We start from the raw sequence: 109,497 nt of genomic DNA on the forward strand, positions 1-109,497 counted from the left end.
ACGACGAACGCCGCCGCCGCGTGGACGATGGTCGTACTGGGCGTGGTGCTTGCCGCCACGTCGCTCTGGTCGCTCGCCGTGCCGGGCTCGGTGGCGAGCGAATGGGTGCACGGCGTGCTCGGCGTGCTGCTGTTCCTCGCCCCCTGGGTGATGGGCTACAGCGCGCTGACCGGGGCGTCGTGGACGTCCTGGGTGGCCGGCGTCCTCGCGGTCGTCGTGGCGGCCTCGGCGCTGCCCGCGGCGAACGCGGAGCACCGCACGCTCGCCACGCACTGACCGTCCGGCGGCACGAGGACCACGTGCGGGGAGGATCGGGTCGTGGACCACCAGTTCGACCCGGAGGCGCCGGCCCGGGACCGCATCCTCGACGCGGCCGAGGGGCTGTTCGCCCAGCACGGGTTCGACGCGACGCCGACGTCGCGGATCGCCGAGCGCGCCGGGGTGCCCAAGGGCCTCGTGCACTACTACTTCCGCCGCAAGCCCGACCTGCTCGAGGCCCTGGTGGACCGGCTGCCGCACCCGGTCCGCGGAGCCGACGTCGCGGTCGACGGGGACGTGCTCGCCGGGCTGCGGGCGCTGGTCGCCGCCCTGGACCGGGCGCTCGACGCGTCCTCGGTCCTGTCCCACCTGCTGTGGCGCGAGGCCGACACCCATCCCGTGGTCCGCGACGCGCTGCTGCTGCGCCGCTCCGGGGAGGTGGAGGACGCGGTGCACGAGGTCCTGACGGCCGGCGGAGGGGCGCCGGAGCGCGTCCACGGTGCGGCGCGGCTGCTCGCCGCCGCGATCGGGCACCGCTACGCGCTGGACCGCCACGGCGCGGACGACCGCACCGACATGGAGGCGGAGCTGGCCTTCGTCGCCGCGGGCCTGTAGGTCCCGCCCCGGCGGATCAGGGCCAGGGGCGCCAGGGGGCTCCGGACCCCTCGTGGCGGGGGACGGTGTGCCTGCGGTCGGCGAGCCGGTGCAGGGCGTGCGCGGTCCAGGTCCGCCACCCCAGCAGGGCCAGCACCACCACGATCAGCCCGGCGGTCAGGGGGCCGGCCCAGCCGAGCGGGCCCGAGGCGTTGACCGCGGCCATGACCAGCGGGCCGAGCAGTGCGAACACCGCGCCCGTGAGCTGCGGGAGCCGCGCGTCGGCCAGCACGTCCACGGCGACCAGCCTGCGCTGCTCGCCGTCCGGTGTCCCGCCGGACCGCAGGACCCTGCGCGCGGCGGCGCGGTCGCGCACCAGCCCCATCTCCGGACCGCGGGCCGGGGCGACCCGGACCGGTGTCCGCGACGCCGACACCCACAGCAGCACCACCCCGAGCAGGCTCAGCAGCCCGCCCACGACGATCGCGGCGAGCAGGTGCTCGGCGCGGGCGTGCACGTCGGTGGTGATCGCGTAGACGACGCCGAACCACACCACCGCGATCCCGGCGGCGACCCGGCCGACGATCACCGCCCGCAGCGACGGCGGCCGTACCGTCGGCCACGGCCCGGCCTGCGGGACGGCTCCGGCCCCCTGTGGGGTGGATCCCTGCTCGCCGGTCGCGTCCTCGGCCCGGCTCCCGGGGACCGGCGGCGCGGGCGGGGCCAGCACCGGTCCGGGCGCACCGGGGGGGTCGCGCGGGCGGCGGGGCCGCGGGCTCGTACGGCGGCCGGTGACCGCCGGGAGCGGGCGGCGGGATCGGGAGACCGGGCGCGGGGGAGCGGGGGGCGACCCCGCGGTCGGACCGGTCGCCGGTGTCCGGAGCACGCATGGCCGGGACGCTACCCGCGGGTCCGGGTGCCCGGGCCGGGGCGTCGGCGTCACGCGACGGGTGTGGTCCGCGGGGCGCCGAACGAGCGGTACGGATCACGCGAGACCGCCCGTCCGGTCAGGTTAGGCTCACCTTCCTGATTCTGAGGAGGTTCCCCGTGCCGCTCGCCGCAGCACCCCCGTTCGCCCGTTCCGTGAGCCGTCGCGGGATTCTCGCCGGCGCCGCCGGCCTGGCGTTCCTCGCCGGGTGCGGCGGCGGGCCGACGCACCCGGACCCGGGCGACGCGGCCACGGAGGGGTACCCGGTGACGGTGCGGCACGCGCTGGGGGAGACGGTCGTCCCGGACCGCCCGCAGCGGGTGGTCGCGCTGAGCGCGGCGAACGCCGACGTCGCGCTGGCGATGGGGGTGCTGCCGGTCGCGATCCCGCGCACCGTCTACGGCGGCGACGCCGAGGGCGTGCTCCCCTGGGTGCGCGACGCGATCACCGCGCACGGTGGCGGGTTCCCGCAGGTGATCGGGTCCGACGACCTGTCGGCCACCCCGATCGAGCAGGTCGCCGCGGCCCGCCCGGACCTGGTGCTGGCCACCTACTCGGGGCTGACGAGGGCCGAGTACGACCAGCTGTCGGCGATCGCCCCGACCGTCGCCTATCCCGACGCCCCCTACCCCACCGGCTGGCAGGACCAGACCCGTATCGCCGGTCAGGTGTTCGGGGACCCGGCACGGGCCCGGCAGCTGATCGACTCCACCGGACAGCGGCTGCGCACCGCGGCGCAGCGGTACCCGCAGCTGGCGGGGGCCACGTTCGTCTACACCGGCGGGATGGACTCCGGAGCGCTCGGCGTCTTCCGGGCGGGCGACGTCCGCGTCCGGCTCGTCACCGACCTCGGGCTCACCCTGGCCCCCTACGTCGAGCAGAACGCCCCCGGCGGGGACGAGGTCTACTACACCGTCAGCGGCGAGCTGCTCTCCCGTGTCGAGTCCGACCTGGTGATCGGCTTCTTCGCGACGCCGGCGGAGGAGCAGGCCTTCCGCAGCGCCCCCGGGGTCGAGCTGCTCCCGGCGATGGCGCGCGGCGGGTTCGCGCCGGTCGTGGGGGGCCGACCGGGTGGTGGCCAGCTCGGCGCCGTCGGTCCTGTCGATCCCGTGGGTGCTCGACGCCTACCTGCCGATCCTGGCCGAGGCGGCCGCCCGCTCCCGCGGCTGAGCCGGATCACCCGGCTGCCGTAGTCGACACATGACTATCAGTTAGAGCGTCCGGCAGTAGAGGTGGCCGTGTGTCGGTGTTGGTAGAGACACGGACCTGCAAGTGATCATGGGATTGCTGATGTCCTGATGGTCGCCTGGAGAGTCCGTGCCTCTACCTGCAACGACACCCCCACGACCTCATTTGCCGGGCGCTCTTATTCGCCCTGGTGACGCTAACGGGTGAATGCGCGTTCCGGCCCCCGCCGGCCCTCGTTGAGTGGGCAAGACCGTGTGCGACGGTCAACGACCAACCATGGAGGTTGTGAGATGCGGAAGTCCGTTCGCGGCGCGATCGTCGGCGCAGCGCTGCTCCCCCTGGCCGTCGCGGCGCCCGCCGCCGCCTTCGCCGGCTCGACCGGCTACGACGAGGGCCACTCCGACAAGGACAAGGGTCACTCGAAGCACGAGGGTGACAAGCACAAGGACAAGGGCCACAAGAAGGACGGCCACCACAAGAAGTGGGACCACAAGAAGCACGACGACAAGAAGCACGACCTGGCGCTCCCCGCGCCGCTGGACAGCGTCGTCGACCTGATCACCGGCTCCACCGGTGGCGAGCTGCCCTCGACGCCGGTCGGCTGAGCAGCAGCGGTCCCGTGACGGGCCGGTCCGGACCCCCGAGGGGCGTCCTGGCCGGCCCGTCCGCCGTCGTGGGGCCGGTCAGAGCACCGGCGCCGGGTCCCGTGTGGGCGGGTCCCGCAGGATCGTGTCGCCCTTGACGAACCAGGCGACGCCGAACGCCAGGATCGCGACGGCCTCCAGCCAGAACAGCGTGTGGAACCGTGCGGCGACGGCGTCGGGCACCAGCGCCGCGTCCAGCGCGGCCAGCACGAGGCAGGCCACGATCGTCGTGCCGCAGACCCGGTAGACGAGGTTGCGTGCGGCCTTGCTCGGAGTCCCGGACTCCCCGCGGGTGAACAGGACCAGGCAGAACCAGGCCAGGCCCGCGAAGAACACCGTCGCCGCGGCCAGGTGGAGGTACCCGACGACGGTCGCCGCCGTCGTCGCCGCGCCGTCGGGCCGGGTCGGCAGCAGCGCGACCGCGATCGCCGCGGCGCCGGTGGCGTTGGCGAGCCGGTTGTCGGGCCGCTCGTAGCGGTAGCAGAAGAGGAAGACGCCCACCGCACACAGCGAGCCGACGAACACGTCGCGCATCGGCGAGTAGTAGTAGCGGCTGATGGAGTCCCGCAGCCCGTCGCCGCCGAGCAGCAGGTCGCCTGCCACCAGTACGAACGGGAGCAGGATCCCGATCACGCCGACGGCGCGCCGCAGGCCCAGGTAGGACAGCACGGCACCGTCGGCACGCGAGGACATGACGAAGATCGTCGCAGAGGCACCGCTCGAACTTTCGTTCGATCCGGCGTAGCGTCCCCGGGGTGGACGTCGGCGCACAGGCTTCGCTCTTTGCGACCGGGGGAGCGACCCCGGTGCACCGCCGCGAGCTCGCCGGTGGGGCCTGGGTCGACGTCGCGGTCGGCTGGGTCCCCGATCCCGACGAGCTGTTCGCCCTGCTGCGCGCGACCGTGCCGTTCCGCGGCCACCGCCGCCGCATGTACGACCGGGTGGTCGACGAACCGCGGCTCACCCACCGCTGGGTCCTGCCCGACGACACGGTGCCCCGCCGGTTGCGCGAGATGGGCCGCACACTGGGGGAGCGCTACGGCCACGAGTTCACCCAGATCGGCGCCAACCTCTACCGCGACGGCGCGGACGGCGTGGCCTGGCACGGCGACCGGGTCGCCCGCGAGCGGCCCGAGGCCGTCGTCGCGCTGGTCGCCCTCGGGGCGACGCGGCCGCTGCGATTGCGCCCGTCCGGTGGCGGGGCGTCGGTGTCGTTCCCGCTCGCCTCGGGGGACCTGCTGGTCATGGGCGGGACCTGCCAGCGCACGTGGCAGCACAGCGTCCCGAAGGTGGCGTGCAGCGGCCCGCGGATCAGCGTGCAGTTCCGGCACCTGTATCCGGGGATGCCGCCCCGCGGGTGAGCGTCATAGTCTGCGGCGATGCAGCGCAAGATCGGCGTGATGGGCGGGACGTTCGATCCCGTCCACCACGGCCACCTCGTCGCCGCCAGTGAGGTGGCCGACCGCTTCGCCCTGGACGAAGTGATCTTCGTGCCGACCGGGCGGCCCTGGCAGAAGACCGGCCGCGACGTCTCGCCCGCCGAGGACCGCTACCTGATGACGGTCATCGCGACCGCGTCGAACCCGCGGTTCTCGGTCAGCCGCGTCGACGTCGACCGCGACGGCCCCACCTACACCGCGGACACCCTGGCCGACCTGCACGACGCCATGCCCGAGGCGCAGCTGTTCTTCATCACCGGTGCCGACGCGCTCCAGCAGATCCTGTCCTGGCGCAAGGTCGACGAGCTGTTCCGCTACGCGCACTTCGTCGGTGTGACCCGGCCCGGGTACGAGCTGGCCGACGGGCACCTGCCCGAGGGGTCGGTGACGACCGTGGAGGTGCCGGCGATGGCGATCTCGTCGAGCGAGTGCCGGGACCGGGTGGCCTCGGGGAGGCCGGTCTGGTACCTGGTCCCGGACGGGGTGGTGCAGTACATCTCCAAGCGCAGTCTCTACCTGAATCCGGACGTCTGACCTGCGGGTCTGTCCGGCCGGACCGCCACGGGTGCAGGTCCGGTACACGGCCGTCGGACCGTCGGAGGACGTCCGCGTCGGGCCCGGAACAGCGGTACACGCTCGCACGACGCCCAGGCTCGCGATGTCAGCAGCGCGTGCGGCCCGTCCTTCCCCGGAGGCCACGCCGGGCGACCGCGACGCACGTGTCGATCAGTACGTGAGCGCTGTGCGAGCTCCAGGCGACCGCGCTCAGGTACTGATCGACACACGACGGCCGGTGTCGCGGATATCCCGGAGGACCCCCGGGACCGCCGTACGGGCTCAGCTCCGCTGCAGCTCGAGCACGGGGATCGTCCGGTCCGTCGCCTTCTCGTAGTCGCCGAACTGCGGCTGCGCGGCGACCTGGCGGGCGTAGACCTCGTCGCGCTCGGTCCCGGTGACCTCCCGGACCCGTACGGGCAGGGTCTCGGTGCCCAGCTCGATCCGGGTGTCGGGGTGGGCCAGGAGGTTGTGGTACCAGTCCGGGTTGGTGTCGGCGCCGCCCTTGCTGGCGAAGATGTAGACGCGCTCGCCCTCGACCAGTGGGACCAGCGGGGCGATCCGCTCGGTGCCCGACCGGGCCCCCGTGTGGTGGACGAGCACCAGCGGCTTGCCCTCGAACATGCCGCCGGCCCGTCCGCCGTTGGCGCGGAACTCCTCGATCACGGCGCGGTTCATCGCGGCGAAGTCCATCGGGGCCTCTGCGTCACTCATCTGCCACTCCTCGACCGGGGCGCCCCCGTGGCGCCGTCCTGCTCGGGTCAACCGGCCGCCACCGGTGGTCATTCCGGTAGGCAGGGAACCGTGGAGGCCGTCGAGTTCGTGCGTCTGTCCGACGGTCCGACCCATCGTTTCGAGCGCGAGGGGGAGGAGGCGGACGGCCGTCCGGTCTACCGTCGCGCGGACGGCGTCGTCCGGTGCCGGTGGCTCGAGGGCGTCGGCTGGTGCGTCGTCGACGGCGAAGGCCTGCCCAACGGGTGGCCGCTCGCGGGGTCCCCGCCCGGCGCCGCGACCCCGCCGGCGGGACGGTGGCGCAGCGCGAAGGCGGGCCGGAGCCCCCTCTCCCACATGGTGCCCGCCGAGGGCCGGGCCCGGTGACGGCCGCACCACCCGGTCCTGCGGCTACCCGGCCGCCTCCATCGCCACCTCGGTCCCGCGCCAGCTCTCGGCCAGCTCCTGCACCGGCACGCCGAGCGCCTCGGCCAGGCACACGATCGTCCCGAACCCCGGGCTCGGCAGCCGTCCGGTCTCGATCTTGCGCAGCGTCTCGGGAGACACCCCGGCGGCCTGTGCGACCTCGACCGGGTCACGCTCGGCCCGGGCCCGGCGCAGTACTCCACCGAGGCGGCGGCCGGCGGCGATCTGCTCGGGTGTCAGAGGCTGGCGGACCATGCCACCAGATTAGGGTCGGTATTACTGTACCGGCAACCGTCGACGGTCGGTATAGTAATACCGTGATCGAACTGAAGGCGGCCGCCGAGCTGGACCGCATGCACACCACCGGTCGCTTCGTCGCCGAGGTGCTGACCGAGGTGGGGCGCATCGCCGAGGTCGGGGTCAACCTGCTCGACATCGAGCAGCACGTGCGCGGGATGATCGCCCGCCGCGGCGCGGAGTCCTGCTACTGGGACTATGCCCCGTCGTTCGGCCGCGGCCCCTTCCGCAACGTCATCTGCCTGTCGGTCAACGACGCGGTCCTGCACGGCCTGCCGCACGACCACGTCCTGCGCGACGGCGACGTGCTCAGTGCCGACATCGCCGTCAGCATCGACGGCTGGGTCGCCGACTCGGCGCGGACGGTCATCGTGGGCGAGGGCGTCGACGACGGGGACCGGCGCGTCGTCCGGGCCACCGAGGACGCGTTGGAGGCCGCGATCGACGCCGCCCGGCCGGGCAACCGGCTCGGTGACATCTCCGCCGCCATCGGTGCGGTCGCCCGTGACTACGGGTACCCGGTCAACACCGAGTTCGGCGGGCACGACCTCGGCCGCACCATGCACGGTGACATCCACATCCCCAACACCGGGCGCGCCGGGCGCGGGCTGCGCCTGCAGCCGGGCATGACGCTCGCGCTCGAGCCCTGGTTCGCCCGCACCACCGACCGGATCGTGTTCGACCCCGACGGCTGGACCATCCGCTCCGCCGACGGCTCGCGCACCGCGCACTCCGAGCACACCGTGGCGATCACCGAGGAGGGGCCGTGGGTGCTGACCCGACGCGAGCAGGGGTGACCGTCGCGGTCGACCCGGCCGACGCCGGGCGGACCGCCGCGTTCTACCGCGCCCGGCCCGCGGGACGCGGTCCGGCCGACCTCCCCGAGCTGCGCGCGGCCCGCGCCGCGATGCCGCCGCCCGTGCCCGCGTCCCCGCCGGCGGTCCCCGTGGTCGCCGAGGCGGACGGGCACGCCGTCCCGGTGCGGGTCACCGAACCCGCCGGACCGCCCCGCGGGGTGCTGCTCGAGATCCACGGCGGCGGCTTCTACCTCGGCTCGGCCGCGGCGGGGGACCTGCGCAACCGTGCGCTGGCCGATGCGCTCGGCGTGGCGGTCGTGGCGGTGGACTACCGGCTCGCCCCGGAGCGCCCGTGGCCCGCCGCCCCCGACGACTGCGCCACCGCGGCGCTGTGGCTGCTCGACCGTGCGCCGGGGCTGTTCGGCACCGACCGGGTCGCGTTCACCGGTGCCTCCGCCGGTGCCACCCTCGTCGCGACGACGCTGCTGCGGCTGCGGGACCGCGGCCTCGTCGGCCGGGTCGCCGGGGCGGAGCTGCGCTTCGGTACCTACGACCTCAGTGCCACCACACCCGCCGGGCGGCGGATCGCCGACGAGTACTTCCTGCGCGCCTACGCCGGGCACGTCGCCGACCGGACGGACCCGGATCTCTCGCCGGTGTTCGCCGACCTCACCGGCCTGCCGCCGGTGCTGCTGACCGTCGGCACCGACGACGTCCTGCTCGACGACGACCTGGCGATGGCCGACCGGCTCGTCGCGGCCGGGGTCGATGTCGACCTGCGCCTCTATCCGGGCGTGCCGCACGGCTTCACCGGTCACGACACCCCGGTCGCGGAGCTCGCCCGACGGCACGCGCAGGAGTGGCTGTCCGGCCGCCTCGCCGCCCCGCCCCGCTGACGCCGTCCCGAGGACCTCGCACGGGTTCCTGCGCCGTCGCACACCCGGCGCGCCGTGCCGGGCTCAGTGACCCGTCCGCGCTGCGGCCGGGGCCGGTGAACGGGACCCGGTCGGTCACTGTGCGTCGCAGGTTGCGGACGCAATATCCACGCAACGTGACGCCGGTGGGTGGCGGTGCTGCACCCTCCGCCATCTCGATCTTCTTGTGCGACACGGGAGGTGGGAACGCAGTGCCCCCCGCACCGCCGTGCGCGTTACCTCTGTGTGAACTCGCGCCGGAACCCCGATGACCTCACCGTGCCCATCCTGGACCGGGCCCAGCTCGATGCGCTGCGGCGCAGCACGGAGAAGGTCCGCGGCCCCGACCCGGTCGCGGCACCGCCGCCCGCCACGGCCTGGCTGTTGATGATGCTGCTGGGGTTGGGGATCGTCGTGGCGATGCTGGTGCTGGTCGTCGCCTGGAGCTGAGCGGTGCCAGTCGTGCACGACCGGGTCTTCAGTCGTCGCCCCGGGGTGTCGACGACCGACGTGACCGCGGGCGGTGGACCCGGGAGCCCCCGCCGCCCGCGGTCACCGTCACGCACCCCCCGGGTGGGATCTTGTGCGCCGCGTCACAACGGGGGAGAGTCGCCGGGAGTCCGCGTCTTCGACGGAGCAGGAGCGTGACATCAGTGACGACCGGGACGACGGCCGTGCAGCCGACGGCGATCGAGAACCCCTACTACACCCACGAGTTCCACGGCGACTACGACCTGATCGGGCTCGGGGAGTTCGCGCTGGAGGAGGGTGGGGTGATCCCCGACCTCCAGCTCGCCGTCGCCACCTTCGGCACCCTCAACGAGGCCCGCGACAACGCGATCCTGGTGACCACCTGGTACTCCGGTACCCATCAGATCTTCCGCGACGTCTACATCGGGCCCGACCACGCGCTGAACCCGGAGCGCTACTTCATCGTGGTGGTCAACCAGATCGGCAACGGCCTGTCGACCAGCCCGCACAACGCGTCCGGCGCCAACGCCGGCATCGCGATGGCGAACTTCCCGCACGTGCGCATCGGTGACGACGTCCGTGCCCAGGAGCAGCTCCTGCGTGAGCACTACGGCATCGACCGGCTCGCGCTCGTCGTCGGCGGCTCGATGGGGGCCCAGCAGACCTACGAGTGGATGGTCCGGTTCCCGGACAGGGTGCGCCGCGCCGCGCCCATCGCCGGGACCGCGCAGAACACCCCGCACGACTTCCTCTACACGAAGGCCCTGGTCGAGGCGATCACCTCCGACCCGGGCTGGAACGGCGGCAACTACGCGAGCAACGCCGATGTCGAGGCCGGGCTGCGGCGGCACGCGGGCATCTGGGCGGTGATGGGCTTCTCCACCGAGTTCTGGAAGCAGGAGGTCTGGCGCGCCCTGGACTTCGATTCCAAGGAGGCGTTCATGGCGGGCTTCCTGGAGCCCTACTTCACCGCGATGGACCCCAACGACCTGCTGTGCATGGCGTGGAAGTGGCAGCGCGGCGACGTCGCCCGCCACACCGGCGGCGACCTCGCCGAGGCGCTCGGGCGCAACGAGGCGGTCGCCCGGATCATCCCGATCGACGAGGACATGTTCTTCCCGGTCCGCGACCACGAGTCCGAGCTGGAGCTGACCCCGCACGCGACCATCCGCGTCGTCGAGGACCTGCTCGGGCACCTCGGGCTGTTCGGCGTCGCGCCGACCTACATGCCGCAGATCGACCAGTACCTGCAGGAGCTGCTCGACACCCCGGCGTGACCGGGTGGCCGGACCGTCCTCGACTCGCCCGTTCGGGGACGGTCCGGCGCACACCGGACACATTCATGGCAGATACTGCCAGTAAATCGTAGGCTGGGGATCACCACCACGACCCCAGGAGTGTCGATGACCCTCGCCGCCGAGCGCCCCCGGCTGCCCTTCACCCGCCCCAACCTGCTCGACCTCGCGCCGTTCTACGAGGTCCTCCGGCGCGAGGCGCCGATCGCCCCGGTGACCACCCCCGCCGGCGACCCGGCCTGGCTGGTGACCCGCTTCGCCGAGGTGCGGGACCTGCTGGGTGACAAGTGGTTCGGCCGCTCGCACCCGGAGCCGGAGAAGGCCTCGAGGATCAGCACCGCGGCCGTCCAGGACGGGCCGACCGGCAGCTACGAGACCGAGGAGCAGGAGCACGGCCGGATGCGCCGGCTGCTCACCCCGGCGTTCTCCGCCAAGCGGATGCGCCGGCTCTCGGGGCACGTGCAGGAGCTCGTCGACGGCTACGTCGACGCGATGGTCGCCGACCACGACGCGACCGCGGACGGCGTGGTCGACCTGCACGCCCACCTCGCGTTCCCGCTGCCGGTCGCGGTGATCTGCTCGCTGCTCGGCGTCCCGGAGGCCGACGGCGAGTACTTCCGGGCACTGTCGGACCGGATGGCGACCTTCTCCGGCGACGACGCGCACGCCGCCCGGGAGGAGTTCGGCCGCTACATGGCCGGGCTCGCCGAGGGCAAGCGCGCCGAGCCGGGCGAGGACGTCATCAGCGACCTCGTGGCGGCCCAGGCCACCGACCCGACCTTCGGCTACCCGGAGATGATCCGGCTCTGCGTCGGGCTGCTGTTCGCCGGCCACGAGACCACGGTGAACCGGATCGGGCTCGGCGTGCTGTTCCTCATGGACAACCGGGACGAGTGGGACAAGCTCGCCGCCGACCCGGACGGGCGCATCGACGCCGTCATCGAGGAGATCATGCGGCTCGGTGCCCCCGGGGACCTCGGTCTGCTGCGCTACGCCCACTCCGACGTGGAGATCGGGGGCGTCACCATCGCCCGCGGCGACGCGCTGATCCTCTCGGTCAACGCCGCCAACCGCGACGTCGACGTCTTCGACCACGCCGAGACCTTCGACCCGGACCGCGCCGAGCGCGGCCACGTCGGGTTCGGGCACGGCCCGCACTTCTGCATCGGCGCGAGCCTGGCCCGCACCGAGCTCCGCGCGGTCTTCGCGACGCTCGCCCGGCGCCTGCCCGAGCTGCGGCTCGCCGTCGCCCCGGACGAGCTCGACGTGCGCACCGACCACATCACCGGCGGCGTCCGCAGCCTGCCGGTCCGCTGGTGAGGGAGGGGGCCGGGATGAGGGTCGAGATCGACCAGCACGCCTGCGTCGGGTCGGGGCAGTGCCTGCTCACCGCCCCGGACGTGTTCGACCAGCGTGACTCCGACGCCATCGTCGAGCTGCTCACCGACACCCCGCCCGACGGTCAGGAGCAGCTCGTGCGCAACGCCGCACGCGGCTGCCCCGCCGCGGCGATCGGCGTCGTCGAGGACTGAACGGGACCGATGAGTTCGGGAGGCCTCCGCGGTCGGCCCCGGTGTACGCCGCACGCACCGACCGTGGAGGACCTCCCGTGCGCACCCTCGCCATCACGCAGAACATCACCCTCGACGGCGCCGTCGAGTTCCTCGGCGACTGGTTCGACCCGACCGCCGACGGCCAGGACGAGGTCCTCGCCGAGCTGCACCGCCAGGACGCCGCCTCGGACGCGACCCTGCTCGGCCGCCGCACGTTCTGCGACTTCCGCGGCTTCTGGCCCGCGCAGACCGACGACACCACCGGCATCACCGACTACCTGAACCAGGTCGACAAGTACGTCGTGTCCTCGACGCTGACCGACCCGGGCTGGGAGAACTCCACGGTCCTGTCCGGTGACCCGCTCACCGAGGTCGCGGCACTGAAGGAGCGGCCGGGCGCCGACATCGTCTGCACCGGCAGCATCACGCTCTGCCACGCGCTGATCGCGGCCGGGCTGGTCGACGAGATCCGGCTGTTCCACCACCCCGTCGTGCAGGGCGCGGGCCGGCGGCTCTTCCCGGACGGCTGGACCGACGAGCGGCTGCGGCTGATCGACGCGCGCACGTTCGGTGCCGTCACCTACACCGCACACGCACTCCGCTGAGCGGTCCGGCCCGCCGACCGACCCCGCCCAGGCTCACGACGCGGTCTCCTCCCGCGCCGCGGCGCGCTCCACCCGGTGCCGCACGTACCGCGACACCAGGAGCCCGCCGACCACGGCGACGACCAGACCGACCCAGGAGAAGCGCTTGAGCCAGGTCTCGGCGACGATCCCGAGCAGGTAGATCAGGGCGACCGTGCCGCCCGCCCACAGCACCGCCCCGGTGGCGTTCGCGGCGAGGAACTTCGGGTAGTGCATCTTCATGGTCCCGGCCAGCGGGCCGGCGAGGATGCGCAGGATCGCCACGAACCGGCCGAACAGCACCGCCCACACCCCGTGCCGGTCGAAGATCCGCCGGGCCACGGTCATGTGCGCCGGCCCCAGGTGCTTGGGGAACCGGCGGCCGAGCCGGTCGAGCAGGCCGGTGCCGTAGCGGCGGCCCACCGAGTAGCCGATCGAGTCGCCGACGATCGCGCCCGCGGTCGCCGCCGCCGCGACCGCCACCGGGTCGATGTGCGACCCGGGACGGGCCGCCAGCAGGGCCGCGCCGACCAGCACGATCTCACCGGGCAGCGGGACGCCGATGCTCTCGACCCCGACCACCGCCGCGCACAGGAAGTAGATCGCGAGCGGCGGGATCGCCATCAGCAGCATGTCGACGTGCACCGCTCCATCATGCACACGTCCCGCTGGTGCGGTGGCGGCCCGGTGCGGGCATCATCCGCGGACGTGAGCTCACCGCTGGAGCAGGTGTTCCTGGCCGCCCACGACGACCTGCCCCGTGAGGCGCCGGGATCGGAGGAGACGACGGCGCTGCTGCTGCGCCTGGCCGGCGACCTGCCCGAGCGCCCGCGGATCGTCGACATCGGCTGCGGCACGGGGCCCTCGACGCTGCCGCTGGCCGCGGCGACCGGCGGCGAGGTCGTCGCCGTCGACCTGCACGAGCCGTTCCTGCAGCGGCTGCGCACCCGCGCCGCGGTCTCCGGGCTGGGGGAGCGGGTGCGGCCGCTCGTCGCGGCGATGGACGACCTGCCGCTGCCCGACGGGGAGGCCGACCTGGTCTGGTCCGAGGGCGCGGCCTACGTCATGGGCTTCGACGCGGCGCTCGCCGGCTGGCGGCGGCTGCTCGCCCCGGGCGGCACGCTCGTGCTGACCGAGGCCGAGTGGACCACCGCGACCCCCTCGCCGGGCGCCCGTGCGTTCTGGGACGCGAACTACCCGGCGATGCGCACCACCGCCGACAACGTCGCCGCCGCCCAGCGCGCCGGGTACACGGTGCAGGCGGTCTACCTGCTGCCCGTGGGACGCCTACTACCGCCCGCTGGCCTCCCGGCTCGCCACCCTGCGGGAGGACGGCCTCGACCCGGCGGCGCTGGACGAGGTGGGCCGGGAGATCGGGGTGCGTGAGCAGCACGGTGCCGAGTACGGCTACACCGGTTACGTCCTGCGCTCGCGCTGAGCCGGTGCCTCCGGTACCCGGCCGATCCGGTCGGCCGCCGTGCGCAGCAGCGCGGTCAGGTCCGGGTCGGTGACCGGCAGCCGCCCGGTCGGGCCGAGCGCGGCGAGACAGCCGACGGCGCGGCCGTGGGCGTCGCGCACCGCGACCGCGACCGACGAGCGGCCAGGGCGCAGCTCGTCGACCTCGGTCGCCAGGCCCGTGCGGGCCACCGTCCGCAGCTCCGCGGCCAGCGTGGCCACGGTGGTCAGGGTGTGCCGGGTGAGGGCCCGCGGCCGGTCGGGGACGAGCTCCGGGTGCGCGGCAAGCATGATCTTCCCCATGGCGGAGGCGTGCGGGTGGGCGAGCAGCGTCCGTTCCCCGGGCAGCTCGTGGTCCGGGTCGCGGTCGACCAGCCGCAGCGAGCCGGTGGGCCAGTCGGCGACGAACAGCCCGAACCGGACCCGGCCGCGGATCCCGGCGAGGATCTCGGCCCGCCGCGGCGGGCCCTCCGCCGCGCCGGCGAGCTCCCGGGTGCGGCGTCCCAGCGCGAACCCGGACAGGTCGCTGATCCGGACCAGGTAGCCGTCGGCGACGAGCACGTTGAGCAGCCGGTACGCCGTCGCGGACGGGATGCCGGTGGTGCGCGAGAGCTCCCGTGCCGTCGCGCCCGGCCCGATCCGTGCCACCGCCTCCAGCAGCTCCAGGGCCCGGCTCGCGGCGCCCGGCTCGCTCACGGCGGGTCCCCGGCCCGTGGGCTCCGGCGGACCAGCCTCGGCGTCCCCGAGGCGTCCGGGACGAAGTCGCCCGCGCCGGGCAGGACGTCGTCGCTGCCGGGCTGGTCGAACGCCCCGATCCTGGCGAGCCGGTCGGGGTGCCTGCGCAGGAACCTCCACCACACCGGCCCCGCCGCGCAGCAGACCGCGAGGGCGGCCGCGGCGCCGATCCCGTCGGGGGTGTCGAGCAGGCCGGGCAGCCGCAGCGCCAGCAGCGCGGTCCCGAGCACCCCGACCGTGCACCCCAGCACGGGCACCGGGCGGGTGTGCTCCCGGATGCGCAGCAGGAACGCCACGGCGGCGACCGCGACCAGCACGGAGGTGAGGGTGACCAGCGCGCGCACCAGGTGGCGCACCGCGTCGGTCCCGGACGGGGCGAGGTCGGCGAGCAGCCCGCCGAGCAGGACCACGGCCACGATCCCGACGACGGCCCGGTGCGGGGTGCGCCACCGCCGGTGCACCGTCGCGAGCGCGCGCGGCAGCAGCCGCTCCACCCCGAGGGAGAACGCGACCCGGGACGCCGCGTGCGCCGAGGCCGCGGCCGAGGCCAGGTAGGAGCAGGCCAGTCCGGCGTGCAGCGCCACGACCAGCGCGACCGGAGCCCCCGAGGACCCGGGGTCGGTCAGGATCGCGACCAGGGTCGCGGCCCGGCCGCTCCAGCTCGCCCACGCCGCGAACGACAGCAGCGCCCCGCACAGCAGCGGGGTCCACAGCACCACCCGGGTCACCGTGACCAGCGGGCGCCGGGTCTCCGGGCCGAAGAAGGTCGCCGACTCGAAGCCGGCGAGCATGAACATCGCCGTCAGCGCGACGGCGAGCAGGTCCGGCACCGGCCCGGCCGGGACCGGGGCCGCGGGGTCCGGGGCGGGGACCAGCAGCACCGCCACGACGAGCAGCAGCGAGCCGACCTCCACCCCGAGCAGCGTGAGGGCGGCGACCCGCGGCCCCCGCACGAGCACCGTCGCGATCCCCACCGCGACCGCGAGGTGCAGCAGCACCTGCGCACCGGCGCCGCTCACGTCGACCTCGGCCGCCCCGGCGAGCGCGGTCAGGGCCCGGCCGCCTGCGTAGAGGGTGATCGCGGCGCTGCCCAGGTACTTCGCCCCGACCACGACGGCGGCCAGCAGCGATGCCCGGGCGCCGAGCCCCTGGTAGACGAAGCTGTAGACACCGCCCGCGGCGGCCTGGCGGCGGGTGAACTGGCCGAGGCAGACCGCCACCATGGTCACCGCGACCGTGGCGCCGACGACGACGAGCAGCCCGGACAGCGGGTCGGCGAGCCGGCCCACCACCAGGGGCAGCATCGCCATCGAGGCCGCGGGCGCGGTCGTCGCCACGGACTGCGCGACCAGCTCGGTCGCCCCCATGCGGCGCCGTCCGAGGGGTGCCATCGGGGACTCCGCCCGCAGCGGCGCGTGGCCGGGGGAGAAGGACCGCGCGATGGCCCTGTCGAGGTCGGACACGGAGCGCGACGCTAGGACGGCGCTGTTGCCCGGGTGTTGCGCTCGCGCGTCGGACGTCGAACCCGCGGTGGGAAGCCGCGACCCGCGTTCCCGGTGGGGTTGCCGCGAACGCAGCGCGGGCGACCCGCGGCCGTCGTCACCGGTTCCGAGTATCACCGCCGTGACCGTGACCCGCAGAACGTTCATCAGGGCGCTGGGGCTGGCCGGTGGGGCCGGCGCCGCGTACGAGGCCATGGCGACCATCGGGCTCGCCCCGCGCGCCGGCGACGACCCGGCCTGGACCCCGCCGTCGCGCGACGCCCGTGCCGCCGGCCGCCGGGTCCTCGTCCTCGGCGCGGGGCCCGCCGGGCTCGCCGCGGCCCACGAGCTCGGCAAGGTCGGCTACGACGTGTCCGTCGTCGAGGCCCGCACCCGGCCCGGCGGGCGGGTCTGGTCGGTGCGCGAGGGCACCGAGGAGACCGACCTGAACGGGGAGACGCAGCGCTGCACCTTCGCGCCGGGACACTTCCTCAACCTCGGTGCCACCCGGATCCCGCAGAGCCACGTCACGCTGGACTACTGCCGCGAGCTCGGCGTGGAGATCCAGCCGTTCGGCAACCAGAACGCCGGCACCGTCGTCAACTACACCGACGCCGGGGCGCTCGCCGGTACCTCGGTCACCTACCGCGCCGCGAAGGCCGACACGTTCGGCTACGTCTCCGAGCTGCTCCACAAGGCCACCGCGCGCGGCGCGCTCGACGACGTCCTGAGCGCCGCGGACAAGGAGGCGCTCGCGGAGTTCCTCGTCTCACTCGGTGACCTGTCCTCCGACTGTCGCTACCTCGGATCCCCGCGCCGCGGCTACGCCCGCGAGCCCGGCGGCGGCACCGACGCCGGCACCCCCACGGTGCCGTACCCGATGTCCTCGGTGATCCGCGGCGGACTCGGCCGGAACTTCGCCTTCGACTTCGAGTACGACCAGGCCACGATGATGTTCACCCCGGTCGGCGGGATGGACCGGATCCACCACGCACTCGCCGACCGGGTCGGCACCGACCGGATCCGCTACGGCACGGCCGTCACCGGGCTGCACAACACCCCGGACGGCGTGACCGTCGACGTCGTGCCGGTCGCCGGCGGGCCGGTCGAACGGCTGGTGGCCGACGAGGTCGTCTGCACCCTGCCGCCGCACCTGGTGACCCGGCTCGACACCAACCTGCCCGCCGCCGTGCTGGCCGCGCAGCGCGCGGCGAAGCCCAGCTCCTCGGGCAAGCTCGGCATCGAGTACACCCGCCGCTGGTGGGAGACCGACGAGCGGATCTACGGCGGGGCCAGCAACACCGACCGCGACATCGCCCAGATCATGTTCCCCTACGACCACTTCCACGCCGACCGGGGCGTGGTCGTCGGCTACTACAGCTCCGGGGCGCGGCAGCGCGCCTTCGAGTCCCTGACCCACCGGCAGCGGCTCGCGAAGGCCCTCGACGAGGGCGCCGCGATCCACGGCGAGAAGTACCGCTCCGACATCGCCTCGTCGTTCTCCGGGTCCTGGGCGGTGACCCGCTGGTCGGAGTCGGCCTGGGCCAGCTGGGAGGCCACGAGCCCGGAGTACCGGCTGCTCACCCAGCCCGCCGGCCGCATCTGGTTCGCCGGTGACCACCTCTCGCACGCCATCGCCTGGCAGCACGGCGCGTTCACTTCCGCCCGGTCGACGGTCTCGGCGTTGCACGCCCGGGTCGCCGGCGGCGCCTGACCCACCCCGTTCCCCCGAGGAGACACGATGCGACGACCCGTTCCCGCCCTGATCACCCTGTCCGTCGCCGCCGCGCTGGTCACCGGCTGCGCCGGCGGCGCGCCCGACCCCGCCGAGCCCGGCCCGCCCGCGCTGCCGGTACTGGAGGCCGGCGAGGCCAACCCGATGATCGCCGAGGGGGTGAGCGTGGTCGCCGGGGCGTCGCTGTACAAGTCCAGCGGCCTCGGCCCGTCCGCGGCGAACCCCGCGGCCGCGGACGGGACCCCGCAGGCCTATGTCGACGCGGGCCAGTTCCCCGGCGGCACGCTCCCGGCGGGGGTCTCGGTCACCGAGGCCCAGGGCATGAACGCGCTCGCCCGGATCAAGGAGAACCTGGAGGCCCGGGGCCTGCGGCTGGACGACGTGACCTCGATGCGGGTGTTCCTCGACAACGCCCCCGGCACCGCCCGCGCCGACTACGCCGGCTGGAACCGGGCCTACCGCCAGTACTTCGCCAACACCGACCTCACCACGGGGGAGACGGTGCTGGTCCCGACCGGGACCGCCGCGCCCGCCGCACCGCTGGTGCGCAACCCCGCCCGGCCCAGCCGCTTCGCGCTGGAGGTCGCGAGCCTGCCGGTCCCCGGCTGGCTGGTCGAGGTGGAGGTCGACGCCGTCTACCCGCCCGGGGTGACCCCGCGCTGACCCGGCCGGGCCCGTCCGCGGCGGTACGGTCGCCGCTCGTGAGCTCCGCCGTACCGCCGGGCCCGCGCCCCCGCACCGACGACGACCTGCCCGCCTGCGTCGCGGTGCTGCGCGCCGTGCACGCCACCGACCGCTACCCGTCCACCTGGCCCGCCGCCCCCGTGGTGTTTCTGTCCCCGCCCGGGCTGGTCACCGCACTGGTCGTCCCGGCGGGGGAGCGGGTGGTGGGGCACGCCGCACTGCTCGCCGACGACGGCGACTCCGGCGCGCTGCGGCTGACCAGGGTGTTCGTCGACCCGGCGCTGCGCAGGGCCGGGCACGCCCGCGCCCTGCTGGACGGGATCGCGGTCGAGCTCGCGGCCAGGGGCCGCGACGGTGTCCTCGACGTCGTGGAGTCCGTCGCCGCCGAACGCCTCTACCGCACGGCGGGCTGGGTCCGCACCGGCACCGCACCCGCCGGGTGGCGGTTCCCGGACGGTCGTGAACCGGTCGCCGCGCTCTACCGGCTACCGGTCACGCAGCGCCGAAAGGGTGACGACACAGCGCGATAGTCGACCATCGGTCACGCTGAGCTGCGCCGATCGGGCTACGGTGATCGTCGTGATCGACGTCCCCACCCCGACGGTGGCCGGTCTGCTGCTCCGCGCGGTGCCGCAGCCCGTCCGCCGGGACGCGCACGCCGCGATGAACGTCCTCACCCCGTGGGGTGCGGCGTCGGCCCAGCTCGTCCAGGACTCCGGCGGCGGGGTCGCCGACCACGACGTGCACGTCGACGGCGACCCGGTCCACATCCCGTTCCGGGTGCGGTTCCCCTGGCCGCCGTCCGCCGTCCTGTCCCGGCTGGGTCCGCGTCGCCGCGCCGTCGTCGCCGCGTGGATGTCGCGCAGCGAGAACGCCGGGCACCGCCAGCGCGCCGTCCGCGAGCTGTTCTGCGTGCACGAGGCGTGGGTGTCGCCGTTCGTGGTGAGCCTCTGCGGCGAGTACGTCCACGAGATCGGCACCGACGTGGACCGGTTCGTCCGCACCGAGCTCGGTCGCGACCCCGACCTCCGGCACGCCTACGCACGGTTCGTACGCGACAACCCCCGTTTCCTGGCCACCACCCGGCACCGCGCGGTGACCTTCCGCCGGCTGGACCACCGGTGGCCGCACCGGGACGACCCGGATCGCACCTACCCGCAGCTCGCGGCGCTGGACGCGCTGTCCGCCCTGGCCTACCGGGGCGGGCGGGACTACCCCGGCGACCCGGCGCCGCCGCGGGTCACCGCGGCGGCGTCCTGAGCACTCAGGCGGTCGGGTCCGGCGCGGTGACCTCCGCGGTACCGCGGTCCAGCACCACCTCGCCGTCGACGGCGGTCCGGAACGCGACCGTGCCGTCGCCGGTGTCCCACACCGAGACGGTGAGGGACTGCCCGGGCACGACCGGCCGGGTGAACCGGGCGTCCATCGCGACGAGGCGGCGGGCATCGCCGCCGCAGGCGGTACGGACCAGCGCGCGCGTGGTGAACCCGTAGGTGCACATGCCGTGCAGGATCGGCCGGTCGAACCCGCCCTTGGCGGCGAACTCCGGGTCGCTGTGCAGCGGGTTGCGGTCCCCGGTGAGCCGGTAGAGCAGGGCCTGGCCGGGCGTGGTCCGGTAGGTCACCTCGTGGTCGGGCGCCCGGTCGGGCGCCGGGCTGGGCGTACTGTCCCCGCGGGCGCCGCCGAAGCCGCCCTCGCCCCCGAGGAACAGCGTCTTCGTGCTGGTCAGCACCGGTGCGCCCGTGCTCGCGTCGACGGCCTCGGCCTCGGTGCGCACGAGCGCGCCGGACCCCTTGTCCAGGACCTCGGTGACCGTCGCGGTCACCCGGACCCTGCCCTCCACCGGCAGCGGCCCGACCACCCGGAACGCCTGCTCGGCGTGCACGATGCGCGAGGCGTCCACGTCGCCGAGGTCGACCCTCGCGCCCGCGGTGACGATCTCCGCGAACGAGGGCAGCACCGACGTCCGCACGCCCGCGGTGTTCTCCGTGGTCAGCGACAGCTCGGCGGTCGGGTCCTCACCCCCCGCACCGACGGCGACCGCGTAGAGGAGCACGTCGTCCCGTGCCCACGCGAAGCTGACCGGTTCGCACTGTGTGCCCTCGAGATCGGGCGCCAGGGGCATGGGGAGTCTCCTTCGACGATCCACCGTGAGGCGGAAACGTATCCCGCCCGGTGCCCGCCGCCCAAGCCCCCGGTACCCGGCTGACACACTGTCCAGGTCAATCGTGGTCGTGAAGGGAAGAGTGTGGTGACGGCATCACCGGAGGCGGTCGAGCTGGCGAAGGTGGCCGCGGCCGCCGCAGCGGACAAGAAGGCCGTCGACATCGTCGCGCTCGACGTGTCCGACCAGCTCGCCCTGACCGACTGCTTCGTGCTGGCCTCGGCGGCCAACGAGCGTCAGGTCCAGGCCATCGTCGACGCGGTCGAGGAGAAGCTGCGCGAGCGTGGCAGCAAGCCGACCCGGCGTGAGGGCGACAACGACAACGGCTGGGTGCTGCTGGACTTCAGCGACATCGTCGTGCACGTCATGCACACCGAGCAGCGCGGCTTCTACGGCCTGGACCGGCTCTGGAAGGACTGCCCGGCGATCGAGGTCCCCGACCCCCAGGGCGACCCGGACGGCACTGCATGACGCTGCGCCGGGTCACCCTGCTGCGGCACGGGCAGACCGAGTACAACTCCGTCGGCCGGATGCAGGGCCACCTCGACACCCGGCTGACCGAGACCGGCCGCGCACAGGCCGCGGCCGTCGCGCCGCGGCTGGCGCAGGAGCGGTTCGACCGGATCATCACCTCGGACCTGTCCCGCGCCCACGACACCGCGACCGCGGTGGCCGAGGCCGTCGGCCTGCCGCTGTCGGTGGACAAGCGCCTGCGCGAGACCCATCTCGGTGACTGGCAGGGGCGCACCATCACCGAGATCGGCGTCGACGACCCGGGCGCGATCGCCGAGTGGCGCTCCGACCCGCGGTTCGCCCCGCCCGGTGGGGAGTCCCGGGTCGACGTCGTCGTCCGGTCGCTGCCGGTGGTCGAGGAGCTGGACCTCGAGTACGCCTCCGACCCGGAGGAGCGCTCGGTGCTGCTCGTCGCGCACGGGGGCATGATCGCCGGGCTGGTGTGCGGGCTGCTCGACCTGCCGCAGTCGTCCTGGCCGGTGATCGGCGGGCTGGGCAACACCCGCTGGGCCGTCGTCGCCCGTCGTGACGACCACCCCCGCTGGCGCCTGTCGGGATACAACATCGGTGCCTGACCTGCTGGTCGTCGGCGACTCGCTGGCCTTCCACGGACCCGAGCGGCCCTGCCCGGCCGACGAGCCGCGGCTGTGGCCCAACATCGCCGCCGCCCGGCTCGGGGGCCGCGCCGAGATCGTCGCCCGGGCCGGGTGGACCGCCCGGCACGCCTGGTCCGCGGTCGCCGGCGACCCGCGGGTGTGGGCGGCCCTGCCGCGGGTCGGTGCGGTCGTGCTCGGGGTGTCCGGGATGGACTCGCTGCCGTCCCCGCTGCCGACCGCGCTGCGCGAGCTGATCCCGGTGCTGCGTCCCGCCCCGCTGCGCCACGTCGCCCGCACCGCGTACCGGCGTGCCCAGCCCCGGCTGGCCCCGGCGCTGGCGCGGCTGCCCGGCGGCGGACCGGCGACGCTGCCGCCCCGTCTGACGGTCGCCTACCTGGAGCGCTGCCGGGCCGGTGTGCACGCGCTGCGGCCCGGACTGCCGGTGGTGGCGCTGGCCCCGTCGGTGCACCGCGCCGCCGACTACGGTCTCGCCCACCCGCACCGCGCGGCCACCGCCGCCGCCGTCCGCCGCTGGGCGGCCGCGGCCCCGGCGGTGACGGTGCTCGACGTCGCCGCCCTGGTCGGCGAGCACGTGCTCGGCGGCCACGGCAACCCCGACGGCCTGCACTGGGGCTGGGCCGGGCACGCGGCCGTCGGGGAGGCGCTGGCCGGGCTGCTCGCGCCCGCCGGGGGCCGGCCGTGACCCTGCTCGGCATCGACCTCGGCACCACCTCGGTCAAGGCGGCGGTGTTCACCGACGCCGGTACCCGGGTCGCCGGGGCCCGCGCCGCGCACGCCACCGCGCGTCCGGCGCCCGGGCACGCCGAGCAGTACCCGGACGACTGGTGGTCCGGGCTGACCGAGGTGGTCACCGCGCTCGGTCCGGCACTGGCCGGGGTGACCGCCGTCGGGGTGTGCGCCCAGGTGAACACCCACCTGTTCGTCGACCGCGACGGCGCGCCGGTGTACCCGGCGATCACCTGGCAGGACGGCAGGTGCGGCCCGGTCGCGGCGGCCCTCACCGAGCGGCTCCCACCCGCCGACCGGGCCGGGGTGCGCGGCGGTCTCGGTGTCGTCGCCGCCTCGCACGCGGCCGCCCGCGCCGCCTGGCTCGCCGAGCACCGGCCCGACGCGTGGGCGCGCGCCCGCAGGCTGCTCGCGCCCAAGGACTGGCTGGTCGAGCGGCTCACCGGTACCGCCGTGGCCGATCCGCTGTCCTCGACCGGGCTGCTGGACCCCGACGGCCGGTACCCGGAGTGGCTCGACCTGCTCGTCCCCGGGCTGCGCGCGATGCCCGCGCCCCTGGCCGACCCGGCGACGGTCGCGGGGGAGACCACCGGCGCCGGCGCTCTCCCGGCCGGGCTGCCCGTCGCGGTCGGGACGATGGACGCCTGGGCGGCGCTGCTCGGCGGCGGGATCTGCGCACCCGGCGACGCGATCGACATCGCGGGGACCTCCGAGGTCCTGGCGCTCGCCGCGACGCCCGGCGGCGGCGCCGACGGGATCGTGACGTTCCCGCCCTGGCGCGGCCTGCACGTGCACGCCGGACCCACCCAGGCCGGAGGTGACGCCCTGACCTGGGCGTCCGGGGCGCTGGGCCGCACCACGGCGGAGCTGCTGGACCGGGCCGCCGACGCCCGCACCGGGCAGCTCCTGTCCCTGCCCCAGCTGGCGGGGGAACGCGCCCCGCTGTGGGACCCGGACCTGCGCGGGCACTGGCTCGGGATGGGCTTCGCCACCGGGTCCGCCGAGCTGGGGCGCGCCGTGCTGGAGGGGGTCGCGCACGCCGCCCGGCACGTCCTGGGCCCGCTGGAGGCCGCCGCGAGCCGCCGCGCCGACACGATCGCCGCCTGCGGCGGCGGCGCGGCGAGCGACCTCTGGTGCCAGATCAAGGCCGACGTGCTGGACCGGCCGCTGCGGCGCACGGCCGAACGCGACGCCGGGGTGCTCGGCGCCGCGATGCTGGCCGCGCTGGCGACCGGCGACGGCGCCTCGGTCGGGGAGCTCGCCGGGCGCATGGTGCGGGTGGACCGGGAGTTCACCCCCGACCCGGCCGCCCGCGGCCGCCTCGACGACGCGCACGGCCGCTACCTCGCCGCGCAGCGGGCACTGGCACCGCTGTTCCGCCCATCGGCTGGATAGGGTCCGGCCGTGTCCCCCTCGCCGGTCGCCGTGGTCACCGACTCCACCGCCCACCTGCCGCCCGGCGCAGCGGAAGGTCGGAACGTGCACGTCGTCCCGCTGGAGGTGCGGCTCGGCGAGCGCACCGCCCGCGACGGCGTCGACGTCTCGGCCGCCGAGCTGATCGCGGCCCTCGCCGACCGCGACCTGACCGTGCAGACCTCGCGACCGACCCCGGCGGCGTTCGCCGAGCGCTTCACCGCCCTGCTCGACGACGGTGCCCCCGCCGTCGTGGCCGTGCACCTGTCCCGCCGGCTGTCCGGCACCTGGGACGCGGCCCGGCTCGCCGCGCAGGACGTCGCCCCGGACCGGATCCGGGTCGTCGACTCCGGCGCCATCGCGATGGGCCTGGGCTTCGCCGTACTGGCCGCCGCGGAGGCCGCCGGGTCCGGGTCCGGTCCCGACGAGGTCGAGGCGGTGGCCGCTGCCGTCGCCGCGCGGGCGCGTGTGCTGTTCGCGGTGCAGGACCTGGAACGGCTGCGCCGCGGTGGGCGGATCGGTGCCGCGTCCGCACTGCTGGGCACGGCACTGTCGGTCAAGCCCATCCTGCACCTGCGCGACGGCCGGATCACGCCGCTGGAGAAGGTGCGGACGACCGCGCGCGCCACCGAACGGCTCGTCGCGCTGGCCGTCGCCGAGGCAGGGCCGTCGGCGCGGCTCGCCGTGCACCATCTCGGGGCCGCGGCCCGGGCCGAGGACGTCGCGGACCGGCTGCGCGAACAGCTCCCCGATGCCGCCGGGCTGCACGTCTGCGAGGTCGGCGCCGTGATCGGGGCGCACGCGGGACCGGGGCTGGTGGGCGTCGTGGTGGTGCCGGCGGGCTGACCCGGCCGGGGCCGCCCGGTGTCCCCGGGGCCGGTGTCCCCGGGGCCGGCGTGCCCGGGGCCGGCGTGCCCGGGGGGGTGCGGGACCTCCCGAAACCCCGCCCGCGGGCCGGAGGGCCCCGCCGGTGGGTAGCACGCGGCGCCGACGGTCCGGGCCCGTCCCAGCCCACCGGGGACCGTCGGTCCCCAACCGGGCAATCGGTCCACAGGGCCGTCACCGGTCGCCCGGCGGGGCTGCGCCGGACCTAGCGTCGAGTGCGTGACCAGGACCGACGCCTCCCTCGACCCGGCCCGGCGGCTGGCCGGGATCGGGACGCGCGGGCAGCCGGACGCAGCGGCGGCCCGGCTCGACCCGCCGACGGTCCCGCTGCCCGTGCCGTCCCCCGTCCCCGGCCCGCCCCCCGTCCCAGGACCGCCCCCTGTCCCAGGACCGGTCGGGCAGGGCCCGCCCGCACCCGGGCCCGGCGCCGTCCGAGCTCCCGGGCCGCTCGCTCCCCGTGCCGCCCGGCCGCCCGGTACGGCCGCCCCCACACCCGGGCCCGGCGCCGCGCACGATGCGCCGGGCGCGCCCCGGCCGGGGGGCCTCGACCCCCGGTATCCCGGGGCGCCGGCGGCCCGGACCGCCCCGGACGCCCCGTCCGGGGCGTGGGCCCGGAGCGCGGCACCGGACGCCCCGCAGGCCGTGGCACCGGTCTGGACCGCCGATCCCGACCCCGACCACCCCTGGCCCTGCTCGCCCGGGACGATCCCGCTCCGCCCGCGGAGGCCGCCGACGCGGACGGTCCGCACGGCGGGCGGCCCTCGTGGCTGCGCCGCCGTGCCCAGCGGTGGCTGCCGCCCTCACTGGCCGGGGCGCGGGTCGACCCGGGGCGGCCCGGTGCGCTGGCCCTGCTGGCGGTGGTGCTCGTCGGCGCGCTCGTCGCCGGGGTCGGGGTCTGGCTCGACCGGCCCACCGTGCAGCCGGTCGGCGGCCTCCCCGAGGTGACGGTGGTGCCCGGGGAGGCGGTGGCGACCTCGGGGACGGACCCGTCCGCGGGACCCGACGGCGGTGCCGCGTCCGCGGCCCCGGTCGCGGCCGCACCGGCCACGGCGGGCCCGCTCGTCGTCAGCGTCGTCGGGCGGGTCGCCCGGCCCGGCCTGGTCCGTGTCCCCGACGGGGCTCGAGTCGCCGACGCCCTCGACGCCGCGGGCGGGGCGTTGCCCGAGGTCGACCTCAGCGTCCTGAACCTGGCCCGCAGGCTCGGCGACGGCGAGCAGATCGCGGTCGGTGTCCCACCCGCCGCCGACGCCGCGCCGGTGCTGCCCGCCCCGGGCTCGGAGCCCGCGTCGGGCGCCGAACCGGGCGCGGCCGCCGCGCCCGCCCCGCCCGGCGCCCCCGGTGGGAAGATCGACCTGAACACCGCGACCGCGTCGGACCTCGACGCCCTGCCCGGGGTCGGCCCGGTCACCGCGAAGAAGATCATCGACTGGCGCACCGCCAACGGTCGGTTCAGCCGGGTCGAGCAGCTACGGGAGATCGGCGGCATCGGCGAACGTCGTTTCGCCCAGCTGCAGGACATGGTGCGGGTGTGACCCGCACCGGAGCCCGCCGGGCGGACCCGGTGCACGGCGGCCCCGATGACGAGCCCGACGAGCAGCCGGAGCGGCCCGCCCCACCGGACCTGCGCCTCGTCCCGGCCGCGTCGGCCGCCTGGGCCGCGGTCCTCGCGGGGCTGCTCGGTGGCACCGCGGGCGGCATCACCGCCGCCGTCCTCGCGGCGCTCGCCCTGCCCGTCACGCTGCTCCGCGCCCGGACCAGCGCTCGGGCCGCCGCGCCGTCGTCGATCGTGCTCGCCGCGGCCGGCTGCGCACTCGTCGCGGCCGTCCTGGTCACGTTCCACGCGGCGGCGCTGGCGACACACCCGCTCCGGGCGCCCGCCGACCGCGGCGCAGCCGCCGAGGTCCGTGTCCGGCTCACCGACGACCCGCGGGTGCTGCGCAGCACCACCGGTGGCGGCGACGAGTCCGGCACCGCCCGGGCGACGGCGCTGGTGCCCACCGAGCTCGTCACCGCCACCGTCGGCGCGGACCGGGCGACCACCGGCGGGAAGCTCCTGCTCCTGGCCCCGGCGGCGAGCTAGACCGGGCTGCTCCCCGGCCAGGAGGTCTCCGCCGCCGGGCTGCTCATGCCCGCCCAGCGTCCCGACCTCACGGTCGCGGTGCTGAAGGTCCGTGGCGCGCCGCAGGACGTGACCGCGCCGCCCTGGTGGCAGACCGGGGCCGGGGCGCTGCGTGACGGGCTGCGCGACGCCGCGGTCTCGGCGTTGCCCGAGGCACCCGCGGGGCTGCTGCCCGGGCTCGCGATCGGGGACACCCGCGCCCAGCTCGCCGAGACCGAGCAGGACTTCCGCACCGCCGGGCTGGCGCACCTCACCGCCGTCTCGGGGGCCAACGTCGCGATCGTGACGGGAGCGGTGCTGCTCCTGCTGCGCCTGTTCCGGACCGACCCGCGGATCGCGGCCGCGGCGGCGATGCTCGCACTGGTCGGGTTCGTGGTGCTGGCCCGGCCGTCACCGTCGGTGCTGCGGGCGGCGGTCATGGGTGGGGTGGTGCTGATCGCGTTCGCGGCGGGCCGGGCCCGGTCGGCGGTGCCCGCGCTGGCGGTGGCCGTGCTCGGCCTGCTGCTGGCCGCCCCCGCCCTGGCCGTCGACGCGGGATTCGTGCTGTCGGTCGTCGCCACCGGCGCGCTGGTGCTGCTCGGTCCGGGATGGACGGCGGCGCTGCGGCGGCGTGGGCTGCCGTCCGGGCCGGCCGAGGCGCTCGTCGTCCCGGTCGCCGCGGCGCTGGCCACCGCACCGGTGATCGCCGGACTCAACGGCGGGGTCGGGCTGGTCACCGTGGTGGCGAACCTGCTCGCGGCGTCCGCCGTCGCGCCCGCGACGGTGCTGGGTGTGCTCGGGGCGGTGCTGTCGGCGGTGAGCCCGGCCGCCGCGTGGTGCTGCGCCTGGCTGGCGGGCCCGTTCGTGTGGTGGCTGGTGGTGGTCGGGGACCGGGCCGTGGCCGTTCCCGGCGCCACCGTGCCGTGGCCCGCGGGCGCAGGCGGCGCTCTGCTGCTCACCGGCCTGCTGCTCGTGCTGCTCGCGATGGGCCGGGTGCCCCGGCTACGGGCACTGCTGCTGGCCCTGCTGGTCGGGCTGCTCGTCGTCCTGGTCCCGACCCGGTTCGCCCCGCCCGGCTGGCCGCCCGCCGGGTGGCGGATGGTGGCCTGCGACGTGGGTCAGGGCGATGCGCTGGTCCTCGCCACCGGCACGCCGGGGCACGCCGTACTGGTCGACACCGGACCGACGGACGACGCCGTCGACACCTGCCTGGACCGGCTCGGGGTCCGGGTCCTCGAACTCGTGGTGATCACCCATTTCCACGCCGACCACGACGGAGGGCTCGCAGGTGCGCTGCGGGGCCGCGCCGCGGGCGGTATCGCCGTCGGGCCGGTGCGCGAGCCGGCGTCCGGGCTGCGCGACATCACGCGGCGGGCCGAGGCGGCCGGGGCGCCGGTGGTGGGGCTGGCCCGCGGGATGGAGATGGGCTGGCCGGAGCTGCGCCTGCAGGTGCTCGGCCCGGTCCATCCCCCCGTGACGGTCGACGGCAGCGACGGGACAGCGGTCAACGACATCTCGCTGCTGCTGCGCGCGACCACCCCGGCCGCGACGATCCTGCTGACCGGCGACGCCGAGCTCGCCGCCCAGGACGACCTGCTCGGCTCCGGCGCCGACCTGCGCGCGGACGTGCTCAAGATGCCCCACCACGGCTCGCGCAAGGTGGTCCCGAGGCTGGTCACGGCCGTCGCGCCGCGGGCCGCGGTGATCAGCGTCGGCAACGGCAACAGCTACCGGCACCCGAACGCCGAGCTGGTGGACGGGCTGCTCCGGGCCGGGATCGTGGTCGCCCGCACCGACCGGTCCGGTGACCTCGCGCTGACCGGGGACGACCCGGCCGGGCTGACGGTGGTCGCGCGGGGCGACCCCCGTCCGGCGCCCGGCCGGCGGGGCCGGTCAGCCCAGGTTCGCCAGTGCCTCGCGGACCGCGGTCGAGGTCGAGGGCACGGTCGCCGTCGGGCCGACCTCTCCGGAGACGGCGTCGAGGGTCTTGAGGCCGTCGCCGGTGATCATGAGAACGGTCTCGGCGTCGGGGTCGAGCACCCCGGCCTCGAGGAGCTTCCTGGTGGTCGCGACGGTGACCCCGCCCGCGGTCTCGGCGAACACGCCCTCGGTACGGGCCAGGAGCCGGATGCCGGCGACGACCTCGGAGTCGGACACGTGCCCGACCGAGCCGCCGGTGCGGCGCACCGAGTCGAGGACGTACGGGCCGTCGGCCGGGTTGCCGATCGCGAGCGACCGGGCGATGGTGTCCGGCTTCTGCGGCTGGATCACGTCGTGGCCGGCCTCGAACGCCCGCGCGACCGGCGAGCAGCCGGTGGCCTGGGCGCCGAACACGGTGTACGGGGTGGGCTCGACCAGACCGAGGGTGCCGAGCTCGGTGAATCCCTTGTCGATCTTGGTGAGCTGCGAGCCCGAGGCGACCGGGACGACGACCTGCTGCGGGAGACGCCAGCCGAGCTGCTCGGCGACCTCGTAACCCAGGGTCTTGGAGCCCTCGGCGTAGTAGGGCCGGACGTTGACGTTCACGAACGCCCAGTCCTCGTGCTCGGCGGCCAGCTCGGTGGCGAGCCGGTTCACGTCGTCGTAGTTGCCGTCGACGGCGAGCAGGGTGCCGCCGTAGACGGCGGTGGTGACGATCTTCGCCTGCTCCAGCGAGGACGGGATCAGCACGACCGAGTCCCACCCGGCACGCGCGGCCGCGGCGGCGACGGCATTGGCCAGGTTGCCCGTCGAGGGGCAGCACAGCACCGAGAACCCGAGCTCCCGATCGGCGGCCAGCGCGACGGCGACGACCCGGTCCTTGAACGAGTGGGTCGGGTTGCCCGTGTCGTCCTTGATCCAGATCTTGCGGACGCCGAGTGCGCGGGCCAGGTTGTCGGCCTCGATCAGCCGGGTCAGGCCGGGCTCGGTGTTGGCGTGCTGCTCGACCGTCGAGGGGACGGGCAGCAGGTCCTTGTAGCGCCAGATCGACTTCGGCCCGGCCTCGATGGAGGCGCGGGTGACCTCCGGGAAGTCGTAGGCGACCTCGAGCGGGCCGAAACAGCGCGGACACGCGAACTCCGCGGCGAGCGGGATCTCGTGGCGGCACTCGCGGCAGGCGAGCGCGCGGGCGGAACCCAGGTCGTAGGCGGAGGTCGTTTCGGGCGCAGCAGTGAGAGTCACGAGATCTCCTCATCTGTCCCGCCGTTCGGGGCGGGCCGGAATTGGCACCGTGTTCGTCGCCGGCCTCGCTGCACAGGATGCGCAGGGTCGGGCGGATCGTCGTGCGACGCCGGTTGCCGGGGCTTCAACGGGCCGTTCCCTCTGCCCCTCTGGATGAGCCATATGCGGTTGTGGTGCTCCGGACGCAGGGCGCCGGAATCGTCCACGACCGTACGCGAGCGGGGTGCCCCACCGCCAGACGGCGTCCTCCGGTCGGGACGCGGCTCACCCGGTGTCGGGGGTGTGGGCCACGATGGGGGTGTGAGCAGCACGAGCGAACCGGGCCCGCTGCAGCTGGTCGTGGGGGACGAGGAGTTCCTGGCCGAGCGGGCGGTGTCCGACCTGGTCCGGCGCGCCCGGCAGCGCGACCCGGACACCGAGCTGCGTCGCTTCCGTACCTCCGAGGTGGCCCCCGGCGAGCTCGCAGGCCACCTCAGTCCCTCCCTGTTCGCCGAGGGCAGGGTGATCGTGCTCACCCACGGTCAGGACGCGAACAAGGACATGACCGCCGCCATCGCCGACTACGTGAAGGCCCCGGCCGACGGGATCGTCCTCGTCGTGCAGCACGCCGGGGGAGCGAAGGGCAAGGCGGTGCTGGACCTGATGCGCAAGGCCGGGGCGCACACCGTCACCTGCAACCGGATCACCCGCGCCGACGAGCGGTCGGACTTCGTGCGCGACGAGGTCCGTCGCCACGGCGGCACCATCACCCCCGGAGCGCTCGCCGTCCTGGTCGAGGCGGTCGGATCGGACCTGCGGGAGCTGGCGGCCGCGGCCGGGCAGCTCGTCGCGGACACCGGCGGCACGGTCGACGAGACGGGGGTGCGGCGCTACCACCGCGGTCGCGCCGAGTCCTCCGGCTTCGCGGTGGCCGACGCGGCGGTCGCGGGGGACCGGCGGGCGGCGATGGAGGCGCTGCGCTGGGCGCTGGTGCTCGGCGTCCCGCACGTCCTGATCGCCGACGCGCTCGCCGACTCGGTGCGCACCCTGGCCAAGGTCGGCTCGGCCGGGCGGGGTGACCCGAACCGGCTGGCCGGCGAGCTCGGCATGCCGCCGTGGAAGATCCGCAAGGCGCAGCAGACGGTCCGGCAGTGGCGCCCGGAGCAGCTCGCCGTCGCGATCGCGGCGACCGCGCAGGTGAACGCCGACGTCAAGGGCGTCGCGGCGGATGCAGGCTACGCGCTGGAGCGGGCGGTGCTGGCGGTCGTCTCCGCCCGCTCCCCGCGCTGAGCGCGAGGCCGGGGAGGGGAGCCGGTCCGCCCGATCGGGGCCGTGGACACGACGACGGCGCCGCCCCGGGTGGGGCGGCGCCGTCGTCGGAGGAACCGGTGGCTCAGGCCTGCACGTCGTTGAGACGCTTGGCCAGGGCCGACTTGCGGTTCGCCGCCTGGTTCCGGTGGATGACGCCCTTGCCGGCCGCCTTGTCGAGGGCCTTGGCCGCCTTGCGCTGCAGCTCCACGACGTTGTCGGCGCCGGAGTCGGCGGCCTCGCGGAAGTGGCGGATCGCGGTCTTGACCGACGACTTCACCGACTTGTTGCGCTGCCGGCGCTTCTCGTTGGTCTTGACTCGCTTGATCTGCGACTTGATGTTGGCCACGTCTGCCTCTGGTCTTCCTGCCTGCTGGTCGGCTGGTGAGTGTTCTCGTCCGGGTCCGCTCCGGCGGCACCGAACAGCATCACTGGAGAGAGGGTCCAGGCCGTTTCGGGCGAGCACGCCGAGCGCTCGACGCACAAGGTTACCAGCGGCGTCGTCGCACCCTGTGCCGGGTCACCAGACGCGGTAGGGCAGGAACTTCCCGTTCAGGGTGATCACGGTCCGGTCGCCCTTGGGATCGGGGACCCGCTGCAGGTCCAGCTCGAAGTCGATGGCCGAGACGATGCCGTCGCCGAACTCCTCGCGGACCAGCTCCGAGATGGTCGTGCCGTAGACCTGGACCATCTCCGAGAGCCGGTAGACCAGCGGATCGGTGAGGTCCACCGCGGACGCGCCGCGGACCGGCGGGAGGGTGAGCGCGTCGACGACGTCGGGATCCAGGTCGAGCAGCGAACCCGCGGTCTCGGCCTGCTCGCGGGTCAGCGTCTGCTGCCCGAGCAGGGCCGAGGTCGACCACTCGACGGGGTGGCCCAGCGCCTCGGCGATCTTGTCCCAGGTCAGGCCCAGCTTCTTCTTCCGCGCGAGCACGACGCGCGCGGCGCCCAGTCGGTCGAGCGGGGGGACGGGGGTGACCGACACGGTGACTCCTCCGGGTGGGGGGTGGCGTACCCGTTCGATCGTGCGCGATCGACGACCCGGCGGCAACGCCGGGCCGCGCCGCGTGAACGGCGTGTGACGACCTGCGGTGCCACCGCGGCGGCCGCCCGGCCCGACATGGGACGATGGGTCCCAGTGCCCCGAGCCCCGAGTGCCCTGAGCACCCGAAGTGCCCGAAGCCCCACGCATGAGCGAAAGCCGAGTACAGCCGAGTGACGACGTACGCCGACCGCACGTTCACCCCGCCGGAGCGCATCCGGAACTTCTGCATCATCGCCCACATCGACCACGGCAAGTCGACCCTGGCCGACCGGATGCTGCAGGTCACCGGGGTGCTCAGTGCGCGCGACGCCCGGGCCCAGTACCTGGACCGGATGGACATCGAGCGTGAACGCGGGATCACGATCAAGGCGCAGAACGTGCGGCTGCCGTGGACCGCGAAGAACGCCGACGGCGTCGAGACCGAGCACGTCCTGCACCTGATCGACACCCCGGGCCACGTCGACTTCACCTACGAGGTGTCCCGGGCGCTCGAGGCGTGCGAGGGCGCGATCCTGCTGGTCGACGCCGCGCAGGGGATCGAGGCGCAGACCCTGGCCAACCTGTACCTGGCCATGGAGAAGGACCTGCACATCATCCCGGTCCTGAACAAGATCGACCTGCCGGCGGCGGACCCGGAGCGCTACGCCGCCGAGATCGCCCACATCACCGGCTGCGAGCCCGAGGACGTGCTGCGCTGCAGCGCCAAGACCGGTGAGGGCGTGGAGGCCGTGCTCGACGCCGTCATCGCGCAGGTCCCCGCCCCGGTCGGCGACGCCGACGCCCCCGCCCGGGCGATGATCTTCGACTCGGTCTACGACACCTACCGTGGCGTCGTCACCTACGTCCGGGTCGTCGACGGCAAGCTCTCGCCGCGCGAGAAGATCAAGATGATGTCCACCGGTGCCGAGCACGAGCTGCTCGAGATCGGCATCGTGTCCCCGGAGCCCAAGCCGTCCGACGGACTGGGCGTCGGCGAGGTCGGCTACCTCATCACCGGCGTGAAGGACGTCCGCCAGTCCAAGGTCGGCGACACCGTCACGTCCAAGCGCAACGGGGCCACCGAGCCACTGACCGGCTACCGCGAGCCGCAGCCGATGGTCTACTCCGGGCTCTACCCGATCGACGGCTCGCAGTACCCGGACCTGCGCGAGGCGCTGGACAAGCTGCAGCTCAACGACGCCGCGCTGACCTACGAGCCGGAGACCTCGGCCGCGCTGGGCTTCGGCTTCCGCTGCGGCTTCCTCGGCCTGCTGCACCTGGAGATCACCCGTGAGCGCCTCGAGCGCGAGTTCGACCTGGACCTGATCTCCACCGCACCCAACGTCGTCTACCAGGTCACCACCGACGACGGCGAGGAGATCGAGGTGACCAACCCCAGCGACTGGCCGGTGGGCAAGGTCGCCGAGGTCCGCGAGCCGATCACCAGGATCACGATCCTGGCGCCGTCGGAGTTCGTCGGCACCATCATGGAGCTGTGCCAGAGCCGGCGTGGCCAGCTCGGCGGGATGGACTACCTGTCCGAGACCCGTGTCGAGCTGCGCTACACGATGCCGCTCGGTGAGATCATCTTCGACTTCTTCGACAACCTGAAGTCGCGCACCCGCGGCTACGCCAGCCTGGACTACGAGGAGGCCGGCGAGCAGGTCGCCGACCTGGTGAAGGTCGACATCCTGCTGCAGGGCGAGGCCGTCGACGCGTTCTCCGCGATCGTGCACAAGGAGTCGGCCTACTCCTACGGCACCTCGATGGCGACCAAGCTGCGCGAGCTCATCCCGCGCCAGCAGTTCGAGGTGCCGATCCAGGCCGCGGTCGGCGCCCGGATCATCGCCCGCGAGACGATCCGCGCGATCCGCAAGGACGTGCTCGCGAAGTGCTACGGCGGCGACATCTCCCGCAAGCGCAAGCTGCTGGAGAAGCAGAAGGAGGGCAAGAAGCGGATGAAGACGATCGGCCGCGTCGACGTCCCGCAGGAGGCGTTCGTCGCCGCGCTGTCCACCGGTGGCGGAACGGCCACGGAGAAGCCCAAGAAGTAGGTCCTCGCCGGACGCGAAGCGGGCCCGACCCCCGGCTGGGGGTCGGGCCCGACGTGTACGTGGTGGGGGCGGGGAGCGGGGGAGCCGGCTACATGACCGAGCCCGCCCGGGGGCCGGGGATCGGCCCGTCGCACGGCGCGGGCCGGGCGGCGGGGGCACGGCGCGGCGACAGGATGCGCTGCACCCGCGAGCAGACGGACTCGACGACCGTCCGTCCCTCGGCCGACAGGTGCACCAGCACACGGCGCCGGTCGAGCGGGTCGGCCGACCGGTAGGCCAGCTTCTTCTCGACGAGGCGGTCCACGATCCGGGTGGCCGTGGGGGCGGGCAACGACGTGTGTCCCGCGACCTCGCCCATGCTGCGGCCGGTGCCGCGGGCGAGCATCAACAGGACGCGCCAGCCGTCACGGCTGACGTCCGTCGAGGACGGGTTGGTGGACAGGGCTGTGGCCACGGCGTGGTCGACCCGATCCAGGAACTCGACGACACCCGCAGCTCCAGGCGTCGGGGCAGCCATGGTGGCAGTCCCCGACGCCCGTCGACTCAAAGGCTCGGTCACGATGACGCACTGTACTTGCCGAACGGGCGAAATCCGACCCTGTCCTGGGCAAACGTCCCCCGAGCGCTGGGCGGTCGTCACGCAGCGATGACGAGCAAGCCGACGACCAGCGATTTCGTAGACCGCTTGACGTGACCCAACGACATCACGACTGCATCACACCCGGATCACGTAACGCCCTAGCGGGTCAGGACGATCTTCCCCGCCGTGCGGCCCGCGGCCATCGCCTCGAACGCCTCCTTCGCGGACTCCATCGGCAGTTCGGTCCCGATCTCCGGCGCGATCCCGGCCGTCGCCACGAAGTTCGTGAGGTCGGCCAGCTCCTGACGGGTGCCCATCGTCGCCCCGACCACCTCGAGCTGCAGGAAGAACAGCCGCTGCAGGTCCGCGGGCGGGTTCGGGCCGGAGGTCGAGCCGCAGATGACGATGCGCCCACCGGGACGCAGCGCCCGCATGGAGTGCTTCCAGGTGGCCTCGCCGACCGACTCCATCACGGCGTCGACCTTGCCCGGCAGCTTCGCCCCGGACTCGAAGGTGGCGTGCGCCCCGAGCCGCTCGGCCAGCGCGCGCTTCTCCTCGTCGCGGCCGGTGACCCACACCTCGAAGCCCGCGGCGCGGCCCAGCTGGATCAGCGCCGTCGACACACCGCCGGAGGCACCCTGGACGAGCACCGTCTGGCCGGGCTGCAGCCCCGACTTGGTGAACAGCATCCGGTACGCGGTCAGCCAGGCGGTGCCGAGCACGGCGCCCTGGCCGGAGGTGAGGCCCTTCGGGGCGGGGACCGCGTTGCGCGCCGGGACGATCACCTTGTCTGCCATCGTGCCCTGGTGGCGCTCGGTCAGCAGGGTGCGCTTCGGGTCGAGGGTCTCGTCGCCGCGCCAGTCCGGGTCCCCGATGATCGGGTAGAGGACGACCTCGGTGCCGTCGTCGAGGGTCCCGGCACCGTCGCAGCCGAGGATCATCGGGAACTGGTCGGGCTTGATGCCGACCCCGCGCAGCGTCCACAGGTCGTGCATGTTGAGGCTGGCGGCGGAGACGTTCACGGACACCCAGCCGTCGGGGACCTCCGGGTCGGGCCGCTCGCCCACGACGAGGGAGTCGAGGGGAGCGTCGGCGTTGGGCTCCTGCGCGTAGACAGCGAACATGGCCCCGAACCTAATGCCTGGGCCCGGGGGCTACCGTGTGGAGTGTGCGCACGATCATCAACGGCTGGGACGCGTTCGAGCTGTGGCTCACCGGCCTGCCGTTCGTCGCGCAGGTCCTGTTCGTGACGGTGGTGGTCCTGCCGGCCTGCGCGCTGGTCGCGATCGGTGCCGACCGTGCCACCCGGCGGTTCGACACGCCGCGCGGGCGTCGCGACGACGGGGCCTGAGCCGCTCAGACCGGCTGCGCCGCGAGCGCGGCCAGCGCCTGCGAGCAGCCCGCGTCGACACACACGTCGGCGAACTCGTCGCCCCGGGTGACCCCGCGGTTGATGATCACGACCGGTACCGCGGTCCGGTGCGCGGCCCGGACGAACCGCAGCCCCGACATGACGGTCAGCGAGGAGCCGGCGACGAGCAACGCACCGTCCTCGGGGGCCAGCGAGGCCACCATCGCGTAGCAGCGGGCCACCCGGTCCTTGGGGACGTTCTCCCCGAAGAACACCACGTGCGGCTTGAGGACCCCGCCGCAGGTCGCGCACGGCGCGATCCGGAACCCGTCGGTGATCTCCACCGCGGCGTCGCCGTCGGGGGCGGTCTCGACCTGGGCACTGCGCGCCTCGGTGAAGCCGGGGTTGAGCGCGGTGAGCCGGGCCGCCAGCGCGTCGCGTGGGGTGACGCGACGACAGTCCAGGCAGACGACCTCGTCGATGCGTCCGTGCAGGTCGACGACGCCGCGGCTGCCTGCCACCGAGTGCAGGCCGTCGACGTTCTGGGTGATCAGCCCGTCGACGACTCCGGCGGACCCCAGTGCGGCCAGCGCACGGTGGCCCGGGTTGGGATCGGCGCGCCGCATCCGTGCCCAGCCGACGTGGCTGCGCGCCCAGTACCGTCGCTGCGCGGGCTCCCCGGAGACGAACTCGGAGTAGGTCATCGGGTTGCGCGGGCGCGAGCCCGGGCCGCGGTAGTCCGGGATGCCGGAGTCGGTGGACAGCCCGGCCCCGGTCAGGACGACGAGCCGCCGGCCGGCCAGCAGGTCCAGTGCGGCGCCCGGGTCGGTGCTGACGACGGGGACGCTCATGGGCCCCAGGGTAGGCCTGCTCGGCGGCTCCCCGCCCCTCGACGGCGCCCCCACCGCACCGCCCCGCACGCCCTCCGCCCCCATCCGGTCGCGGTGCCCCCCGTGCCGGACCGTGACCGGCCCTCGCCCCGGGACAGGGCCACGGCACCCCGCATCGCGCCGAGCCGCGGCACACCCTCCGGGCGGGCGGGATCCCCGGCGTCCCGGGACTCGCCGACCGACGCGCCATGTCCCCGCCCGGGACCCGGCTGCGGCTGCTCCTGGTCCGGGCCGGGTCACCGGGACCCGAGGCCCGGCACCCGGTACCCGACGACGTCCGGCGTCGTGCGGTGTGGCTCGACCCCGCCTGCCCCGAGGCCCGCGTCGTCATCGGGTACGAGGGCGGGACCGCTCCGGGCGGGGCGGGGTGTGGGGCTCAGCCCTGCGGCACCCAGGACGGCGTCCGCTTCTCCCCGAACGCCCGGATCCCCTCCTGGCCCTCCTCGGAGGCGAAGTACGAGGCGGACAGCGTGTTCATCGCGGCGAAGTCGTCGGCCATCGTCGCCGGGCGCTCCCGCCGCAGCATCGCCTTCGCCCCCGCCAGCGCCCCGGGTGCACCGAGCCGCAGCATGCCGGTGTAGCGGGCCACCTCGTCGTCGAGCTCCTCGGCCGGGACGGCGCTGTTGATCAGCCCGACGGCCGCCGCGCGCCGCGCGTCGAACGTCTCCCCGGTCAGGAAGAGCTCGTGCGCGGCGCGGGCGGACAGCCGGGGCAGCACGGTCACCGAGATGACCGCGGGCACCACACCGATGCGGACCTCGGAGAAGGCGAAGGTGACGGTCTCGGCGGCGACGGCGATGTCGCACGCGGCCACGATCCCGACCCCACCCGCCCGGGCCGGGCCGGACAGCCGGGCGACGACCGGCTTGGGGGAGTCCCACAGCGTGGTGAGGATCCGTGGCACCTCGGTGACGCCCTGCTGCTCGGCGCCCGCACCGCGGGACTCCTTCAGGTCCATGCCCGCGCAGAACACCGTGCCGGTGTGGGTCAGCACGACCACCCGCACCGCGTCGTCGGCGATCGCCGCGTCGAGGTGGGCGATCAGCTCCCGGCGCAGCTGCGCCGAGAGCGCGTTGCGGTTGCGCGGCGAGTCCAGGGTGATCGTCGCGATCCCGGCCTCGACGGCCAGGTGGACGAGCTCGGGCGAGTCAGCGGTGTCTGCCACCCCTGCAGACTAGGAGGTCACGCCTTCTTCCAGTTGTTGGTGATCGACACACCGGCGAGTGCGAAGAGCTGGGAGACCGGGCAGCGGCGCTCGGTCTCGCGGGCCAGCTCGGCGACCTGCTCCTCGGTGCCGTCGGTGGCGATCACCGCGTCGATCCGCAGGTTCTGGAACGTGGTCTCGCCCTCGCGGTGGGTGCCGGCCGTCATCGTCGTCGGGTTGAAGTCGGCGGCCACGTCGAAGCGCACGTGCTCGATCGTGATGCCGAGCTCCTTGGCGATGATCGCGCTGGTCACCTGGTTGCACGAGGACAGCGAGGCGAGGGTGTAGGCGAGCGGGCTGGGGTGCTCGTCCTTGCCGCCGAAGGCGGGGTAGGCGTCGGTCTCGATGACGTAGTCGGCGCCGTCGACCGCGACGGTCTGCGCGACGCCGGTGCCCTGGCCGCTGACGGCGAAGGTGACGAGAGGCATGGTGGGTCTCCAGGTGTGAAGGGGGTGGCGGGGGTCGGGGTGGGTCAGTGACCGGGACAGAGCGCCCCGGCCGTCCGGCCCAGGTCGATGTGCAGCCTCCGCACGAGCGCAATCACGCTGGACAGTGAACCGCACCGGTCGGTTGTGCGCGACATGACGAAGTCGACCGAACCGCCGACCGGGGCGGACCGATGCACCCGGTGGCGCCGGTCGACGGGCGGGTCTACTGTCGTAAGCGGAGATGGCTCCGTTTACGAGAGGACGACCGTGAAGATCGGACTGCACATCGCGGACTTCACCTACCCGGCGGGACCCGCCGGGCTGGCCGACGACCTGTCCCGGATCGCCGCCGCGGCCGAGGAGCAGGGTTTCGCCCGGGTGAGCGTGATGGACCACCTCTGGCAGATGCGGCCGGTCGGCCCGATCGAGACCGACATGCTCGAGGCCTACACCGTGCTCGGCTACCTGGCGGCCCGCACCGAGAAGGTCGACCTGCTGGCCTGGGTCACGGCGGTGACCTACCGCGACCCCGGCCTGCTGGTGAAGGCGGTGACCACCCTGGACGTGCTGTCTAAGAGGTCGCGCGGATTGGTCACAGCTTGGCCGCGGTCGAGTGTCTGGGGGCGAGGGCGGGTACGGGCCTGCCGATCATGAAGTTATCTACGCTTCGTGATCGTCTGGAGGCCGCGTGCCCACCCTGCCATCATGGCTGACCGAGCCGTTGTGGGACCAGTTCACCGCGCTGCTGCCTCATCGAGACGAGTTCGATCCCACCCATCCGCTGGGCTGCCATCGCCGCCGGATCGCGGATCGGATCGTGTTCGACAAGCTCCTGCAGGTACTGCGGTTCGGCTGCTCGTATGAGGGCATCGCTGACAGCACCTGCTCGGCGACCACCATCCGCGATCGTCGTGACGAGTGGATCAGGCTCGGGGTCTTCGCCCAGCTGCGTCGGATCGTCCTGGACGCCTACGACCGCATCGTCGGTCTGCTGCTGCACGACATCGCCGTCGATGGCGCCATCACCAAGGCCCCCGGCGGCGGCGAGGTCGCCGGTCCGTCGCCGGTGGACCGGCGCAAACAGGGTATGAAACGTTCGGTGCTCGTCGAGGGATACGGCATCCCGCTGGGCCGAGTCCTGGCCGGAGCCAACCGGCACGACTCCCCGCTACTGGGCCCCACCCTCGACCGCCTCGATGCTCTCGGCCCGCTGCCCGACGACATCACCGTGCACCTCGACGCCGGCTATGACTCCGGCAAGACCCGCGACACGCTGGCCGAACGAGGCCTGCACGGCGAGATCGCGCACAAGGGTGAGAAAGCGCCGATCCAGGCCACCCGCCGCTGGCACGTCGAGCGGACCAACGCTTGGCACAACAGCTTCAACCGGCTGCAGCGCTGCTACGAACGACGAGAAATCGTCGTCGACGCGTTCTTCGACCTCGCCGACACGATCGTCACACTCCGTAGCTTGATTCGGCAGGCCTGGACCACACACCGCTGGAACGCCCGACCTGCACGACGTCCATGATCACCAACCAATCCGCGCGACCTCTAAGGGTCGCGCGATGCTCGGCATCGGGGCCGCCTGGTACGAGGAGGAGGCGACCGGACTCGGGCTGTTCTTCCCGCCGACGGCGGAGCGGTTCGAGCGGCTGGAGGAGACGCTGCGGATCGCCCGTCAGATGTGGAGCGAGGACGACGGCCCCTTCGAGGGCACCCATTACCGGCTCGGCGCCACGCTGAACACTCCGCAGCCGCTGCGCAGGCCCTACCCGCCGATCCTGATCGGGGGCAGTGGGGAGAAGAAGACGCTGCGCCTGGTCGCGCAGTACGCCGACGCGTGCAACCTGTTCGGCGGCCCGGAGCTGGAGCACAAGCTGGACGTGCTCCGCACCCGCTGCGACGAGGTGGGACGCGACTACGACGAGATCGAGAAGACGGTGATGGCACCGCTCGACCCGGCCGACCCGAAGGCGGTGGTCGAGCAGTTGCGCGGCTATGCGGCGCTCGGGGTGCAGCACGTGCACACCCTGGTCCCGGACGTGGCGGCCATCGAGCCGTTGCGGGTGTTCGGGTCGGAGATCATCCCGGCGGTCGCCGAGCTCTGACCTCCGCGGTCAGTTGCCGGGCTGGCGGGGCATCGTCCGTAGGACGGCGACCTGCTGGTCCAGCTCGGCCGCGATCAGTTCGGCGTGCAGGGCGGCGGAGGCGCCGTCGTGCACGGCGAGCGCGCGGTGCCGGCGCACCAGGTCGTCGATCGAGTCCAGCAGCCGGTCCACGGTCGAGCGGCCGGCGTCGGGTTCCGGGATCTCCACGGGTGCGGGAGTCTCGGGCAGGGGGTGGATCAGCTCTGCGGTCATGCGACGTTCTCCGTTGAACGTGTCGGGGTCGGGGTCGGTCATGCGCAGTCGTTCCTGGTGTCTCGAACTCCGTTGTACCCGCTCGCACGCAGTTTTACTGCGCGTAGAACAGCGGTGCGACGCAGGACACGGTGACCGGGTGCACCGGGGCGGTGACCGGTCGTGATCATGGCCTGTCACCGGCCCCCGATGCGGTCGGCGGGCGAACGGAGGGTGGTCGTCGCGGCGGCCGCGGAAACGGCGGGTGACCGTCCGATGACGTGTCGTCGCGGCATCTGCACCCGAAAGGGTGACCCCGCCTAGCGTCCGAACCATGATCATCCGACCGGACGCGCGCTCCGGGACGCGTGCGCTGATCGCCGGCGCCCTCGTCACCGCTCTGGCCGTCCTCGGCCTCGCCCTGCCCGCAGCGGCCGCCGCCGCCCCCGCTGCCACCATGCCCGCAGCCGCCGCCCCCGCAGCGGCGACCCACGTAGCGGCAGCCCCCGCTCTCGCCGCATCCGCCCCGGCCGCATCCGCGTCCGTGGCCGCTGTCGCAGCCGCGCCGGTCGCCGGCGCCGCTGCTGCGCCCGCCGGCGTCGCCGCGCCCGCCGGCGTCGCCGCGCCCGCCGGCGTCGCCGCGCCCGCCGGCGTCGCCACGCCCGCCGGCCTCGCCGCGCCCGCCGGCGTCGCTGCGCCCGTCGCTCCGGCCGCGGTGCCGGGGGCGGAGGAGTCCGGGCTTCCGGTGCGGGCGCTGTCGTCGCTGCCGGTCCAGGCCACCGACACCTACCGGCTGATCCGCTCCGGTGGTCCCTACCCGTACTCCCAGGACGGGACGACGTTCCGGAACCGGGAGGGGATCCTGCCGGCCAGGTCGACGGGGTACTACCGGGAGTTCACCGTGCCGACCCCCGGCGCGGACACCCGCGGTGCCCGCCGGATCGTCACCGGGTCGGGCGGCGAGTACTACTACACGGCCGACCACTACGCCTCGTTCGTCGTGGTAGACGTCTCGGGATGAGCACCCTTCCCCGCGAGAGCGCCGGAACCGGCCCCGCCGTCGACGCGGCCCGGGGCCGGGTCGGGGATCCGGGCGTCGTCGCCGTCGTCGCGGGGGTCGCGGACCGCGCCGCGGTCCTGTCCGCCTTCGGCCGGGCGCTCGGCTTCCCCGGGTACTACGGCCACAACCTCGACGCGCTCGCGGACTGCCTGGGCGACCTGTCCTGGCTGCCCGCCGGCCCGGTCGAGATCGTCCTCGCCGACGGCCCGCTCGCCGCGGCCGACCCCGGCACCCACGCGGCGGTCCTCGACGTGCTGGCCGAGGCCGTCGCGACGACGGCCGGGACCGAGCGACCGCTGCGGGTGACCCTGGCGGGTCCGGCGACCTGACCGTCCCGCGGCGGAATCCCCTGGTGCGGCGCGGCGTTGACCCGCACGGGCGGGCTGCGACGGGTGGCCGGCGGGAGGGGGGCGACCTACCGTGGCTTCCATGGGTCTCCGGTTGGTGCGGCGCCGGCACGTGGACCTGTGCCGCCTGCGGTGGGCGCCGTGAGGGGCCGTCCCCTCCGCACCCGCCGACCCAGGAGCGCCCCATGTCCCGTCACCCGCACGCCCCCTCCGTCGTGATCGTCGGCGCCGGTCCCCGTGGAGCCGGTGTCCTCGAGCGGATGGTCGCGAGCGCGCCCGAGCTGCTGCCCGACGCACTCGCCGGGCCCGGGGTCGACGTGCACCTGGTCGACCCGTTCCCGGCCGGGGCGGGGCGCATCTGGCGGCACGCGCAGTCCCCGCTGCTCGCGATGAACTCGATGGCCGCCGACGTCACGATGTGGACCGACTCCTCGGTCGTCTGCGACGGCCCGGTGGCGCCGGGCCCCTCGTTCTGGGACTGGGCGCGCGAGCTGCGCGAGCACGGTGACCCGGAGTCCGAGCTCGGTCCGGAGCTCGCCGGGGAGCTCGCACAGGTCACGGCGTCGACGTTCCCCTCCCGGCGGCTGCAGAGCCACTACCTCGCCGCCGTGCTGCGGGAGGTCGTGGAGCGGGCACCGGCCGGGATCCGGGTGCACGTGCACCGCAGTACCGCCGAGGCCCTCGACGAGACCGACGGGCGGCAGGTCGTGACCCTCGCCGACGGCACCGTCCTGCGCGGCGACGCCGTCGTGCTGGCCTCCGGGCATCTCGACGCCGCCCCCACCGAGGACGAGATCGCGCTCGCGGCCCGCGCCGAGGCACTCGGCCTGCGCTATCTGCCGCCGGAGCAGACCTCCGACTCCGACCTCTCGGTCATCGCCCCGGGGGAGACGGTGCTGGCCCGCGGGCTGGGGCTGGCCTTCGTCGACCTGGTGGTGCTGCTGTTCGAGGGCCGCGGCGGACGCTTCGTCCCCGACCCGGACGACGCCGACCCCGGCCGGCTGCGCTACGAGCCGTGCGGGCGGGAGCCGGTGCTGGTCGGCGGGTCCCCCCGCGGCGCGACCTACCACTCCAAGACCCACTACCAGCTGCGGGCGGGGCGGCCGCCGCTGCCGCGGTTCCTCACGCCCGAGGTCGTCGACGACCTGATCGCCTCGGGCGGCCCGGTCGACGTCGCCACCCGGGTGTGGCCGCTGATGGCCAAGGAGATCGGCTGGGGCTGGTACCACGAGCTGTTCGTCGGCCACCCCGAGCGCGTCCGCGCCGGCTGGGAGGAGTTCGCCGAGCGTTTCGCCGCCGTCGCGCACGGCTCGTCGGAGGAGGCGGCGCTGATCGCCGAGCTGGTGCCCGACCCGCTCGACCGCCTCGACCTCACCGCGCTGGACCGGCCGCTCGACGGCGTCCACGCCCCGGATCTGGAGACGCTGCAACCGCTGGTGCGCGAGCGCATCGCCGAGGACCTGCGCCAGCACGTCGACGAGCGGCACACCCCGCACCTGGGCGCGTTCGTCGCGGTGCTCTCGGTCTACACCGAGACCACCCGGCTCGCCGGGTCCGGTGTGCTCTCCCCGCGCTCGCGGGCGCGGGACCTGCCGTGGTGGCAGTCGTTCTTCAACTCCGTCGCCTCCGGCCCGCCCGGCTTCCGGGTCCGCCAGATGCTCGCGCTCTCCCGCGCCGGGTACCTGCGGTTCCTCGGGGCGGGGATGGCGGTCGACGTCGACGCCGACGGGTTCCACGCCACCAGCACCACCCTCGCCGGGGCCGAGCCGGTCACCACCCGGGTGCTGGTCGACGCCCGGCTGCCCGACCCGAGCGTCTCGCGCACCGTGGACGGCCTGCTGGGCGGGTTGCTCGCCCGTGGCGAGGCCGTCGAGGAGGTCCTGTACGACGACGACGGCGCGCCGCTGCGCAACACCGGTCTGCTGTCGGTCCGCCCGGCCGACGGCGCGCTGCACACCGCCGACGGCGGGGTGCACGAGCGACGGTTCGCCGTCGGGCCGCACACGACGGTCAAGGTCGCCGGTGCCTTCACCCGGCCCGGGATGAACGCGCAGAGCCTGCGCTACAACGACGCCGTCGCCCGGGCCGTGCTGGGTGTCCTGCCGGGCGCCACCACCCGCGCCGTGCCGGCGGCCTGAGCGGTCCCGCCCGGTGCGCGCCGGGCGGGACCTGCGCTCAGACCGTCAGACCGGAGAACAGCAGGACCGCCAGTCCGAGGCCGACGGCCAGGTTGACGCCGGTCGCCGCGGCGAACACCCCGATCGGGCGCCAGCCGGCCTCCCGCAGCGGCGCCACCCGGAACTCCAGGCCGATCGAGACGAAGGCCAGGATCAGGAACATCGTCCGGAACGCGTTGGCGTCGCTGATCAGCGGCTTGGCGACGTCGGAGCCGGCGGTGGCGACGAACACGGTCGCGATCACCGAGGCGGCGAGGAACCCGAGCACGAACTTGGGGAAGCGCTCCCAGAACTCGCGCAGACCCGGCCGGCCCGCCGAGCCGCCTCGCTCGACCTTCACCGTGAAGTAGGCCGTCAGTGCCACCGCGACGACGCCGAGCAGCGCGTTCTGGGTGGTCTTGACGATGGTCGCGATCTGCAGCGCCTCCTCGCCGACGATCGCACCGGCCGCGCTCACCGCGGCGGTGGTGTCGATGTTGCCGCCGATCCAGGCACCGGCGACGGCCGGCGACAGCCCCAGCGCCCCGACCGCCGCGGGCAGCAGGAAGATCGACGGGAGGGCGAAGATGATCACGAGGCTGGCCGTGTAGGCGAGCTGCTCCTTCCTGGCCTGCACCGCGCCGGCGGCGGCGATCGCCGCGCTGACCCCGCAGATGGACACCGCGGACGCCAGCAGGGCGCGGAGCTTGTCGTCGACCCCGGCCCGCCCGGCGAGCCACCAGGTGAAGCCGAAGACCACGGTGATCAGGACGACCGCCTGCACCACGGCCGGTCCGGCGGCGCGGACGATGACCGAGAAGTCGATCGAGGCGCCGAGCAGCACCAGGCCGGTCTTGATGAAGAACTCGGTGCGGAACCCGCCCGAGAGCCGTTCGCGCAGCCCGGTCACGGTGAGCAGGACGTTGCCGAGCAGCCCGAGGGCGATCGCGTAGACCGGGTACTCGATCGCGTCGGCGATCCCGGACAGCGCGGTGCCCTCGGCGGCGTCCGGGACGGTCTGTTCGAGGAAGCGGACGAGTCCGCCGAGGACGAGGACCACCGCGACGCCCCCGAGCCCCCACAGGACGGGGGAGCGGGTCGGCGCCGGTGGCCCGGTGTCGGGCCCGGTCTGCGGTGCGGTCGGCGGCGTGGTGTGCGGTTCGGCCGGTCGGCCGGCGTGCTGGTCGGTCACGGGACCAGCCACCCCGGCCAGAGCCCGGACAGGATCAGGACGAGCAGCAGGAGGCCGACGACGGTCGCGGCCCAGTCCTCGTTCAGGGCGAGGCGCCGCTGGGCGGGCACGTCCCCGGGCTCGCGGTCGGTCCCGGCGTGGGAACCGGGTGGGGTGTCGGACGGGGTGCTCACGGGTGACCCCCGGAGGTGGTGCGGGACATCGGGTTCCTCACGACGGGTGGGTGCGGGCGCAGGACGGCGCGCGACCCGGCCCGGGTCGCGCGTCAGGGCCGCGGACAGAACTCGTCGTAGGCGTGCGGCCGCCGGGACGGCCAGAACTCCTCCCGGTGCCGCGCGAGGTGCGCGAGGACCGCGGGGTGCGTCGCGCAGCGACGGGACACCGGGGCGGTCATGGCCCCGATCGTGCGCGGTCGGAACGAAGGGGACAAGGTGTCGCCCACGGGACGGACGGGATGTCCGGACACCCCGTCCGTCCGACCCGTGGGGAGGTCAGCCGGTGGAGACCGGCTGCTCCGCCTCGGCCGGGGACGCCGCGCCCTCGGTCCGGCTGCGGCGCAGCCGGGTGACCGCTACACCGATCGCCAGCGCCCACAGCGCGAGGATGACGACGTAGACGCCCGCGGTCACCGGACCGCTCGCGTCGGCGGCCCGCAGCAGCGTCCGGGCGTTGGTGAGGATGATGACGCCGCCGACCGCCGAGCCCAGTACCGGCGCCGGGATGCGGGTGACGAGCCAGGCCGCCAGCGGTGCGGCCAGCACCCCGCCGATCAGCAGCCCGCCGATGGTGGAGGGGTCGAGCACCTCGTGGCCGAGCCCGACGAGGAACCCGACGCTCGCGGCGAGCGCCACCAGGAACTCCGAGGCGCTGACCGAACCGACGACGGTGCGCGGTGCGGTCCGTCCGGCGCCGAGCAGCGCCGGGGTGGAGACCGGGCCCCACCCGCCGCCGGACGCGTCGACGAAGCCGGCGACCAGCCCGAGCGGGGACAGGAACCGGGCGCCGTGCGGGGAGGTGCGGGCGGTGGCGACCCTCGGCGGCCGCACGCTGAAGCGCAGCAGGACGTAGACGCCGAGGGCGAGCAGGATCCCCGACATGTACGGGGCGGCGTTCTCGGTGGACAGGGCCGACAGCAGCGTCGCTCCCAGGAACGCGCCGATCGCACCGGGCACGCCCAGCTTGAGCACGAGCTTCCAGTCGACGTTGCCGAAGCGCCAGTGCGAGGCGCCGGAGGCGAGCGTGGTGCCGACCTCGGCCAGGTGCACCGAGGCGCTCGCGGTGGCCGGGTTGATCCCGGCGAAGATCAGCAGCGAGGTCGAGGTGACGCCGTAGGCCATGCCGAGTGCGCCGTCGACCAGCTGGGCGGCGAGGCCGACGAGGGCGAAGACGATGAGTGTGGGCACGGACGGTCCTTCCCGGGCTGCCGGTGGACGCGGTCCCGGGCCCCGGCACGTCCCGGTGGGGACGCGGGGTGCGGGGCGGCCGCGGTCACGGTGACCGGTGGTGTGGTGGGGGTGGCGCTCGGCGCCGTGGGCCGGGTCAGCGAGCGCGACAGAACTCGTCGAACGCGTCGAGCCGGCGCGACGGCCAGAACCGCTCGAGGTGCGCGACGAGGTGCCAGGACACCGCCGGGTCCGCCTGCGAGCGGCCGGGCGACAGCACCCGGTCGGCGGGCGTCGCGGTCGTGGTCACCACTCCATGGTGGAACGGGAGCGGGGTGCCGACAAGCCGACGTCCGCAGGCCGGGAGCACGACCAAGGTGTCCGGACAACCGCTGTGAACTGCCGGTTTCCGGACGGATGCGCGAACGAGCCGCGGCCTCGGGCCGCGGTTGTGACCCGACACACCGGGGTCGGTCCGGACATCGGCCCCGGCCGTGCCCACCCGGTGATGGTCGGGAGCGGGGCGGTGCCGACACCGCCGACACCGCCCCCTCGCCCGACACGCCCCCGTCCCTCGCGGTCCGCGTCGCGGGGCCGGGGACGACGCGGCCCCGCACCCGGAGCGGATGCGGGGCCGTCGGGCGCGGTCACCGTCAGCCGGCGGCCGGCACCGCCGCGAGCGGGTCGCCCACCAGCCCGGCGGCGAGCGTGTTGCCCGTCGGCGGGTCGATCAGCAGGAACCCGCCGGTGGTGCGCACGCGGGCATAGGGGTCGACCGGGAGCGCGTCGGCGACGCGCAGCGACACCCGTCCGATGTCGTTGATCTCCAGCTTCTCCGGGGCGGCGGCGTAGGACACCGTCTCGGTGTCCAGCCGCGACCCCAGCGCCCCCACGATCACCTGGGTGGTGCGGGTCCCGTGCTTGAGCAGCAGCCGCGCGCCCGGGAGCAGCGGCTTCTCGGCCAGCCAGCACAGCGTCGCGTCGATCTCGGAGGTGACCTCCGGGGCGTCGGACGCGGCGGCGATCAGCGCGCCACGGGGGGCGTCGATGTCGTCGGCCAGCAGCACGGTGACGCTGAGCCCGGCCCCGGCGGCGGCCAGCGGACCGTCGGCGGTCCGGACCTCGGACACGGTGGTGCGGTGCCCCTCCGGCAGGACGACGACCTCGTCGCCGGGCCGGACGGTCCCCGAGGCGACCTGGCCGGCGTAGCCGCGGTAGTCGTGCAGGTCCCCGAGCGACGCGTCGGCGGAGCGGGACTCGGCACCGTTGCGCGGCCGGATCACGTACTGGACCGGCATCCGGAACGGGGCCGTGGTGTCCGGGCCCTCGACCGGGACCGACTCCAGGTGCTCCAGCAGCGTCGGTCCGGTGTACCAGGGGGTGTGCCCGCTGCGGGACGCCACGTTGTCCCCGACCAGCGCGGACACCGGGATCACCTGCACGGCGGCGTCGTCGAAGCCCAGCGAGCGGGTGAGCTCGGTGAACTCGCGCCCGATGTCGGCGATCTTGGCCTCGTCGTACTCGATGAGGTCGATCTTGTTGATCGCCAGGACCAGGCGCGGAACGCGCAGCAGCGACAGCACGGCGGCGTGCCGGCGGGTCTGGGACACCACGCCGTTGCGGGCGTCGACCAGCAGCACCGCGAGCTCGGCGGTGGAGGCGCCGGTGACGGTGTTGCGGGTGTACTGCACGTGGCCCGGGGTGTCGGCGAGCACGAACTCCCGGGTGGGCGTGCCGAAGTACCGGTAGGCGACGTCGATCGTGATGCCCTGTTCGCGCTCGGCGCGCAGGCCGTCCACGAGCAGCGACAGGTCCGGGGTGGACATCCCCTTGTCGACCGACGCGCGCTCGACGGCCTCGATCTGGTCGGCGAGCACCGACTTGGTGTCGTAGAGCAGGCGCCCGACCAGGGTGGACTTGCCGTCGTCAACGGAGCCGGCGGTGGCGAAGCGCAGCAGGTCGCGCGGGGCAGCGGTGTCGACCATCAGAAGTAGCCCTCCTTCTTCCGGTCCTCCATCGCGGCCTCGGACAGCCGGTCGTCGGCCCGGGTCGCGCCGCGCTCGGTCAGGCGGGACGCGGTGACCTCGGCGATGACCTCGTCGAGGGTGGTGGCGGTGGACTCGACGGCGCCGGTGCAGGAGCCGTCGCCCACCGTGCGGTAGCGGATGGACCGCCGCTCCAGCCGCTCGCCGTCGCGTACCCCGCCCCAGGGCCCCTCGGCGAGCCACATGCCGTCGCGCTGGAAGACCTCGCGCTCGTGGGCGTAGTAGATCGACGGCAGCTCGATGCCCTCGCGCCGGATGTAGCGCCAGACGTCGAGCTCGGTCCAGTTGGAGATGGGGAACACCCGGACGTGCTCGCCGGGGGCGTGCCGTCCGTTGTAGAGGTTCCAGAGCTCGGGGCGCTGCTTGCGCGGGTCCCAGCGGCCGAACGCGTCGCGCAGGCTCATGATCCGCTCCTTGGCCCTGGCGCGCTCCTCGTCGCGCCGGCCGCCGCCGAACACGGCGTCGAAGCGGTGCTCGGCGATCGCGTCGAGCAGCGGCTGGGTCTGCAGCGGGTTGCGGGTGCCGTCGGCGCGCTCGACGAGCCGGCCGTCGGCGAGGTAGTCCTCGACGCGGGCGACCTCCAGCCGCAGCCCGTGCTGCGCGGCGACCCGGTTCCGGAACTCGATGACCTCCGGGTAGTTGTGTCCGGTGTCGACGTGCAGCAGGCCGAACGGCACCCTGGCCGGCGCGAACGCCTTGATGGCCAGGTGCACCAGCAGCGTGGAGTCCTTGCCGCCGGAGAACAGGATCACCGGGCGGTCGAACTCACCGGCGACCTCGCGGAACACGTGGATCGTCTCGGACTCCAGGGCGTCGAGCGCGTCCAGGGCCGGGGTCGTGACGGCGGCGGTCACGGCGGTCTCCTCCAGGGTCGTCATGCGTGCAGCCCGCACTCGGTCTTGGCGCGGCCGGCCCAGCGGCCGGAACGGGGGTCCTCGCCGGGCTGGGGCTTCGCCGTGCAGGGGGCGCAGCCGATGCTCGGGTAGCCGGCGTCGACCAGCGGGTTCACCAGGATCCCGTGCTCGGCGATGTAGGCGTCCATGTCCTCGTCGGACCAGGCGGCGATCGGGTTGATCTTCACCAGGCCGAACTTCTCGTCGTAGGTGACCAGCGGGGTGTTCGCCCGGGTCGGGGCCTCGACCCGGCGGACGCCGGTGACCCAGGCGTCGTAGCCGGACAGGGTCCGCTCCAGCGGCACGACCTTGCGCAGCGCGCAGCAGCGGTCCGGCTCGCGGGCGAACAGGTCCTTGCCGAACTCGGCGTCCTGCTCGGCGACCGACTGGTCCGCCTGCGCGTTCACGATGCGCAGCTGCGGGTACACGGCGTCGACCGCGTCGCGGGTGCCGATGGTCTCCGCGAAGTGGTAACCGGTCTCCAGGAACAGCACGTCGATGTCCGGCCGGGCCCGCTGGGCCAGGTCGACCAGGACGGCGTCCTGCATGTTGGAGGCGACGATCAGCTTGTCGCCGAAGGTCTGCGCGGCCCAGGCGAGCACCTGCTCGGCCGTCGCGTCGGGACCGAGGTCGGCGGCGCCGCGCTCGGCGGTGGTCCGCAGGTCGGTCTCCAGGGCAACACTCATGATTCCGCTCCCGAGGTCTCGGGGACGCCGATCCCCACGAAGGTCACGACGAAGGTGCGCAGGCAGCCGGCGCACCACCAGGCGGCTCCGGGGACCTTGTCCGACCGCTCGGCCGGACGCAGGTCCTCCTCGCCGCAGTACGGGCAGTAGAACGTCGCGGCGCGCTCGCTCATTTCAGGTCCGCTTCGTCGGCCCGCAGGACCCACTGGGCGAAACGCTCGTCGCCGTCGCGCTGGTCGGCGAAGCGCCGCACCACGCGCTCGACGTAGGCCCCCAGCTCGGCGCTGGTGACCTTGAGCCCGCGCAGCTTGCGGCCGAACCCGGAGTCGAGCCCGAGCCCGCCGCCCAGGTGGACCTGGAAGCCCTCGACCTGGTTGCCGTCGGCGTCGGTGACGATCTGGCCCTTCAGCCCGATGTCGGCGACCTGGGTGCGCGCGCACGCGTTCGGGCAGCCGTTGAGGTGCAGCGAGATCGGCACGTCGGGCACGACGTCGGCGAGGTGCTTCTCCAGGTCCTCGACCAGCCGGATCGCGCGCTCCTTGGTCTCGACGATCGCGAGCTTGCAGAACTCGATGCCGGTGCAGGCCATCGTGGAGCGACGCCAGGTCGACGGCCGGGCCGGCAGGCCGAGCCTGTTCAGGTCCTCGATCAGCCCGTCGAGCCGGTCGTCGGCCACGTCCAGCACGACGATCTTCTGGTACGGCGTGAACCGGATGCGGTCCGACCCGGCCCGCTCGGCGGCGTCGGCGACGGCGGTCAGGATGGTGCCCGAGACGCGGCCCGAGGGCGGGGCGACGCCGACGTAGTTGCGGCCGTCCTTCTGCTTGTGGACGCCGACGTGGTCGATCGGGCGCTCGGGGATCGCCGGGGCGGGGCCGTCGACCAGCTTCCGGCCCAGGTACTCGTCCTCCAGGATCTGGCGGAACTTCTCCGGGCCCCAGTCGGCGATGAGGAACTTGATGCGGGCGCGGTGGCGCAGGCGGCGGTAGCCGTAGTCGCGGAAGACCTGCACGACGCCGTGCCACACGTCGGGGACCTCGGCGAGCGGGACCCACGCGCCCAGGCGTTCGGCGATCCGGGGGTTGGTGGACAGGCCGCCGCCCACCCAGAGGTCGAACCCGGGCCCGTGCTCGGGGTGCTCGACGCCGACGAACGAGATGTCGTTGATCTCGTGCGCGACGTCCTGCTGCCAGGAGATCGCGGACTTGAACTTGCGGGGCAGGTTCGACAGCTCGCGGTCGCCGATGAAGCGCTCGACGATCTCGTCGATCGCCGGGGTGGGGTCGACGACCTCGTCGGCGGAGACGCCGGCGACCGGTGAGCCGAGCACGACGCGCGGGCAGTCGCCGCAGGCCTCGGTGGTCTGCATGCCCAGCGGCTCGATCAGCTTCCAGATCGCCGGGACGTCCTCGACGCGGATCCAGTGGTACTGGATGTTCTCCCGGTCGGTGACGTCGGCGGTGTCGCGGCCGTAGCGCTGCGAGACCTCGCCGAGCGCACGCAGCTGCTCGACCGAGACCGAGCCGCCGTCCAGGCGGACCCGCATCATGAAGTACTCGTCGTCGAGCTCCTCGGGCTCCAGCGCCGCGGTGCGGCCGCCGTCGATCCCGGGCCTGCGCTGGGTGTAGAGGCCCATCCAGCGGAAGCGGCCGCGCAGGTCGGCGGGGTCGATCGAGTCGAAGCCGCGCCGGGAGTAGACGTTCTCGATCCGTGCGCGGACGTTGAGCGGGTTGTCGTCGCGCTTGCTCCGCTCGTTGGGGTTCAGCGGCTCACGGTGGCCGAGCTTCCACTGCCCCTGGCCCTTGGGGCGGCGGGGTGCGGTCTTCGAGGGCGCCATGTGGTGGGTGCTCCGATGTCGGGCGGATCGGGCACACCCCGGCCCGGGACAGGGCGCGGAGCGGCCCGGGCGGTTCGGTGGGGGGCCGTCGGGTCAGCGACGGCGACAGAGCGCGCTACGGGTCCGGTTCAGGTCCACGTGGCGGCGCGCCACGAGGCGGAGACGGAGTGCGGGCACGGATACAGGGTGCCACGGTGTCCGGACCTGCCACAAAGTGACGTTCGCATCCTGGGAGGGGTGCCCCGATAGGTACGGACGTTCCCGCCCCGGGGCCCGGTCCGCCGAGTGTCGCGGAGGCGGGCGTCGTCGGCGGTGCCGACCCGCCCGCCGGGGTGGTGGCAGACTGGCCTGACGTGACCCCCGTGCCGCCGGCCTTCGGGCTCTACGTCCACGTGCCGTTCTGCGCGACCCGCTGCGGCTACTGCGACTTCAACACCTACACCGCCTCCGAACTGGCGGGCGACGCCGCGTCGCCGGACGGCTGGCTGGCCGCCGCCCGCGCCGAGATCGCGCTGGCCGCCCGGACCGTGGGGGACCGCACCGTGGAGACGGTGTTCGTGGGGGGCGGTACGCCGTCGCTGATCGGCGCGGACCGGCTCGTCGCGATGCTGGACACCGTCCGCGAGCACTTCCCGCTCGCCCACGACGCCGAGGTGAGCACGGAGTCGAACCCCGAGTCGGTGTCGCCGGAGTTCTTCGACCGGCTCCGGGCCGGCGGGTTCACCCGCATCTCGCTGGGCATGCAGTCCGCCGCCCCGCACGTGCTCGCCGTCCTCGACCGCACCCACACCCCGGGGCGCGCCGTCGCCGCCGCCCGGGAGGCCCGTGCCGCCGGGTTCGGCCACGTCAACCTGGACCTGATCTACGCCACCCCCGGCGAGACCGATGACGACCTGCGCGCCTCCGCCGACGCCGTCCTCGACGCGGGGGTGGACCACGTCTCGGCGTACGCGCTGATCGTCGAGGACGGCACCGCGCTGGCCCGCCGGGTCCGCCGCGGTGAACTGCCCGCCCCCGACGACGACGTCGCCGCCACCCGCTACGAGCTGCTCGACGCACGGCTGCGCGCGGCCGGGCTGTCCTGGTACGAGGTGTCGAACTGGTCGCTGCCGGGTGCCGAGTGCCGGCACAACCTGGGCTACTGGCGCGACGGCGACTGGTGGGGGATCGGCCCGGGCGCCCACTCGCACCTGGCCGGGACGCGCTGGTGGAACGTCAAGCACCCGGCGCGCTGGGCCGGGGCGCTCGCCGCCGGGGACAGCCCCGAGGGCAGACGCGAGGACCTCGGCCCCGACGAGCGGCACACCGAGCGGGTGATGCTGCGGCTGCGCCTCGCCGAGGGCATGGCCCTGACCCTGCTGCACGACGGCGGACGCGCGGCCGCCGCCCGCGCCGTCGCCGAGGGGCTGCTGGACCCGGCGGCCCACGACGCGGGCCGCGCGGTGCTCACCGACCGGGGACGGCTGCTGGCCGACCGGGTCGTCACCGACCTGCTGATCGCCGACGACGACCCCGCCGCCGCGACCACCGGCCCGGCGGGGGCCCGGTGAGCCCGCGCCGCCGGGCGCTGCTGGTCGTCGTCGCGCTGCTGGTCGCGGTGGGGGTGGCCGTCGCGGTGGTCACGGCGCTGCCCGGGACGTCCCCGGGGTCGGCCCGCCCGTCGCCCAGGACCGGCCCGGTCCGGTCCTGCTCGTCCCCGGCTACGGCGGCGACCGCACCGGCCTGGAGGTCCTCGCCGGGGCGCTGCGCGCCCAGGGCCGCGACGCGCGCGTCCTGACCCTCGACGGCGACGGCACCGGCGACCTCGACCGTCAGGTGGACGTGCTGGACCGGGCGGTCACCGTCGCCACCGGGGCCGGGGCGCCGTCGGTCGACGTCGTCGGCTACTCCGCGGGCGGTGTGGTCGCCGGCCTGTGGGCGGTCCGCGACGACGGCCCGGCCCGGGCCCGGCGGATCGTGTCGATCGGCTCGCCCCTGGCCGGGACGACGGTGGCCGGCTCGGCCGCGGCCGTCGCCCCGGAGGCGTGCCCGCAGGCCTGCCGCCAGCTCGCCCCGGGGTCGGCGCTGCTGGGCGAGCTCGCGGGGGTGGGGTCGGCCGTGCCGTGGCTGTCGGTGTGGACCGACCGGGACCGGGTGGTCACGCCACCCACCTCGGCCCGGCTCGACGGGGCGGTCAACGTGGAGCTGCAGCAGCTGTGCCCGGGATCGGCCGTGGGCCACGGCGACCTGCCCGCCGACGACGCGGTGATCGGCCTGGTCGTCCGCGCCCTGTCCACCGCACCCATCGACCAGGCCCCGGCCGCCTGCGGCACCCTGCGCGCCGCGGGCTGAGACGGGCCGGCGCGGCGCCCGCTCAGCTCGCGATGTCCTTGGTCGCCAGGTTCGCCCATGCCGCCCCGACCGCGACGGCGACCCAGCCGGCCTGCACCCACGCCCCGGTGCGGGCGGCGTCGTAGAGGACCGGGTCGCGGTAGAGGTCGATCCAGGCCAGCCAGTGCGCGGTCGGGAGGAACTCGACGAACGCGGCCGAGGCGTCGAGGGCCTGCAGCGACGCGCTGGTCACCACGACCGCGAGGACCGCCAGCGCCGCCGCCAGCGGGGAGTCAGTCAGGGTGGAGAAGAAGATCCCGAGCGCGCCGAGGGTCAGCATGCACAGCGCCAGGTAGGCCACGGTCAGCGCGGTCCGGGTCGCCAGGTCCACCGGCTCGATCACCGTCCCGGACAGCGACGCCACCGAGCCCGCGCCGGCGTCGACCGGGGGCAGGGTGAGACCGCCGGTGGCGGTGGTGGTGCCCGTGCCGAACACCGCGATCCCCACCGCGTAGGACGTCAGCACCACCAGGGTCACCGCGGTGACCACGAAGAACGCCACCGACCCCAGCTTCGCCAGCAGCAGCCGGAGCCGCCCGACGGGCCGGATCAGCAGGTAGCGCAGCGTCCCCGCGGCGGCCTCCCCGGCGACGGTGTCCCCGGCGACCACCGCCACCGTGATCGGCAGCAGGATCGGCAGCACCAGCGCCAGCGCGAAGGCCGGGAAGATCTGCCCGTTGGTCGCGACCGCGGACAGGAACGCGGGACCCTGCCCCGGCGGCGGGAGGATGCCGGTGGCCGACACGACCACCGCGACCAGCGCCGGCAGCGCGCACAGCAGCACCCAGCACAGCCACACCCGGGTGCGGCGCAGCAGCAGCAGCACCAGCTCGACGAGGATCACCGCGCCGCCCTCCCGCCGGCCGTCGCGACCCGGTCCGAACCGTCGCCGGTGCGTTCCAGCACCACCTGCTCCAGGGTGCGGCGCTCGGGTTCCAGCGAGGTCACCGGCACCCCGGCCCGCACCAGGTGCGCGTTGAGGTCGGCGGGGTCGGCGGCGCGCACCACGAGCCGGTCACCGTCGGTGGACTCCAGGGCCCGGCCGAGCACCCGGGCCGCGGCCGCCGGGGCGGGCGTGCGGACGACGACCCGGCCGGTCGGCGCGCGCAGGGCGTCGAGGTCCTGGACGAGCACCAGGTGCCCGGCGTCCATCACCCCGACCCGGGTGCACAGCGTCTCCACCTCGGCGAGCAGGTGGCTGGACAGCACCACGGTCGTGCCCCGGTCGTTCAGCGCGGTCAGCAGCGCGCGCATCTCGCCGATGCCGCGCGGGTCCAGACCGTTGGTCGGCTCGTCGAGCAGCAGCAGCTCCGGGCCGCGCAGCAACGCCGAGGCGATGCCCAGGCGCTGGCGCATTCCCAGCGAGTACGCCCGCACCGGACGCCGGTCGACCCCGCCCAGGCCGACCTGCTCCAGCGCCTCCCGCACACGTCGTCGCCGGTCGCCGGGCCGGTGCAGCGGCCCGCCCACCGAGCCGGCCGCGTCGAGCAGGGTCAGGTTCGCCGGCCCCGACAGGCCGGGCCACGCGGCGGGCGACTCGACCAGCGCACCCACCCGCGGCAGCACCGACCGGGCGGCCCGCGGCATCGGTGACCCCAGCACCTCGATCGACCCCGAGGTGGCGTGCACCAGCCCCAGCAGCATCCGCACCAGCGTCGTCTTGCCCGAGCCGTTCGGCCCCAGCAGGCCGAACCGGGAACCGGCCGGCACCTCCAGATCGACGCCGTCGACGGCGCTCACCCGCCCGAACCGCTTGGTCAGCGCGTGCGTCGCGACCACCGGGCCGCTCACCGGCCGGTCCCCATCAGCTCGACGGCGGCGGACTCCAGCACCGCGGGCCGCACCGTCCCGGCCAGCAGCACGCCGCGCTGCGCGCGCCGGGCCACCACCAGGCTCAGCAGCGGCGTCGCGACCCGGGCGGCCGAGCCCCCGGGCAGGCCCGGCACGTCCACCCCGCCCGCGGCGGCCGAGCCGCGCACGATCCCGTCGACGACCTCCGGCCCGGCCGGGACCAGCACGAACCGGCCGACCCCGGTGCCGTAGACCCCGACCCCGGGCAGCAGCTCGGCGGCCGCGACGTCCCCGGACACCGGCAGCTCCACCCGGTCGCGGCCGGCGAGCCGGTCCGGTGGCGGGTCGGCGCCGACCCCGCGCAGCGCGCCGGTCAGGTCGTCGGGCCGGGCCCGCACCCGTTCCGCCGACGGCGGCGGCGCCGGGACCAGGGCGGCCGCCGGTGGCGGGCCGGTCCGCACCGCCTCGAACGCCGTCCGCAGGAGCGGGTCCGCGCCGTCGCGGGCGGCGATCTCCACCGCGACCGGGAGTGCGCCGTCACCGGCCGGTACCGACCACACGTCGATCCGCCCGGCCAGGCTGTCCGGGTCGGCCGGGGTCACCCGCAGCCCGGCCGCGGCGAGCCCGGCCACCCGGCGCGGCGGCAGGGCCGTGACCGGGTCGTCCGGGGTCGCCCCGAGCAGCCGGCGGGCCAGGTCGGCCGGGGCCAGGTCCGAGGCCCGCGGGAACCGGACCGGCGCGAGCGGGGAGACCGTGGTGAGCCGGTTCGCGCCGTAGTCCCAGACCCGCTCGACCCCACCGTCGCGGTAGGTGTCGACCTCCCCGACCGGGGTGAGCTCGTCGACCCGCCAGCGGCCCGCGTCGGCGACCTGGACCCGGATGCGGGTGGTCGTCGACAGCAGCCGGGCCGCGGAGCCGATCGGTGCGACGGTGGGCAATCCGAGACGGCCGGTGGCACTCGCCAGGCCGGAGTGGGCGACGACACCGGCCAGGATCCGGTCCCGCAGCGCGACCGGGTCCGCACCCCCGGCGACCTCGCCGACGGACCGCCAGCGGTCGGCCGTCCCCGTCGCGACCAGGGCGACGGCACCGGCGCCGACGAGCAGGGAGCGCCGACCGAAGCGGCGTGCGGAGATCACCCCACCCACCGTGCCACGCCGCGTGCCCCGGCCGCGCGGCCACGACGGCGCCTAGGATGGACGGGGCACACCGGGGGAGGTGCGAGGAGATGAACGCCGACGAGCGGCGGTTCGCCGTGCTGCGGGCCATCGTGGCCGACTACGTGTCGACGCAGGAGCCCGTGGGGTCCAAGGCCATCGTCGACCGGCACAATCTCGGGGTGTCGAGCGCGACGGTGCGCAACGACATGGCCGTCCTCGAGGAGGACGGGCTGATCGCCCAGCCGCACACCAGCGCGGGCCGGATCCCCACCGACAAGGGCTACCGCCAGTTCGTGGACCGGATCGCCCAGGTCAAACCGCTGTCGTCGGCCGAGAAGCGGGCCGTGCAGACCTTCCTCGACGGTGCCGTCGACCTCGACGACGTGCTGCGCCGCTCGGTGCGGCTGCTCGCGCAGCTGACCCGCCAGGTCGCCGTCGTGCAGTACCCGACGCTCACCCGCTCCACGGTCCGCCACCTCGAGGTGGTGCAGCTGACCCCGGCCCGGCTGATGCTGGTGCTGATCACCGACTCCGGCCGGGTCGACCAGCGCGTCGTCGACCTGGGCGACGTGCTCGCCGAGTCCGACGTCGCCCGGCTGCGGGAGATGCTGGGCAACGCCCTGAGCGGCCGCAAGCTCGCCGAGGCCTCGGCGGCCGTCGCCGAGCTGCCGGACACCGCGCCGGAGGACCTGCGCACCCCGCTGCTGCACCTCGCGACGGTGCTCATCGAGACCCTCGTGGAGCACCCCGAGGAGCGGATGATGCTGGGCGGCACGGCGAACCTGACCCGCAGCCACGCCGACTTCCCCGGCTCCCTGCGCCAGGTCCTGGAGGCGCTGGAGGAGCAGGTCGTGGTGATGCGGCTGCTCGCGGCCTCGCAGGACTCCGGGCTGGTCACGGTCCGGATCGGTGAGGAGAACGAGGCCGAGGACCTGCGCACCGCCTCCGTGGTCACGGTGGGGTACGGATCGGGTACCCCGCTGGGCGGGATGGGCGTCGTCGGACCGACCCGGATGGACTACCCGGGCACGATCTCGGCGGTGCGTGCGGTCGCCCGGTACGTGGGTGAGATCCTGACCGGTCGGTAGGTACTTCCAACGTTGATGTCCGTACGTTCCAGAGGAAAAGAGCCAGGTGGCACGCGACTACTACGGGATCCTGGGCGTCGAGCGCGGCGCCGACGCCTCGGAGATCAAGCGGGCGTACCGCAAGCTCGCCCGTGAACTGCACCCCGACGTCAACCCCGACCCCGCGGCACAGGAGAGGTTCCGCGAGGTCAGCGCCGCCTACGAGGTGCTGACCGACCCGGAGAAGCGCCGGGTCGTCGACCTCGGCGGCGACCCCCTCGACGCCCGCGGCGGTGGCGGCGGCGGTGGTGACCCGTTCGCCGGGTTCGGCGGGTTCAGCGACATCATGGACGCGTTCTTCGGCGGTACCGCCGGCGGCGGCCGCGGACGCGGCCCGCGCAGCCGGGTCCAGCCCGGCGCGGACGCGCTGATCCGGATGGAGCTGACGCTGGAGGACTGCGCCGCCGGCGTGCAGCGCGACCTCGCCGTCGACACCGCCGTCCTGTGCACCCAGTGCCAGGGCTCCGGCTGCGCCGAGGGCACCCACCCCACCGCCTGCGACACCTGCGGCGGGTCCGGGGAGATCCAGAGCGTGCAGCGCTCGTTCCTCGGGCAGGTCGTCACCGCGCGGCCCTGCCCGACCTGCCGCGGGTTCGGCGAGGTCATCCCCGACCCCTGCCGCCAGTGCGCGGGTGACGGCCGGGTCCGGTCGCGGCGCACCGTCGCGGTCAAGATCCCCCCGGGCGTCGCCGAGGGCATGCGCGTGCGCCTGTCCGGCCAGGGCGAGGTCGGCTCCGGCGGAGGCCCCGCGGGCGACCTCTACGTCGAGGTGGAGGAGGCGCCGCACGAGCTGTTCACCCGCGACGGCGCCGACCTGCACTGCACCCTCCCGCTGCCGATGACCGCCGCGGCGCTCGGCACCACGCTGCCGCTGCCGCTGCTCGACGGCTCGGTCGCCGAGATCGACGTCGAGGCGGGCACCCAGCACGGCACGGTCCGGACCCTGCGCGGCAAGGGCATGCCCCGGCTGCGCTCCACCGGACGCATCGACGGCCACGGCGACCTGCTGGTGCACGTCGAGGTGTCGGTGCCGACCCGGCTGGACAAGGAGCAGACCGACCTGCTGCGCCGGCTCGCCGAGCTGCGCGGGGAGGAGCAGCCGGACCTGATCGGGGGCTCCCGCAACGGGCACGGACTGTTCTCCAAGCTGCGCGACAGCTGGACCGGATGCTGACGGCGTGACGACGGCGCCGCTGTTCCTGGTCGACGACGTCGCGTCGCTGCCGGGCCCGGGCTCGGACACGGTGCTCGACGGCCCGGAGGGGCGGCACGCCGCGACCGTACGACGGCTGCGTCCCGGCGAGGCGCTGGTGCTCTCCGACGGCCGGGGCGGTCTCGCCCGCGCGGAGGTCGTCGACTCCGCCGGGCGGGACGCGCTGACCGTGCGGCTGCACGAGGTCGCGCGGGTGCCCGCCCCCGCGGTCCGGGTCGTCGTGGCGCAGGCGCTGGTGAAGGGCGACCGCGGTGAGCTCGCCGTGGAGACCGCCACCGAGGCCGGGGCCGACGGGTTCGTGCCGTGGCGGGCCGCCCGCTGCGTGACCCGCTGGGACGACGGCCCGCGCGGGGCGAAGGCCCTCGAGCGCTGGCGGTCGACCGTGCGGGAGGCGGCCAAGCAGGCCCGCCGACCGTGGCAGCCCGAGGTCGCCGACCCGGTGACGACCGCCCAGCTCGCCGCCCGGGTGGCGCACGCCGACACCGCGCTGGTGCTGCACGAGTCCGCCGGTGACGACCTCGCCTCGGTCGCGCTGCCCACGGCGGGGGAGGTGCTGCTCGCCGTCGGGCCGGAGGGGGGCGTCGACGACGCCGAGCTCGACCGGCTCACCGAGGCCGGCGCGGTGCCGGTCCGGATGGGGCCGGAGGTGCTGCGGGCCTCCACCGCGGCCTGTGTGGCCCTCGGCGCCCTCGCCGTCCGCACCGGCCGCTGGACCCGCTGACCCACCGCTCTCCACCCCACCGCCCGGCCCCACCGCCCGGCCCCACCGCCCGGCCCCACCGCCCGGCCCCACCGCCCGGCCCCACCGCCGCCCCGGCGCCCGCCGCACCCCGGACGAGGCCGTCGCACCCTCACCGGGGGCGCGACGGCAGCACCCGGGGGCGCGGCGCGGCACCACGACGGCAGCCCGGGGGCCGGTACGCGGGTCACGATCCGGCGAACCGGTCGTCGGGGACGGGGCGCGGGTGTCATCATCCGCCGTGTGAGTGACCACGCTCCCCGTGTCGGACGCCGCGCACTGCTGGCCGGTCTCGCCGCGGTCCCGCTGCTCGGCGGCTGCGGCAACGACGCACCCGCGGCACCGCCGCGGCCGCGGCGCGACGAGAGCACCCCGCGGACCGAACGGATCGCCTACGGCGGCCAGCCCGACCAGTTCGGCGAGCTGACCTTCCCGGCCACCCGGGACCTGCCCCGCGGCGCGGTGGTCGTCGTGCACGGCGGGTTCTGGCGGGCCGGCACCGACCTCACGATCATGCGCCCGGTCGTCGACGCGCTGGTCGCGGCGAACTTCGCGGTCTGGAACATCGAGTACCGCACGGTGGACGCCGGTGGCGGCTGGCCCTCCACCTTCGACGACGTCGCGATGGCCACCGACCACCTCGCGACCCTGCGCTCCACCCGGCTCGACCTGCGCCGGCTCGTCACCCTCGGGCACTCCGCGGGCGGGCACCTGGCGGCCTGGCTGGCGATGCGGGCGACGCTCGCCCCCGGCGACCCGGGCGCGACGCCCGTGGTCCGCCCGGCCGGGGTGGTCTCGCTGGCCGGGGTGGTCTCGCTGGCCGGGGTGCTCGACCTGGCCGGCGGGACGCTGCTCGGCGACGGCGCCGTCGCCGACCTCGTCGCGGCGACCCCGGGCGCCGACCCGGCCCGCTTCCGGGCGACCAGCCCGCTGGAGGCCGTCCCGCTCGGGGTGCCGTCGGTGTGCGTGCACGGCACCGCCGACGCGGTCGTCCCGCTGTCGCAGAGCGAGGACTTCGTCGCGGCCGCGACGGCCGCCGGGGACCGCTCCGAGCTGGTGCGGATCGAGGGTGCCGACCACCTGCAGCTGATCGACACGGCCCACCCGGGGTGGGCCGCGGAGCTGCAGGCCGTGGAGCGGCTCAGCACCCCCGCCTGACCCGCCGGCGAATCGGCGGGTGCCACCGGGGGTCCGACCGGTACGATCGGCGCAGTCCGGCGACCCGACGTACGAGGCAGGCGAACACACTCTTGACCGGCACCGAACCCGGCTCCACCCCCCGGACCGACCTGCGGTCCACCGCGGCACCGGGCGGAACCGTCCGGTCGCGGATGACCGTGCCGGACACCGCGCTGCTCGCCCTGCTCGGCTCCCGCGACGACAGCCTGCGCGCGGCCGAGGAGGAGCTGACCGCCGACGTCCACGTCCGCGGCAACGAGCTGACCCTGTCCGGGGCCCCGGCCGACGTCGCGTTCGCCGAGCGCGTGTTCGCCGAGCTGATCACCCTGGCCGAGCGCGGCCAGCTGGTCGGTGCGGACGACGTGCGCCGCACCGTGCAGATGCTCTCGGCGGAGAACACCGCCGACGAGCGCCTGGGCGAGTCCCCGGCCGAGGTGCTGAGCCTGGACATCCTGTCCCGGCGCGGGAAGACCATCCGGCCCAAGACGCTCAACCAGAAGCGCTACGTCGACGCCATCGACACCTTCACCATCGTGTTCGGCATCGGCCCCGCGGGTACCGGCAAGACCTACCTGGCGATGGCCAAGGCCGTGCAGGCGCTGCAGGCCAAGCAGGTCAACCGGATCATCCTGACCCGGCCGGCCGTCGAGGCGGGGGAGCGGCTGGGGTACCTGCCCGGCACCTTGTTCGAGAAGATCGACCCCTACCTGCGCCCGCTCTACGACGCGCTGCACGACATGATCGACCCCGAGTCCATCCCGAAGCTGATGGCCGCCGGGACGATCGAGGTCGCCCCGCTGGCCTACATGCGCGGCCGGACGCTGAACGACGCGTTCATCATCCTCGACGAGGCGCAGAACACCACGCCCGAGCAGATGAAGATGTTCCTCACCCGGCTCGGCTTCGGCTCCCGGATCGTGGTGACCGGTGACATCACCCAGGTCGACCTGCCGGGCAACGCCCGGTCCGGCCTGGCCGTCGTGCAGGACATCCTCGACGGCGTCGACGACGTGCACTTCTCCCGGCTCGACAGCGCCGACGTGGTCCGGCACCGGCTGGTGTCCGACATCGTCGACGCCTACGCCCGGTTCGACGCGGCGTCGGAGCACCGCGCGGCCGCCGTCGGCAACGGCGCGCCCCGCAACGGCCCCGCGCGTCGTCCCGACCGGCGGCGGTGACCGGCGGCGGTGACCGGGGGCGGGTGGCACCGGGGGCCCTCGGTGCGGGCGTCTAGGCTGCCCCCTACATCCGTATCGGCGAGCAGGGGCAGGGCAGCGGCGGCGTGAGCATCGAGGTCGTCAACGAGTCCGGGATCACGGTCGACGAGGCGCAGATCGTGTCGGTCGCCCGGTACGCGCTGGACGCGATGAAGGTGAGCCCGTCCGCCGAGCTGGCCATCACCGCCGTCGGGCTGGACGCGATGGAGGAGCTGCACGTCCGCTGGATGGATGAGCCGGGCCCCACCGACGTCATGGCGTTCCCGATGGACTCCCTGGTCGAGGACACCCGGCGCCCCGACGCGCCGGACCTGGGCCCGGCCCTGCTCGGCGACGTCGTGCTCTGCCCGGCCTTCGCCCGGGACCAGGCGCGCAAGGCCGGGCACACCCTGGCCGACGAGCTGCACCTGCTGACCGTGCACGGCATCCTGCACCTGCTGGGCTACGACCACCTGGAACCCGAGGACGAGCGCGAGATGTTCGCGCTGCAGAACCGGCTGCTGGTCCGCTGGCGGGAGGACCGGGCGCGCGAGCGCGCGCAGGCCGCCCAGAAGCGCAGCGACGACCGGCTGCTCGGGGCCGCCGGGTTCGAGGACGAGTCCGGCCGGTGACCGGGACACCCACGACCACGTTCTCCGAGGAGCCGAAGTGACCACCGTCTGGCTGATCGTCGCGACGGTCCTGCTGGTGTTGCTCGCCGGGGTGTTCGCGGCCGCGGACTCGGCCCTGATGTCGATCTCGCGCGCCCGGGTGGACGCCGTCGTGCGTGCCGGCCGGGCCGGCGCGAAGGCGCTCGCCGCGGTCGTCGCGGACCGGCCGCGGCACGTCAACCTGCTGATGCTGCTGCGGGTCACCTGCGAGACGGTCGCGATCATCCTGCTGGCCGTGGCGCTCGCGCCGCTGTTCTCCGCCACCTGGATCGGGCTGCTGCTCACCGGCGTGATCATGGTGCTCGCCAGCTACGTCCTGATCGGCGTCGGGCCGCGCACCCTGGGGCGCCAGCACCCGTACCGGATCGGGCTGCTGCTGGCCGGCCCGATCCGCGCCATCGGGGTGGTGCTGTCGCCGCTGGCGAAGCTGCTGATCCTGCTGGGCAACGCGATCACTCCGGGCCCCGGCTTCCGCGACGGCCCGTTCTCCACCGAGGTCGAGCTGCGCGAGCTCGTCGACATGGCGAGCAACCGCGGCGTCGTCGACGAGGGCGAGCGCAAGATGATCCACTCGGTGTTCGAGCTGGGGGAGACCCCGGTGCGCGACATCATGGTGCCGCGACCGGACCTGATCTGGACCGAGCGCGACACCCCGGTGGAGAAGGTGCTGCGGCTGGCCCTCAAGAGCGGGTACTCCCGCATCCCGGTGCTCGGCGAGGGCGTGGACGACGTCATCGGCATCGCCTACCTGAAGGACCTGGTGCGGGCCCGTGAGGAGGCCCGGCGCGGCGAGCGCGAGGTCCCGCTGCCCGACATCCTGCGTCCCGCGGCGTTCGTGCCGGACTCCAAGCGCAGCGACGACCTGATGCGCGAGATGCAGCGCACGCGCAACCACATGGCCGTCGTCGTCGACGAGTACGGCGGCACCGCCGGCGTGGTGACGATCGAGGACATCCTCGAGGAGATCGTCGGCGAGATCACCGACGAGTACGACACCGAGGAGGTGCCCGAGGTGGCCGAGGCCTCCGACGGTGCCTTCCGGGTCTCCGCGCGGCTGCCCGCCGAGGACCTCGAGGAGCTGTTCGCCGGGCGGTTCCGCGGCACCCCGCGCGAGGACGAGCTGCACGAGGCACTGGAGAACGCCGACGTCGACACCGTCGGCGGGCTGCTCGCCCAGCGCCTCGGCAAGGTGCCGCTGCCCGGCGCGACCGCCGAGCTGGACGGCCTGCTGCGGCTGCAGGGCGAGGGCGGCAAGGACTCCCGCGGCCGCGTCCGCATCACCTCGGTGCTGGTCAGCCCGCTGGAGCCGGCCGAACCCGACGACACCGACCACGACGGGGCGCGCGACGGCGCCCGGGAGTCCGACGTGCCCGACCACGTCGCGGGCGACCCCACCGAACACGCCGGAGCCGACCGGAACTGACCTGGCCCTCTCCGGCCACGGGGAGCGACCGACGGATGTGACCGTCCCGCCACGCGGGACGCGAGGAGGACCTGATGGCTGCCCGCACGACCTTCCCCGCGGAGTGTTCCCGGTGACCGGGCTGCCCGCGACACCGCGCTACGACCTCGTCGTGGTCGGCGGCGGGATCGTCGGCCTGGCCACCGCGTACGCCGCCACCCGCAACGGGCTCAGCGTCGCCGTCGTCGAGCGCGAGCAGCGCCTGGCGAACCACCAGACCGGCAACAACTCCAACGTCGTGCACTCCGGGCTGTACTACGCGCCCGGCGGCTACAAGGCCCGCCTGGCCGTCGCCGGGTGCGCGGAGACCATCGCGTTCTGCCGCGAGCACGACCTGCCGCACCAGGTCTGCGGCAAGCTCGTCGTCGCGACCGAACCGCAGGAGCTGCCCCGGCTCGACGAGCTGGCCCGCCGCGGCGACGCCAACGGCGTGGAGAACCACCGCCTCGACGAGAACGGCATCCGCACCTACGAGCCGGACGTGCGCGGCCTCGCCGCGCTGTGGGTGCCCTCGACCGGCATCACCGACTACCGGCTGATCGCGGAGAAGCTCGGCGAGCTGGTCGAGAAGAACGGTGGCGAGATCCACCTCGGCCGCACCGTCACCGGGTTCGCCCGGCGCCCGGCCGACGTCGTGGTCCGCACCACCCGCGGTGACCTGCTCGGCGCGCGCGTGGTCGTCTGCGGCGGCCTGCGCAGCGACGAGCTCGCCCGGCTGGCCGGCACCGACCCGGGGGTGCGGATCGTGCCGTTCCGCGGCGAGTACTCCGGCTTCTCCGAGCGGGCCGCCTCGCTGGTCCGCGGCCTGATCTACCCGGTCCCCGACCCGGCGTTCCCGTTCCTGGGCGTGCACGCGACCCGCGGCATCGACGGCACCGTCCACGCCGGTCCGAACGCGGTGCTCGCGATGGCCCGCGAGGGCTACGACTGGCGCACGGTCAAGCCGGCGGAGCTGCTGGGGACGCTGACCTACCCGGGCACGCTGAAGGTGGCGCGCACGCACTGGCGCTACGGCATCGGCGAGGTCCGCCGCTCGCTGTCGACGCGGGCGATGGTCCGCCAGATCCAGCGGATGCTGCCCGAGGTCACCGCCGCCGACCTGCACCCGGCCGGCGCCGGGGTGCGGGCCCAGGCAGTGAAGGCCGACGGCACCCTGGTCGACGACTTCCTGTTCCTCGACCAGGCCGGTCCGGACGGTGCGGGCCGCCCCGGCTCGATCCTGCACGTGCTGAACGCACCGTCCCCGGCGGCGACGGCGGCGCTGCCGATCGGCCGCGAGATCCTCGACCGGCTGGGGGCGGCGTGACCGGCGCGCAGCCGGAGGGCTTCCGGTCCGGGTTCGCCTGCTTCGTCGGCAGGCCGAACGCCGGCAAGTCGACCCTGACCAACGCGCTGGTCGGGGAGAAGATCGCGATCACCTCCTCGCGCCCGCAGACCACCCGGCACGCGATCCGCGGGATCGTGCACCGGCCGGACGCCCAGATCGTCCTGGTCGACACCCCGGGGCTGCACCGCCCGCGGACCCTGCTCGGGTCGCGGCTCAACGACCTGGTGCGCGAGACCTGGTCCGAGGTGGACGTCGTCGGGTTCTGCGTGCCCGCGAACGAGAAGGTCGGCAAGGGCGACCGGTTCATCGCCGAGGAGCTGCGCAAGGTCGCCGCGCACACCCCGGTGGTCGCGGTCGTCACCAAGACCGACACCTCCCGCCCCGAGCAGGTGGCCGAGCGGCTGACCGAGGTCGCGGCGCTGATGGACTTCACCGAGGTCGTGCCGACCTCGGCGCGGTCGGGGTTCCAGGTGCAGCTGCTGTCGGACCTGCTGGTCGGGCTGCTGCCGGAGGGCCCGCAGCTCTACCCGGACGGCGACCTGACCGACGAGCCGACCGACGTGCTCGTCGCCGAGCTGGTGCGGGAGGCGGCGCTGGAGGGCGTGCGTGACGAGCTGCCGCACTCGATCGCCGTCGTCGTCGAGGAGACGATCGAGAAGAAGGACCTCCTGGAGATCTACGCGATCATCTACGTCGAGCGGTCCAGCCAGAAGGGCATCGTGATCGGCAAGGGGGGTGCCCGGCTCAAGCAGGTCGGCAGCGACGCCCGTCGTCAGATCGAGAAGCTCCTGGGCACCCGGGTGCACCTGGACCTGCACGTGAAGATCGCCGAGGACTGGCAGCGCGACCCGAAGCAGCTGCGCAAGCTGGGGTTCTGAGCACGACCTAGACTGGCGGCCGTGGCCCAGCTCTACCGCGACACCGGGATCGTGCTCCGGGTGCAGAAGCTGGGCGAGGCGGACCGGATCATCACCGTGCTGACCCGCCAGCACGGCAAGATCCGGGTGGTCGCCAAGGGTGTCCGTCGTACCCGGTCACGGTGGGGTGCCCGGCTCGAGCCGTTCAACCACGTCGACGTCCAGTGCTACACCGGGCGCACGCTCGACGTGGTCACCCAGGCCCAGACCGTCGACGCGTTCGCGCCGGCGATCGTCGCGGACTGGTCGGCGTACTCCTGCGGCTGCGCGATCCTGGAGACCGCGGACCGGCTGGTGTCCGAGGAGGGCGAGCCGAGCCTGCGGGTGTACCTGCTGCTGCTCGGGGCCACCCGGGCGCTGGCCGACGGCGCGCGCGAACCGGCCCTGGTGCTGGACGCCTTCCTGCTGCGGGCGATGAGCCACGCGGGATGGGCACCGTCGCTGTCGGAGTGCGCGCGCTGCGCGACCCCGGGCCCGCACCGGTCGTTCACCGTCGCCGGTGGCGGCATGGTGTGTCCGCGCTGCCGCCCGCCCGGCTCGGTCACCCCGGCCACCGAGACGGTGGCGCTGCTGTCGGCGCTGCTGCACGGCGACTGGGACACCGCCGACGCCTCGGGGACACCGACCCGGCGCGAGGCCAGCGGTCTGGTCGCGGCGCACCTGCAGTGGCACCTGGAACGCCAGCTGCGCTCGCTCCCGCTGGTCGACCGCCGCGCCCGGGGCCGGCCCGCCGCCGTCGCGGCCCCGCAGCCCGCCCCGCCCCCGGACGGCGCACCCGGGCTCCCCCCGGAGGCCCTTCCCGGCTAGTCCGACCGGGCCCGTGGCGCGATCGCGGGCGCCGTGAGCGGCCCGTTCAGCTCGTCGAGCGGTTGACGCGGGCCCGGACCACGCTCCGGGGCACCGCCGGTCGCGTCGCACGGGACTTCCGCCGACTCCACCGGGTGATCATCGTTTTCGGAGGGCAACCGCTTCCGCGGTCTCGTTACGATCCTGTGATCGAGGGGACCCCAGCCCCGTCGGAGAGGCAGTCGTGAACCGACCCCACACCCCGCCGCCGGACGACGACGACACCGGTCGTACCCGCCGTCTCGCGGCCGCCACGCAGCGGATCCCGGTGCCGCCCACCCAGCAGCTCCCGGTCCGCACCGAGGCGCTGCCGGAGTCCCCGCAGGACGGGCCGACCCGGGCGATGCGCCAGGTGCGCGCCCGGACCGAGGACGGTGCCTGGCCCGCCATCCCGATGCTGCCCGTGATCCGGCCCGACGAGTCCGAGCCGATGTCGGAGGCCGACCGCATCCAGGGACACCGCGGGGTGCGCCGGCTGCGCGAGACCATCGAGCGGCTGGAGGACCCGGCCGTCCCGGCCTGGCCGCAGCCCGACGACCGCGACTGAACCCGTCGGCCGCCCCCGACGTAAGGTCGGTGACGTGCCGTTCCAGCCCCCCGCACCGCACCCGTCCGGCGCCCGGCCGCCGGCGATCCCGCCGGAACTGCTCCCGCGCCACGTCGCCCTCGTGATGGACGGCAACGGCCGGTGGGCCAACGCCCGCGGCCTGCCCCGCACGGAGGGCCACAAGCGCGGCGAGGCCTCGCTGCTCGACGTCGCCCGCGGCTGTATCGACCTGGGTGTGCGGTGGCTGTCGGCGTACGCCTTCTCGACCGAGAACTGGCGGCGCAGCCCCGACGAGGTCCGGTTCCTGATGGGCTTCAACCGCGACGTGATCCGCCGCCGGGTCGACGAGCTGGACGCGATGGGGGTGCGCGTCCGCTGGGCGGGGCGGCGCCCGCGGCTGTGGCGCTCGGTGATCAAGGAGCTGGAGTCCGCCGAGGAACGGACCCGCGGCAACGACGTGCTGAACCTGACCATGTGCGTCAACTACGGCGGCCGCGCCGAGATCGTCGACTCGGTCCGCCGGATCGCCCGGCTCGCGGCCGAGGGCCGGATCAACCCGGACAAGATCGACGAGCGGATGCTGGCCCGGCACCTCGACGAGCCGGACATGCCCGACGTCGACCTGTTCGTGCGGTCCTCGGGGGAGCAGCGCACGTCGAACTTCCTGCTCTGGCAGAGCGCCTACGCCGAGATGGTCTTCCTGGACACGTTGTTCCCGGACTTCGACCGCCGCCACATCTGGCAGGCGATCGAGATCTACGCGCGCCGGGACCGGCGCTTCGGGGGAGCTTCCGACCGTCGCGGAGCGGGCGCGAGCATCGACACGGCCGCCGCCGTCCCGAACGATGGAGTGACACCGTGACCACCGATGTGATCACCGGGATGCTCGCCACCGCCAAGGGTGCGCTGGAGCGGTTCCACGACGTCACCGTCGACGACGACGGCGCGCTGACCTTCGCCCACGGCGGTGTGCTGTGCGTGGTCCAGGGCACCGAGCTGGAGGAGGGTCTGCCCGTCCTCAACCTGACCTGCGTCGTCGCGTGGGACCTGCCGGAGGTCGCGGACCCGGAGCACGACGTCCCGCGCCGGGTCGGGCTCGGTGTGGGGGAGGGGCTGTTCGGCACGCCCCGCGTGGTGTGCGGCGAGCGCGGCTGGGACGTGACGCTGCGGTACGCGTTCCCCGCCGCCGGGCTCGGCGAGGCGCCGATGGGGACCCTGCTGATGCTGGTCGTCTCCTCGGCGTCGAGCATGCGTGCGGAGCTGGTCGGCAGCTGAGACCGGTCCGGCCGGGGCGGGCCCCGGCCGGGGCCCGGATCAGCTCTTGCGGTTGGTGCCCAGCTCCTCGGCGATCGGGTTCACCGGGTCGGCGTCGGTGCCGGACTCCGACAGGCCCGAGGCGGTGTGCGCGGTGCGTCGCTGCCGGCGCAGCTGCTCGGTCTCCTCGCGGGTCTCGCCGTCGGTGTCGCCCGCGGTCTGCGCGGCCGGGTCGTCGTCGCGCAGGTCGACCGCGGACACCACGGCACCGATCGAGGAGTAGTACTCCTCGGCCGACACCGCCCGCAGGGCCTCGACCGTCGCCGCGTCGGCGCCGTTGCGCTCGGCGGTCCACGCCAGGTCGTCCTTGGAGGCGGGGAACTCGAGACCGTGCAGGGCGGTGCGGACGGCGTCGGCGGTCGTCGTGCGGGCTGTCATGGGATCACCTCTCGTCGTGGACGTTCGGTGACCGGGTAGCCGGTGTGCGGCCGTCCATGCACGGACGGCCGCACCGGTCAGCCGTCGGCGTCGGCGTCGGCCGTCCCCCCGGAGTCGCTGAGGTGCACGACCGGCAGCACCGCCAGCTGCCCGGCGGTCATCGAGCGCGCGACACCCAGCACGTCGTTCTGGGCCTTGGTCATCCGCGCGTCCACCAGCCCGGACAGGCCGTAGGCGACCCGGCCCAGCAGCCGCACCGTGGTCTCGTCGACCTGCGGGCGCGGGGTGGACACGACCGCGACGCCCCGCGGGGCGCCGTCGTTGGACTGGGCGACGCCGATCTCGTAGGACTCGCGCGGGTTGACGTGCCGCGACGCGTAGTGGTCACGCAGCGTGGACATCATGTCGTGGAACCCGGTCACGTCCCCCTCGAGCTCCAGGGTGGACAGGTCCTCCTTCGTGAGGGTCTTCGTGCGGCCGGAGAAGCAGCGCACGTAGCCGATCACGGCACCCGTCCACAGCGCCTCGACCAGGGCCGGGTCGGCGTCCACTCGGACCGGGCCGGACTCCGGTCCGCCGAGCGCGGTCACCAGGTGCTCGCAGCACCGCAGCACGTACTGCAGGTCGTCGAACACCGCCGCGAGCTGGGCCAGCTCCCCGGACTCCGGGACGTCGATCCGCCGTACCGTGCCCGGGGCGGGTTGCGTGTCGGTCATCGTCCAGACGCTATCCGGGGTGGCGACGGTCACGGTGTCTCCTTCTGAGACGGTCTGCTAGCTTCTCCGGCGAAGGTCACGAGTTCCAGCGCGAAGCCCCGGCTCGCTGGACGGCAACCCTCCTCCGCGGTGGGGTGCCCCGGGTGATGACCGGGCCGACGCGACACCCGCTGTCGGCAAGCGCGGATCCGTGCGCCACGCCGGGTCCCCGAGATCGGCCGGAGGCCCGATTATGACCCTCGCCCTGTCGCGTCCCGTCCAGCACGCGCTGCCCCGCGTCGTCGGTGCGGACCTGACCGTCCCGCTCGTCGACGGCCGGTGGGCCCGCTACTGCGACCTCGACTCCGCCGCGTCGGCGCCGGCGCTGGAGAGCGTCGCCGCGCACGTCGCCCGGGTGCTGCCCTACCACGGCAGCGTGCACCGCGGGGCGGGCTGGACCTCGAAGGTCTGCACCGCGCTGGTGGAGAACGCCCGCGCCGACGTCGCGCGGTTCGTCCGGGCCCGCGCCGACGACGTCGTGGTGTTCACCCGCAACACCACCGACGCGCTCGGCCTGCTCGCACGGGCCGTGCCCGGGCCGGTGGTGACCCTCGACCTGGAGCACCACGCCACGCTGCTGGCCTGGCGGGACCGCGAGCACCGGGTCGTCCGGGCCGGCCGGACCGTCGCCGCGACCCTCGACGCGCTGCGTGCCGAGCTCGCCGCCCGCCCCGACGCCGCGCTGGTCGCGGTCACCGGCGCGTCCAACGTGACCGGGGAGCTGCTGCCCGTCGCCGAGATCGCGCGGATCGCCCACGCCGCCGGCGCCCGGCTCTGCGTCGACGCCGCCCAGCTCGCCCCGCACCGGCGCGTGGACCTGGCCGGGTGGGGCGCGGACTACGTCGCGCTGTCCGGGCACAAGCTCTACGCGCCCTACGGCGCCGGGGTCCTCGTCGGGCGCCGGGACTGGCTCGACGCCGCCGAGCCGCACCTCGCCGGTGGGGGCGCGGTCCGCTCGGTGGGTGTCGCGCACGACGACGCCGGCCCGGGCCACACCGTCACCGGCTGGCTGCCCGCACCCCAGCGGCACGAGGGCGGCACCCCGAACGTGCTCGGCGCCGCCGCCCTGGGCGCGGCCTGCCGCACCCTGGAGGACCTCGTCGACGAGGCCGTGCCCGCCCACGAGCGCGAGCTGGCCGCCCGGCTGCACGCCGGCCTGGCGACCGTGCCCGGACTGCGCGTGCTGTCCTGCTTCGACGGCGATCCCGACGCCGACCGCACGGCGACGGTCTCGTTCACGCTGGACCCGCTGCCCGCGGGCCTGGTCGCGGCGGCGCTGTCGGCGGAGTACGGGATCGGCGTCCGCGACGGCCGGTTCTGCGCGCACCCGCTGCTGGACCGGCTCACCGGCGGCGGTGACGCGGTGCGCGCCTCACTGGGCCTGCGCACCGAGCACTCCGACGTCGACCGGCTGGTCGACGCGCTGACCGACCTGGTGCAGCGCGGCCCGGCCTGGACCTACGCCCTGGTCGACGGCCGGTGGGCGCCCACCCCGGACCCGCGGCCCGCCGATCCGTTCGCGCGCGACCGTGAGCTGCCCGCCGTCCCCGGCTGCGGGGACTGAGCGCGGGGGCCCTCAGCCCGCCGAGCAGCGGTCGCAGAGGCCGAAGATCTCCAGGGTGTGCGACACCTCGGTGAAGCCGTGCTTCAGCGCGACCGACTCGGTCCAGGACTCGACCGCGGGCCCCTCGATCTCCACGGCGGCGCCGCACCGGCGGCACACCAGGTGATGGTGGTGGTGCTCGGTCTCGCAGCGCCGGTAGACGGCCTCGCCGGACGCGACCCGCAGCACGTCGACCTCACCGCCGTCGGCGAGGGTCTGCAGGGTCCGGTAGACCGTGGTCAGCCCGATGCCCTCGCCGGCGCGCCGCAGCTCCTCGTGGATCTCCTGCGCGGACCGGAAGTCCTCCAGGCGGTCGAGCAGTGCGGTGACGGCGGCCCGCTGCCGGGTGGCGCGGATCCCGCGCGGCCCGGCGGTGGACCGCTGCGCCATCGCCTCCGCGGTCGTCCGGTCGGTCGTCTCGGTCACGTGTCCTCCTCGACGTGGGCGACGGCGTCCACCACGATGTGCGCCAGGTGGTCGTCCACCAGCGAGTACAGCACCTCACGGCCCTTCCGCTCGCCCTCGACCACCCCGGCGGCCTTCAGGACCCGCAGGTGCTGGCTGATCAGGGGCTGGGTGACCCCGAGCGCGTCCACCAGGTCGTGGACGCACCGGGAGTGTTCCAGCAGCTGCAGCACGATCGCGATCCGGACCGGTGCGGCGAGCGCGCGCAGCAGGTCGCCCGCGGCGGCCAGGGTGCGTGGGGCGCGGGTCGGACCCGGTTCCGGCGCGGGGTGGTGGTCGTCCGTGCCCGGGCCGGTGCCCGGTGCGTGCGTGGTCTGGGCTGCGGCAGACATGTGGTGGACCCGTCCGTTCCCCGGAGGCGGCGGCCACACCCCCCGGCGCTGCTGTGCCGTGCCGGCCGCACCCGACATGGTAGGCGTGTTCGTTATCGTCGCGCCGTGCTGCTGGTCTGCCGCTTCCGCGTGTCACCGTCCGACGAGGCCGCGTTCACCACGCGCGCGGCCCGTGCACTGGAGCTCCTCGCCGCCCGGCCGGGCTGCCGCGGCGGCGAGGCGGGCCGGGCGATCGAGGATCCGGCGCAGTGGGTCCTGACCGTCCGTTTCGACTCCGTCGACGCCTACCGCCGCGCTCTGGGGCCCTTCGAGGTCCGCGAGCACGTGCACCCGCTGCTGGCCGAGGCCGACACGACCACCGAGGCGACCTACGAGTCCCTGGTCACGGTCGCCCCCGGCGCCGCACCCACCCACCACCCCAGCCTGCTGAGCTGATCCCGACCTCGCACGGGTTCCGGCGACCTCACACGCCCTGCAGGGGTTGCGAGGTCGCAGGAACCTGTGCGAGGTGCCGGGTCGTCCACAGCGCGGGCGATCAGCGGGTGGCCGGGCCGGGGCCGTCCACAGCCGGACGGGTGATGGGGTTCCCCGGCTCGCGGGGGGCGGCGACGGTGGGGGGTATGGACCCCGAACCGCGACCCGTGCCTGCCCCGGTGCTGCGCCGTGATCTGCTTGCGAGCGGGGTGGGCGACGAGGAGCTCCGCAGGCTCCGCACCTCGGGGCGGCTCGTCCAACTGCGCCGCGGAGCCTACGTCGGGGCCGGTGACCTCGCTCCAGAGGAACGACATCGGCAGACGGTGCGTGCGGCGGTCCGGACCCTGTCCCCGGACGCGGTGTTCAGCCACGTCTCGGCGGCCGCGATGCACGGGATCGGGTTGTGGCGGGTCCCGCTCGACCGGGTGGAGGTGACCCGGAACCGGCGCAGCGGAGCTCGGACCGTGCCGTCGGGGCGGTTCCACGCGGCGGCGCTCGCCGCGGACGAGATCACCGTCGTCGACGGCGTCCCGGTGACGACGGTGCCGCGGACGGTCGTCGACCTGGCCCGCGCTCTGCCCTTCGTCGTCGCGGTCGCGGTCGCCGACGCGGCGTTGCACGCCGGAGCGGTCACCGTCGAGGAGCTGGCCGCGGCCGTGGCCCGATCCGCGCGGCGTCCCGGTACCCCGGCCGCCCGCCGGGTGCTCGCCGCGGCCGACGGCGGCGCGGACGGCCCGGGGGAGACCCGCAGCAGGCTCCTGCTCCACTCCTGCGGCCTGCCCGCACCGGCCACCCAGCACGGGCTGCGGGACCCGGCGGGACGGTTCCTCGGCCGGGTCGACTTCTGGTGGCAGCAGGCCCGGGTGGCAGGGGAGTTCGACGGGCGCATCAAGTACGGCCGAGGACTTCACCCCGCCGGCGATCTCGAGGAGGTCCTGTGGCAGGAGAAGCTGCGGGAGGACGCGATCCGGGCCGAGGGAGTCGCAGTGGTCCGCTGGGTATGGGGCGACCTGCGCAACGCGACGTCGTTCGCCCCCACGGTCGCCAGACTGGAGCGCGCGCTGGACCGTGTCCGGTGAGCGCTCGACGTCGCAGCCCTTTCTGCGACCTCGCAGCGTCTGCAGGGTGTGCGAGGTCGCAGGAACCTGTGCGAGGTCGGCCCGTCGACGCCGTCACGACGGAGGTGCGTGCGGGGCAGGGGGTGGTGATCCATGGCGGGTCGGTAATCTGGGAGACCCCGTATCCGGGGGACCTCCGAACCACCTTCTCTGGAGTACCGCCAGTGGCCAGCAAGCCCACCTCCGCCAAGATCGAGACCATCGTCGCGCTGACCAAGCGGCGCGGATTCGTCTTCGCCTCCGGTGAGATCTACGGCGGTACCCGCTCGGCGTGGGACTACGGGCCCCTCGGCGTCGAGCTGAAGGACAACATCAAGCGCCAGTGGTGGAAGACCATGGTGACCGGCCGGGACGACGTCGTCGGCCTGGACTCCTCGGTCATCCTGCCGCGCCAGACCTGGGTCGCCTCCGGCCACGTCGGCACCTTCTCCGACCCGCTGGTCGAGTGCGAGTCCTGCCACAAGCGCTACCGCGCCGACCAGCTGGCCGAGGAGTTCGCCGAGCGCAAGGGCCGCGACCCGGAGCAGGCCGACCAGAACGACCTGTCCGAGGTGCCCTGCCCGAACTGCGGCACCCGCGGCCGGTTCACCGCGCCGCGCGAGTTCAACATGATGCTCAAGACCTTCCTCGGCCCGGTGGAGTCCGAGGAGGGCCTGCACTACCTGCGCCCGGAGACCGCGCAGGGCATCTTCGTGAACTTCCTGAACGTGCAGACGACCTCGCGCAAGAAGCCGCCGTTCGGCATCGGCCAGATCGGCAAGAGCTTCCGCAACGAGATCACCCCGGGCAACTTCATCTTCCGCACACGCGAGTTCGAGCAGATGGAGATGGAGTACTTCGTCGAGCCGGGCAGCGACGAGGAACTCCACCAGTACTGGATCGACGAGCGCACCCGCTGGTACACCGACCTGGGCATCTCCTCGGAGAACCTGCGGCACTACGAGCACGCCAAGGAGAAGCTCTCCCACTACTCGAAGCGCACCGTCGACATCGAGTACCGGTTCAACTTCACCGGCCAGGAGTGGGGCGAGCTCGAGGGCATCGCGAACCGCACCGACTTCGACCTGACGGCGCACTCGAACCACTCCGGCGTCGACCTGTCGTTCTACGACCAGGCCTCCGACACCCGGTACAAGCCGTACGTGATCGAGCCCGCCGCCGGTGTCGGCCGGTCGATGATGGCGTTCCTGATCGAGGCCTACACCGAGGACGAGGCGCCGAACGCCAAGGGCGGCGTCGACAAGCGGGTCGTCCTGAAGCTCGACCGCAGGCTCGCCCCGGTGAAGGCCGCGGTGCTGCCGCTGTCGCGCAACGCCGACCTGTCGCCGAAGGCGAAGGACCTGGCCGCGCAGCTGCGGAGGAACTGGAACGTCGACTTCGACGACGCCGGCGCCATCGGACGCCGCTACCGTCGTCAGGACGAGATCGGCACCCCGTTCTGCATCACCGTCGACTTCGACACCCTCACCGACCAGGCGGTGACGATCCGCGAGCGGGACTCGATGGCCCAGGAGCGGGTGGCCCTCGACCAGGTCGAGACCTACCTGGCGACGCGCCTGCTCGGATGCTGAGCGGGTAGTCCGCCACCACGAACGCCCCGCCCCGGGACCGGGGCGGGGCGTTCGTCGTGCGGGGGGTGGTCAGGGCCGGTAGGCCAGCAGCTGCACGCCCAGCTCGGACTCGGTGCGGCGCACCTCCTCCAGCTGCTCGGCGGACAGCGCGGCGTAGGGTGACTCGGGCCGGTAGGCTACGAGCGGGCCGCCGATGCGGTCCTCCAGCTGCCTGAGCCGGGCCAGTGCCGCCTCGTCGAGCTCGGCGGGACGCAGCGTCGGAGCACTCATCACAACCTCCGTGGTGATCGGGAGGCGGTCCGGGGCCGGACCGCCCCGGGACCGGGTGCCGCGCGGGTACCCGGTCCGGGGCAGCTCCTACACCGGTTCCTGCAGAAGCCGCTCCACCAGGTCGGAGAGGGTGACGACGCCGACCGGTCGGCCGTCGGACTCCACCAGGGCCAGGTGCGCACGCTGCTCGCGCATCGTGTTCACCGCCGTGTGGTACTGCGTGTCCGCCGGCAGGGTGAGCACCGGGCGCATCAGGTCCCGGGCCAGGGTCCCCGGCTCGCGCGTCAGCGTGTCGCGGACGTGCACGTACCCGATCGGGGTGTCCCCGTCGCGCACGACGAGCCGGAGGTGCCCGGTGCGGCGGCAGGTCGCCTGGACCGCCGCGACGTCGTCGTCCGCGGCCACCGCGGCCGGCTCGCGCGCGAGCTCACCCAGCGGAGTCCGCTCCAGCTCCAGCGCCGTGACCAGCTGGTCGCGGCGCCCCTGGTCGAGGGTCCCGGTCTTCGCCGAGTGGTCGACCAGCTGACGCAGGTCGTCGGCGTTGCGTCCCGAGGCCATCTCGTCCACGGGCTGGACCCCGCACAGCCGCAGGCAGCGGTTGGCGGCGCCGTTGAGCAGCAGCAGCACCGGCCGGGCGGTCACCATGAACGCCCGCATCGGGAGCGCGAGCAGGATCGCCGAGCGCTCCGGGTGCGAGATCGCCCAGGACTTCGGCGCCATCTCGCCGACCACCAGGTGCAGGAACGTCACCACGATCAGCGAGATGACGAACGAGGCCACGCCCGCGATACCGCCGGGGATGCCCCAGCCCTCCAGGACCGGGCGCAGCGCGTAGTCCACGGCCGGCTTGCTGATGGCGCCCAGGCCCAGCACACACAGGGTGATGCCGAGCTGGGACCCGGCGAGCAGCACGGAGATGTCCCGGGAGCTGCGCAGCGCGGCCCGGGCGGCGGCCGAGGTCTGTGCGGCCTCCTCCAGCCGGTAGTTGCGGGCGGCGATCAGGGCGAACTCGATCGCGACGAAGAAGGCGCTCGCCCCGATCAGGACGACGGTCGCGATGATCTGGAAGGCACTCATGCCCGCACCTCCGGCTCGTCACTGTCCTGCTCGGCCCCGGCGGGCACCAGCTCGGTCCACTCCAGACGGACCGCCGACGGGACCCGCCGGTCGACCTCCTGCACCACCAGGCGCAGTGCGCGGTCCTCGTCGTCCGGACTCTCGGCGGCGATCGTCACGACGATCGCGTCCCCGACGTCGGGCAGCCGCTGCAGCTCGGCCATCACCAGACCGCCGACGGTCTGGTAGTCGCCCTCGGGCAGCTCGGCGTCGATCAGCCTGCCGACCTCGTCGACGTGCCGGTCACCCGGCACCACCCAGCCGTCGTCGGAGCGCAGTGCCTGGTCCGTACCGGCCTGGTCGTGCTCGTCGGTGATCTCACCGACGAGCTCCTCGGCGACGTCCTCGACGGTGATGACGCCGGCCAGGCCGCCGTACTCGTCGAGCACGCAGGCCAGCTCCTCGTCGTCGGCGCGGAGCTGGGCCAGCACCTGGGGGAGCGGCAGCGACGAGGGCACCAGCACCGGAGCCCGCATCAGGTCCGACACCAGCACCTGGTCGAACGGCCGGTCGTCGCGGTCGGCGAGGGCCAGCACGTCCTTGAGGCACACCACGCCGACCAGCTCCAGCGCGTTCTCCGGGTCCGCCGCCTCGGCGGGCGGCCCGAGGACCGGGTACCGCGAGTGCGCCGCGGCCATCTGGCCGACCAGGCTCTCGACGGTCGCGTCGGCGCGGACCCACGAGACCCGCGGTCGCGGGATCATCGCGGCCCGGGCGGTCCGGTCGCCGAAGTCGACGGCGCGGTCCAGCAGCACCGCCAGCTCCGGGTTGAGGTCACCCGAGTCCTTCGAGTCGTCGATGATCGCCTCGAGGTCGCGGGGGGTCGCCGAGTGCTCGACGTCGTGCACCGGCTCGATCCGCAGCGCGCGCAGCAGCAGGTTCGAGGCCGCGTCGAAGATCCGGATGAGCCACCCGAACAGGGCCAGGTAGGTCTTGGTGGACAGCGCCAGCCAGCGGGCGACCGGCTCCGGACGGGCGATGGCGAGGTTCTTCGGGAACAGCTCGCCGAACACCATCTGGACGATGGTGGCGAACAGCAGCGCGAAGGTGATGCCGATCGCCAGGCCGATCCCCTGCGGGACGTCGACGAGGCCGAGCAGCTCGGCGATGCCGTTGCCGATCAGCGGCTCGGCGACGTACCCGACCAGCAGACCGGTGACGGTGATGCCGAGCTGGGCGCCGGAGAGCATGAACGACGTGCGGCGGGTGATGTCGAGGGCCCGGGACGCTCCGGTGTCGCCCTCGGCCGCACGGGCCTTGAGGCGGGAGCGGTCCACGGCCATGTAGCCGAACTCCTGGGCCACGAAGTAGCCGGTCAGGGCGGTGATCACGAGGACCACCAGGATGCCCAGGAGGATGCCGAGGATCGTGCCGATCACCGGGAGTTCACCGCCCGGGTCTCGGGCCCGGCCGGGATGTGCACGGCGTGGGCGGGGACGGGGACGATGCGGGGTCGCCGGCCGTCACGGGGACGGTCGGCGCGCGGACTGCAGGTGGGGTCCATGACTCCTGACTCGCGATCTGATGGGCGTACCACGCGTTCAACGCGTGCCGGAATCGTACGGTTCCGGCACGCAGCCGTCGCGGTGGTCACCCTGTGATGGCCCGAACGGCGGTACCGGTGTTTGGCGCAACGTCGCTCCGGGTGATCCCGCTCCGTGATCACCTCTCGCCTGGAGCAGGCCGGTCCGCCCTGGTTCGGGGCGGTGATGGGGACCGGGATCGTCGCGGTGGCGACCACCTCGTTCCCGGTGCCGGTACCCGGTCTGCGCGCCGCGGGGACCGTGCTGTGGCTGCTCTCCGCGGTACTGCTGGTGGTCCTGGCCGTGCTGGTCCTGCGGGCCGGGGCGGCCCGGCGACGGCGTGGTGGCCGTCCTGACCCGTCGGACCTGCCGTTCCACGGTGCACCCGGGCTCGGGATGCTCACCGTCGGGGCGGGCGCGATCGGGTTGGGCCCCGACCTGCTCGGCGAGCCGGCCGCGGCCGCGCTGAGCTGGATCCTGTGGTCGTCGGGCACCGCGGTGGTGCTGGTCGTCGCGGTGTGGGTGCCGTTCCGCTGGATCAGCGTCCCGGGGTCGGCGACCGACCCGGCGCCGGCCTGGATCATGCCGGTGGTCGGGCCGATGGTGGCCGCCGCCGACGGCGCGCTGCTCATCGGGCACACCCCCGGCCCGGCCGCGGCGTCGACGATGTTGCTGGTCTGCGTGGCCCTGTTCGGCCTGGGCGTGGTGTCGGCACTGGCCCTGCTGCCCCGGGTGCTGGCCCGCCTCGGTACGACCGGGCTCGCCCTGGCCGACACCCCGACCGTCGTGATCGTGCTGGGGCCCTTCGGACAGTCGGTGACGGCGGCGAACCTGCTCGCGGGACACGCGCAGGGGCTGCTGCCCGAACCGTTCGCCGGTGTGGCGATCGGTGCGGGACTGCTCTACGGGGCACCGGCCTGGGGCTTCGCGGTCGGCTGGGCCGTGCTGTCGGCGATGCTCATCGGTCACGCCGTGGGCCGGGGCATGACGTTCAGCGCCTCGTGGTGGGCGGTGACCTTCCCGTTCGGCACCCTGGTGACCGGCACGAACGCGCTCGCCGCGCGGACCGCGCTGCCCCCGGTCGTCGGGGCGGCGGTGGTGCTGTTCGCGGTGCTGGTCCTGGTGTGGGGGGTGGTCGCAGCCGCCACCGTGCGGTCGGCGCTGTCCGACGTCGCCGACGACATCGGGGCGTCGCGGCCGTCGAACCGGACACGCTCGGCGTGAGCGGCGCCGGTGCGCGGCTCGTCCGTCGACGCGCTCCGGCCGCGGGGCTCCCTGTCCGGTGGCTCGGTGTCCGGTGGCTCCGTGCCCGTCCACCCGTCCGCCGCGCCGCGGGGCGCCGGGGCACCCCGAGCGGGATCCGGACGGCGACCCGCCGGTCCCGTGCGGCGCGCTGCCGCCGGTCCCCGGCCCGTCGTCGGTCCCCGTCGCTACCCTGGCGACCGTGAGCACCTCGGCGACCTCCTCCGCGGCACGGCCACCGGCCGACCCCCGTCGTGACCTGGGCGCGGCCCTGCGCCGCTGGGCAGCGGCGGACGGGCCGGGGATCGGCGTCGTCCGGGTGCTCGACCGGCACGGCTTCGGCTCCGTCGAGTCCGGCCAGCTGGTCGCGGGCACCACCGACGGCGAGGTCGGCGGCCGGCTCTACCTCGGCGCGCTCGACGACTCCGCGCACCCGCTGGCCGCCGAGGCGGCGTCCGGGGTCGCGACCGTGCGGGAGGCGCACGTCGGGGAGTCCTCCGCGGTCGCCGCCGGCCTGGCCTGCGCCGGTGGCGCGACACTGCTCGCCCACCCACTGCCCGCCGGGCCCGCCACCGCGCTGGGGGAGGCACTGGAGGCAGGCCGTCCGGCCGCACTGCTCGCGGTCGTGGACACCGGTGCGGCCCTGGTCCTGACCGGTCCCGGTCTGGAGGAGCAGACCGGTGACCTCGGCGGGGTGACCGCCCAGGCCGTCGCGCAGGCCCGCGCGCTGCTGCGCCGCGGCGCCACGGCCACCGAGCAGCTCGACGTGGAGGGCACCGCGGTGCTGGTCGACCTGCTGGTGCCGGTCCCGTCGGTGCTGGTCGTGGGCGAGGGCGTGCTCGGCGCGGCCCTGCACGCCCAGGCGGGGCTGCTCGGCTGGAGCGCCCGCACCGTCACCACCGTCGCCGGGGCGAGGGAGGCCGTCGCCGCGTTCACCGAGGCCGACGTGCTGGTACTGCTCGACCACGACCCGGCCTTCGACGCGGCCCTGCTCGACGGGCTCGCCCACGGCCGGGGGTTCCTCGGCGCGCTCGGGTCGCGGCGCACCCAGGCCGCGCGCCGGGAGCGGCTGCTCGCCGCCGGGGTCACCGAGGAGGATCTGGCCGCGGTGCACGGGCCGGTCGGTCTCGACCTCGGCGCCCGCACCCCCGCCGAGACGGCGGTGTCGATCGTCGCCCAGGTCGTCGCGCTGCGTGCCGGGCGGTCGGCGTCGGCGCTCGCCTCCTCGGCCGGTCGGATCGGCGGATGAGCGGCGCCTCGTCGCGTCGTGGGCTCGGCGGTGCCCCGCCGGAGCCCGGCCCGGGCGTCCGCACGGTCCGCCGCCCGGTGCGGACCGGGATGACGTGGGGCGCACGGCTGCTCGTCGGTGGGCTGATCATGCTGGTGGCGGTGGTCGGGGTGACGGCGCTGCGGGTGTGGCAGGTCGCCCGGGTGGACGACCAGCGCCCCAGCGACGCCGTCGTCGTGCTCGGCGCGGCCCAGTACAACGGCGAGCCCAGCGCGGTCCTGGCCAACCGTCTCAAGCACGCCGAGCAGCTCTGGCGCGACGGCGTGGCCCCGCGGATCGTCACCGTGGGCGGTGGCCGCACGGGGGACCGCTACACCGAGGCCGAGGCCAGCCGGGACTGGCTGATCGAGCAGGGCGTGCCCGCCTCGGCGGTCGAGGCGGTGCCCGAGGGCGCGGACACGCTGGGCAGCCTGCAGGCGGTCGCCGCGACCGCACGCGAGCAGGGCTGGGCCTCGGCGCTGCTGGTCTCCGACCCCTGGCACAGCCTGCGGGCCCGCACCATGGCGCGCGACGCGGGGCTGCGGGCCTACACCTCGCCGACCCGCAGCGGACCGATCGTGCAGACCCGCGAGACGCAACTGCGCTACATCTACCGCGAGACGGGCGCGCTGCTGTTCTACGAGCTCACCCACGCCTCGGTCGACACCGCGAGCAGCGGGCTGGGATGACCGTCCAGCAGGCCCCGGCCGACCCGGGATACACCGCCGCCGACGCGCAGCGCCGCCATCCGGAGGCCCCGAAGGGGTCCGGGCTGGGGGAGCGTGGACGCGTCGAGCGGCGCAGCCCCTACTCCCGTGACCGGGCCCGGGTGCTGCACTGCGCGGCGCTGCGCCGGCTCGCCGGCAAGACCCAGGTCGTCGGGCCGGGCGAGGGCGCCGAGGTCAGCGGCATCCCGCGCACCCGGCTCACGCACTCGCTCGAGGTCGCCCAGATCGGCCGGGGCATCGCCGAGGAGCTGGGGCTCGACCCCGACGTCGTCGACGCCGCCGGGCTGGCCCACGACATCGGGCACCCGCCGTTCGGGCACAACGGGGAGCGGGCGCTCGACATCGCGGGCGCCGAGTGCGGCGGGTTCGAGGGCAACGCCCAGACCCTGCGCATCCTGACCCGGCTGGAGCCGAAGGCCCGTTCCGGCGACGGCCGCGTGCCCGGCGGGCTGAACCTGACCCGGGCGACCCTCGACGCCGCCACCAAGTACCCGTGGGCGCGCCGCGGAGCGGAACGCAAGTTCGGCGCCTACCCCGACGACCTGCCCGCGCTGGAGTGGGTGCGCGCCGGTGCCCGGCCGGGGGTGCGGAGCATGGAGGCCCAGGTGATGGACTGGGCCGACGACGTCGCCTACTCCGTGCACGACGTCGAGGACGCGGTGCACGCCGGCCGGATGGACCTGGCGGTGCTGTCCTCCCCGGCCGAGCGGGCCGCGCTCGCGGTGGAGGCGTCGCTGCGCTTCGGCGAGGACGAGGGCGCCTGCGCCGAGGCCGCCGCCCGGCTCGACGCGTTGCCGGTGGTCCGGGCGGTCCGGGGCTTCGACGCCGCCACCGCCGCCGGCGACGACCTGGTCGCGATGAAGCGGATGACCTCCGAGCTGGTGGGCCGGTTCGCTCTGGCCGCCACCGACGCCACCCTGGACACCCACGGCGACGTGCCGCTGGCCCGGCACCGCGCCGACCTGGTGGTCCCGGTCGTCGCGGCGGCGGAGGTCGTCGTGCTCAAGGCCCTGGCCACCCGCTACGTGATGAGCGACCCGCGCCGGCTGGAGATGCAGTCCCGCCAGCGCGACCTGCTCCACGACCTGGTCGCCGCCCTGTGCACGCGCGGGCCCGACGCCCTCGACCCGGCCCGGGCCGAGGACTGGGCGGCGGCTCCCGACGACCGGGCCCGGTTGCGGGTCGTGATCGACCAGGTCGCGACGCTGACCGACCCGCAGGCGCACGCCTGGCACCGCACGCTCTGCCGGCCCTGACGGCACGCGACGGTCCCGGGACCGTTCGGCCCCGCCGTCGGGGGACGGCGGGGCGGGACGGCGGCGGGGCGGCGCTCAGCGCAGGGTGACCGCGGGCTTCGCCGCGTCGGCCTCGGAGGTCACGGCGCGGGCCGGGCAGGTGCCCAGCACCCGGTCGATCGCGTCCCGCTCGGCGCCGGTCACCCAGAGCTTGTACTTCTTCTTCACCGCGACCTGCCGGGCGACGTAGGCGCAGCGGTAGCGGTTGTCCGGTGGCAGCCAGGTCGCGGCGTCGCCGTCGCCCTTGCGGGAGTTGGTCGGGCCGTCGACGGCGATCAGGTTGAGCGGGTCGTTCCCGATCCGCTCCCGGGTGGCCGCGTCGAGCTGCTGGGCGCCCTTCTGCCAGGCGTCGGACAGCGCGACGACGTGGTCGATCTGCACCCGCTCGCTGGTGCCCTGGCCGCGGGTGAACGCGATCGTCGAACCGGTGTAGGAGTCGCGCAGTGACCCGGTGAGCACGACGCAGTCGCGGGTGCCCGCCTTGAACGTCTCGCGGTCCATGTCCCGGGCCAGGACCTGGTTGCGCTGGTCGCAGCCGTCGCGGTCGATGTCGGCCCAGCGACGTCCGAACTGCTCGCGGGTGTAGCCGGTCTTCGGCGCCCGGCCCTTCACCGCCAGCGTCCGCAGCGTCGTCGAGGCGCTCCCCGCCGCCGCGCCCTCGACGGTCCCGGGCGGCGCCGGCGCGACGACACCGACGTCGACGACACCGGTGTCGAGCGCCGCGTCCAGCACGTCCACGAACGATCCGGGGGAGCCACACCCGGCCATCACCATCATCGTCACCAGCAGCCCGGCGACCCGCACACCTCGAACACGCACACCGGAGATGTTCGCGAACGCGAACGCCGGAACCGCGCGGACACGCCGCGTGTTCGTCACTCGGTGTGAACATCCTTGCCAACCGGCGCCCGGTTCGTGCAGGGGTCGGGGGAGCACGGTCGTCGAGGCTGACCGACCGTGCTCCGCCAGGACGGCGTCGGCTCGCGGGAGAGGACCGTCCGGGTGCCGTCCGCACGGACCGGCAGCAGGGGGAACCGGGTCGCGGCACGGTCGTGGGGGCACCGCGGGAACGTGATGGGCCCGGTGTGGAGGCACCGCCCCTCGTCGGCCACGATCGCCCGCACCGCCCGGTCGGGAGCCCGGGTCACCTCCGCGGACTCAGCGATCGACCGGCACACGAACCCCCGGCCGAGGCCCGGTCACCTCGGTCCGCGGTGGCGGATCGGCCGCCGCCCCGAGGGATGCGCGGTAGTCCTGCAGCATCGCCGTCAGCCGCGCGACCATGAAGTCGTAGTAGTCGGCCATGTCGCCGGTCCTGCGGCGTTGGGTGTCGGGCAGATCGGCCCCGGTCGCGCGGGCACGGTGGGCGAGATCGCGCAGCTCGCGAACCTGGTCGAGCTGGTGGGCCAGGCATCCGACCCACGCGTCCTCCCGCCAGCGGTAGACGAAGCGCCGTGTACCCGGCGCCTTGACCCGACGGACGACCCCGTTGGCGATCAGCAGACGGGTGATCTCGGACATGAACCCGGCGCTGGCCCCGACCTCGGCCTGCAACTGCTGCGCGGTCATCGCCTCCTCGGCGAGCATGAGTACGCCCGCGGTGCGCCCGGCCATCGGTGGCCAGCCCATCGCCGCGCCGATGACCGAGGCGAAGTCCTCGATCAGGACCTCTGCATCCGCCGAGCGGACGTCCGGGGCGCCCATGCCGTCCACCTTTCACTGTATAGCGAAAATTCGCTGTTGACCGATAGTTCACTTCGGGCCGATAGTACCGGCCGTCGGCAGTCCGTCCGGGACGCTGCCGCGGTCGCAGGGAGGTCGTCGGTGGCACGGAACGGCTGGGACGTCATCGTGGTGGGGGCGGGCTCGTCGGGCGCGGTCCTCGCGAGCCGCCTCGCAGAACAGGGGCGCCGTACCCTGCTGCTGGAGGCCGGCCCGGACTTCCCCTCGGCACAGCTGCCCGAGGTGTGGCGCTCCCCGAATCCGCTGCGGGCGCTGCTCGACCCGGAGGCGGGTGCGTCGCTGGTGTGGCCGGGGCTGACCGCGACCCGGACCGACAAGCAGGAGCCGGCGCTGTACTGGCGAGGTCGTGGCGTCGGCGGGAGCTCCTCGATCAACGGGCAGATCGCCATCCGTCCGCCGATGGAGGACTTCGCGGACTGGGCCCGGCAGGGATGCACCGGGTGGTCCCCGGAGGACGTGCTGCCCTGCTTCGCCCGTTCCGAGGACGACGAGCAGTTCGGCGACGAGCCCTACCACGGCCGCGGTGGACCGGTCCCGATCCACCGGATGGCCAGGGCGGACTGGGGCTCGGTCGACACCGCCCTGCACGCGGCGGCACTGGCGGCGGGCCACCGCGGCACCGAGGACGTCAACGCGCCCGGCGCGAGCGGGGTCTCGCCCTACCCGATCAACTCGCGCGACGGGCGCCGCGTCACCGTCAACGACGGCTACCTCGAACGGGCGCGCGCGTCCGGCCGTCTGACCGTCCGCGGTGGGGCGCTGGTGGACCGCGTCCTGATCGAGCACGGCCGGGCGGTCGGGGTGCGCTGTCTCGCCGACGGGGCCGTGGTGGAGGAGCGGGCGGATCTGGTCGTGCTCAGCGCGGGCGCGGTGCACTCGCCCGCCGTGCTGATGCGCTCGGGCATCGGCCCGGCCGGTGCGCTGCGGGGGCTCGGGATCGACGTCGTCGCGGACCTCCCGGTCGGGGCCGGCCTGCAGGACCACCCGATGGTCGGTGTCGCGATCCCGCTCGACGAGGCCTCCGCGCTGCGCACCGCCGATGACCGGCACACCAACGTGTGCGTCCGCTACACCAGCGACGCGCCGGATGCGCTGCCACTGGACATGATGTTCGTGTCGCTCAACCAGAACGTCCTGTCGATGGAGGGAGCCGACCTCCGGTTCGGCGCCGGCGCGTTCGGGGTGTGGGTCAACCAGACCTACTCGCGCGGGTCCGTCACGCTGACCTCCGGCGACCCCACCCACCACCCGCAGGTACGGGAGGCGATGCTGTCGGACGAGCGCGATCTCTCCCGGCTGCGTTCGGGTCTGCGCGCGCTGGTGGCGATGGCCCGCGGCGAGGAGGTCGCGGCCATCGCCGACGGCCCGATCGACCGGGTGAACACCCATCTGCTCTCGATCCTGGACGACGACGCGCAGCTCGACGACCACCTGCTCGCCACCGCGGCCGACGCCCAGCACGCCACCAGCACCTGCCGTATGGGCGACCCGGCCGATCCCGACACCGTCGTGGACCCGGACTGCCGTGTCCTGGGCGTCGGCGGACTACGGGTCGTGGACGCCTCGATCCTCCCGTCCGTCCCGCGGGCCAACACCAACCTGACCGCGATCATGGCCGGCGAGATGATGGCCGACCGGCTGGCCCGCTCGTGACACCCGCTCGCAGCCTCGTCGTGGCCGCCGGCACCCGGCCCACCTTCGTGCGGCCCGCCCTCGGTGTCGCCGCCGTGTCCCTCGCGGCGCACCGCCCGGACCACGCGCTCGTCGTGCGTCCGTGCGTCGGCGACGGGGTGCGGGTCGCCATCTCCCGTGCCGAGCAGACCGAGCTGTTCCCGGCGGCCGCGACAGCGTTCGCCGACCCGAGAGACCGGAGCCTGGGATGACCGGATCCACCGACCACCTGCTGGCGGTCTCGTCCGTGCCGGAACGCCGGTACTACGAGGCCTACAGCCGCGACTACGGCCCCCGGGAGCGCCGCCGCGCACGCTACTTCTGCTACGACACCGAGGCCGGTTTCGTCGCAGGCGCGAACGTCAGCGTCGTCTTCACCTTCGACGCCCCCGTCGGGCTCGTCTGGGACGTGATCCAGGACTTCAACAACTGGGCCAACTCGGCCGACTACTACTACCTGCTTGGCAACCTGGGCCGGATGGAGGGCCAGGGGTTCCGCATCGGCGCGTCACCGGCCGACACCGGCCCGAACCAGTACGTGGTCACGAAGGTCATCCCCGAGTTCATGCTCGTGATCTCCCAACCCGTCCCGGAGGGCAACGACCTGGGCCGCGGTTTCGAGATCGGCCACGGAGGGGTCAGCGCCGGAGCGCACGTGGTGACGCTCGACGAGTTCGCGGGCACGACGGTGGTCAACTTCTTCATGGAACACGCCTCGATCATGGCCGGCCCCGGTGAGGCCACCCGCGACGAGGACGTGCTCGACCCGTGGCGCGAGATGACCGAGAGCGCCGACTGGAAGTGGCGGGACCACTTCATCCCCGCGATGCGCGCGTCGGTCGCCGAGCGCTCGTCCTGAACCTCCAGATCGCGAGCCGGAACAGAGAACGGGGACCACGTATGGGGACGCGGAAGAACCTGATGGCCGTGGACGCGGCCGGATGAGCGCGCGGCTGCTCGTCCGCGGCGGAACGGTGTTCGACCCGCAGTCCGGCACCGCGTCCGCCGCGGACGTCGTCGTCGACGGGGAGCGCATCGTGGCCGTCGGCAGCGGTCTCGACGGTGACCAGGACATCGACGCCACCGGCATGCTGGTCGTGCCCGGGTTCATCGACTGCCACGTGCACGTCACCATCGACCGGATCGACCTGTCCGAGGCGATCCAGGCGCCGTTCTCGCTGCGGTTCTTCCACGCGGTCCGCAATCTCGCCGCCACTCTGCAGGCCGGCGTGACCACCGCCCGCGACGCCGCCGGCGCCGACCTCGGTGTCAAACAGGCCGTCGCCACCGGCATCGTCGCCGGCCCGGACCTGCGCATCGCCATCGGGATGCTCAGCCAGACCGGCGGTCACGCCGACGAGTGGATGGCCTCCGGGGGCTGCCTCCACGCGTTGTGGCCCGCGTACCCGGGAGCCCCGTCCACCGTCGTCGACGGGGTCGACGAGATCCGGCGCACCGTCCGCGAGCTCATCCGCGCCGGGGCCGACGTCATCAAGATCGCCACCACCGGCGGGGTCGTCAGCCCCCGCAGCAACCCCCGGCACGCGCACTTCCGCGACGACGAACTCGACGCCGTCATCGCCGAGGCCACCGCCGCCGGACTGTCGGTGATGGCCCACGCACAGGGCACCGCCGGCATCAAGAACGCGGTGCGGGCCGGGGTGCGCTCGATCGAGCACGGCGTGTTCCTCGACGAGGAGGCCGTCACGATGATGCTGGAGCGCGACACCTGGCTGGTCCCGACGCTCTCGGCCCCCGACAGGCTCATGCAGCAGGCAGCCGACGGAATCCTGGCCGAGTCGACCCGCAGCAAGGTCGTCGACATGGTCGAGGCCCACCACGCGTCACTGCGACTGGCCCGCGACGCCGGCGTCCGCATCGCGATGGGGTCCGACGCCGGCGTCGCCACCCACGGCCGCAACCTGAGGGAGATCGAGCTCATGGGCGCACACGGCCTGACCCCGGTCGAGGCCCTGCGTGCGGCCACGACCTCCGCCGCGCACCTGCTCGGAGCGGACGACGAGATCGGCGTGATCGCCCCCGGCAAGGTCGCCGATCTGGTCCTGCTGCAGGGCACCGAGATCTCCGTGAGCGACCTCGAGTCCCGGGTGCGCACCGTGGTCCGTCGAGGAACCGTCGTCCGGCACGACACGCCGACCGACACCTAGTGCTCCAGCCGCAGTTTGTGATGTTGATGTGCGCTAAGAGGTCGTTTCAGAACGACTTGTCGAGTTTCCATTGACCCCTCGACGACAGATCAAACGGCAGGTCAGATAGCCGCTTGTCGTCTACAACAGACACGTCGACCTCGTTCTGAAATGACCTCTAAGCTTCGATCTTGTGCAGGTGGAGGAGGATCTCGAGGCGTGGGCCGGTGGCCTGGATGGGCTGTTCGGGCTGGTGGCGGGCCGGTTCTTCCGGACGGAACCGCGGCGTCGGGCGCGGGCGTATGTGCGGGGGTTGTTGGCGCCGTTGGCGGGGAAGAACGGGTGGACGCTGGCCGAGGTCGCCGGTGACACGACTCCGGATGGGATGCAGCGGCTGCTCAACTCCGCGACCTGGGATGTCGACGGTGTCCGTGATGACCTGCGGGATTACGTCGTCGAGCACCTCGGCGAGTCCGGTGGGGTGCTGATCGTCGATGAGACCGGGTTCCTGAAGAAGGGGACGAAGTCGGCGGGGGTGCAGCGCCAGTACTCGGGCACTGCCGGGCGGGTGGAGAACTGCCAGCTCGGAGTCTTCTGTGCCTATGCCACGAGCAAGGGCCGGACGTTGATCGACCGCGAGCTCTACCTGCCCAAGTCCTGGACCGGTGATCGGGAACGCTGCCGAGCCGCGGCGGTGCCTGAGGAGATCGAGTTCGCCACCAAGGCCACGCTGGCCAAGGAAATGCTCGGCCGTGCCCTCGATGCCGGGGTTCCCGCAGGATGGGTGACCGCGGACGAGGCATACGGGCAGGACTACAAGTTCCGCACCTGGTGCGAGCAGCGCCGGATCGGCTACGTCGTCGCGGTTCCGCGCAGCCAGTCCGTCCCGTTGTCCCTGGACGCCGACATCTGTCAGATCAGCGGCTCACGACGGGCCGACGACCTGGTCGCCCGCGCTCCCGGACGGGCGTGGAAGCGCCGCTCAGCCGGTCCGGGTGTGAAGGGAGAACGCTTCTACGACTGGGCCGTGGCCTCGCTGTATCCGCCCGAGAACGCCCCGGCCGGATGGGGCCGATGGCTACTGGTCCGACGTCAGATCCTCACCGACACACAGCTCTCCGCCGGCGAGGAGCCCGATCTGGCCTACTACCTGTGCGCCGGCCCGCCCGGCACCACCGACGACGATCTCATCCGCGTCGCCGGCACGCGGTGGGCGATCGAGGAGTGCTTCCAGACCGCGAAGAACGAGGTCGGGCTCGACCACTATCAAGTGCGGCGTTACGACGCCTGGTACCGCCACGTCACCCTGGCTATTCTCGCCCACGCCTACCTCTCGGTCACCGCGGCGATCGCCCCAAAAGACCTGATCACGGGCTCATCCCGCTCACCCTCGCCGAGATCCGACGTCTCCTGGCACCTCTGATCCACATTCCCACCCAGGCGCCGTGCTGGGCCTGGTCGACCTGGCGACGTCGCCACCAACACCGAGCCCGCGAAAGCCACTATCGACGACGAAGACAGCTCAGCTAACGAAGTGCGGCTGGAGTACTAGTACTCCAGCCGCAGTTTGTGATGTTGATGTGCGCTAAGCTTCGATCTTGTGCAGGTGGAGGAGGATCTCGAGGCGTGGGCCGGTGGCCTGGATGGGCTGTTCGGGCTGGTGGCGGGCCGGTTCTTCCGGACGGAACCGCGGCGTCGGGCGCGGGCGTATGTGCGGGGGTTGTTGGCGCCGTTGGCGGGGAAGAACGGGTGGACGCTGGCCGAGGTCGCCGGTGACACGACTCCGGATGGGATGCAGCGGCTGCTCAACTCCGCGACCTGGGATGTCGACGGTGTCCGTGATGACCTGCGGGATTACGTCGTCGAGCACCTCGGCGAGTCCGGTGGGGTGCTGATCGTCGATGAGACCGGGTTCCTGAAGAAGGGGACGAAGTCGGCGGGGGTGCAGCGCCAGTACTCGGGCACTGCCGGGCGGGTGGAGAACTGCCAGCTCGGAGTCTTCTGTGCCTATGCCACGAGCAAGGGCCGGACGTTGATCGACCGCGAGCTCTACCTGCCCAAGTCCTGGACCGGTGATCGGGAACGCTGCCGAGCCGCGGCGGTGCCTGAGGAGATCGAGTTCGCCACCAAGGCCACGCTGGCCAAGGAAATGCTCGGCCGTGCCCTCGATGCCGGGGTTCCCGCAGGATGGGTGACCGCGGACGAGGCATACGGGCAGGACTACAAGTTCCGCACCTGGTGCGAGCAGCGCCGGATCGGCTACGTCGTCGCGGTTCCGCGCAGCCAGTCCGTCCCGTTGTCCCTGGACGCCGACATCTGTCAGATCAGCGGCTCACGACGGGCCGACGACCTGGTCGCCCGCGCTCCCGGACGGGCGTGGAAGCGCCGCTCAGCCGGTCCGGGTGTGAAGGGAGAACGCTTCTACGACTGGGCCGTGGCCTCGCTGTATCCGCCCGAGAACGCCCCGGCCGGATGGGGCCGATGGCTACTGGTCCGACGTCAGATCCTCACCGACACACAGCTCTCCGCCGGCGAGGAGCCCGATCTGGCCTACTACCTGTGCGCCGGCCCGCCCGGCACCACCGACGACGACCTCATCCGCGTCGCCGGCACGCGGTGGGCGATCGAGGAGTGCTTCCAGACCGCGAAGAACGAGGTCGGGCTCGACCACTATCAAGTGCGGCGTTACGACGCCTGGTACCGCCACGTCACCCTGGCTATTCTCGCCCACGCCTACCTCTCGGTCACCGCGGCGATCGCCCCAAAAGACCTGATCACGGGCTCATCCCGCTCACCCTCGCCGAGATCCGACGTCTCCTGGCACCTCTGATCCACATTCCCACCCAGGCGCCGTGCTGGGCCTGGTCGACCTGGCGACGTCGCCACCAACACCGAGCCCGCGAAAGCCACTATCGACGACGAAGACAGCTCAGCTAACGAAGTGCGGCTGGAGTACTAGGCGTGTCTCCTAAAGTGCGCAACCAGGTGACGATGGCCTTCAGTGCAACTCCGCCGCGGTAGGTCAGGGCGAGTTTGTCGTAGCGGGTCGCGAGGCCGCGCCACTGCTTGACCTCGCAGAACCCGCGTTCGACGACGTTGCGGCCGCGGTAGTCGACCCGGTCGAACGCCGGTGGTCGGCCGCTGCGTGTGCCGCGTCGTTTCCGGTGTCCCTGCTGGTCAGCCGGCTCCGGGATGACCGCGACGATCCGTCGTCTGCGCAGGTGGGCGCGGATGGCGCGTGAGGAGTAGGCCTTATCTGCGCGGACCCGCTCGGGTCGGGTCCGCGGTCGGCCCGGACCGACCCGTCCGACGCTCAGATGTGACATCAGGTGCGCGAACATCGGGGCGTCACCGGCCTGTCCGGGGCCGACGAGTACGACCAGCGGGCGGCCGTGTCCGTCAACGAGCTGGTGGATCTTCGTGCCGAGCCCTCCGCGGGAGCGGCCCAAGGCGTGATCGGGTGGCTCGATCAGCAGATTCTTGTAGTTCGATCCGGCCCCCTGTGTCTCGCTGCAGGGTCGCGGCGTGTTGGTGAGCGCGGATGATCGTCGAGTCGACCGACACGGCCCAGTCCACGAGACCGGCGGAGTCGGCATCGGCGAGCAGAGCTGCGAGAACGTGGTCCCAGGTGCCGTCACCGCAGTAGCGGCGGTGGCGTTTCCATAGGGTCTGCCACGGCCCGAACTCGACCGGGACATCACGCCAGGCCCGCCCGCAGCGGAACCGGTAGATGATCCCCTCGATCACTCTGCGGTGATCGGCGAACGGGCGCCCTGGCATCCCGTCCGACGAGGGCAGTAACGGCTCGAGTCGGTCCCACTGGGCATCGGTCAGGACGGCACGGCGCGACACCTACTGATCATCGCGCAGGCCCGACCAGCCGGGTTAGGAGACGCGCCCTAGGGGCCGACACCTGGGGCCCGGCACCTGGGGACCGGCACGTGGGCGGGTGCGGACGCCGGTCACCGCGGCCGGGCGACACGGACCGCCCCGCACGGACCGCCCCGCGCGGGTGGCGCTCCTCCCGGCCGGGCCGGGGACCGCACGGCGGTGGGGCCCCGGAGCGCCCGGGGCCCCACCGCCGGTCAGGTCGAGATCCGGGCCCGGTCGGACTCCCTGCCGGACTCGACGGTGATCGTGCGCGGCTTCGCCGACTCGGCGACCGGGATCCGGACGCGCAGTACACCTGCGTCGTAGGAGGCGCGGATACCGTCGGTGTCGAGGCCGTCGCCCAGGAACAGCTCGCGGGCGAACACGCCGTAGGGACGTTCGGAGGCGACCCACTCGAGGTTCTCGGCGGTGCCCGGGTGCGACGGCCGTCGTTCGGCGCGCACGGTGAGGGTGTTCCGCTCGACCGACAGCTCCACCGCGTCCGGGTCGATCCCGGGGAGGTCGAACTCGACGACGAACTCGTCGCCGTGGCGCCAGGCGTCCAGGGGCATCGCCGCGGGGCGCGACCAGGTCCCGCCGGTCTCGAGCGCCTGGGCCGCGAGCCGGTCCAGGGCACGGAACGGGTCGGTACGCAGCAGCATCACGAACCACTCCCTTCCAGTCCCCGACCCCGTACGGGTCGGAGCTGTGTCCGGTTGTCCTCTCCTCCGGAGCCGCTCTCCGGATATCTACATCCTGAGATAGAGATTTTATGGTGTCAAGGCCTCTGTTCGGACGTATCGTCGGTGCGCAGCGCGGCGAGCTCGGCACGCAGTCGCTCGATCTCCGCGTGGGCCTGTCCGAGCTCCCCACGCAGCCGGTCGATCCAGGACGCGGAGCCCAGCGGGTGCCCGTCGTCGAGCAGGGTCCGCAGGCGGGCGGCCTGCTCCAGCTGGCGGCGGGAGTAGCGGCGGTGTCCCCCCGCGGAGCGCAGGGGATGGACCACTCCGGCGGTGTCGAGGCTGCGCAGGAACGCGGGCTCCACGTCGAGCAGCTCCGCCGCCTGGCCCATGGCCATGGCGGGGTAGTCGGGATCGTCGAGCCGGTCCAGTCCCACGGTGCCGTCCTCTCCGTCCGGGGCCCGCTGCTCGGGCCGGCGCCGCCCCGTGGTCCTCGATGATCTGTAGTGGAGACTACAGTTCCGGTCGCGTGCTCGGGGAGGTCGCCGGCGGGCGAGGGTGACCGGAGCGAGCGGCCCGTGCGGCACGCCCGGCCGGGCACCGATCCCGGCGGAGCGGCGTCCGGCCGGTCCGGCGCCGGTCGTGGGCCGTCCCGGGGGTGAGGGCTGCGACACCCGGGTTGCCCGGTCGTTAGCACTGCGATGGAGTGGGGCCGTGCTCTCCTCGCGTTGGCTGGTCCCGCTGCTGGCCGTGCTCTTCGTCCCGCTCTGGGCGTCCGGCTTCATCGCGGGCAAGATCGCGACCGGGTCGACCGACGTCCCCGCGGTCCTGTTCTGGCGGTTCGTCGTCGCGCTGGTGGTGATGCTGGTCGCGGTCGCGGTGCTACGCCCGGGCCTCCCGCGGGGACGTGCCTGGGTGCACCTCGCGGTGACCGCGTTGCTGCTGCAGGTCGGGCAGTTCACCTTCGTCTACAGCGGGCTCGCCTCGGGGGTCCCCGCCGGACTGTCGAGCCTGATCCTCGGCATGGCGCCGCTGCTCGTCGGGCTGCTGACCCCGCTGCTGCTCGCCACCCGTCTGGGCGTCGGGCCGGTGCTGGGGCTGCTGATCGGCGCCACCGGCGTCTACGTGGTGCTGGCCGACGACCTGGGCGCGGGGCTGGGCGGCAACCTCGTGTTCCCGGTGCTGGGCATGCTCGCGCTCGCCTCCGGGACGCTCTACCAGAAGCGCTTCAACGACGACACGCCGGTGGTGACCAGCGTCGTCGTCCAGATGGCGACCTCGCTGGTCGCGACCCTGGTGGCATGGCCGTTCCTCGGCGCGGACTGGCTGCCCCGCGCGGCGTCGGGCTGGGCGGCCGTCGTGTTCCTCGGGGTCGTGAACTCGGCGGGCGCGTTCGTGCTGATGTTCGTGCTGCTGCGGCGCCGGTCCACGGTGTTCGTGTCGTCGCTGCTGAACCTGGTCCCGGCCACGACCGCGCTGGTCGCGGTGCCCGTGCTCGGGGAGCCGCTCACCGTGCAGGCGGTGCTCGGCCTGGGCATCGCCCTGGTCGGGATGTTCGTCGGGCTGGGCCGGGTGCCCGGCCTGCGGGACCGCCGTGTCGTGACCGACGCGGTCGGCGCCGTGCCGCCGGGAGGGCCGGAGACCGACGGCGCCGCCCCGGCGGCGGGTGGACCGGGGCGCCGGGCCGCAGGCGCCTAGACTGGCCGGCGTGGCAGGACGGATCCGGGACGCCGACATCACCGAGGTCCGCAACCGCACGCGGGTCGAGGAGATCGTCGAGGAGTACGTGGCCCTCCGCCGCGCCGGGGCGGGCTCGCTGAAGGGCCTGTGCCCGTTCCACGACGAGAAGTCCCCGTCGTTCACCGTCCGCCCCTCGCACGGCACGTTCCACTGCTTCGGCTGCGGCGAGCACGGCAGCGTCATCGACTTCGTCATGAAGATGGAGGTCATCGGGTTCCCCGAGGCCGTCGAGCGGCTCGCCGAGCGCTGCGGGGTCCGGCTGACCTACGAGGGCGGCGGGTCCTCGGTGCAGCGCGACCGCGGCACCCGCAGCCGCCTGCTGGAGATCAACAAGAAGGCACAGGCGTTCTACGCCGAGCAGCTCGCCACCCCCGCAGGCCGTGCGGGCATGCAGTTCCTCGCCGACCGCGGCTTCGACGCCGCCGCCGCCGAGAAGTTCGGCTGCGGCTACGCCCCGGCGGGCTGGGACACCGTCACCAAGCACCTGCTGGCACAGGGCTACCAGCTGGACGAGCTGATCAAGGCCGGCATCTCCAAGGAGGGCAGGCGTGGCGCGATCGACCGGTTCCACCGGCGCCTGCTCTGGCCGATCCGGGACCTGGGCGGCGACGTCGTGGGGTTCGGCGCGCGCCGGCTGTTCGACGACGACGGCATCGAGGCCAAGTACCTCAACACCTCCGAGACGCCGGTCTACCGCAAGACCCACGTGCTGTTCGGCCTGGACCAGGCCAAGCGCGAGATCGCGAAGACCCGCCAGGTCGTCGTCGTCGAGGGCTACACCGACGTGATGGCGATGCACCTCGCCGGGGTGACCACCGCCGTCGCCTCCTGTGGCACGGCGTTCGGCACCGAGCACGTCTCGGTCATCCGCAGGCTGATCGGCGACGACTCCTTCGACCGCGGCGAGGTCATCTACACCTTCGACGGCGACGCGGCCGGGCAGAACGCCGCGATGAAGGCGTTCGAGGGCGACCAGAACTTCGCCGCACAGACCTTCGTCGCCGTCGCCCCGGACGGCCAGGACCCCTGCGACCTGCGCAACAACCACGGCGACGCGGCCGTGAAGGACCTCGTGGCCCGCCGCGAGCCGCTGTTCGAGTTCGCCATCCGCACCGAGCTGCGCAGCCACGACCTCGCCAGCGCCGAGGGCCGGGTCGCGGCCCTGCAGCGCACCGTGCCGCTGGTCGCCCGGATCAAGCGGGAGGACCTGCGCGACGAGTACGCCCGCAGGCTCGCCGGGTGGGTCGGCTGGGACGACATCGCCGTCGTCGTGCGACGGGTGCGCGAGAGCGCCGGGGTGTCGCCGGAGGGCGGCCGTTCCCGGCGGCGGGCTCCGCTGCCCGCCCCGAAGCGCGACGACACGCAGCTGCACCTGCAGCGGGAGGCGCTGAAGGCGGCCCTGCAGATCCCCGGCGTCGTCGGACCCGGGTTCGACGAGCTGCCCGAGGCCGGGTTCACTCATCCGCAGCTGGCCGCGGTGCACCGGGCGATCATGGCGGCGGGCGGGGTGTGCGCCGGGCTCGACGGCTCGGACTGGCTCGACGCGGTCGTCGCCGAGGGGGCGGGGGACGACGTGAAGCGCCTGGTCAGCGAGCTGGCCGTGGAGGACCTGGAGCTCCCCAAGCGCAACACCGACGAGGTCCGCTACGTCAACGGCGTCCTCGCCGGGGTCCGACTCGGCCTGGTCGAGCGCGAGATCGCCGACCTCAAGTCGCAGCTGCAGCGCACCAACGCCGAGACCGACCACGACGAGTACATGGACCTGTTCGGGGTGCTCGTCCCGCTGGAGCAGTACAAGATCCAGCTGCGCGAGCAGGCCTCCGGGGTCGCGTCGTGACGGGGCTCTGGGCGCGGCTGTTCGGCCACGAGCCGGTGCCCGACGCGGTGGCCGAGTCCCTGGCCGACTCCGAGGCCGTCGTCGCGACCGCGCAGGCCCCGGACGGGATGCTCGTGGTGACCTCGTGGGGGATCTGGCCGCCCGGCGGCGCGCGGCTGGGCTGGCACGAGATCGCCAAGGCCACCTGGGACAAGGTGAGCCTGGTCGTGACACCGACCTCGGCCGAGCAGATCGCCCCCGGCACCGAGCTGCTGGCCGACGGGCGTCCCCTGCGGTTCCGGCTGGCCGAGCCGGGCAAGGTCCCGCAGGCGGTGCAGGAACGGGTCACCCAGTCCATCCGCACCCGCAACCGCCGGGAGCTGCCCGGGGGAGGGGCCTGGGTGCTGCAGCGCCGGGTCCCCGGCCGCGACGGGCTGGTGCTCCAGGTGCGTCCCGACCCCGGCACCGACCCCGGCGCCGCACGACGGCTGGCCGAGGGCATCGCCGCCCGCCTCCCGGAGGACCCGTGACCACGACCTGGGACCCGCAGCTCTACCGGGCCTTCGACGACCACCGCTCCCGCCCGTTCCTCGACCTGCTGGCCCGGGTGGGCGAGCCGGACCCGGCGCTGACCCGGGTGGTCGACGCCGGTTGCGGGCCCGGCCACCTGACCGGCCTGCTGGCCCGGCGCTGGCCGGCGGCGACCGTGGAGGCGTTCGACTCCTCACCGGACATGGTCGCCGCGGCGCGGGCCGCGGGCGTCGACGCCACCCGGGTCGACGTGCGCGACTGGACACCGCCCCGCGACACCGGCGTGCTCGTGTCCAACGCGGTGCTCCAGTGGGTGCCCGAGCACCCCGAGGTGCTGCGCCGGTGGACGGCCTCCCTCGCTCCCGGTGCGTGGATCGCGGTGCAGGTGCCCGGCAACTTCGACGCACCCTCGCACGTCCTGACCAGGGAGGTCGCCACCCTGCCGCGGTGGCGCGACCGGATCGTGCTGCGCGGCACCGGGACCGTGCTCGACCCGCTCGGTTACGCCGACCTCCTGGCCGCCGGGGGCGCCGACGTCGACGCCTGGGAGACGACCTACCTGCAGCGACTCGACGGTGAGGACCCGGTCCTGCGCTGGATCTCCGGCACCGCCCTGCGCCCGGTCCGGGACGCCCTGGACGACGACGCCTACGCCGACTTCGTACGCGAGCTCGCCCCCCGGCTGCGGGCGGCCTACCCGCCCAGCGCCGACGGCGGGACCTGGTTCCCGTTCCGCCGGGTCTTCGCCGTCGCCCGCACCCGCTGACCCCCGCTCCGACCCCGTGGGGGGTCCCCACCGGTCGTGCCCGGTGCCGGATCCGGCCGGGGGTGTGGCTGCGCCTCAGCGACCGGTGTTCTGGCCGCCGCGCACCTTGTCGATCGCACCCTCCACGCCCGCCCGCGCGACGCCCGCGGCACCCTGGACCGCGGGATGGTCCGCCGCCCGGTGGTAGGCACGGACGAGCTGTTCGTAGCGCTCGTGACCGGCTCTGGTGCCGAGGACGTACCCGACGGCGACACCCACGAGGAACTTGACCATTCCCCTCACCTCCGACCGCGACCGTACCCGGACCGCGGCCACTGTCCGACCGCCACCCGGACGGGGTCGCGACCAGCGGGAACAGCGGCCGAACGGGGGGTTGCGAGGGGGCTGTCCGGGGTGTTGTAGAGTTCTTCTCGTCGCCGGGAACACCATCCGGAACGGCATGAACGGTCCTCCGTAGCTCAATGGCAGAGCACCCGACTGTTAATCGGGCGGTTATTGGTTCGAGTCCAATCGGAGGAGCTTTCCCCGAGGTCAGTGACGTGACCCGGGCAGCGACCCGAGATCGATCCCCCAGGAAACCCACACTCATGGGCTCCGGGGGTCGACGTCGTTCCGACGACCTCCAGGACCTCCTTGGCCCCGGTCGCGGCCACCTTGCGGCCGACGTGCAAGACCTGCGTCATCGAGATCGTCGAGTGGCCGAGCTGGTCCGCGGCCTGGCGAGCCGAGAGTCCGGCGTCGTCCGTCAGTGTCGCGACCGTCGTGCGACACACGTGCGAGGTGACCCAGCCGGGGCCCGCCCGGGCGACGATGTCCCGCAGGTCCGCCTGGGTGTTCGACGGATCGCGCAGCCCACCCATGACGGCGGGGAACACCGGGGCCTGCCCGTCAGCGTCCGGGACGGCGGCCCGGCGCTCACGGAGCATCGTCGGCGCCCAGCTCGACAGCTCCAGCGTCCGGTACCCGCTCCTGCTCTTCGGCTTCCACCTGGTCGACACGCCCTTGCCCTTGATGCGGACGACGGTGCCCCGCACCTCCACGGTTCCGGTCTCCTGATCGAGCGCGTCCCAGGTGACCGCGGTGGCCTCGCCGATCCGCAGGCCCGTCACCGACATGACGTCGGTCGGCTCGACCAGGTCGAGACCGCGGCACTTCTCGTCCTCGTGCAGCGGTCGAGACGGCCGGTGCTCAGCTCCACCCGCAGTCGTCCGAGCCCATCGCACACGTGTCTCCCGAACTGGAGCCGGGAGAGCGACTCGTCGGACGACTACGGACGCCACAGGACCGCTCAGCTGCACCGAGCCGACATCGGTGCTCGTCTGCGACGCGCTGCCGGTGCCGGGGGGTCACGCGACCGTGGTGGATCGGAGGTGAGAGCGATCAGGCGCCGATCTGCGCTCAGGGCCGGCTGCGCGCGAAGATCATGGCCCCCGGGACGGCCTCGTCCGGTCGGATGACCAGTTGGGCCTCGATGGTGAACCCCGCGTCCCGGAGCCCACCCGCGACCGTGCTCGGCCGGCGGTGGTAGCTGTCGATGGTGATCGGTCGACCGGTGTAGCCCTCGGACGTGTGGTGTGTCTCGTCGCCGACGTGGAAGCCGATGAGGAGCGGTGCCCGGGGGCGCAGCACTCGGTGGAACTGTTCGAACACCCCGGGCAGGGCATGGTCGGGCACATGGACGATCGACCAGAACGCCAGGAGGCCGGCGACCGAGCCGTCGGCCAGGTCGAGGTCGGTCATCGTCCCCACCTCGAAGCGGAGCCCGGGGTAGTCGCGGCGTGCGATCGCGATCAGCTCGGGTGAGAGGTCGATACCGAATGCGTCCACTCCGGCGTCCTGGAGGTGGCGGGTGACGTAGCCGGGGCCGCAGCCGACGTCGACGACCGGGCCGCCACCGGCGTCGCGCACCGACTCTGCGAACAACCCGAGGCCCGCGCGCAGGTAGGGATTGCCGCCGAGCAGGCCACGGACCTTCTCGGCGTATCCGGCGGCGTCGGTGTCGTACGACGAGCGGGTGTCGGACAGCCACATGTCGGACATGGGCGACACAGTAGGCCGCTCGCGCGGGTGACGGTCCTCGTCGGCTCCCGCGGCGGAGGTGCCGGTGGCGCCGGGTGAGGAGCCCGGCCGCTGTGCGGGAGTGGCCTGAGCGTGACGGTCGTTGTCGGTCGAGCTACTAGAGTTCGCGGAAGGTGATCGTCGACAGTGGGTCGCTCGGCGCGCGAGAGCGTGCGTCGGCCCGCGGCTCGGCGCACGCGGGTGTTGCGGGAAGGAGCGTGTTCTCGATGTCGACGGGAGCCCCGGTCGATGGATTCACCCTGAGCTTCGACCGTCTGGGATCGGCCGGCCGGCCGCCGGTGGTCCTGCTCCACGGTTGGCCCGGGGACCGGACGGACATGGCCTCCGTCGCCGAGAGGCTCGGGGACGAGTTCGACGTCGTCGTGCCGGACCTGCGCGGTTTCGGCGCCTCGGACAAGCACCTCCGCGACCCCGGCGACGCCTACAGCATGGTGGCCCAGGCCCGCAGCGTGACGGGACTGATCGAGGAGCTGGGGCTTTCCCGGGTCGTGCTGGGCGGCTACGACATCGGTAGCAGGGTCGGTCAGCAGATCGCGAAGGACCGGCCCGACCTGGTCGGCGCCCTGGTCATCACGCCACCGGCCCCCGGCGTCGGGTCACGGATCCTCAGCGAGGATCCCTTCCGCGAGTTCTGGTACCAGTCCTTCCATCATCTCGACCTGGCCGAGAAGCTCCTCGACGGGAAACCGGACGCCGTACGGGACTATCTGGAGTACTTCTGGACCCACTGGTCCGGCCCGGACTTCGTCGTGGACGCCGCCCGGCTCGAGCACCTGACGTCGGTGTACGGCGCCCCCGGCGCGTTCGTCGCCTCGATCGGGTACTACCGGGCGGCCGGGAACGTCGTGGCGCGCTACCTGGGCGAGACGGTCCCCGACGAGAAGATCATGGTCCCCACGGGTTCCTGTGGGCCGAGCACGACCCCCTGTTCCTGCGCGCCTGGTCCGACCGTGTCGGAGAGTTCTTCGCGCAGGTCACCGTCCAGTTCGTGGACGGGGTCGGTCACTTCGTCCCGGTCGAGGCGCCCGACACCTTCGCCGACGCCATCGTGCACGCGAGCACGTAGGCCCCTGACGGCGGTCATCGGTCCGAGTCCGATCGGGGGGCATGTCCCGAGGTCGATGTGACTCGGGCAGCGATCGGGGAGAACCGACCCGGAGTCCCGCCGAGGGGGTCCGCGGTCGATCCCTGTGTGCGGCAGGTCGGAGCGCGCACGCGGATGCTCCGGGGTGTGGCCGTTCCGGCCCGCCGGGTCTGCGGCGTCCCGCCGCGCGCGGCGCGGCGTCATGCCGCCGTCCACGACGCGCAGCCTGCATGCCCGTCCGGCCGGCCCGGTCGGGTCGCGCGACCCGGCCCGGCCCGTCGCGGCCGGGCCCGGCCGGGCTGGGCCGGGTCCGACCGGGCCGGCGCGGGGGACCGTCGGGGCATTGCGGTGTGCGCCCGGGGGAGCCGCGGGTGCCGATCCATCGGCCGACAACACGCGCTGTCTTGACAAGAGTTCGTTTCGGTTGGAGACTCGACGCCGTGCCGGACAGGACGACCGTGATCGAGGACCCCACCGCCGCCGCGATCGCCCTCGATCCGGTCCGCGCCCGGCTGCTCCGGCTGCTGCGGGAGCCCGGCTCGGCCACGTCGCTGGCCCCGGTGACGGGGATGAGCCGGCAGAAGGTGAACTACCACCTGCGTGCACTGGAGGCCCACGGTCTCGTCGAGCTGGTCGAGGAGCGGCGCAGGGGGAACATGACCGAGCGCGTCCTGCGCGCCTCGGCGGACGCGTTCGTGATCTCACCCCGGGCGTGGGTGCTGCTCGCGCCGGACCCGGAGCGGTCACCGGACACCCTGTCGGTGCAGTGGCTCCTCGCGCTGGCGGACCGGCTGCTGCGCGAGGTCGGCCGGCTCGTCACCGGGGCCCGCGGGCGACGGGTCGCGACGTTCGCGATCGACGGCGAGATCACCTTCGCCACCGCGGCGGACCGGGCGGCCTTCACACGCGAGCTGGGCGAGGCCACCCGCGCTCTCGCCGCGCGCTACCACTCCGACCGGGGCAGGCCCCACCGCCTGGTCGTGGCCCTGCACCCGAGCCTTCCCCCCGAGGAGGAGACGTGAACTTCGAGATCCGCCGCGAGATCGCCCTGCCCGCCGGCCCCGACGAGGTGTGGCGGGCGATCGCCACCCCCGAGGGGCAGGCCGGCTGGTTCATGACCGTCGAGGACGTCCCCGAGGACGCGGCCGCAGAGGTCGTGGAGGACCCCCCGCGCAGGTTGGAGCAACGCTTCGGGACCCAGGCCATCGAGTACGTCGTCGAGGCGGCGAGCGGTGGCAGCACGGTCCTGCGGTTCGTCCACAGCGGGATCCGCGAGGAGGACTGGGGCGACGAGTGGGAGACCATGACCGGCCTCGGCTGGGACCTCTACCTGTTCACCCTGGCCGAGTACCTCCGCCACTTCCCCGGGCGCCCCGCGGTCTACGCCGAGACGGAGGCCCCACCGGACCCGGACGTCTGGCCGGGCGTCCTCGCCGCGCTCGGCGACCCGCACGTGGGTGACCGGGTCGAGACACCCGTCGGTCCCGGGGTCGTCGACATCCGTACCGGCACCCATCTCGGGATCCGTACCGACACGGCCCTGGTGCGCTTCCACGAGCGCTCCCTGATCGGGATGGGGACGGCGGTCGGGCACCACGAGACCGGATCGACCGACCGGGAGTCCCTCGTCGCCACCTGGAGCCGCTGGCTCGACGGGGTGGCAGAGCGGTGAGGTACACCGTCTCGATCGAGATCGCCCGGCCGCGCGCGAGGGTGGCCGCGCTGCTCGCCGATCCCGTGCACCTGCCTGCGTGGCTACGGGGACTGGTGCTGCACGAGCCGCTCGACGGGCCGCACGGGCAGGTCGGTACCCGGTCGCGGGTCGTGCTGCGGACCGGACGGCAGGAGATGGAGGCCGTCGAGACGATCACGCGACGGGAACCCGCCGACCTGTGCCTGACGACGGAGGACGGCGTCGTCCGGTTCGAGCGCGAGATCGTCGCCGACGGGATGTGGAGCGCCGCGCGCGAGCGGCTGACCGAGGCGGGCCCGGACCGCACGCTCTGGGTGAGTGAGAACGAGTACCGGTTCGGGAGCGCCCCGATGCGGTGGCTCGCACCCGTGATGCGCGGTGCGTTCCGCAGGCAGTCGCTCCTGCACATGCAGGACTTCGCGGCGTTCGCCGAGCGGGGCACCGACGTCCGCGACACCGGCGGATGATCCCGGGCCCGCGCGGCGGCCGGAGCCGGAGGTAACGACTGGCCGCGGTGGGGCGACATCGGCACCGGAACCGCCCACACCGGACGTGGAGAAGTGATGTCGAAGATCGTGCTCACGCTCGCCCAGGCGATCGGGATCGTCGTGCTGGCCGTCCTCGTGGTCGGCACGGTGATCGGGCTCCTGCAGTGGCTCGTCGTCGCGGCCTTCCTGGTCGCGCTCCCGGTGGCGGGCTGGTGGCTGCACTCCCGGCTGTCCGGCCGGGCGGCGAGGAGGTCCACCGTGCCGGGGGCGCGTCCCGCCGCCGTCGCCGCGGTCCCGGCGCGCCGCGCCGAGCTGGAGAGCCGCGCCGTCTACGACGCGGTGGGCCGCTGCGGGTGGTGCGGGTCGGCGACCCGGCACCAGGACCGCTACGGGTTCCCGGCCACGCCCCTCGCGTTCCACCGTGGCGAGATCGACGCGATGCTGTAGCCGGTCTCAGCCCACGTCGCGCGCCCGGAGCCTCGCCTCGTGCGGGTGCATCCGCTGCTCCTCCGGGGACAGCGCCAGGCTGAGGATCCGGGTCGGGTGGATCCGGATGATCGCCCTCGACGCCGTCGGCTGCCCCGCCGAGTCCGTCGGGTCGGTCAGCGCCTCGGCCCGTCCGCGGAGCTCGACGAACCGGACCCGCCACGGGTCGGTCGACAGCACGTCGTCGACGACGAACGCGACCTGCCCGTTGGCGGCGACGTTGCCGAACTTGCGGCTGCGCTCCATCCGGAACCCGCCCACGTCGATGGTCCCCAGCGTCGTGTTGACGCCGAACCCGACCGGGTTGACCTGCAACGTCCCGTCCGGCCGTGCGGTCGCGAGCCGGCCGATCCGCTGTCCGCGCAGGTAGGTGATCTCGTCGTCGGTGAACATGCCGGCGACCGTAGGAGCTGGAGTCGGGTCGAGGTCAAGCCGCCCGCGCCCGCGCCCGGGCGACGGCGGCACGCGCCTCGGCCACGGGGACGCCGAGGGTCAGCAGGTGACCGAGGGCGACGTCGGTCTCGTCACCGTCCCAGCGCCCCTCCTGGGCGGCACTCAGGTAGGTCAGCGACCCGGCCTGCAGCACCTCGGCCAGCAGCGGCGCCGCGACGTGCCGGGAGAACACGCCGGTCCGCTGGCCGTTCTCCAGCAGCCGGACCATGATCATGTGGAAGGGTGCCGTCGCGGCGCGGATCTCCTCGTCGGCGGTCCGGCGGGCCAGCGCGATGACCGGGCCGTAGCGACGCGACGTGCTCCAGGTGCGCAGGAGGGTCGCCGCCAGCTCCGCGGCCGGGTCCGGCGCGTCCGGGTCGACCTCGCCGACCCGCTCGACGAAGTCCGCGGACGCCGCCCGGACGAGGGCGACCACCAGGTCGTGACGGCTGGTGAAGTGGCCGTAGACGGTCCGCCGCACGACGCCGGCCCGGGCTGCGACCTCGTCCAGGGAGGCGTCCGGGTCCTCGCGCAGCACGGCCTGCGCGGCGTCCAGGATGGACCGCCGGTTGCGCTCCCGGGCCGAGAGGCGTCGCTCCGTCCCTTTCATCACGGGTGCATTTTTGCACGATGAGTGCAATCCTGGCGAGGGTCGAGGCCATCCAGGACGAGGAGCGGACGATGACGATCGATCACGACACCCGGCCGGTACGGCTGGACCAGGACTTCTTCGACGACCCCGACGCGCTCTACCGCGAGCTGCGCGACGCGCGTCCGGTCACCCGCGCGACCGGGCCGAACGGGCTGACCTTCTGGATGATCACCCGTTACGCCGACGCCCGCGCCGCGCTCAACGACCCGCGGCTGCAGAAGGACGCCGGGCGGCTGCCCGAGGTGCTGCAGCGCCACGGCGCGACCTCCATCCGGCAGTTCGCCGACTCGCTCGTCGGGCACATGCTCAACGCCGACCCGCCCGACCACACCCGGTTGCGCAAGCTCGTCGGACGGGCCTTCACCGTCCGCGCGATCGCCCGGCTCCGACCGCGCATCGAGCAGATCGCGACCGAGCTCGCCGACGCCGCCGAGCAGGCCGGTCCCGAGGTGGACCTGTTCGACCACTTCGCGTTCCCTCTGCCGATGACGGTCATCTCCGAGATCCTCGGCGTCCCGGGGGAGCGGCGCGAGGACTTCCGGCACTGGTCGAACCTGCTGCTGTCCAGCGGACCCGACGACGAGCGCGCCGCGGCGGCCGCGTCGATGGCGCAGTTCCTCGCCGAGCTCGTTGCCGACAAGTCCGCGCACCCCGGCGACGACATGCTGTCCGAGATCGTGCGGGCCTCGGAGGACGGCGACTCGCTGAGCCCGACCGAGGTCACCGCGATGGCGTTCCTGCTGCTGGTCGCCGGGCACGAGACCACGGTGAACCTCATCGGCAACGGCATGCTCGCGCTGCTGCGCGACCCCGCCGAGCACGCCCGGCTGCGCGCCGACCCCGACCGCGTGCCGCGCGCGGTCGAGGAGTTCCTGCGCTACGACGGCCCCGTCAACCTCGCCACCATCCGCTTCACCGACGAGCCCGTCGAGTACTCCGGCGTCACGGTCCCGGCCGGCGAGGTCGTGCTGGTCTCGCTGATCGGGGCCAACCGCGACCCCGAGCGCTACGCCGATCCGCAGCGGCTCGACCCCGACCGCGACACCTCCGGGCACCTCGCGTTCGGCTACGGCATCCACCACTGCCTCGGCGCCCCGCTGGCCCGGCTGGAGGCCGACGTCGCGTTCCGCACCCTGCTCGCCCGGTTCCCGGACATGACACTCGCCGGCACCCCCGGACACCGCCGGGAGAGCACGCTGATCCACGCCCTCACCGCCCTCCCGGTGCGGCTGCAGGGGTGACCGGCGCCGGGGTGGTCAGCCCGCGCTGAACTGCTCGCTGCCGATCACCCGCAGCAGCTCCAGGCGCCGCTCGGTCTCGCTGCGCGGCGGCGGGGTGATCACGAGCAGCGCCTGGGACCGGTCCTCGGTGAACAACGCCTGGCAGTCCACCTCCAGCTCGCCGAGCTCCGGGTGCGGCAGCGTCTTGTGGTCGGCGAACCGGCGGCCGACCTCGTGCAGCTCCCACAGCGCGGCGAACTCGGGGCTGCGCCCGGTGAGCACCCGCACGATCTCACCGGCCCGTGACCGGGGCCCGAGCACCGCCAGTGCCGCCCGGAGCGTCGCGACCTGGGCGCGGCTCTGGCGGGGGCGGTCGTCGGGCAGGTACATGCGCTGGGCGTCCGGGTCGGTGAACCAGCGGAAGACCTCGCTGCGGGCGAGCCCGGTGTGGTGGGTGTGGTCGCCGAACAGCGCACGGGCCATGTCGTTCTGCACGAGCGTCTCGCCGAGCACGGTCAGGACCAGCGCCGGGCTGTCGTGCAGCCGGTCCAGCACCCGTAGCAGCGCCGGGGCCACGTGCTCGGACACCGGGCCGGACGCCGGCGCGTTCCGGCCCGCGCACCGGAACAGGTAGTCGCGCTCCTCGGTGCCCAGCCGCAGCGCCCGGGCCAGCGACGTCAGCATCTGCTCGCTCGGTTGCGGGCCGCGCTGCTGTTCCAGCCGCGTGTAGTAGTCGGTCGACATGACCGCGAGCGTCGCGACCTCCTCGCGGCGCAGCCCCGCCGTGCGCCGGCGCGCCCCGTCGGGGAGCCCGACGTCACCGGGGCGGAGGCCGGCGCGGTGCCGGCGCAGGAAGTCGGCCAGGGCTGCACGGTCCACGTCACCGAGTATCCGGCGGTACCCGCCGGGCAACCAGGGACCGGCGATCCCCCGATGACCGGTCTCTGCCGTCGCGTCCGCCGCGCGGCGACGGTGAGGACATGCAGATCACCGGACGCACCGTCTTCATCCCCGGCTCGACGAGCGGCATCGGACTCGCCATGGCCCTGTCGCTGCACGAACGCGGCAACACCGTGGTCCTCGGCGGCCGACGCCGCGACCGGCTCGACGAGCTCGTCGCCGCCCACCCCGGCCTCGACGCCGTCGAGATCGACACCGCCGACCCGGCGAGCATCACGAAGGCCGTCGCCGAGGTCCTCGACCGGCACCCCGACCTCGACGTGCTCGTCGCGATGGCCGGGATCATGCGGGTCGAGGACTGGCACGGCCCCGAGGGCTTCCTGG

The 109,497-nt window shown here is 74.1% G+C and carries 124 protein-coding genes, 1 tRNA gene, 3 pseudogenes and 2 riboswitches (1 of these 130 only partly in view); of the genes and pseudogenes, 78 read left to right on the top strand and 50 right to left on the bottom strand.

Annotated elements, in window-relative coordinates; all coding sequences use genetic code 11:
* The coding region (locus KPF47_RS00500) for an SPW repeat protein (protein WP_224386232.1) at positions 1 to 276 on the top strand (276 nt) is incomplete at its 5' end.
* A 42-nt stretch (positions 277 to 318) separates the two neighbouring features.
* Positions 319 to 873: a TetR/AcrR family transcriptional regulator gene (locus tag KPF47_RS00505; protein WP_224386233.1), complete on the top strand. Its 555-nt coding sequence runs from the start codon at positions 319 to 321 to the stop codon at positions 871 to 873.
* Between the two features lie 16 nt (positions 874 to 889).
* Here KPF47_RS00505 and KPF47_RS00510 read toward each other — a convergent pair whose 3' ends face one another.
* The gene (locus KPF47_RS00510) at positions 890 to 1,582 is read right to left on the bottom strand and encodes a hypothetical protein (RefSeq protein WP_224386234.1); all 693 of its coding nucleotides are present in this window, start codon (positions 1,580 to 1,582) and stop codon (positions 890 to 892) included.
* Between the two features lie 317 nt (positions 1,583 to 1,899).
* On the opposite strand from KPF47_RS00510, the gene KPF47_RS00515 reads away from it, so the two are divergent.
* A complete protein-coding gene (locus tag KPF47_RS00515; RefSeq protein WP_224386235.1) occupies positions 1,900 to 2,973 on the top strand; it encodes an ABC transporter substrate-binding protein in 1,074 nt (357 codons plus the stop codon).
* A gap of 285 nt (positions 2,974 to 3,258) precedes the next feature.
* Positions 3,259 to 3,573: a hypothetical protein gene (locus tag KPF47_RS00520; RefSeq protein ID WP_224386236.1), complete on the top strand. Its 315-nt coding sequence runs from the start codon at positions 3,259 to 3,261 to the stop codon at positions 3,571 to 3,573.
* A 78-nt stretch (positions 3,574 to 3,651) separates the two neighbouring features.
* Here KPF47_RS00520 and KPF47_RS00525 read toward each other — a convergent pair whose 3' ends face one another.
* Entirely contained in the window at positions 3,652 to 4,305 is a 654-nt protein-coding gene (locus tag KPF47_RS00525; RefSeq protein ID WP_224386237.1) for a DUF998 domain-containing protein, read from the bottom strand.
* A 113-nt stretch (positions 4,306 to 4,418) separates the two neighbouring features.
* Here KPF47_RS00525 and KPF47_RS00530 point away from each other — a divergent pair, with 113 nt between their 5' ends.
* The gene (locus KPF47_RS00530) at positions 4,419 to 4,973 is read left to right on the top strand and encodes an alpha-ketoglutarate-dependent dioxygenase AlkB (protein WP_224386238.1); all 555 of its coding nucleotides are present in this window, start codon (positions 4,419 to 4,421) and stop codon (positions 4,971 to 4,973) included.
* An 18-nt stretch (positions 4,974 to 4,991) separates the two neighbouring features.
* On the top strand, positions 4,992 to 5,585 hold the full coding sequence (gene nadD, locus KPF47_RS00535; RefSeq protein ID WP_224386239.1) for a nicotinate-nucleotide adenylyltransferase: 594 nt from the start codon (positions 4,992 to 4,994) through the stop codon (positions 5,583 to 5,585).
* 303 nt (positions 5,586 to 5,888) lie between these two features.
* Here the strand turns inward: nadD and KPF47_RS00540 are convergent, their stop codons facing one another.
* Positions 5,889 to 6,320 (bottom strand): nitroreductase family deazaflavin-dependent oxidoreductase, encoded by a 432-nt coding sequence (locus KPF47_RS00540; protein ID WP_224386240.1) that lies wholly within the window; start codon positions 6,318 to 6,320, stop codon positions 5,889 to 5,891.
* Positions 6,321 to 6,410: 90 nt separating this feature from the next.
* On the opposite strand from KPF47_RS00540, the gene KPF47_RS00545 reads away from it, so the two are divergent.
* The gene (locus KPF47_RS00545; RefSeq protein WP_224386241.1) at positions 6,411 to 6,704 is read left to right on the top strand and encodes a hypothetical protein; all 294 of its coding nucleotides are present in this window, start codon (positions 6,411 to 6,413) and stop codon (positions 6,702 to 6,704) included.
* 24 nt (positions 6,705 to 6,728) lie between these two features.
* On the opposite strand, the gene KPF47_RS00550 is transcribed toward KPF47_RS00545, so the two are convergent.
* Complete coding sequence (locus KPF47_RS00550; RefSeq protein ID WP_224386242.1) at positions 6,729 to 6,998, bottom strand: helix-turn-helix domain-containing protein; 270 nt, start codon at positions 6,996 to 6,998, stop codon at positions 6,729 to 6,731.
* Positions 6,999 to 7,060: 62 nt separating this feature from the next.
* On the opposite strand from KPF47_RS00550, the gene map reads away from it, so the two are divergent.
* The 7 genes from map to KPF47_RS00585 all read left to right on the top strand — a co-directional run bounded on the left by map (position 7,061) and on the right by KPF47_RS00585 (position 12,675).
* Positions 7,061 to 7,837: a type I methionyl aminopeptidase gene (gene map / locus KPF47_RS00555; protein ID WP_224386243.1), complete on the top strand. Its 777-nt coding sequence runs from the start codon at positions 7,061 to 7,063 to the stop codon at positions 7,835 to 7,837.
* On the top strand, positions 7,807 to 8,733 hold the full coding sequence (locus KPF47_RS00560) for an alpha/beta hydrolase (protein WP_224386244.1): 927 nt from the start codon (positions 7,807 to 7,809) through the stop codon (positions 8,731 to 8,733). The genes map and KPF47_RS00560 overlap by 31 nt, the downstream gene beginning before the upstream one ends.
* A 297-nt stretch (positions 8,734 to 9,030) precedes the next feature.
* On the top strand, positions 9,031 to 9,201 hold the full coding sequence (locus tag KPF47_RS00565; protein WP_224386245.1) for a hypothetical protein: 171 nt from the start codon (positions 9,031 to 9,033) through the stop codon (positions 9,199 to 9,201).
* A 194-nt stretch (positions 9,202 to 9,395) separates the two neighbouring features.
* Positions 9,396 to 10,499: an alpha/beta fold hydrolase gene (locus KPF47_RS00570; RefSeq protein ID WP_224386246.1), complete on the top strand. Its 1,104-nt coding sequence runs from the start codon at positions 9,396 to 9,398 to the stop codon at positions 10,497 to 10,499.
* Positions 10,500 to 10,625: 126 nt separating this feature from the next.
* The gene (locus KPF47_RS00575; RefSeq protein WP_224386247.1) at positions 10,626 to 11,837 is read left to right on the top strand and encodes a cytochrome P450; all 1,212 of its coding nucleotides are present in this window, start codon (positions 10,626 to 10,628) and stop codon (positions 11,835 to 11,837) included.
* Positions 11,838 to 11,851: 14 nt separating this feature from the next.
* Entirely contained in the window at positions 11,852 to 12,049 is a 198-nt protein-coding gene (locus KPF47_RS00580) for a ferredoxin (RefSeq protein ID WP_224386248.1), read from the top strand.
* A gap of 77 nt (positions 12,050 to 12,126) precedes the next feature.
* The gene (locus KPF47_RS00585) at positions 12,127 to 12,675 is read left to right on the top strand and encodes a dihydrofolate reductase family protein (RefSeq protein WP_224386249.1); all 549 of its coding nucleotides are present in this window, start codon (positions 12,127 to 12,129) and stop codon (positions 12,673 to 12,675) included.
* A gap of 33 nt (positions 12,676 to 12,708) precedes the next feature.
* Here the strand turns inward: KPF47_RS00585 and KPF47_RS00590 are convergent, their stop codons facing one another.
* Positions 12,709 to 13,338 (bottom strand): DedA family protein, encoded by a 630-nt coding sequence (locus KPF47_RS00590; protein ID WP_224386250.1) that lies wholly within the window; start codon positions 13,336 to 13,338, stop codon positions 12,709 to 12,711.
* 63 nt (positions 13,339 to 13,401) lie between these two features.
* On the opposite strand from KPF47_RS00590, the gene KPF47_RS00595 reads away from it, so the two are divergent.
* A complete protein-coding gene (locus KPF47_RS00595; protein ID WP_224386251.1) occupies positions 13,402 to 14,079 on the top strand; it encodes a class I SAM-dependent methyltransferase in 678 nt (225 codons plus the stop codon).
* Positions 14,080 to 14,109: 30 nt separating this feature from the next.
* Here KPF47_RS00595 and KPF47_RS39805 read toward each other — a convergent pair whose 3' ends face one another.
* Positions 14,110 to 14,844: an IclR family transcriptional regulator gene (locus tag KPF47_RS39805; RefSeq protein WP_224386252.1), complete on the bottom strand. Its 735-nt coding sequence runs from the start codon at positions 14,842 to 14,844 to the stop codon at positions 14,110 to 14,112.
* Positions 14,841 to 16,346 (bottom strand): APC family permease, encoded by a 1,506-nt coding sequence (locus tag KPF47_RS00605; protein ID WP_224386253.1) that lies wholly within the window; start codon positions 16,344 to 16,346, stop codon positions 14,841 to 14,843. Before KPF47_RS00605 ends, KPF47_RS39805 begins: the two co-directional genes overlap by 4 nt.
* A 166-nt stretch (positions 16,347 to 16,512) precedes the next feature.
* Here KPF47_RS00605 and KPF47_RS00610 point away from each other — a divergent pair, with 166 nt between their 5' ends.
* Genes KPF47_RS00610 through KPF47_RS00625 form a run of 4 tightly spaced genes read left to right on the top strand, consistent with a single transcriptional unit; the run spans position 16,513 to position 20,043 of the window.
* Positions 16,513 to 18,078 carry an FAD-dependent oxidoreductase gene (locus tag KPF47_RS00610; protein WP_224386254.1) on the top strand — a complete coding sequence of 522 codons (1,566 nt, stop codon included), beginning with the start codon at positions 16,513 to 16,515 and terminating at the stop codon, positions 18,076 to 18,078.
* 27 nt (positions 18,079 to 18,105) lie between these two features.
* The gene (locus KPF47_RS00615) at positions 18,106 to 18,762 is read left to right on the top strand and encodes a Rid family hydrolase (RefSeq protein WP_224386255.1); all 657 of its coding nucleotides are present in this window, start codon (positions 18,106 to 18,108) and stop codon (positions 18,760 to 18,762) included.
* A gap of 38 nt (positions 18,763 to 18,800) precedes the next feature.
* Positions 18,801 to 19,313: a GNAT family N-acetyltransferase gene (locus tag KPF47_RS00620; RefSeq protein WP_224386256.1), complete on the top strand. Its 513-nt coding sequence runs from the start codon at positions 18,801 to 18,803 to the stop codon at positions 19,311 to 19,313.
* Positions 19,314 to 19,362: 49 nt separating this feature from the next.
* Positions 19,363 to 20,043: a hypothetical protein gene (locus KPF47_RS00625; RefSeq protein WP_224386257.1), complete on the top strand. Its 681-nt coding sequence runs from the start codon at positions 19,363 to 19,365 to the stop codon at positions 20,041 to 20,043.
* A gap of 4 nt (positions 20,044 to 20,047) precedes the next feature.
* Here the strand turns inward: KPF47_RS00625 and KPF47_RS00630 are convergent, their stop codons facing one another.
* Positions 20,048 to 20,908: a MaoC family dehydratase gene (locus KPF47_RS00630; protein WP_224386258.1), complete on the bottom strand. Its 861-nt coding sequence runs from the start codon at positions 20,906 to 20,908 to the stop codon at positions 20,048 to 20,050.
* A 126-nt stretch (positions 20,909 to 21,034) separates the two neighbouring features.
* Between KPF47_RS00630 and rsfS the strand changes: the two genes are divergently transcribed.
* The 8 genes and pseudogenes from rsfS to KPF47_RS40710 form a co-directional block, all read left to right on the top strand.
* Positions 21,035 to 21,418: a ribosome silencing factor gene (gene rsfS, locus KPF47_RS00635; RefSeq protein WP_224386259.1), complete on the top strand. Its 384-nt coding sequence runs from the start codon at positions 21,035 to 21,037 to the stop codon at positions 21,416 to 21,418.
* On the top strand, positions 21,415 to 22,035 hold the full coding sequence (locus KPF47_RS00640) for a histidine phosphatase family protein (protein ID WP_224386260.1): 621 nt from the start codon (positions 21,415 to 21,417) through the stop codon (positions 22,033 to 22,035). The genes rsfS and KPF47_RS00640 overlap by 4 nt, the downstream gene beginning before the upstream one ends.
* Positions 22,028 to 22,759 (top strand): diglucosylglycerate octanoyltransferase, encoded by a 732-nt coding sequence (gene octT / locus KPF47_RS00645; RefSeq protein ID WP_224386261.1) that lies wholly within the window; start codon positions 22,028 to 22,030, stop codon positions 22,757 to 22,759. Before KPF47_RS00640 ends, octT begins: the two co-directional genes overlap by 8 nt.
* Entirely contained in the window at positions 22,756 to 24,198 is a 1,443-nt protein-coding gene (locus KPF47_RS00650) for an FGGY-family carbohydrate kinase (protein WP_224386262.1), read from the top strand. Before octT ends, KPF47_RS00650 begins: the two co-directional genes overlap by 4 nt.
* 9 nt (positions 24,199 to 24,207) lie before the next feature.
* The gene (locus KPF47_RS00655) at positions 24,208 to 25,062 is read left to right on the top strand and encodes a DegV family protein (protein ID WP_224386263.1); all 855 of its coding nucleotides are present in this window, start codon (positions 24,208 to 24,210) and stop codon (positions 25,060 to 25,062) included.
* Positions 25,063 to 25,706: 644 nt separating this feature from the next.
* A complete protein-coding gene (locus KPF47_RS00660) occupies positions 25,707 to 26,633 on the top strand; it encodes a ComEA family DNA-binding protein (RefSeq protein ID WP_224386264.1) in 927 nt (308 codons plus the stop codon).
* Entirely contained in the window at positions 26,630 to 27,181 is a 552-nt protein-coding gene (locus KPF47_RS00665; protein ID WP_224386265.1) for a hypothetical protein, read from the top strand. The genes KPF47_RS00660 and KPF47_RS00665 overlap by 4 nt, the downstream gene beginning before the upstream one ends.
* 45 nt (positions 27,182 to 27,226) lie before the next feature.
* Positions 27,227 to 28,846: pseudogene (locus KPF47_RS40710) on the top strand (ComEC/Rec2 family competence protein); the annotation flags it as partial.
* 246 nt (positions 28,847 to 29,092) lie between these two features.
* Here the strand turns inward: KPF47_RS40710 and thrC are convergent.
* Positions 29,093 to 30,361, bottom strand: a complete 1,269-nt coding sequence (thrC, locus tag KPF47_RS00680) for a threonine synthase (RefSeq protein ID WP_224386267.1) — start codon at positions 30,359 to 30,361, stop codon at positions 29,093 to 29,095.
* A gap of 6 nt (positions 30,362 to 30,367) precedes the next feature.
* A riboswitch (SAM riboswitch) is annotated at positions 30,368 to 30,521 on the bottom strand.
* Between the two features lie 140 nt (positions 30,522 to 30,661).
* Here thrC and holA point away from each other — a divergent pair.
* Positions 30,662 to 31,630 (top strand): DNA polymerase III subunit delta, encoded by a 969-nt coding sequence (gene holA / locus KPF47_RS00685; protein WP_224386770.1) that lies wholly within the window; start codon positions 30,662 to 30,664, stop codon positions 31,628 to 31,630.
* 103 nt (positions 31,631 to 31,733) lie between these two features.
* On the opposite strand, the gene rpsT is transcribed toward holA, so the two are convergent.
* Together rpsT and cynS are read right to left on the bottom strand one after the other, a co-directional pair.
* On the bottom strand, positions 31,734 to 31,997 hold the full coding sequence (gene rpsT, locus KPF47_RS00690; protein WP_062401442.1) for a 30S ribosomal protein S20: 264 nt from the start codon (positions 31,995 to 31,997) through the stop codon (positions 31,734 to 31,736).
* Between the two features lie 171 nt (positions 31,998 to 32,168).
* Positions 32,169 to 32,633 carry a cyanase gene (gene cynS, locus KPF47_RS00695; protein WP_224386268.1) on the bottom strand — a complete coding sequence of 155 codons (465 nt, stop codon included), beginning with the start codon at positions 32,631 to 32,633 and terminating at the stop codon, positions 32,169 to 32,171.
* 230 nt (positions 32,634 to 32,863) lie between these two features.
* On the opposite strand from cynS, the gene lepA reads away from it, so the two are divergent.
* A complete protein-coding gene (gene lepA / locus KPF47_RS00700; RefSeq protein WP_224386269.1) occupies positions 32,864 to 34,726 on the top strand; it encodes a translation elongation factor 4 in 1,863 nt (620 codons plus the stop codon).
* An 88-nt stretch (positions 34,727 to 34,814) separates the two neighbouring features.
* Here lepA and KPF47_RS00705 read toward each other — a convergent pair whose 3' ends face one another.
* Entirely contained in the window at positions 34,815 to 35,243 is a 429-nt protein-coding gene (locus KPF47_RS00705) for a MarR family winged helix-turn-helix transcriptional regulator (protein ID WP_224386270.1), read from the bottom strand.
* 221 nt (positions 35,244 to 35,464) lie between these two features.
* Positions 35,465 to 36,430: a zinc-binding dehydrogenase gene (locus KPF47_RS00710; protein WP_224386271.1), complete on the bottom strand. Its 966-nt coding sequence runs from the start codon at positions 36,428 to 36,430 to the stop codon at positions 35,465 to 35,467.
* A 44-nt stretch (positions 36,431 to 36,474) separates the two neighbouring features.
* Here KPF47_RS00710 and KPF47_RS00715 point away from each other — a divergent pair, with 44 nt between their 5' ends.
* A complete protein-coding gene (locus tag KPF47_RS00715; RefSeq protein ID WP_224386272.1) occupies positions 36,475 to 36,657 on the top strand; it encodes a hypothetical protein in 183 nt (60 codons plus the stop codon).
* Between the two features lie 5 nt (positions 36,658 to 36,662).
* Here the strand turns inward: KPF47_RS00715 and KPF47_RS00720 are convergent, their stop codons facing one another.
* The 4 genes from KPF47_RS00720 to KPF47_RS40715 form a co-directional block, all read right to left on the bottom strand.
* A complete protein-coding gene (locus KPF47_RS00720) occupies positions 36,663 to 37,508 on the bottom strand; it encodes an NAD-dependent protein deacetylase (protein WP_224386273.1) in 846 nt (281 codons plus the stop codon).
* Between the two features lie 415 nt (positions 37,509 to 37,923).
* Positions 37,924 to 38,712, bottom strand: coding sequence for an enoyl-CoA hydratase-related protein (locus tag KPF47_RS00725; protein ID WP_224386274.1), 789 nt, complete (start codon positions 38,710 to 38,712; stop codon positions 37,924 to 37,926).
* A 17-nt stretch (positions 38,713 to 38,729) separates the two neighbouring features.
* Entirely contained in the window at positions 38,730 to 39,179 is a 450-nt protein-coding gene (locus tag KPF47_RS00730; protein ID WP_062401465.1) for an OsmC family protein, read from the bottom strand.
* A 44-nt stretch (positions 39,180 to 39,223) separates the two neighbouring features.
* Positions 39,224 to 39,334 carry a putative leader peptide gene (locus tag KPF47_RS40715; protein WP_374108780.1) on the bottom strand — a complete coding sequence of 37 codons (111 nt, stop codon included), beginning with the start codon at positions 39,332 to 39,334 and terminating at the stop codon, positions 39,224 to 39,226.
* A 112-nt stretch (positions 39,335 to 39,446) separates the two neighbouring features.
* Here KPF47_RS40715 and KPF47_RS00735 point away from each other — a divergent pair, with 112 nt between their 5' ends.
* Genes KPF47_RS00735 through KPF47_RS00745 form a run of 3 tightly spaced genes read left to right on the top strand, consistent with a single transcriptional unit; the run spans position 39,447 to position 41,290 of the window.
* Positions 39,447 to 39,833 carry an LLM class flavin-dependent oxidoreductase gene (locus KPF47_RS00735; protein WP_224386275.1) on the top strand — a complete coding sequence of 129 codons (387 nt, stop codon included), beginning with the start codon at positions 39,447 to 39,449 and terminating at the stop codon, positions 39,831 to 39,833.
* 34 nt (positions 39,834 to 39,867) lie between these two features.
* Positions 39,868 to 40,710, top strand: coding sequence for an IS5 family transposase (locus KPF47_RS00740; protein ID WP_224386276.1), 843 nt, complete (start codon positions 39,868 to 39,870; stop codon positions 40,708 to 40,710).
* Positions 40,711 to 40,720: 10 nt separating this feature from the next.
* Positions 40,721 to 41,290 carry an LLM class flavin-dependent oxidoreductase gene (locus KPF47_RS00745; protein ID WP_374108781.1) on the top strand — a complete coding sequence of 190 codons (570 nt, stop codon included), beginning with the start codon at positions 40,721 to 40,723 and terminating at the stop codon, positions 41,288 to 41,290.
* Positions 41,291 to 41,299: 9 nt separating this feature from the next.
* On the opposite strand, the gene KPF47_RS00750 is transcribed toward KPF47_RS00745, so the two are convergent.
* Positions 41,300 to 41,542 carry a hypothetical protein gene (locus tag KPF47_RS00750; protein WP_224386277.1) on the bottom strand — a complete coding sequence of 81 codons (243 nt, stop codon included), beginning with the start codon at positions 41,540 to 41,542 and terminating at the stop codon, positions 41,300 to 41,302.
* A gap of 523 nt (positions 41,543 to 42,065) precedes the next feature.
* On the opposite strand from KPF47_RS00750, the gene KPF47_RS00755 reads away from it, so the two are divergent.
* The 3 genes from KPF47_RS00755 to KPF47_RS00765 all read left to right on the top strand — a co-directional run bounded on the left by KPF47_RS00755 (position 42,066) and on the right by KPF47_RS00765 (position 45,066).
* On the top strand, positions 42,066 to 42,542 hold the full coding sequence (locus KPF47_RS00755) for a ribonuclease domain-containing protein (RefSeq protein WP_374108782.1): 477 nt from the start codon (positions 42,066 to 42,068) through the stop codon (positions 42,540 to 42,542).
* Positions 42,539 to 42,910, top strand: coding sequence for a barstar family protein (locus tag KPF47_RS00760; protein ID WP_224386278.1), 372 nt, complete (start codon positions 42,539 to 42,541; stop codon positions 42,908 to 42,910). Before KPF47_RS00755 ends, KPF47_RS00760 begins: the two co-directional genes overlap by 4 nt.
* A gap of 203 nt (positions 42,911 to 43,113) precedes the next feature.
* Positions 43,114 to 45,066, top strand: coding sequence for an FAD/NAD(P)-binding protein (locus tag KPF47_RS00765; protein WP_224386279.1), 1,953 nt, complete (start codon positions 43,114 to 43,116; stop codon positions 45,064 to 45,066).
* Positions 45,067 to 45,103: 37 nt separating this feature from the next.
* Here the strand turns inward: KPF47_RS00765 and KPF47_RS00770 are convergent, their stop codons facing one another.
* The 10 genes from KPF47_RS00770 to KPF47_RS00810 all read right to left on the bottom strand — a co-directional run bounded on the left by KPF47_RS00770 (position 45,104) and on the right by KPF47_RS00810 (position 53,119).
* The gene (locus KPF47_RS00770) at positions 45,104 to 46,276 is read right to left on the bottom strand and encodes a YeiH family protein (RefSeq protein WP_224386280.1); all 1,173 of its coding nucleotides are present in this window, start codon (positions 46,274 to 46,276) and stop codon (positions 45,104 to 45,106) included.
* On the bottom strand, positions 46,273 to 46,449 hold the full coding sequence (locus KPF47_RS00775) for a hypothetical protein (protein WP_224386281.1): 177 nt from the start codon (positions 46,447 to 46,449) through the stop codon (positions 46,273 to 46,275). Before KPF47_RS00775 ends, KPF47_RS00770 begins: the two co-directional genes overlap by 4 nt.
* A gap of 92 nt (positions 46,450 to 46,541) precedes the next feature.
* Positions 46,542 to 46,670: a hypothetical protein gene (locus KPF47_RS38335; RefSeq protein ID WP_255658855.1), complete on the bottom strand. Its 129-nt coding sequence runs from the start codon at positions 46,668 to 46,670 to the stop codon at positions 46,542 to 46,544.
* 97 nt (positions 46,671 to 46,767) lie between these two features.
* Complete coding sequence (locus KPF47_RS00780; RefSeq protein WP_224386282.1) at positions 46,768 to 47,679, bottom strand: sulfite exporter TauE/SafE family protein; 912 nt, start codon at positions 47,677 to 47,679, stop codon at positions 46,768 to 46,770.
* A gap of 136 nt (positions 47,680 to 47,815) precedes the next feature.
* Entirely contained in the window at positions 47,816 to 47,968 is a 153-nt protein-coding gene (locus KPF47_RS00785) for a hypothetical protein (RefSeq protein ID WP_020624367.1), read from the bottom strand.
* Between the two features lie 343 nt (positions 47,969 to 48,311).
* Positions 48,312 to 49,643, bottom strand: coding sequence for a sulfate adenylyltransferase subunit 1 (locus tag KPF47_RS00790; RefSeq protein WP_224386283.1), 1,332 nt, complete (start codon positions 49,641 to 49,643; stop codon positions 48,312 to 48,314).
* Positions 49,643 to 50,581: a sulfate adenylyltransferase subunit CysD gene (gene cysD / locus KPF47_RS00795; protein WP_224386284.1), complete on the bottom strand. Its 939-nt coding sequence runs from the start codon at positions 50,579 to 50,581 to the stop codon at positions 49,643 to 49,645. The genes KPF47_RS00790 and cysD overlap by 1 nt, the downstream gene beginning before the upstream one ends.
* Positions 50,578 to 51,282 carry a phosphoadenylyl-sulfate reductase gene (locus KPF47_RS00800; RefSeq protein ID WP_224386285.1) on the bottom strand — a complete coding sequence of 235 codons (705 nt, stop codon included), beginning with the start codon at positions 51,280 to 51,282 and terminating at the stop codon, positions 50,578 to 50,580. The genes cysD and KPF47_RS00800 overlap by 4 nt, the downstream gene beginning before the upstream one ends.
* Positions 51,279 to 51,455, bottom strand: a complete 177-nt coding sequence (locus KPF47_RS00805; RefSeq protein WP_020624363.1) for a hypothetical protein — start codon at positions 51,453 to 51,455, stop codon at positions 51,279 to 51,281. The genes KPF47_RS00800 and KPF47_RS00805 overlap by 4 nt, the downstream gene beginning before the upstream one ends.
* Complete coding sequence (locus tag KPF47_RS00810) at positions 51,452 to 53,119, bottom strand: nitrite/sulfite reductase (RefSeq protein WP_224386286.1); 1,668 nt, start codon at positions 53,117 to 53,119, stop codon at positions 51,452 to 51,454. Before KPF47_RS00810 ends, KPF47_RS00805 begins: the two co-directional genes overlap by 4 nt.
* 353 nt (positions 53,120 to 53,472) lie before the next feature.
* Here KPF47_RS00810 and hemW point away from each other — a divergent pair, with 353 nt between their 5' ends.
* From hemW to KPF47_RS00825, 3 genes are read left to right on the top strand one after another with little or no spacing between them, the layout of a single operon-like run.
* Positions 53,473 to 54,669, top strand: coding sequence for a radical SAM family heme chaperone HemW (hemW, locus tag KPF47_RS00815; protein ID WP_224386287.1), 1,197 nt, complete (start codon positions 53,473 to 53,475; stop codon positions 54,667 to 54,669).
* Positions 54,666 to 54,896: a hypothetical protein gene (locus KPF47_RS00820; RefSeq protein ID WP_224386288.1), complete on the top strand. Its 231-nt coding sequence runs from the start codon at positions 54,666 to 54,668 to the stop codon at positions 54,894 to 54,896. Before hemW ends, KPF47_RS00820 begins: the two co-directional genes overlap by 4 nt.
* Positions 54,897 to 54,934: 38 nt before the next feature.
* Positions 54,935 to 55,450 carry a hypothetical protein gene (locus KPF47_RS00825; RefSeq protein ID WP_224386289.1) on the top strand — a complete coding sequence of 172 codons (516 nt, stop codon included), beginning with the start codon at positions 54,935 to 54,937 and terminating at the stop codon, positions 55,448 to 55,450.
* Positions 55,451 to 55,472: 22 nt separating this feature from the next.
* On the opposite strand, the gene KPF47_RS00830 is transcribed toward KPF47_RS00825, so the two are convergent.
* From KPF47_RS00830 to KPF47_RS00840, 3 genes are read right to left on the bottom strand one after another with little or no spacing between them, the layout of a single operon-like run.
* Positions 55,473 to 56,333: an ABC transporter permease gene (locus tag KPF47_RS00830; protein ID WP_224386290.1), complete on the bottom strand. Its 861-nt coding sequence runs from the start codon at positions 56,331 to 56,333 to the stop codon at positions 55,473 to 55,475.
* Positions 56,330 to 57,280 (bottom strand): ABC transporter ATP-binding protein, encoded by a 951-nt coding sequence (locus KPF47_RS00835; protein ID WP_224386291.1) that lies wholly within the window; start codon positions 57,278 to 57,280, stop codon positions 56,330 to 56,332. Before KPF47_RS00835 ends, KPF47_RS00830 begins: the two co-directional genes overlap by 4 nt.
* On the bottom strand, positions 57,277 to 58,419 hold the full coding sequence (locus KPF47_RS00840) for a hypothetical protein (RefSeq protein WP_224386292.1): 1,143 nt from the start codon (positions 58,417 to 58,419) through the stop codon (positions 57,277 to 57,279). Before KPF47_RS00840 ends, KPF47_RS00835 begins: the two co-directional genes overlap by 4 nt.
* An 89-nt stretch (positions 58,420 to 58,508) precedes the next feature.
* Here KPF47_RS00840 and hrcA point away from each other — a divergent pair, with 89 nt between their 5' ends.
* The 13 genes from hrcA (at position 58,509) to KPF47_RS00905 (ending at position 70,939) form a co-directional block, all read left to right on the top strand.
* Positions 58,509 to 59,528: a heat-inducible transcriptional repressor HrcA gene (hrcA, locus tag KPF47_RS00845; RefSeq protein ID WP_224386293.1), complete on the top strand. Its 1,020-nt coding sequence runs from the start codon at positions 58,509 to 58,511 to the stop codon at positions 59,526 to 59,528.
* A gap of 46 nt (positions 59,529 to 59,574) precedes the next feature.
* Positions 59,575 to 60,741: a molecular chaperone DnaJ gene (gene dnaJ / locus KPF47_RS00850; protein ID WP_224386294.1), complete on the top strand. Its 1,167-nt coding sequence runs from the start codon at positions 59,575 to 59,577 to the stop codon at positions 60,739 to 60,741.
* A gap of 4 nt (positions 60,742 to 60,745) precedes the next feature.
* Entirely contained in the window at positions 60,746 to 61,501 is a 756-nt protein-coding gene (locus tag KPF47_RS00855; protein ID WP_224386295.1) for a 16S rRNA (uracil(1498)-N(3))-methyltransferase, read from the top strand.
* Positions 61,502 to 61,762: 261 nt separating this feature from the next.
* Positions 61,763 to 62,677 carry a S9 family peptidase gene (locus KPF47_RS00860; protein WP_224386296.1) on the top strand — a complete coding sequence of 305 codons (915 nt, stop codon included), beginning with the start codon at positions 61,763 to 61,765 and terminating at the stop codon, positions 62,675 to 62,677.
* A gap of 92 nt (positions 62,678 to 62,769) precedes the next feature.
* On the top strand, positions 62,770 to 63,876 hold the full coding sequence (locus KPF47_RS00865; RefSeq protein ID WP_374108771.1) for a PhoH family protein: 1,107 nt from the start codon (positions 62,770 to 62,772) through the stop codon (positions 63,874 to 63,876).
* 104 nt (positions 63,877 to 63,980) lie between these two features.
* Positions 63,981 to 64,526: an rRNA maturation RNase YbeY gene (gene ybeY, locus KPF47_RS00870; RefSeq protein ID WP_224386297.1), complete on the top strand. Its 546-nt coding sequence runs from the start codon at positions 63,981 to 63,983 to the stop codon at positions 64,524 to 64,526.
* A gap of 37 nt (positions 64,527 to 64,563) precedes the next feature.
* Positions 64,564 to 65,988, top strand: a complete 1,425-nt coding sequence (locus KPF47_RS00875) for a hemolysin family protein (protein WP_224386298.1) — start codon at positions 64,564 to 64,566, stop codon at positions 65,986 to 65,988.
* 112 nt (positions 65,989 to 66,100) lie between these two features.
* Positions 66,101 to 67,333 carry an L-2-hydroxyglutarate oxidase gene (gene lhgO / locus KPF47_RS00880; protein WP_224386299.1) on the top strand — a complete coding sequence of 411 codons (1,233 nt, stop codon included), beginning with the start codon at positions 66,101 to 66,103 and terminating at the stop codon, positions 67,331 to 67,333.
* Positions 67,330 to 68,232: a GTPase Era gene (era, locus tag KPF47_RS00885; RefSeq protein ID WP_224386300.1), complete on the top strand. Its 903-nt coding sequence runs from the start codon at positions 67,330 to 67,332 to the stop codon at positions 68,230 to 68,232. Before lhgO ends, era begins: the two co-directional genes overlap by 4 nt.
* Positions 68,233 to 68,253: 21 nt before the next feature.
* Complete coding sequence (gene recO, locus KPF47_RS00890; RefSeq protein ID WP_224386301.1) at positions 68,254 to 69,078, top strand: DNA repair protein RecO; 825 nt, start codon at positions 68,254 to 68,256, stop codon at positions 69,076 to 69,078.
* A gap of 223 nt (positions 69,079 to 69,301) precedes the next feature.
* Positions 69,302 to 69,664: a hypothetical protein gene (locus KPF47_RS00895; protein WP_224386302.1), complete on the top strand. Its 363-nt coding sequence runs from the start codon at positions 69,302 to 69,304 to the stop codon at positions 69,662 to 69,664.
* 34 nt (positions 69,665 to 69,698) lie between these two features.
* Positions 69,699 to 70,526: an isoprenyl transferase gene (locus KPF47_RS00900; protein ID WP_224386303.1), complete on the top strand. Its 828-nt coding sequence runs from the start codon at positions 69,699 to 69,701 to the stop codon at positions 70,524 to 70,526.
* A 20-nt stretch (positions 70,527 to 70,546) separates the two neighbouring features.
* Positions 70,547 to 70,939: a hypothetical protein gene (locus KPF47_RS00905; RefSeq protein WP_224386775.1), complete on the top strand. Its 393-nt coding sequence runs from the start codon at positions 70,547 to 70,549 to the stop codon at positions 70,937 to 70,939.
* Between the two features lie 39 nt (positions 70,940 to 70,978).
* Here the strand turns inward: KPF47_RS00905 and KPF47_RS00910 are convergent, their stop codons facing one another.
* Positions 70,979 to 71,356, bottom strand: a complete 378-nt coding sequence (locus tag KPF47_RS00910) for a DUF2795 domain-containing protein (protein ID WP_224386304.1) — start codon at positions 71,354 to 71,356, stop codon at positions 70,979 to 70,981.
* Positions 71,357 to 71,433: 77 nt separating this feature from the next.
* On the bottom strand, positions 71,434 to 72,072 hold the full coding sequence (locus KPF47_RS00915) for a hypothetical protein (RefSeq protein WP_224386305.1): 639 nt from the start codon (positions 72,070 to 72,072) through the stop codon (positions 71,434 to 71,436).
* Between the two features lie 74 nt (positions 72,073 to 72,146).
* A riboswitch (SAM riboswitch) is annotated at positions 72,147 to 72,261 on the top strand.
* Between the two features lie 43 nt (positions 72,262 to 72,304).
* Here KPF47_RS00915 and KPF47_RS00920 point away from each other — a divergent pair.
* On the top strand, positions 72,305 to 73,675 hold the full coding sequence (locus KPF47_RS00920; RefSeq protein WP_224386306.1) for an aminotransferase class V-fold PLP-dependent enzyme: 1,371 nt from the start codon (positions 72,305 to 72,307) through the stop codon (positions 73,673 to 73,675).
* 12 nt (positions 73,676 to 73,687) lie between these two features.
* Here the strand turns inward: KPF47_RS00920 and KPF47_RS00925 are convergent, their stop codons facing one another.
* Together KPF47_RS00925 and KPF47_RS00930 are read right to left on the bottom strand one after the other, a co-directional pair.
* The gene (locus tag KPF47_RS00925) at positions 73,688 to 74,104 is read right to left on the bottom strand and encodes a Fur family transcriptional regulator (protein WP_224386776.1); all 417 of its coding nucleotides are present in this window, start codon (positions 74,102 to 74,104) and stop codon (positions 73,688 to 73,690) included.
* A 32-nt stretch (positions 74,105 to 74,136) separates the two neighbouring features.
* Positions 74,137 to 74,511, bottom strand: coding sequence for a helix-turn-helix transcriptional regulator (locus tag KPF47_RS00930; protein ID WP_224386307.1), 375 nt, complete (start codon positions 74,509 to 74,511; stop codon positions 74,137 to 74,139).
* Between the two features lie 105 nt (positions 74,512 to 74,616).
* Here KPF47_RS00930 and KPF47_RS00935 point away from each other — a divergent pair, with 105 nt between their 5' ends.
* From KPF47_RS00935 to KPF47_RS00945, 3 genes are all read left to right on the top strand, one after another.
* The gene (locus tag KPF47_RS00935) at positions 74,617 to 74,946 is read left to right on the top strand and encodes an antibiotic biosynthesis monooxygenase (RefSeq protein WP_224386308.1); all 330 of its coding nucleotides are present in this window, start codon (positions 74,617 to 74,619) and stop codon (positions 74,944 to 74,946) included.
* 185 nt (positions 74,947 to 75,131) lie between these two features.
* Entirely contained in the window at positions 75,132 to 76,064 is a 933-nt protein-coding gene (locus tag KPF47_RS00940) for a type IV toxin-antitoxin system AbiEi family antitoxin domain-containing protein (protein WP_224386309.1), read from the top strand.
* 203 nt (positions 76,065 to 76,267) lie between these two features.
* Positions 76,268 to 77,674 carry a glycine--tRNA ligase gene (locus tag KPF47_RS00945; protein WP_224386310.1) on the top strand — a complete coding sequence of 469 codons (1,407 nt, stop codon included), beginning with the start codon at positions 76,268 to 76,270 and terminating at the stop codon, positions 77,672 to 77,674.
* Between the two features lie 69 nt (positions 77,675 to 77,743).
* On the opposite strand, the gene KPF47_RS00950 is transcribed toward KPF47_RS00945, so the two are convergent.
* The 4 genes from KPF47_RS00950 to KPF47_RS38340 form a co-directional block, all read right to left on the bottom strand.
* Positions 77,744 to 77,944, bottom strand: coding sequence for a hypothetical protein (locus KPF47_RS00950; protein WP_224386311.1), 201 nt, complete (start codon positions 77,942 to 77,944; stop codon positions 77,744 to 77,746).
* Positions 77,945 to 78,031: 87 nt separating this feature from the next.
* Positions 78,032 to 79,021, bottom strand: a complete 990-nt coding sequence (locus tag KPF47_RS00955) for a CNNM domain-containing protein (RefSeq protein WP_224386312.1) — start codon at positions 79,019 to 79,021, stop codon at positions 78,032 to 78,034.
* Positions 79,018 to 80,439: a hemolysin family protein gene (locus tag KPF47_RS00960; protein WP_224386313.1), complete on the bottom strand. Its 1,422-nt coding sequence runs from the start codon at positions 80,437 to 80,439 to the stop codon at positions 79,018 to 79,020. Before KPF47_RS00960 ends, KPF47_RS00955 begins: the two co-directional genes overlap by 4 nt.
* Entirely contained in the window at positions 80,436 to 80,564 is a 129-nt protein-coding gene (locus tag KPF47_RS38340) for a hypothetical protein (protein WP_255658856.1), read from the bottom strand. The genes KPF47_RS00960 and KPF47_RS38340 overlap by 4 nt, the downstream gene beginning before the upstream one ends.
* A gap of 154 nt (positions 80,565 to 80,718) precedes the next feature.
* On the opposite strand from KPF47_RS38340, the gene KPF47_RS00965 reads away from it, so the two are divergent.
* From KPF47_RS00965 to KPF47_RS00980, 4 genes are all read left to right on the top strand, one after another.
* On the top strand, positions 80,719 to 81,807 hold the full coding sequence (locus KPF47_RS00965) for a C4-dicarboxylate ABC transporter (protein WP_224386314.1): 1,089 nt from the start codon (positions 80,719 to 80,721) through the stop codon (positions 81,805 to 81,807).
* 220 nt (positions 81,808 to 82,027) lie between these two features.
* Positions 82,028 to 83,074 carry an XdhC family protein gene (locus KPF47_RS00970; RefSeq protein ID WP_224386315.1) on the top strand — a complete coding sequence of 349 codons (1,047 nt, stop codon included), beginning with the start codon at positions 82,028 to 82,030 and terminating at the stop codon, positions 83,072 to 83,074.
* An 89-nt stretch (positions 83,075 to 83,163) separates the two neighbouring features.
* Positions 83,164 to 83,781 carry a YdcF family protein gene (locus tag KPF47_RS00975; protein ID WP_224386778.1) on the top strand — a complete coding sequence of 206 codons (618 nt, stop codon included), beginning with the start codon at positions 83,164 to 83,166 and terminating at the stop codon, positions 83,779 to 83,781.
* The gene (locus KPF47_RS00980; protein ID WP_224386316.1) at positions 83,778 to 85,076 is read left to right on the top strand and encodes a deoxyguanosinetriphosphate triphosphohydrolase; all 1,299 of its coding nucleotides are present in this window, start codon (positions 83,778 to 83,780) and stop codon (positions 85,074 to 85,076) included. The genes KPF47_RS00975 and KPF47_RS00980 overlap by 4 nt, the downstream gene beginning before the upstream one ends.
* A 75-nt stretch (positions 85,077 to 85,151) precedes the next feature.
* On the opposite strand, the gene KPF47_RS00985 is transcribed toward KPF47_RS00980, so the two are convergent.
* A complete protein-coding gene (locus tag KPF47_RS00985; RefSeq protein WP_224386317.1) occupies positions 85,152 to 85,934 on the bottom strand; it encodes an HNH endonuclease family protein in 783 nt (260 codons plus the stop codon).
* Between the two features lie 339 nt (positions 85,935 to 86,273).
* Entirely contained in the window at positions 86,274 to 86,819 is a 546-nt protein-coding gene (locus KPF47_RS00990) for a GbsR/MarR family transcriptional regulator (RefSeq protein ID WP_224386318.1), read from the bottom strand.
* A gap of 120 nt (positions 86,820 to 86,939) precedes the next feature.
* On the opposite strand from KPF47_RS00990, the gene KPF47_RS00995 reads away from it, so the two are divergent.
* From KPF47_RS00995 to KPF47_RS01020, 6 genes are all read left to right on the top strand, one after another.
* Positions 86,940 to 88,511 carry a GMC family oxidoreductase gene (locus KPF47_RS00995; RefSeq protein ID WP_224386319.1) on the top strand — a complete coding sequence of 524 codons (1,572 nt, stop codon included), beginning with the start codon at positions 86,940 to 86,942 and terminating at the stop codon, positions 88,509 to 88,511.
* Positions 88,508 to 88,741, top strand: a complete 234-nt coding sequence (locus tag KPF47_RS01000; protein WP_224386320.1) for a hypothetical protein — start codon at positions 88,508 to 88,510, stop codon at positions 88,739 to 88,741. The genes KPF47_RS00995 and KPF47_RS01000 overlap by 4 nt, the downstream gene beginning before the upstream one ends.
* The gene (locus KPF47_RS01005; protein WP_224386321.1) at positions 88,738 to 89,388 is read left to right on the top strand and encodes a hypothetical protein; all 651 of its coding nucleotides are present in this window, start codon (positions 88,738 to 88,740) and stop codon (positions 89,386 to 89,388) included. The genes KPF47_RS01000 and KPF47_RS01005 overlap by 4 nt, the downstream gene beginning before the upstream one ends.
* 82 nt (positions 89,389 to 89,470) lie before the next feature.
* Positions 89,471 to 90,697 (top strand): amidohydrolase family protein, encoded by a 1,227-nt coding sequence (locus KPF47_RS01010; protein WP_224386322.1) that lies wholly within the window; start codon positions 89,471 to 89,473, stop codon positions 90,695 to 90,697.
* A 178-nt stretch (positions 90,698 to 90,875) separates the two neighbouring features.
* A complete protein-coding gene (locus KPF47_RS01015) occupies positions 90,876 to 92,099 on the top strand; it encodes an IS701 family transposase (RefSeq protein ID WP_374108783.1) in 1,224 nt (407 codons plus the stop codon).
* Between the two features lie 183 nt (positions 92,100 to 92,282).
* The gene (locus KPF47_RS01020) at positions 92,283 to 93,506 is read left to right on the top strand and encodes an IS701 family transposase (RefSeq protein ID WP_374108783.1); all 1,224 of its coding nucleotides are present in this window, start codon (positions 92,283 to 92,285) and stop codon (positions 93,504 to 93,506) included.
* Positions 93,507 to 93,609: 103 nt separating this feature from the next.
* Here KPF47_RS01020 and KPF47_RS01025 read toward each other — a convergent pair.
* The 3 genes and pseudogenes from KPF47_RS01025 to KPF47_RS01035 form a co-directional block, all read right to left on the bottom strand.
* Positions 93,610 to 94,528, bottom strand: a pseudogene (locus KPF47_RS01025) (IS5 family transposase).
* Positions 94,529 to 94,761: 233 nt separating this feature from the next.
* The gene (locus tag KPF47_RS01030) at positions 94,762 to 95,208 is read right to left on the bottom strand and encodes an Hsp20/alpha crystallin family protein (RefSeq protein WP_224386323.1); all 447 of its coding nucleotides are present in this window, start codon (positions 95,206 to 95,208) and stop codon (positions 94,762 to 94,764) included.
* A gap of 116 nt (positions 95,209 to 95,324) precedes the next feature.
* On the bottom strand, positions 95,325 to 95,663 hold the full coding sequence (locus KPF47_RS01035; protein ID WP_224386324.1) for a MerR family transcriptional regulator: 339 nt from the start codon (positions 95,661 to 95,663) through the stop codon (positions 95,325 to 95,327).
* A gap of 277 nt (positions 95,664 to 95,940) precedes the next feature.
* Between KPF47_RS01035 and KPF47_RS01040 the strand changes: the two genes are divergently transcribed.
* The 4 genes from KPF47_RS01040 to KPF47_RS01055 are packed head-to-tail and all read left to right on the top strand — an operon-like array spanning position 95,941 to position 100,079.
* Positions 95,941 to 96,924 carry a DMT family transporter gene (locus KPF47_RS01040; protein WP_224386325.1) on the top strand — a complete coding sequence of 328 codons (984 nt, stop codon included), beginning with the start codon at positions 95,941 to 95,943 and terminating at the stop codon, positions 96,922 to 96,924.
* 10 nt (positions 96,925 to 96,934) lie between these two features.
* A complete protein-coding gene (gene dnaG, locus KPF47_RS01045) occupies positions 96,935 to 98,803 on the top strand; it encodes a DNA primase (RefSeq protein WP_224386326.1) in 1,869 nt (622 codons plus the stop codon).
* Positions 98,800 to 99,312 carry a hypothetical protein gene (locus KPF47_RS01050; RefSeq protein WP_224386327.1) on the top strand — a complete coding sequence of 171 codons (513 nt, stop codon included), beginning with the start codon at positions 98,800 to 98,802 and terminating at the stop codon, positions 99,310 to 99,312. The genes dnaG and KPF47_RS01050 overlap by 4 nt, the downstream gene beginning before the upstream one ends.
* The gene (locus KPF47_RS01055) at positions 99,309 to 100,079 is read left to right on the top strand and encodes a trans-aconitate 2-methyltransferase (RefSeq protein WP_224386328.1); all 771 of its coding nucleotides are present in this window, start codon (positions 99,309 to 99,311) and stop codon (positions 100,077 to 100,079) included. The genes KPF47_RS01050 and KPF47_RS01055 overlap by 4 nt, the downstream gene beginning before the upstream one ends.
* A gap of 75 nt (positions 100,080 to 100,154) precedes the next feature.
* On the opposite strand, the gene KPF47_RS01060 is transcribed toward KPF47_RS01055, so the two are convergent.
* Positions 100,155 to 100,352 carry a hypothetical protein gene (locus KPF47_RS01060; RefSeq protein WP_224386329.1) on the bottom strand — a complete coding sequence of 66 codons (198 nt, stop codon included), beginning with the start codon at positions 100,350 to 100,352 and terminating at the stop codon, positions 100,155 to 100,157.
* A gap of 174 nt (positions 100,353 to 100,526) precedes the next feature.
* Here KPF47_RS01060 and KPF47_RS01065 point away from each other — a divergent pair.
* Positions 100,527 to 100,598: transfer RNA gene (locus KPF47_RS01065), tRNA-Asn, on the top strand.
* Between the two features lie 167 nt (positions 100,599 to 100,765).
* Here KPF47_RS01065 and KPF47_RS40720 read toward each other — a convergent pair.
* A pseudogene (locus KPF47_RS40720) lies at positions 100,766 to 101,194 on the bottom strand (tyrosine-type recombinase/integrase); the annotation flags it as partial.
* Positions 101,195 to 101,477: 283 nt separating this feature from the next.
* A complete protein-coding gene (locus KPF47_RS01075; RefSeq protein ID WP_224386330.1) occupies positions 101,478 to 102,119 on the bottom strand; it encodes a class I SAM-dependent methyltransferase in 642 nt (213 codons plus the stop codon).
* A 152-nt stretch (positions 102,120 to 102,271) separates the two neighbouring features.
* Here KPF47_RS01075 and KPF47_RS01080 point away from each other — a divergent pair, with 152 nt between their 5' ends.
* The 5 genes from KPF47_RS01080 (at position 102,272) to KPF47_RS01100 (ending at position 105,870) form a co-directional block, all read left to right on the top strand.
* Entirely contained in the window at positions 102,272 to 103,285 is a 1,014-nt protein-coding gene (locus tag KPF47_RS01080) for an alpha/beta fold hydrolase (RefSeq protein ID WP_224386331.1), read from the top strand.
* 397 nt (positions 103,286 to 103,682) lie between these two features.
* The gene (locus KPF47_RS01085) at positions 103,683 to 104,264 is read left to right on the top strand and encodes a helix-turn-helix domain-containing protein (protein WP_224386332.1); all 582 of its coding nucleotides are present in this window, start codon (positions 103,683 to 103,685) and stop codon (positions 104,262 to 104,264) included.
* On the top strand, positions 104,261 to 104,914 hold the full coding sequence (locus KPF47_RS01090; protein WP_224386333.1) for an SRPBCC domain-containing protein: 654 nt from the start codon (positions 104,261 to 104,263) through the stop codon (positions 104,912 to 104,914). The genes KPF47_RS01085 and KPF47_RS01090 overlap by 4 nt, the downstream gene beginning before the upstream one ends.
* Complete coding sequence (locus KPF47_RS01095; protein ID WP_224386334.1) at positions 104,911 to 105,402, top strand: SRPBCC family protein; 492 nt, start codon at positions 104,911 to 104,913, stop codon at positions 105,400 to 105,402. The genes KPF47_RS01090 and KPF47_RS01095 overlap by 4 nt, the downstream gene beginning before the upstream one ends.
* A gap of 96 nt (positions 105,403 to 105,498) precedes the next feature.
* Positions 105,499 to 105,870 (top strand): hypothetical protein, encoded by a 372-nt coding sequence (locus tag KPF47_RS01100; RefSeq protein WP_224386335.1) that lies wholly within the window; start codon positions 105,499 to 105,501, stop codon positions 105,868 to 105,870.
* Positions 105,871 to 105,876: 6 nt separating this feature from the next.
* Here the strand turns inward: KPF47_RS01100 and KPF47_RS01105 are convergent, their stop codons facing one another.
* Both KPF47_RS01105 and KPF47_RS01110 read right to left on the bottom strand, forming a co-directional pair.
* Positions 105,877 to 106,302: a PPOX class F420-dependent oxidoreductase gene (locus KPF47_RS01105; protein WP_224386336.1), complete on the bottom strand. Its 426-nt coding sequence runs from the start codon at positions 106,300 to 106,302 to the stop codon at positions 105,877 to 105,879.
* 34 nt (positions 106,303 to 106,336) lie between these two features.
* Positions 106,337 to 106,951, bottom strand: a complete 615-nt coding sequence (locus KPF47_RS01110; protein ID WP_224386337.1) for a TetR/AcrR family transcriptional regulator — start codon at positions 106,949 to 106,951, stop codon at positions 106,337 to 106,339.
* A 71-nt stretch (positions 106,952 to 107,022) separates the two neighbouring features.
* Here KPF47_RS01110 and KPF47_RS01115 point away from each other — a divergent pair, with 71 nt between their 5' ends.
* On the top strand, positions 107,023 to 108,234 hold the full coding sequence (locus tag KPF47_RS01115; protein ID WP_224386338.1) for a cytochrome P450: 1,212 nt from the start codon (positions 107,023 to 107,025) through the stop codon (positions 108,232 to 108,234).
* A gap of 15 nt (positions 108,235 to 108,249) precedes the next feature.
* Here KPF47_RS01115 and KPF47_RS01120 read toward each other — a convergent pair whose 3' ends face one another.
* Positions 108,250 to 109,092: a helix-turn-helix transcriptional regulator gene (locus tag KPF47_RS01120; protein ID WP_224386339.1), complete on the bottom strand. Its 843-nt coding sequence runs from the start codon at positions 109,090 to 109,092 to the stop codon at positions 108,250 to 108,252.
* A gap of 101 nt (positions 109,093 to 109,193) precedes the next feature.
* Here KPF47_RS01120 and KPF47_RS01125 point away from each other — a divergent pair, with 101 nt between their 5' ends.
* On the top strand, positions 109,194 to 109,497 hold the start of the coding sequence (locus KPF47_RS01125) for an SDR family oxidoreductase (protein ID WP_224386340.1). The gene runs 455 nt beyond the window's last position; only the first 304 of its 759 coding nucleotides appear in the window; the start codon lies at positions 109,194 to 109,196; the stop codon falls past the right edge of the window.

This window comes from Pseudonocardia sp. ICBG1293, assembly GCF_020131355.1.
GTDB lineage: Bacteria > Actinomycetota > Actinomycetes > Mycobacteriales > Pseudonocardiaceae > Pseudonocardia.

What these genes read in the sequence shown, in the direction of transcription:
- KPF47_RS00950 (WP_224386311.1), bottom strand. Translation starts at nt 77,944, where the DNA reads ATGAGTGCTCCGACGCTGCGTCCCGCCGAGCTCGACGAGGCGGCACTG.
- KPF47_RS00640 (WP_224386260.1), top strand. Translation starts at nt 21,415, where the DNA reads ATGACGCTGCGCCGGGTCACCCTGCTGCGGCACGGGCAGACCGAGTAC.
- KPF47_RS00540 (WP_224386240.1), bottom strand. Translation starts at nt 6,320, where the DNA reads ATGAGTGACGCAGAGGCCCCGATGGACTTCGCCGCGATGAACCGCGCC.
- KPF47_RS00630 (WP_224386258.1), bottom strand. Translation starts at nt 20,908, where the DNA reads ATGCCCCTGGCGCCCGATCTCGAGGGCACACAGTGCGAACCGGTCAGC.
- KPF47_RS01060 (WP_224386329.1), bottom strand. Translation starts at nt 100,352, where the DNA reads ATGGTCAAGTTCCTCGTGGGTGTCGCCGTCGGGTACGTCCTCGGCACC.
- KPF47_RS00925 (WP_224386776.1), bottom strand. Translation starts at nt 74,104, where the DNA reads ATGGCGCAGCGGTCCACCGCCGGGCCGCGCGGGATCCGCGCCACCCGG.
- KPF47_RS00930 (WP_224386307.1), bottom strand. Translation starts at nt 74,511, where the DNA reads ATGTCTGCCGCAGCCCAGACCACGCACGCACCGGGCACCGGCCCGGGC.
- KPF47_RS01030 (WP_224386323.1), bottom strand. Translation starts at nt 95,208, where the DNA reads ATGCTGCTGCGTACCGACCCGTTCCGTGCCCTGGACCGGCTCGCGGCC.
- KPF47_RS00955 (WP_224386312.1), bottom strand. Translation starts at nt 79,021, where the DNA reads ATGAGTGCCTTCCAGATCATCGCGACCGTCGTCCTGATCGGGGCGAGC.
- cysD (WP_224386284.1), bottom strand. Translation starts at nt 50,581, where the DNA reads ATGACGACCCTGGAGGAGACCGCCGTGACCGCCGCCGTCACGACCCCG.
- KPF47_RS01005 (WP_224386321.1), top strand. Translation starts at nt 88,738, where the DNA reads ATGACCGGATCCACCGACCACCTGCTGGCGGTCTCGTCCGTGCCGGAA.
- KPF47_RS01100 (WP_224386335.1), top strand. Translation starts at nt 105,499, where the DNA reads ATGTCGAAGATCGTGCTCACGCTCGCCCAGGCGATCGGGATCGTCGTG.
- KPF47_RS00805 (WP_020624363.1), bottom strand. Translation starts at nt 51,455, where the DNA reads ATGAGCGAGCGCGCCGCGACGTTCTACTGCCCGTACTGCGGCGAGGAG.
- KPF47_RS38340 (WP_255658856.1), bottom strand. Translation starts at nt 80,564, where the DNA reads ATGGACCCCACCTGCAGTCCGCGCGCCGACCGTCCCCGTGACGGCCGG.
- KPF47_RS01110 (WP_224386337.1), bottom strand. Translation starts at nt 106,951, where the DNA reads ATGAAAGGGACGGAGCGACGCCTCTCGGCCCGGGAGCGCAACCGGCGG.
- KPF47_RS00910 (WP_224386304.1), bottom strand. Translation starts at nt 71,356, where the DNA reads ATGACAGCCCGCACGACGACCGCCGACGCCGTCCGCACCGCCCTGCAC.
- KPF47_RS00975 (WP_224386778.1), top strand. Translation starts at nt 83,164, where the DNA reads ATGACGTGGGGCGCACGGCTGCTCGTCGGTGGGCTGATCATGCTGGTG.
- KPF47_RS00760 (WP_224386278.1), top strand. Translation starts at nt 42,539, where the DNA reads ATGAGCACCCTTCCCCGCGAGAGCGCCGGAACCGGCCCCGCCGTCGAC.
- KPF47_RS00615 (WP_224386255.1), top strand. Translation starts at nt 18,106, where the DNA reads ATGCGACGACCCGTTCCCGCCCTGATCACCCTGTCCGTCGCCGCCGCG.
- KPF47_RS00720 (WP_224386273.1), bottom strand. Translation starts at nt 37,508, where the DNA reads ATGAGCGTCCCCGTCGTCAGCACCGACCCGGGCGCCGCACTGGACCTG.
- KPF47_RS38335 (WP_255658855.1), bottom strand. Translation starts at nt 46,670, where the DNA reads ATGACCGCCCCGGTGTCCCGTCGCTGCGCGACGCACCCCGCGGTCCTC.
- KPF47_RS00990 (WP_224386318.1), bottom strand. Translation starts at nt 86,819, where the DNA reads ATGGGCGCCCCGGACGTCCGCTCGGCGGATGCAGAGGTCCTGATCGAG.
- KPF47_RS00575 (WP_224386247.1), top strand. Translation starts at nt 10,626, where the DNA reads ATGACCCTCGCCGCCGAGCGCCCCCGGCTGCCCTTCACCCGCCCCAAC.
- KPF47_RS00525 (WP_224386237.1), bottom strand. Translation starts at nt 4,305, where the DNA reads ATGTCCTCGCGTGCCGACGGTGCCGTGCTGTCCTACCTGGGCCTGCGG.
- nadD (WP_224386239.1), top strand. Translation starts at nt 4,992, where the DNA reads ATGCAGCGCAAGATCGGCGTGATGGGCGGGACGTTCGATCCCGTCCAC.
- KPF47_RS00980 (WP_224386316.1), top strand. Translation starts at nt 83,778, where the DNA reads ATGACCGTCCAGCAGGCCCCGGCCGACCCGGGATACACCGCCGCCGAC.
- KPF47_RS00710 (WP_224386271.1), bottom strand. Translation starts at nt 36,430, where the DNA reads ATGTTCGCTGTCTACGCGCAGGAGCCCAACGCCGACGCTCCCCTCGAC.
- KPF47_RS00765 (WP_224386279.1), top strand. Translation starts at nt 43,114, where the DNA reads ATGTCCCGTCACCCGCACGCCCCCTCCGTCGTGATCGTCGGCGCCGGT.
- KPF47_RS00810 (WP_224386286.1), bottom strand. Translation starts at nt 53,119, where the DNA reads ATGGCGCCCTCGAAGACCGCACCCCGCCGCCCCAAGGGCCAGGGGCAG.
- KPF47_RS00940 (WP_224386309.1), top strand. Translation starts at nt 75,132, where the DNA reads ATGGACCCCGAACCGCGACCCGTGCCTGCCCCGGTGCTGCGCCGTGAT.
- KPF47_RS00750 (WP_224386277.1), bottom strand. Translation starts at nt 41,542, where the DNA reads ATGACCGCAGAGCTGATCCACCCCCTGCCCGAGACTCCCGCACCCGTG.
- KPF47_RS00580 (WP_224386248.1), top strand. Translation starts at nt 11,852, where the DNA reads ATGAGGGTCGAGATCGACCAGCACGCCTGCGTCGGGTCGGGGCAGTGC.
- KPF47_RS00800 (WP_224386285.1), bottom strand. Translation starts at nt 51,282, where the DNA reads ATGAGTGTTGCCCTGGAGACCGACCTGCGGACCACCGCCGAGCGCGGC.
- KPF47_RS01105 (WP_224386336.1), bottom strand. Translation starts at nt 106,302, where the DNA reads ATGTTCACCGACGACGAGATCACCTACCTGCGCGGACAGCGGATCGGC.
- KPF47_RS00730 (WP_062401465.1), bottom strand. Translation starts at nt 39,179, where the DNA reads ATGCCTCTCGTCACCTTCGCCGTCAGCGGCCAGGGCACCGGCGTCGCG.
- KPF47_RS40715 (WP_374108780.1), bottom strand. Translation starts at nt 39,334, where the DNA reads ATGTCGCGCACAACCGACCGGTGCGGTTCACTGTCCAGCGTGATTGCG.
- KPF47_RS01075 (WP_224386330.1), bottom strand. Translation starts at nt 102,119, where the DNA reads ATGTCCGACATGTGGCTGTCCGACACCCGCTCGTCGTACGACACCGAC.
- KPF47_RS00705 (WP_224386270.1), bottom strand. Translation starts at nt 35,243, where the DNA reads ATGGCTGCCCCGACGCCTGGAGCTGCGGGTGTCGTCGAGTTCCTGGAT.
- KPF47_RS01115 (WP_224386338.1), top strand. Translation starts at nt 107,023, where the DNA reads ATGACGATCGATCACGACACCCGGCCGGTACGGCTGGACCAGGACTTC.
- KPF47_RS00520 (WP_224386236.1), top strand. Translation starts at nt 3,259, where the DNA reads ATGCGGAAGTCCGTTCGCGGCGCGATCGTCGGCGCAGCGCTGCTCCCC.
- KPF47_RS01010 (WP_224386322.1), top strand. Translation starts at nt 89,471, where the DNA reads ATGAGCGCGCGGCTGCTCGTCCGCGGCGGAACGGTGTTCGACCCGCAG.
- KPF47_RS00920 (WP_224386306.1), top strand. Translation starts at nt 72,305, where the DNA reads ATGACCCTCGCCCTGTCGCGTCCCGTCCAGCACGCGCTGCCCCGCGTC.
- hrcA (WP_224386293.1), top strand. Translation starts at nt 58,509, where the DNA reads ATGAACGCCGACGAGCGGCGGTTCGCCGTGCTGCGGGCCATCGTGGCC.
- KPF47_RS00790 (WP_224386283.1), bottom strand. Translation starts at nt 49,643, where the DNA reads ATGGTCGACACCGCTGCCCCGCGCGACCTGCTGCGCTTCGCCACCGCC.
- KPF47_RS00905 (WP_224386775.1), top strand. Translation starts at nt 70,547, where the DNA reads ATGCTCGCCACCGCCAAGGGTGCGCTGGAGCGGTTCCACGACGTCACC.
- KPF47_RS00550 (WP_224386242.1), bottom strand. Translation starts at nt 6,998, where the DNA reads ATGGTCCGCCAGCCTCTGACACCCGAGCAGATCGCCGCCGGCCGCCGC.
- KPF47_RS00915 (WP_224386305.1), bottom strand. Translation starts at nt 72,072, where the DNA reads ATGACCGACACGCAACCCGCCCCGGGCACGGTACGGCGGATCGACGTC.